Raw genomic sequence first — 115,343 nt, 5'->3', positions numbered from 1 at the left:
ACAGTCGCCAATGGTTAGCTGCTTCATATCAAATAAGCGAACAAGCTGTCCGTTGACAGAGACGCTAACATACTTCACCGGATTTTGCTGGGATGCAATGGCAATGCCGATGGGGGTGACAAGCTCTGGCCCATGCAGATGGATGTCTGGACTGATTGTTAATTTTTGAATGGCTTCTACTCCTCGGATCGCCACGCGATGATCCGGCAATTCAAGCATTTTAGCCAGTCGTTTTGGCAACTGAGGAGTCAAGCTGCCGCCGCCAACCAACATAACGGCTTTTGGAGGCTTTCCGTTATTCAAAAGCAAGATTTCATCACGGATAGCTTGAGCAAGCCGATCAATCGCCTTGGAAATGGAAGCAACGATTTCTTCACTGCTCACTTCTGTTTCAAAGCCTAAAATATCTGTGATGGTGACGGTCGTGTTTTTGGAAAGCTCGCGTTTTGTTTGTTCAGCCAATGGAAAGTCTAATAAATATTGGTCTGAAATCGCTTCCGTAATCTCATCTCCGGCAACCGGAACCATTCCATAAGCCACTACGGTGCCGAGATCAGTGATAGCGATATCTGAAGTTCCGGCGCCAATATCGACGAGCGCAATGTTTAAACGGCGCATCGTAGGCGGTATCAGCACATTAATAGCTGCGATTGGCTCAAGGGTCAGCGCCTCCATTTCAAGGTTGGCGCGTTGTAAAGCCGCTAGAAGAGAATCGACCACAATTTTGGGCAAAAATGTGGCGATCACTTCAACGGCTGCTTCTGTCCCTTGCTGGTCAATTAAACTGCCGATTTCTTGTCCGTCAATTTTGTAGTTCACTACAGAATAGCCTACGCAATAGTAATGATGGCTTTGTTCTTGCTGCTGTGCCGCCAATTTTGCTTGTGCTTGCTGCACAGCGCTTAATTCTAAATGCGTCACATCTTCTTTTGTGATCATCGTCTTTCCGGATACCCACAATGTCGCTTCAGCCCGTTCGGTTTTTAAGGCTCTTCCAGCAGCAGCAACAGAAACGCGTCGCAACGGTCCATATTTTTTTTCCAATGCTTCTTTAATTTCTATAATGGTTTTCGAGACTGCCGGGATATCATGAATTTGTCCGTCAAGCATGGCTCGTTCATCATGTTCTTTTGCTATCACATCAAATACTTGATAAGCACCGTTCATTTCTTGTAAAATAACCCCAATAACAGAGCGCGTTCCGATATCTAATGCAAAAATGGCTGTCTCATTGTTCACGGACAATTCACCTTCTTTTAAAATTTGTCATATGCTGCTTTATTACTTAAATGCGTTTAATTGCTAAAGTTTTTTAGTGACAATTGTATCCATTTCGATTATAATGTCTAATTAATAGAAATGTATCATATTTTTTTATTTTTATAAACCACGAAAGGATGAGAAAGCATGAGCAACGACAGATTAGACGAGTTAAGGGCAAGGGTCGACGAAGTGAACTTGCAGATTTTAAAATTGATTAACGAACGAGGCCGCCTTGTCCAAGAAATTGGGAAAATTAAAGAAACACAGGGCACTTATCGCTATGATCCAGTTCGTGAGCGAAAGATGCTCGATTTGATTCTTGAATATAACGACGGACCGTTTGAAACGGCGACGTTGAAACATATTTTTAAAGAAATTTTTAAAGCGGGCTTAGAGCTGCAAGAAGACGATCATCGCAAAGCGCTGCTTGTTTCGCGGAAGAAAAAGCCAGAAAATACGATTGTCAACATCAAAGGTGAAAAAATTGGTGACGGCAATCAATATTTTGTGATGGGGCCTTGCGCAGTAGAAAGCTACGAACAGGTGGCTGAAGTAGCTAAGGCAGTGAAACAGCACGGATTAAAATTATTGCGCGGGGGAGCGTACAAGCCAAGAACATCTCCATATGACTTCCAAGGACTTGGAGTGGAAGGGCTGAAAATTTTGAAAAGAATTGCTGCCGAATACGATTTAGCAGTCATTAGTGAAATCGTGACTCCTGCCGATATTGAAACAGCCCTTGATTACATCGACGTCATTCAAATCGGTGCGCGCAATATGCAAAACTTTGAGCTGTTAAAGGCGGCCGGCCAAGTAAATAAACCGGTATTGCTAAAGCGCGGACTGGCTGCAACGATCGAAGAGTTTATCAACGCTGCAGAATACATTATGTCGCAAGGAAATGATCAAATTATTCTTTGCGAGCGTGGAATCCGCACATATGAACGGGCAACGCGGAATACGCTTGACATTTCTGCTGTGCCGATCTTAAAGAAAGAAACTCATTTGCCGGTATTTGTCGATGTGACTCACTCGACTGGAAGACGCGATCTATTGCTTCCTTGCGCCAAGGCGGCATTGGCAATCGGTGCCGACGGAGTGATGGCCGAGGTGCATCCTGATCCAGCCGTTGCTTTATCAGATTCAGCTCAGCAAATGGATATTGCTCAATTTAACGAATTTATGGAAGAATTAAAATCGTTTCAACGGCAAATGGTGAAGGCGTAAATCACGCGACCCTTCCCTTTCATCGGGGCGAATACGCGCTGGTGAAAGGGATTTTTTATTTTGGTCTTAGTTTGAATAAAATACGAAAACATTTACAAATTATTTGTCAAGACGTTGCCATTGTTCCATAATGTATCGTATGATATTGCTAATATAATAAGTAGACAAGATGACGATTGTCATAAAATAGAGGTATAAGAGGAGTGGGATAAATGAATGTAACCATTTATGATGTTGCTCGAGAAGCAAATGTGTCGATGGCAACGGTATCACGAGTAGTTAATGGGAATCCAAATGTTAAGCCGTCGACAAGAAAAAAGGTATTGGAGGCCATTGAACGACTCGGCTATCGGCCAAACGCTGTTGCACGCGGGCTCGCCAGCAAAAAAACGACAACGGTCGGCGTGATTATCCCTGATATTTCGAGCATCTTTTTTGCCGAATTAGCGCGAGGAATCGAAGATATTGCTACGATGTATAAATATAATATCATTTTGAGCAACTCCGATCAAAACAAAGAGAAAGAGTTGCATTTGCTCAATACGATGCTGGCAAAGCAAGTAGATGGAATCGTGTTCATGGGGGGCAATATGACGGATGAACATGTAAGCGAATTTCAGAAATCATCCGTTCCGATTGTGCTGGCGGCGACCATTGAGCAAAATCATGCGATTCCATCAGTAAACATTGACTACGAGCAAGCCGCATTTGAAGCTGTGACCTATCTTCTTGATAAAGGAAATACACGCATAGCGTATGTGACCGGACCGGCTGATGATCCAATTAATCAGAAAAAGCTGTCAGGTTATCGGCGTGCGCTTGAGGAGAGAGGAATTGCATATGATGAGGGGCTGATTATTGAAGGAGACTATTCATACGATTCGGGTATCGAAGCGTATGAAAAAATGATGGAATTGCATGATAGACCAACAGCCGTATTTGCTGGTACAGATGAGATGGCGCTTGGAGTGATTCATAGCGCGCAGGACCATGGCATTCATGTGCCAAACCAATTGGAGGTAGTCGGGTTTGATAATACCCGGCTTGCGACAATGGTGCGCCCGCGCTTAACTACGGTTGTCCAGCCAATGTATGATATCGGCGCGGTGGCTATGCGGCTGCTCACGAAATATATGAATAAAGAGCATGTCGAAAACCATATTGTTGTGCTGCCGCATCGCATTGAATATCGAGAATCAACAAAATAAACAAAGATTTTGGTGGTAGACAAAGTGAATTTTCACTTTGTCTACCATTGTTTTTCTGACTGAGAATATCTTGAAAACGGTTGGCAGACAAGGAATGTCGCCAAATATGAAATTTCATAGGCTTTGCTTCATGTTGGGACGTTGGTTGCGAATGGGATAAAGCGCTTTCTCGACAGTCAGAGCGTTTTTTTCAGTAATTTCTCCCTTGCGTGGAATGGGCGGATACAATCCTTCTGGATCGTCCCATGTTTCAGGAAGCGGAACAGGAGAGTACGGCTGCCATTTTTCAAGCCATGCTTGCGGGAGGTTTCCTGAAATGTTTGATTGTTCAGTCATTTCAAGCCAAATGAATGACCATGCTCTTGGTACGACGCGCCAAATATCGTAGCCGCCTCCACCGACGGCAATCCAGCGGCCGTCACAATATTGATGAGCGATTTCATGAGCCAGCCTTGGGATCTCACGATAAGTTTTCGTTGTGACAGATAGATGAGTAAGCGGATCGTAGTAGTGGGCATCGGCCCCATTTTGTGTCAAAATGACATCTGGCTTAAAAAAATCAGCGATTTCTCGCAATGCTTGCGTGTAAGCATCAAGCCATGATTCATCCTCGGTAAACGCATCGACGGGAATATTAAATGAGAACCCATACCCCTTTCCGTGCCCCCGCTCTGTAATGTTTCCTGTTCCAGGGAACAAATATCTTCCCGTTTCATGAATGGAAAACGTACAGACATTCGGATCGTCGTAAAAGGCCCATTGTACTCCGTCGCCATGATGGGCATCCGTATCCACATAAAGAACGCGAAGCCCATAGCGTTCTTGAATGTATTTAATCGCTACCGCACTATCATTATAAATGCAAAATCCCGATGCTTTACCGCGAAACCCATGGTGGAGTCCTCCGCCTAGGCTTAAGGCGTGGACAGCTTTTCCTGATAATACATAATCCACAGCTGTTAACGTCGCTCCTACTAGCAAAGCACTTGCTTCATGCATATTAGGAAAAATAGGGGTATCCTCTGTCCCCAGTCCATAATTCAGGGCGATCTCATCTGTTAATTTTCCTTGCCCAGCCGCTTTAACGGCTTCAATGTAAGCACGGTCGTGAATCAATTCCAGTTCCTCATCTGTGGCGATGCGAGGTGAAATAATTTGTCCGTCTTCTAAAGCATCGATAGCTTGGAGCAAATCATAAGTGAGTTTAACGCGCAATTGGTTAAATGGATGGTCATCGTTGAATTTGTAAGTTTGAAATGCATCTGAGTATACGAACACACAATCCTTCTTCATGATGAAACCCCCGGTAGGTTTGGCCATAGAACCGCGTAGCCTGCGTTTTTTAAATCAGCAATAATTCCGGTAGGATTCATGGTTTGAATGCGGAATACAAGAATTTTGTAGCGTTCATCGCTATCTGGATAGACAAGGACGCTGGAAATATTCATATTTCTTTTCGCAAAGACCGCTGCTACTTCGCTTAGCATTCCGCTATAATTAGGTACCTTGACTTCGATCTGTGATCCAGGCTGATGCGCTCCTGTCAGTTGTACAAGCGTGTACAGCAAATCCGTTTCAGTCACCATTCCTACTAATTTTCCATCTGTTTCAATCGGTAAACAGCTAATTCGGTGCTCATAAAATAACGCCGCAATTTCTTCTACAAAATCAAGAGGGTGGCCTGTAATCACATCTGTTTTCATCAGCGTGCTAATCGGTTTTTCAAAGTCTTCTAAATGTTCATGGGCATGGAAAATAGAAGGGCTTGCATCACGAATATCACGGTCTGTCACAATGCCCAAGATGCGCTGTTCTTCATCGACGATCGGAATATGGCGAATGCGCTTCTGCTTGACTAGGTTGATCGCATCTGTGATCGTACTGTTTGGATGAAGTGTGAAGATGTTTGTTTTCATAATTTGTTCAACAATCATACCTTCTCCCCCTTTGTTTGCTGATTTAATACATAAAACGGTTCATAAACCGAAGGCGATCGAACTTTTGAATGGATTCCTGATCGACTCGTTTTCCAATGCGGGCCATAAGGCAGTTAGCCGGATGCGAGCAGATTTCAGGATCATCAGTCGCATACCAGACAAGTCCTCCAGCATTCATCATTTTCTCCATGATTTTACGATATTCCCACACATTCAGTCCGGTTCTTTTTAAATCCCAATGCCAATAATATTCTGTCGTGATGATAATATAATCTTCCATTGCATCATCCATCATCGAAACAATAAGCAAGTTTTTGCCCACTTGATAGCCGCGGAATTCAGGAATGACCTCGATGGCCCCCAGTTCGATCAAATTGCTCATGTTACCCTCAGACCAGCGCTCAAGCGGATCAGGATAAAGAAATGTGACGTAGCCGATAATGGTGTGATGATGGCGGGCGATGATAATCCTTCCTTCAGGAAGGCAAGCAATCTCGATCAGTGCTTTATGCTGTTGCTCTGGCTGTCGGAATGCGGTTAAGTCATGGTGAAATTCATAGGCTGCTAGCTTTTCGGGCGGCACCGGCCCTTCGATGATCAGCGTGCCTCTTGGAGTTTTTAGTTCTTTGGCATTATATGTTTTTTTATGTTCCATTCAGTCACCACCTGGTTATCTTTTCTCACAGTTCCATTATACATGAAAAAAAGAAAGATAAAGCGTTTTCAAAAAAACTTCAAAAAACTTTGTTTTTAAAGTTAATTTTTTAAAAATTGAGAATTTATATGAGTTATACTATAATGGAAATGTAATCATTTACATAAGGGGGAAATAGGGGAATGAAAGTGGAAACGCTATCAGTCATACAAGGGGAGCACAATTTAGCCAATTATGAGGAAACCTATCGAAATTTTGATTGGTCAGAGGCTGAAAAAAATTTTTCATGGTCGGAAACAGGCCGCGTAAATATGGCTTATGAGGCGATTGACCGCCATGTAGAGACATTCCGGAAAAATAAAGTCGCACTTTATTATCGAGATGCTTCGCGCGAGGAAAAATATACGTTCAAAGAAATGAAAGAATGGTCGAATAAGGCAGCCAATGTATTCAAACAAGTCGCTGAAGTAGAAAAAGGAGATCGCGTCTTCGTTTTTATGCCGCGTTCGCCAGAGTTGTATTTTGCTGTTCTTGGAGCAATTAAAACAGGAGCGATTGTTGGGCCGTTATTTGAAGCGTTTATGGAAGGGGCTGTTCGCGATCGCCTGGAAGACAGCGAAGCGAAGGTCATTGTCACCACTCCGGAATTGCTGCCGCGCGTTCCTGTCAATGAGCTTCCGGCCTTAAAGTATGTTTTGTTAGTGGGAGATCAAATTAAAGAGGAAGGTCCATATATCGACTTCAAAAAGCGCATGAATGAAGCAAGTAAGCATTTTGACGTTGAATGGGTGGATCGGCAGGATGGATTGATTTTGCACTATACATCTGGCTCTACCGGAAAACCGAAGGGCGTCTTGCATGTTCACAATGCGATGATCCAGCATTATCAAACAGCGAAATGGGTGCTTGATTTACAAGAGGATGATGTATATTGGTGCACGGCGGATCCAGGATGGGTAACAGGAACCTCTTACGGAATTTTCGGCCCGTGGCTCTGCGGTGCTTCCAACGTGATTATCGGGGGACGCTTCAGCCCGGAAATATGGTATCAAACAATCGAGGATTACGGCGTGACGGTTTGGTACAGCGCTCCGACGGCTTTTCGAATGCTGATGGGAGCAGGAGATGAAATTATTAAACAATTTGATTTGAGCTCACTTCGTCATATCTTAAGCGTAGGAGAACCGCTTAATCCGGAAGTAGTGCGCTGGGGATTAAAGGTATTTCATCGCCGCATTCATGATACGTGGTGGATGACAGAAACGGGTGCACAGCTCATTTGCAATTATCCGTGTATGGAAATCAAGCCTGGATCAATGGGTAAGCCGATTCCTGGAGTAACAGCGGCGATCATTGATGATCAAGGAAACGAATTGCCTCCTTATCGCATGGGGAACCTGGCAATCCGCAAAGGTTGGCCGTCCATGATGAAGGAAATTTGGAACAATCCGCAAAAATATGAATCCTATTTTATCGGGGATTGGTATGTGTCGGGAGATTCGGCTTATATGGATGAGGACGGTTATTTCTGGTTCCAAGGACGGATTGATGATGTGATTATGACATCAGGAGAGCGCGTAGGGCCGTTTGAAGTAGAAAGTAAGCTTGTTGAACATCCGGCTGTTGCTGAAGCAGGCGTCATTGGAAAGCCTGATCCAGTGCGAGGAGAAATTATTAAAGCCTTTATTTCGTTGCGCGATGGCTATGAGCCGTCTGAGGAATTGATTGAAGATATTCGTCTTTTTGTCAAGAAAGGATTAGCGGCTCATGCGGCTCCGCGGGAAATTGAGTTTCGTGATAAATTGCCGAAAACACGAAGCGGCAAAATCATGCGCCGCGTGTTAAAAGCATGGGAATTGAACTTGCCGACAGGAGATTTGTCGACGATGGAAGATTAATGATTATAGCAAAAACGGCTGACGCGAATATTCGGTCAGCCGTTTTTCGTTATTACGTATAAAATGTATCTATGGTGCATCCTCTGAGGCAGGAGCCGAGGAGGATGGTTTGGTTGTTGTTGGTGTTTCTGCCGGCTTCGTCTGTTTGACAACCACATTGGAAGGAGAGGATTCCTTTCCAGCAATATCAACGGCCGTGACATAATAAACACCAGAGCCTAATCCATCGTTAAAGGATAGCGGCTGGCCGGCTCTAATGGCTGCGACCATTTGGAACGAAGCACCTTCATGAATCGCTCGGTATACTCGATACCCGATGACATCAGGTTCACGGAGGGCAGACCATATCAATGTTTGATTGGACCAGCGTGCTGTAGGGGAATCTGGCCGTTTGCCATTCTCTTTTAATTCTTCAGCTGCTGTATAAGAATCTGGAAACAGCTTTGCAGCATCTGCTTCCTTAATACCGAGCTTGTCGAGCATCTGCTTGCTTAATATAATTCCATCTTTTGTGAATTCTCGTGGCGTTGTAGCAAGTGCTACATAACGCTTTCCATTGATTTCAACAAAGCGCCCGTTTGTTAAGGAGCGATCCTCTTCTCTTGGTGTAAACTTGGTGTTATATAAATCATAGCGTACTAATCCAGCTTTTTGGCAGCTGTCTGATGGAACAAGTCCGGATACCGAGCAATAGGCACGGCGGACAATTCCACCTGGCATATTGAACCGTTGCTTTGGAGCAATCAAGCTTGGCTTGACATCGTAAGCTGCATTCATTAGCTGTGCCCAGAGCAACAAGTTTCGTTTACTGTAAGAAAGCCCTTTATATGTTTGTTCCAATGGAGCAGGTGTATCATAGCCCATCCAAACGCCAAACGTGACATTAGGATTAGTAGCGACAAACCACGCGTCCTTATTGTCTTGTCCCGTCCCTGTTTTTCCCGCCCAGTCAGCTTGAAATTTTAAAAATGACGGAAGGGATGCCGCTGTACCTTGGCGAATAACATCGCGCATCATATCGATCATTAAATAGGAAGTTTGCGGGGAGAAGACGGGAATAGGAGTGCTATGATGTTGATAGACGATTTCCCCGTTTTTAGCGACGATTTTTTCAATTAAATAAGCATCGACAAACGCTCCAGAGTTGCCGAAGGTCGCATATGCATTCACGTTCTCTTCGACCGTTACCCCTTTTGTTAAAGCTCCGAGAGCTAACGAGAGGTTGGAGGCATCCGATTGGGTCAGGCTGGTAAATCCCATTTTTTCTAAATAGGCGATCGGCCGTTGATGAATCGTTCTCATGTAGGTTCTGACAGCCGGAATATTGTAGGAATACTGCAAAGATTGTCGCACGGATACAAGCCCGTGCGTACGGCGATCGGCGTTTTTCGGACGATATGGGCCGCTCGGTGTCGAAACGTACAGATCTACATCGGGAATGACAGAACCAGGCTGAACAACCCCCATTTCCATAGCTGGCGCATAAACTAAAAGCGGTTTCATTGTGGAGCCATTTGAACGATAGGCTTGCGTCGCATGATTTAATTGCTGGCGGTGGTAGTCTCGACCGCCGACAAAACTGATGATTCTTCCTGTTTTATTTTCAATGAGCATGGCTCCAACTTCCACCGGTTCGGTCTTCTGAACGGTTTGCCCCGCTTGATTGGTTTCTGTTCTGATCACGTCATGGCCGAAATACGGATACTTGGCGACGATCGATTGCATGCGATCGTAAATATCTTGATCAACGGTCGTATAAATATCGTATCCATTTTGCCGCAGTTGCTTTTCTGCTTTCGCTATATATTCCTGATAAAGGGGAGCATTGTTTTGTAAATCTTTTTTCTCATAACCATCTTTTTGCGCTAAAACAGCTGCTAAAATATCTTTTGATCGCTGTTCGATCTCCATTGTAAGCCATGGATATTTTTCAAATGGCGATGGCTGCGGCGGTGCAAAATGTTGTGCAATCTTATATTTCAAAGCCTCTTCGTATTGGCTTTGAGAAATATAGCCTAATCTTTTCATTCGCTTTAATACAAACTTCATTCGTTCCAGAGCTGGAGAAAGATCTTTTTTTACTTGCCCATCGCTCGTAAACGGAGTGTAACCGAATGGGCTTTGTGGAAGACCTGCCAAAAAAGCGGCCTGCGCCAGGTTTAAATCTTTTGCGTCAATGCCAAAAATCCCTTTTGCCGCTGCTTGAATGCCGGCAACATTGTGGCCGGATGAATTTCTCCCGAATGGAACCACATTTAAATACGCTTCTAAAATCTCTTCTTTTTTGAAAAAGTGTTCAAGTCGGAGGGCAAGCAAAATTTCTTTGGCTTTGCGTTCAAAAGATACCTCGTTTGTCAAAATTTGATTTTTGACAAGCTGTTGTGTCAGCGTGCTGCCGCCTGTGCGCATGGAGGAATTCGTTGCTTCTTGAAACAAAGCGCGCGCAATTGCTTTTGGAACTACGCCGCGATGCGTATAAAAGTATTCATCCTCTGTAGCGATAATCGCTTGAATAACATAGGGGGACACCTCTTTTAACGACACTTCCTCTCTCTCTAAATCGGAACGGAAGCTGCCTAAGTATACCTGATTAGCAAAATAAATATGGGTCGTTTCTTCATAGTTGTAAATATCCTTTTTCATTTCTTTATACGATGGAACCGGCATATTTTTTACTAAAGAGGCAAAGTAACCAGCACCGACTCCGAAAGCAAAGCAGGCAGCGCAAATAAGCAAAATAATGAACACAAGAAAAACATTCCACACAATTTCATACGTGATATATAGGTTTCGCAACGCTTTTTGCAGGGAAAACGGTTGTCTTGGCTGTTCCATGTTTGCCTCCATAAAAATCAAGTATGTCTTAAAAAATATGTGAATGTCCCAGTATAAGTTGAGCATGACGCAATATGGACGCCTCAACATTTATCCTTGTGTGAGCAGAAGATGACCGACTTGCCTTTCGACCGTGAGTTTTTGGTTTCGTGCAGCACAAGGACAACGGGTGAGCCGATTTGATCTTACGCCACAAGCATGCTAATGAATCCATCTTTCCCGGTTCATGAAGTCCATCCTTCACGAATAGATGGAGCGAATTGTTCCATGTAAAGGCTTTTACACAATCATGCAGCAAAAGACGTTCGGTTGGAGAGCTAACGTAACGGCAAATGTAAGGGAATAAAAATTAGTTTTATTATATCATATAAAATGTCAAATATTATGACTTTTTGTCCTTTTTTGCGATCATATTTGACAATTCAAATGGATTGTGGTAAAAACATGTATATCCTAAAATGAATGATTTAAGCGATGACAGGAATGAGTAGTGTTTATCTCCCTGTTTCAGAGAGCTGGTGGTTGGTGTGAACCAGTGCAAAGGTAGACGCGAATTACCTCCTGGAGCTTCTTTTGTGAACGGCTCTGCGAATGCTTAGTAGCAAAAGACGGTGAGAGGCCGTTATCCAAACAAGCGAGGGAGCAGAATGCTCTCTAAGTAGGGTGGTACCGCGATCAACACTCGTCCCTTCAATGTGGAGGGACGAGTTTTTAATTTTTATGGAGAGGTGAAGCGCATGAATTTACTTCATGAATTAGAGTGGCGTGGGCTTATCAATCAAGTCACAGATCACGAAGGACTAGAAAAATTATTATCTGAAGAGAAAATCAGCTTATATTGCGGATTTGATCCGACAGCTGATAGCCTGCATATCGGCCATTTATTACCGATTTTGACTTTAAGAAGATTTCAGCAGGCAGGACATTTTCCTATTGCGCTCGTTGGTGGAGCAACCGGCCTCATTGGTGATCCAAGCGGAAGGAAAAGCGAGCGCTCATTGAACGAAAAAGAGATTGTACAGCAATGGAGCGAAAAAATCAAAGAACAGCTATCTCGCTTTTTAGATTTTGATACGGCCGAAAATCCAGCGAAAATTGCGAACAACTATGACTGGACTCGTTCTTTGGATGTTATTTCGTTTTTGCGGGATGTCGGAAAAAACTTTGGCTTAAACTACATGCTTGCGAAGGAATCTGTTCAATCGAGAATTGAAACGGGCATTTCTTTTACAGAATTCAGCTATATGATTTTGCAATCCTTTGATTTCCTAAAGCTATATCAAAATGAAAATTGCAGGCTGCAAATTGGCGGAAGCGACCAATGGGGGAATATTACAGCAGGATTAGAATTAATCCGCAAGACGGAAGAAGAAGCGAAGGCATTTGGCTTGACGCTTCCTTTAGTCACGAAGGCGGATGGAACAAAGTTTGGTAAAACGGAAAGCGGCGCTGTCTGGCTTGATAAAGAAAAGACGTCTCCATATGAGTTTTACCAGTTCTGGATTAATACAGATGATCGGGATGTGATCAAATACTTGAAGTATTTCACATTCTTAACAAAAGAGGAAATTGAACAGCTAGAGAAGGAATTACAGGAAGCGCCAGAAAAACGCACAGCGCAAAAAGCATTGGCGGAGGAAGTGACAAAGCTTGTACATGGAGAAGAGGCGCTGCGGCAAGCCATTAAAATTTCCGAGGCCTTATTTAGCGGCAGCATTTCTGAGTTGACAGCAGATGAGATTAGACAAGGATTCCACGATGTTCCATCATTCGAGTATACAGGAGAAGCTGAGGAAGTGTCTCTTCTTGAACTTCTTGTCACGAGCGGAATTGTTTCATCGAAACGACAGGCGCGTGAGGATTTAACAAATGGCGCGATTTATGTGAATGGCGAAAGGGTCCAGGATGTGAATAAAGTCTTGACAAAAGAGGACCGTGTGGAAGGACAGTTTACCGTAATCCGACGCGGTAAGAAAAAGTACCATTTGATCCAATATAAATCATAGTAAACAAAATCCCTCTGGAATACTCCAGAGGGATTTTTCACATTAACGAGAGTAGAACTCAACGATCAATGCCTCGTTAATTTCAGCTGGCAGCTCAGAGCGTTCAGGGAAACGAGTGTATGTTCCTTCTAATTTTTCAGCATCTAATGTTAAGTAATCAGGAACGAAGTTGTTAACCTCTAACGCTTCTTTAATGATTTGAAGGTTGCGAGATTTTTCGCGAACAGAAATAGTTTGTCCTGGTTTCACGCGATACGATGGAATATCTACACGGCCTCCATTTACTAGAATGTGGCCATGGTTCACTAATTGGCGAGCTTGACGACGTGTACGCGCAAGGCCTAAACGGTAAACAAGGTTGTCAAGGCGAGATTCAAGAAGAATCATGAAGTTTTCACCGTGTTTACCAGCCATTTTTCCAGCTTCGTCAAATGTTTTGCGGAATTGGCGTTCATTTACACCGTACATATGACGGAGCTTTTGTTTTTCTTGCAATTGCAAGCCGTACTCAGATAGTTTTTTACGTTGACCTGGACCATGTTGGCCTGGTGGGTAAGGACGCTTTTGCAACTCTTTACCTGTACCGCTTAATGAGATGCCAAGACGGCGAGAAATTTTCCATGTTGGACCTGTATAACGAGCCATAATGCTCCTCCTTTTGCTTTTATTTTAGGTAAAATAAAAGCAGACGTGAATCAACAATTAAGGCCATTTTGTTTTCATGTATCCTCGCTCTAGCAGCTAAGAGTTACACGATACACCTCTTGACGAAGAGGAACAAAATGAACCAATAAAGGTGACCACATAGGCTGCTATATTTTACACAAACGATATTATATGATTTTTATAAAATAAAGTCAACCTCAACATTTTATTTCTTTATAGTCCGTTCGTATGGTATAATAAAAGATGTAATTTTTTGAAAAAAACTTTCACTCTTTTCAATAAATGGCGGTGTTTTTGTTACAGAGACAAGACTATAGATGCAGGTGAATGGAATGATGAAAATAGAGGAGAAAGAGGCGTATACAGCTTTTAAAGAAAAGTTTTTTGATTGGATGCTGTCGTATGAGGAGTACGACCATTTTTCAAAAGTTATGATGCACTTGCTTCTATTGCTGAAGCAGGAGTTTATGCTAGAGGAAGCCACGCTGTTTTTATTTGATCCTTTTAAAAAAGTCTTTTATCCCGAAGTTACGACAAAAGAAGGAGAACCTTTTTACGACTTTTTACCTAATATCAAATTTCACGAAGATAGCTCGATGAAAAAAGTCCATGTTTATGAGCGCGATGAACAATATACAGCTGCACAAATTGTTCTTTGGCATTCCGAAGAGTTTTTAGGGGTTTTGCAGCTTATCTATATAAAGCGGCAATGGAGCCTTTCGTTTCTCGAACAAATTGAAGCGGACTTTTCTCGGTTGTTTAGCAAAATGAAGAAATTTTCGCGAGGGTTGGGAGAGGAAAGACGATATGAGCTCCTTCACCATTTTACAGCTAAAATTCATGCATCAATGAAAATCGAAGATGTTTTGGAAGAAATTATCGAAACATTGCAAGAAGTCTATCCTTCGTTTACATACTATTTATTTTTGTCCCACGATCATCAATATCATGACCGCTTGCCAATCAAAACAATTATGTTTGAAGATGCCGATGAAAACATGGGAGCCATGCAGGCGTTTTTAACCGGAAAGGTCCAAATTGAGGATTCTATTGCTCTTCAGCGATCCATTTTGTATGCACCAATCAAAGGTGCGCAAGGTGTTTATGGAGTTATTGAAATTATTGCACCACATATTATGGAGTTCCCGAAAAGTGAAATTAATTTCATTTCATTGTTGGCAAATACTGCGGGAAGCGCGCTTGAGAACGCGAAATTGTACGAGCAGTCACGCAGGCTGGTTGCCGATTTGCAGTTGATTAACGAAACGATGCATTGTTTGAATGCTAATTTGCGCTTACAGGACGCTTTGGAATTTATGGTCAAACAGATTAAGCTTTCATTTGGTGCCGAAGAAGTCGGTTTCTTTTTGTTTGATTCTGATAAAAAAAAGCTACAGCCTGGAAGTACACCCTTTTTCCGCACGCGCCAAGGGAAAAAGTATGTTGAATTTGTTTCAAAACGAATTCGCACAGAACGAGACATGGTGTTTTTAGGAGAGGCTAAAATAGACGCATCGTCCTCCGCTCCTATTTTTCGTTCGCTAATGGCTGTTCCCATGGTGCAAAACAGAGTATTAAAAGGAGTCGTCATCGTTTTGCATCGTCAGCCCTATTATTTTACATTTGAAATGTTCAAGCTACTTCAATCATTGATTCATCATTCTACGCTGGCTTTCGCCAATGCTATGCTGCGGGAGGAATTGGAAAGCCTCGTAGTGACAGATTATTTGACCAAATTGTATTCCCGTCATTATCTAGATGAACAGCTCCAAAAATCAATGGAAAGAGATGCGTTCGGTACGTTTATTTTAGTGGATATCGATAATTTTAAAGAAATCAATGACACATACGGACATCAAACGGGAGATGCTGTCATCATCCAAGTAGCAGATATTATTAAGCAAAACATTCGCGAAAGCGATATTGGCGCTCGCTGGGGAGGAGAAGAGCTGGCTATTTATTTGCCAAAAGTCGGTCTTACAAAAGGCATTTCTGTTGCCAATCGCCTTGCGATTAAGGTGAGAGAGGAAACCCATCCTTCTGTCACTGTTTCCTGTGGTGTTTCTTATTGGAAAAAAAATCGTCATGAAGAAGCGACGGAATTGTTTAAACGAGCTGATGAAGCCCTTTATATGGCCAAACGGTCAGGAAAAAATTGCGTATTTGTTAAAGATTATCATCATCAGTATAAGGCATAAAAGGAATCCTAATTGATATATGGATTCCTTTTATGTGCTTGGTGGGGATCATGACAAAGAATCGGCTAACGTCTCTACAAATTTCTCTAAAAAGTGCTGATCGATTTCGTCAAAACGATTTTTGATTGGACTGTCGATATCGAGAACGCCGATTAATTTTCCATTCTTTATGATAGGAATGACGATCTCCGATTGAGAGGCGGCATCGCAGGCGATATGTCCTGGAAATTGATGAACGTCAGGAACGCGCTCTGTTTGTTGATTTTTTGCTGCTGTTCCGCACACTCCCTTGCCAAATGGAATACGTACGCATGCTGGAAGCCCTTGAAATGGACCTAATACTAGCTCTTCTTCTTCTGCTAGATAAAAGCCGACCCAATTCACTTCATCTAAAAATTGATACAACAAAGCTGAAGCGTTGGCTAGATTAGCAATGACATTGCTTTCTCCTTCCATTAGCGAGCGCAGCTGCTTAATCACTAAATGGTAATTTTCTTCTTTAGTTCCGTTATAAGTGATGGCATGAAACAATAAGATCGCTCCCTTCGTTGTTGTAATATTTAGGGGGATATAGCCGTCATTTGATGCATTAACATGGATCCCCCAATGAGCAGATGATGCTCTTGTTTTGCTGCGGTGATCACGGCAAGCCATTGACTGTTTTTTTTACCTGAAAAGCGTTTATACGCATGATTGCCCTACTAGCAGGCGACAAGAAGGAGGGCAAACCCCTCTAATTGATGACGTTTCTTCCTATGTTCGATAGTATGAATAAAAAATCATACTGATGTCGGATTGATTACAATCAATTTTTCTGCTGAAATATGAAATCAGTTTTTATAGTATCCATGCATCTTGAGGATTTAGTGGTAGTCTTAGAAAAAAAGACGGTCGGGTCGAAGCTAGGTTCACTGACTTTCTAAACACGCAACAAAAGTTCATGCCACCCGTCTTCAGACCTATATGAAATGGTTTTGCTGCCGGCCATCTACTGACTAAAAAACAATCCGAACCCGTGATGCTAGTTATGACATGCAACGATGATCGATATCACTTGATCCCTCAACATATGCTCTTATGTGAGCAGTCGATGATCGGGTGAACGAAGCAAGTTACCAACTTGTCTCCCGACCGTGCGTTTTTGCAGGCACCGATTGTTTAATCTTTAAGTTGCATGAATAGAAATTGGATATGCGCTTATTTTATGACGATAGAAAAAGAATTTCAAATAAAAAGTGCTCGAGCCATCATCATGTCTCTTCCTTGATGAAGATCGCCGGCACAATGAGCATCCGAACCGTAAATCAGTGGAATGTTTCGTTTGATGGCTTCAGCAACAACCCAATGAGGCGGATAAGGTTCTTGACAGAGCGGCTTTTTCACTCCTGCTCCATTGTAGTCTATTTCATAACGGCGGCGTTGAATTTCGTCAAGAATGGACAGGATGTGCTCCTTCAGCGAAACGGAACAAGGAAATTGTTTTTGAAACTTTTGAATTAATGTCATATGGCCAATTCGTCTTGGTTTATACGGGCCAAGATCAGCAGCAATAGATTGCAACAGCACTTGGTAATAGGCTTCGTATACGCGGTCAATCGAGCCGAAAGCTTGAATGATCTTAGAAAACATATCAGCGCTATAATCAATGCAAACATATTGATCATCAAGCGGGAGAAAGTGTACAGATAAAATGCTATCATCCAGTTCAGGACCGATTGTTTCAAGGAAACGGGCTGTTTCTTCTTCATAACCAGCAATAAAATCAACTTCAAGTCCCACCCGAATCGTAATGTCGCTTTTATAGCGATACTTTAAATTTTGCAATGTGACCAAATAGCTTTCGAGCTGTGATAATGGCATTGCACTGTCTTGAGCGGGAACAGGATCGACAAACGTTGCTGGTAATGGAGCATGCTCGGTAAATGAAATATCTTTATATCCGAGTTGGATCGCTCGTTCGATATATTGCTCAAATGAATCGCGGCTGCCATGCGGACAAAACGGCGTATGAATGTGCCCATCGCGCAAAATAGATTCCCCCTGTTCGCTTTTATAGTGAAAAAAATGAAGATTTCTGTAAAAAAAATTAAAAATTTTGGTCAAAAAGTGTCGTTAACATGGTATCATAAAAACATTAAAAAAACATTATTTCAATGCTTTTGCCTTCTCGATAAACCACTCTTTATTTTGAATCGACTAACTCGGGTGCAAGGGGGCTCTTTATGGAAATTGTAATTGTGATTTTACTCCTCGTTAGCGGGGGGATGATATATAACTACATTTATAAAAAGAAAATCTATCGTGAGATTGATCGATTGGAAGCATGGAAAATCGCCATTATGAATCGTCCTGTCACGGATGAGCTTTCGAAAGTAAAGCAGCTGAATATGACAGGGGAGACAGAGCAGCTATTTGAAAAATGGCGTCAGCAATGGGATGACATTGCAGCCGTTCAGCTTCCTGCAGTGGAAGAAAGGTTGTTTGATGCGGAAGAATTTCTTGAAAAATATCGTTATACGAAAGCGAAAGGTGTGCTGCGCGAGATTGAACAAACGCTCCGAAAAGTAGAAGAGGATATTCAAACCATCCTCTCCGAACTGAACGATCTTATTGGCAGCGAAGAACAGAATCGAGCAGAGATCGAGCAGCTTAAAGCGGCTTATCGAGAAACGAAAAAAACGCTGCTTGCTTATCGTCATACATTTGGAGCGGCTGAGGAAAAGCTAACGGAAAAAATGGAAAGCGCCCATGCTGAATTTCAAAAATTTGAGGAGCTGACCAGCTCAGGAAATTATTTAGCGGCAAGAGAAGTAGTAATTGGCTTAAAAAACGAGCTGAGTGAGTTGGCGCAAATGCTTCAGGATATTCCTGTGCTGTTAAATGAATGCGAGACAGCGATTCCGGCACAGCTGACTGAACTTCTAGATGGGTATAGAGAAATGAAGGAAACGGGCTATATTCTTGAACATCTTCAAATTGAGCAGGAAGCCGCTGAGAAGCAAGAAAAATTAAAGCAATATATCAGCTATATTCACGATCTTCGCATTGAAGAAGCGAAGCAAGGAATTGAAGAAATAAAAGAAGAAATCGATACTCTTTACGATCTGCTCGAAAAAGAAGTGTTTGCACATCAATATGTGCAAACAGAAATCCCTCATATTGAAGAGCAACTGCATCATTTAAGCGAAGAATCAAAACAGACGGAAGCAGAAACGTTATTTGTTCAGCAAAGCTACCATTTGTCTGCTCAAGATCTTGAAAAGCATCGCAGCATTGAAAAACAAATTCAGCACCTTGTCAAACGTTTTGCATTAATTCAAGATCGAATGGCGGGAGAACAAACCGCGCATTCCGTCATTAAAGAGGAGTTAGAGCAGCTTTTTGCCCAAATCCAAACAATGAAAGAAGAGCATGAACAGTTCCGGGAAATGCTTCAAGCTTTGCGCAAGGATGAGCTGGCTGCACGCGAACAGCTTGAGTCGATGAGAAAAAAGCTATCGGAAGCGGTTCGTTTGGTAAGAAAAAGCCGGTTGCCGGGTCTTCCAGAAGCTTATAAACTGCAGCTCGATGAAGCAAAGGCGCTTTTGACGAAGGTGGCTTTGCGTCTGAACGACAAGCCCCTGAATATGGAGGCTGTCAATCAAACGCTTGCAGAAGCGTCAATTTTAGTAGAACGCGTATGTGAACGCACATTTGTCATGCTCGAGCAGGCGGATCTGGTGGAAAAAGTCATTCAATATGGAAACCGTTACCGCCGTCGGCATCCATCCGTAAAAGAGGGTTTAGAAGAAGCTGAAATGCTATTTCGAAATTATGATTATGAGCAAGCGCTTGAACAAGCGGTAGCAACTGTTGAAAAAATCGAACCCGGCGCATTGGAACGTGTCCGCCAGCTTCTTACAGAAAAAGAAGAGCTGAAGCAAAAAGTATGACAAGAAGAAATCGATAAATGGTACGGTAGACAAAGTTCATATTGGCTTTGTCTACCACTGTTTTCTTTCCATTTTGTCCTTGAATTATTTAAAAAACGCTTGGCAGATAAGGAGCGCCGTCGAGCGAAGTGGCGAATCAAAACAAGCCGTTTATGAGAGAGGACAAGCGGGGCGAGTAATGCGGGATGAAAACGTTTGTCAGCAGGGGGCCGATAAATATCTTCACCTGAGATATTTATCGGTTTTTTCGTGAATAATGTAATTGCGGTTCAACGATTTTATTTTTATTATTAAAGACGGATTATTTTTAGGAACATGTATCGGCATCATGATTTTAAAGGAGGAATGGCCGCCGTGATTTATTTGGACAATAGCGCTACAACAAAGCCATTTCCTGAAGCAATCGATTCATTTATGACGGTTGCTACAAAATATTTTGGCAACCCTTCTTCACTTCATGAGCTTGGAATGAAAGCGGAAAGGCTGCTTGAGCAATCAAGGGAACAGACGGCTTTTTTGTTAGGGGTTAAACCGAATGAAATCATTTTTACGTCTGGAGGAACAGAAGCCAATAATTTTGCCATTAAAGGTGCTGCGATCCAGTATCGCCAGCGTGGAAACCATATTATTACAACAATGATTGAACATCCATCAGTGGCTGAGCCATGCAGACAGCTTGAACAAATGGGATTTGAAGTAACCTATTTGCCGGTGAATGAAAAAGGGATCATAGACATAGACGAGCTGGCTCGCGCGATTCGCGAAGAGACGATTCTCGTTTCCGTCATGCATGTTAATAATGAAGTGGGAGCGATCCAGCCGATTGAGCAAATTGGTCAGCTGCTTAAGCAACATCCGAAAATCGTGTTTCATGTTGATCATGTACAAGGAGTGACAAAAGTTCCTCTTGATTTAAAAAAGGCGCATATCGATCTATGTACGATGTCCGCCCATAAATTTCATGGTTTACGTGGAGCAGGAATTTTATACCTTCGCAACGGCATTCGTCTATCTCCTCTTTTAGCAGGGGGAGGTCAAGAACTACAAATGCGTTCAGGCACTGAAAATGTCGCAGCGATTGTGGCGATGACAAAAGCGCTACGTTTGTCATTTGCTGCCTTTGAACAAAAAGCAGCTTATTTGTTCGCTCTAAAAGAACGCTGGATACAAGAATTAGCAAAAATAGCAGATATTCAGCTGAATACGCCTGCTGAGCATTCCGCTCCTCATATTATTAACTTTTCGCTTAATGGCTTAAAATCTGAGGTTTTTGTGCATGAATTGGAAAAACAACATATTTTTGTTTCTACAACATCGGCTTGTTCCTCGAAAAAGCGCACACCGAGCAAAACGTTGATGGCCATGGGAGTGGATCAACAAAAAGCCGAAAGCGCTGTAAGGATTAGCCTATCATATGAAAATAAGCTGGAAGAAATTCCTGTGGCGATTCACGCCATTCAACACGCCATTCAAAAATTAAAAGAAGTGACGAGGTAGAGAACATGAAATATGATCGTATTTTAATCCGCTACGGAGAAATGTCGACAAAGGGGAAAAACCGCAATCGTTTCGTTGTCCGTTTGAAGCAAAATATTGCTAAAAAATTAGCCTCATTTTCAAATATAAAAATTGAATACATGAGAGACCGGATGTACATTTTATTGAATGGTGAACCACATGAAAAGGTTATGGAACAGCTAAAAACGGTATTTGGAATTCAATCCTTCAGCTTAGCCATCAAATGCGAAAATGATATCCAGCAGATTCGAGAAGCGGCATTAACGGCTGTTCAACAAAATGAATATGAAGGAAAAACGTTTAAGGTAAGTGCTAAACGAGTGGATAAACAGTTTCCAGTCGGAAGCAGCGAGCTTAACTATGAAATTGGCAGCCACATTTTGCGAAATACGCAAAATTTGACGGTGAACGTTCATCAGCCAGACATTCATGTTCGCGTGGAAGTACGAAAAGATGGAACGTATGTAACATGTCATGATGTTCCGGGAGCGGGCGGTCTTCCAGTGGGCACGAGCGGAAAAGCCATGCTCATGTTATCAGGAGGAATTGACAGTCCAGTTGCCGGGTACTTAGCGATGAAGAGGGGGCTAGAAATTGAAGCTGTCCATTTTTTCAGCCCGCCGTTTACAAGTGAACGAGCCAAGCAAAAAGTGATTGATTTAGTTAAAAAACTCACGAAGTTTGGCGGCAAAATCAAGCTGCATATCGTTCCGTTTACAGATATCCAGCAGACCATCCATCGCCAAGTACCAGATGGTTATTCGCTTATTTCATCAAGAAGAATGATGCTAAAAATCACCGATTTATTGCGAAAAAAACATAATGGCTTAGCGATTGTGACGGGGGAAAGCCTTGGCCAAGTAGCAAGCCAAACGCTTGAAAGCATGTTTGTCATCAATGATATGACAACAACGCCTGTGCTTCGGCCGCTCGTTTCAATGGATAAAACGGAAATTATTGAACTAGCGAGAAAAATTGATACACATGATATTTCTATTTTGCCGTATGAGGATTGCTGCACCATTTTTACTCCAAGCTCACCAAAAACAAGACCGAAGCGAGAAAAAGTGGCTTACTATGAAAGCTTTATCGATTTAGAGCCACTTATTGAAGCGGCGGTCGCCAACACAGAAACATGGGTCATTGATGAGGCTTTTACGTCAGCTGATGAGTTTGAGAACTTATTTTAACATACTCCACCAAAAAGCCTCCCGCTTCTAAACCAAGCGTAGGTGGGGGAGGTTCATATATAACATGTGCATATCATAGGATTTGTATATAAAAATTACCAAAAATCTAAACGCATGATTCGTTGTGTTTTCACACACTCTATAGATACAAGGGAGGTGAAAACACATGGCACGCAATAACAACTCTAATCAATTGTTAGTGGCTGGAGCTCAACAAGCTCTTGATCAAATGAAATATGAAATCGCTCAAGAATTTGGCGTAAATCTTGGTGCTGACACAACTTCTCGTGCTAACGGTTCAGTTGGTGGAGAAATTACAAAACGTCTTGTTGCTATGGCGCAACAACAATTAGGTGGAGCACACCCTACTCAATTTTAATTAAATATTATGGCTATGAAGGCGGGAATTTTTCCCGCCTTTATTATTTCAAAAAATTATTCAAAAAATTCTAATTGTTTTGTATAATTTACTTTGAGAAAAGAAGTGGGGGGATGAGGAGAATGAACCGTGAAGATTTAATTGCGCCTAAGCAATATAATTTAACTTCTGAAATTGAGGCACACGCCAAGCGAGCTCCTGAGAGAATCGCGTTAAAATGGGAGAATGAAGAAGGGCATAAAAAGGAAATTACGTATGAGGAGCTTCTCAAAAGAACGAATCAAATTGGAAACGCTTTACTTTCTGCGGGTCTTCATCAAGGAGATAAGGTTTTGATTATGGTACCGCGCTTAATTGAAGCGTATGAAGCTTATTTAGCAGCATTAAAAATTGGGGCCGTCGTTATTCCAAGTTCAGAAATGCTGCGCACAAAAGATTTGCAGTATCGTATGTCACATGGAGAGGTTAAGGCTGTGATCGTTTATGAACCATATGTCCAACAGTTTGGGTCCATTCAACATATGGACGGCATTTTGAAATTTGTCATTGGCGATCGCGAAGAGGAAGGCTGGATTCATTTGATGAAATTAAGCGAATCGCAAAGCGGTGAATTATTCGCAGCCAATACGTCTCGTGACGATATGGCATTTTTATCGTATACGTCGGGGACAACAGGAAATCCAAAAGGGGTTGTCCATACGCACGGCTGGGCTTATGCCCATTTACGTACGGCAGCAAAGAACTGGCTATGTATTGAAGAGAATGATGTTGTTTGGGCGACGGCAGGACCTGGATGGCAAAAATGGATTTGGAGCCCGTTTTTATCGGTGCTCGGTTCAGGAGCAACGGGATTTGTCTATTACGGACGATTTGAGCCAGAAAAGTATTTGCAGCTTTTAAGCAAATATGAAGTCAATGTTCTTTGCTGTACGCCAACGGAATATCGCTTAATGGCAAAAGTGCCGACAATCGGCCAGTATCAGTTGCCGCACTTGCATAGTGCCGTATCTGCTGGAGAACCGTTAAATCGGGAAGTGATTGATACATTTGCCAAGCATTTTAACATACAAGTACGCGACGGATATGGACAAACAGAGAATACGCTGCTTGTTGGTGTGATGAAGGGAATGGAAATAAAGCCAGGTTCCATGGGAAAACCGACACCGGGGAATCGTGTCGAGATTGTTAATGAAAATGGGGAGCCTTGTCAAGTTGGAGAAGTAGGAGATATTGCGGTTCATATTGAAACACCGGCTCTGTTTAAGCATTATTATAAAGATCCTGAACGGACAGCCATGCAGTTTCGCGGCGATTATTACATTACGGGAGACAAAGCGAAAAAGGATGAGGACGGTTACTTTTGGTTTGAAGGCCGCGGTGACGATATTATTATCAGCTCGGGCTATACGATTGGACCTTTTGAAGTGGAAGACGCGCTTGTTAAGCATCCAGCTGTCAAAGAGTGCGCTGTTGTTGCCAGCCCAGACGAGATACGCGGACATGTCGTGAAGGCGTTTATTGTGCTGCGTGAAGGCGTGGATGCGAGCGATCCGTCGCTTATTCCAGCTTTGCAGGAGCATGTTAAGCAACTAACCGCACCATATAAGTATCCTCGCAAAATTGAGTTTATTGAAGAATTGCCTAAAACGACGTCCGGAAAAATTCGCCGTGTTGAACTACGGGAGCGGGAAATGAAGCTAGCACAGCAAAAATAGCGAAGCAGCTCGACATCAACAGATCGATCTTTTGAAGAAAGATAAAGCATTTTCAATAAAAAGGCTGATCTCAAAAATGAGATCAGCCTTTTCAGACTGCTGAAAAACGATTTTGTCAACGACAAAAACGTTTTTTACAGCAAGGTGATTTTATGCTTAAAGAAATGTTCGTTTCACTTTTTCCCAGAATGAATTATCTTTTAAACGAACCGTTTTCACGATGCGGCTGCTTAAAGAAATTTCAATCTTTTCAATATGTTGAATGCTTAACGCTTCATTATCCATGCCAATGATAGGATAATGGTTTCCATCTGGAGAGATTTTTAATGTTAATTTTCGTTGACCGCTTAAAATAAAAGAAGAACCTAGCGTGCGGTAGCGATTATTATTCAATGAAGCAAGTTCGCTGACTTGAATGCACGGCAGAAGAGGATCAACGACCGCTCCATTGACGGACTTATTGTAAGCAGTGCTTCCTGTCGGAGTCGCGACAATGATTCCATCGCCCCGAAACGTTTCAAAATGCAAATCGTCAATAAATACATCCATCACAAATGTTTTAATAATTCCGGAACGGATAGAGCATTCATTTAAGCAAAAAAAGGATGCTGTATCATCAATGGTTACTTGAATAATAGGATATTTACGCACCTCAATTTGCTCATGCGTCATCGCTTCCACCATATGGTCTGTATCGTCGATATGAAAATCGCAATAAAACCCACGTGATGGCAGAGTAGAAATGCCGGCATATAAACAGTCATCCCGAAATCCGCTTTGTCGTACCGCTTGAAGAAACGAGCCGTCATCCCCAATACTGACAATGATATTTGCTTTTCGATGGTCATCCACTACAACGAAATGATTTTGTTCTGCAATTTTGATCAGAGGTTCAACTTGCTTCTTCAGTTGTTCATCGTGTTTATAGAAAAAGTACAAGTGATTTCGCCTTTGTTCCATCATCCATCCTCCAGTTTGCCATATTTTAGTTCATCGATAATTATGGTAAAATAAATAAATCGTACATATAGTTTACCACTTATTTCTTTATGAAAAAAATGATTTGTAAAGGGGGAATGAAGATGAACCGCAAGCGATGGATCGCTTTGGCGATCGCTGTTGTTCTATTTGTTATTTCATCGCTAGTCAGCGTAATTACATCATTTATGACTAAGGATGTAGGGAAATGGTCAGAAGAATGGCTGGCTTTAAGCAATCAAAATTTTGAGGAAGAAGTGCTGGAGGAAGGAAATACAGCGAAGAAAATTGTGGTACTGGAAGTAAATGGGGTTATTGAAGAAGGAGATACAGCAAGCTCTTTATTTTCTTCAGCAGGCTACGATCATCGCAGTTTTTTGCAAATGATTGAGCAGGCTAAAGAGGATGAGACAGTGAAAGCGATCGTGCTGCGTGTCAACTCGCCAGGCGGCGGAGTGGTAGAAAGCGCAGAAATTCATGACCAGCTTCTGAAATTAAGGAAAGAAACGAAAAAACCGGTTTATGTATCGATGGGAGCGATGGCTGCTTCAGGAGGATACTATATCTCTACGGCAGCGGATAAAATTTTCGCAAGTCCTGAAACCATGACAGGTTCGCTCGGGGTTATTATGCAAAATGTGAATTATGAAGAGTTGGCAAAAAAATATGGAGTGGAGTTTGTAACGATCAAAAGCGGACCTTACAAAGATATTATGAGCCCGTCTCGGAAAATGACAGAAGAAGAACAGAAAATTTTACAGTCGCTTATTAACAATTCTTATGACGGGTTTGTCAAAGTCATCTCCGAAGGCAGACATCTTTCGGAAGATGAGGTGCGTAAAATTGCAGATGGCCGCATTTACGATGGTCGCCAAGCTAAACAGTTAAAGCTGATTGATGAATTTGGGTACTTAGATGACACAATTGCAGCCATGAAAAGGGATTACCATTTACAAGGAGCACAAGTTATAAAATATACAAATAATGCTGGCCTCGCATCGCTATTTCACATGCTGGCACCGGCCTTCACATCCAATCATGTTGAAGAGCTTGAACTTGTCCAATTGTTTTCAAAACCGAAATCGCCGCGCCTGATGTATTTATATGTGGAGTAGGAGGAGGGAAAGTGATGGTAGAAGAAAATGCCCACCTTGAAGAAGAAGCGGTCATGGCAACTGTTCCGATCATCCGCTATGCTGGATTTTGGATGCGTTTTTGGGCTTATTTATTTGATTTGCTTATTATAGGAAGCATTAATCGTTTGATTGTGTACCCTTTTTTTCAATGGCTTCATCTTTCATCAGAGGAAACAAGTATGTTTTCTCCGATCGCTGTAGCTACAGCTGTGACGTTTTATGCTTATTTTGTGCTCATGACGAAATATTTTCAACAAACATTGGGAAAGATGGTTTTCGGCTTGAAAGTGGCGAATTTAAACGATCGGCCTTTAACATGGCTAACGGTCTTATTTCGTGAAGTTGTCGGCAAGTTTATTTCTAAGTTTATTTTATTTATCGGCTTTCTTTTTGTGGCGTTCTCTAAGAAAAAACAAGGTTTGCATGATCAAATTGCTGATACGACCGTTATTCATGAGTAACCTGCGCAAGCAGGTTTATTTTTTTGCAATATGGTGACAATGATAGGATGAAAGGGAGTGCGAATCGTGATAGCTATCATCATCATCTCTATCATTATCCTTTTTTTGCTGATTCTTCTGTTTATGAAGCTGTCCATAACGATTCTGTTTCAACATGCGCAAGATAATGATGAATGCCGGATTATATTCAAAACATTTTTTGGACTTATTCGCTATACCATTCTTATTCCTTTAATTAAAGTGGATGAGTCATCCCCGGGAATCGTTTTTTTGCATAAAGAGAAGCTGAACCATCGTTCCGAAAGCCCGGCAAAAAGAAAAAAATATGATCCGCGCGAAATTATTCATAGTTTTAAAGAAACAAGAGACTTTGCCCGGCACGTCATCCATTTGCATGTCATTATTCGAAAATTTATGGCCCGTGTGTCGGTGACGAAGCTGGAATGGAGTACAAACATCGGGACAGGTGATGCCGCGCAAACGGGAATCGCTGTCGGAATCGGCTGGACGTTGAAATATGGAGTTGTTGCACTTGTTAGCAAATTTATGAAATTAAAAACAAAGCCGCTTCTCTCCATTACTCCTTCATTCCAAAAAGCTGTTTCAGAGACAAAAATCACATGTATGATTCATTTTCGAATCGGGTATGCTATGTTAGCAGGAATACGAATTTTGAAATATTGGCGCGGTAATCGTTTAAAACTAAAATCATTCGTCAGCCGTCAGGCAAATGAAAGCTACTAGTAGGAGGAGTTTGTATATGAGCAACCATCCAATCCAAGGATTAATGACAACAGCAATGGAAAACTTAAAGCAAATGATTGATGTGAATACGATCATTGGCGATCCTGTAGAAACGCCAGACGGAAGCGTTATTTTGACCGTTTCAAAAGTAGGATTTGGATTTGCCGCTGGCGGAAGCGAATTTATGCTTGAAGGGAAGCAAAACGGCACAAATACAGCTGTTTCGTCTGCTAACGGAAAGCCAAACGAAGAGCATCCGTTTGGAGGAGGAAGTGGCGGTGGAGTCTCCATTACTCCGATCGCGTTTTTAGTTGTTAACTCTTCTGGGGTGAAGCTGCTTCATCTTGATGAAAATACACATTTGTATGAAAAAATTCTCGATTTCGCTCCACAGGTTATTGAGAAAATTCAACATATGCTGCGAAGAAATAAGGAAGAAGAGGAAAGACATGAAGTACGGAAAAACGATTTAGGGATTTAATTGAAATCAAAATCGTTGAAAAATTTTCTCATTCCCGGTATGATTACGCTATACATACTTTTACGGGAGGAATTTTTATGGCCAACATCACATTTAAAGGAAATCCGGTTACGCTTATCGGGAATGAAGTGAAAGTGGGCGACAAAGCTCCAGATTTTAAAGTTTTGGCAAATGATTTATCTGAAGTGACGCTCTCGGATACGAAAGGCTCTGTTCGCCTCATCAGCGTTATTCCATCCATTGATACAGGTGTATGCGATGCGCAAACGCGCCGTTTTAACGAAGAAGCGGCAAAGTTAGATAACGTCAAAGTGTTGACGATCAGTGTTGACTTACCATTTGCTCAAAAGCGCTGGTGCGGAGCCAACGGCATTGAGAATGTTCAAGTGCTCTCCGATCATCGCGATGCTTCGTTTGGCCAAGCATACGGTGTGTTAATTAAAGAATTGCGCTTGCTTGCTCGGGCCGTATTCGTTGTTGACAGCAGCGACACGGTCACATACGTCGAGTATGTTTCAGAAGCAACCAACCACCCGAACTATGAAGCGGCTATTGAAGCAGCTAAAGCAGCAAAATAATGAAGAGAAGAAAAGACCTCGATTGGCTTTCGGGGTCTTTTTCATTGCAAAGAAAAACGATCGCTCATACAATAAAAGATTAGATACCCATAAAAGAGGGGGAACAATGATGCATTCACCAATTGAACGCTTGTTTTCGCTGTTCGATCAGACAGCGGTTATTTTGCAGGAAGAGCTGCGGTGTACATACTTAGAAGCTGTAGCAGAAACAGGAGAAAATTTTTTTTATGGCGATGTTCTGCAGGAAGAAGTTAGCGAACTGAATAGGAAGCGATTGAAAAACGAATATCGGCAAATTCAGCTCGAACGCTTCACAAATGAAGAAATTCGCAAAGCCTTTCAGCTCGCTGTATTAAAAGGAATGAAGGAACATACGCAGCCCCATCATCAAATGACTCCAGACGCTGTTAGCTTATTCCTCAGCTATTTAGTCGGCAAATTTATGAACCGCTACTTTGCGTTTACGATTTTCGATCCTGCGGTTGGAACCGCGAATTTGCTGACAGCCGTGCTGAACCATCTGCCAGAAAAACAAGTAAAAAGTTATGGGGGCGACATTGACGATTTACTGATGAAGGTGGCTTATGTCAACGCAAATTTGCAAAAGCATTCGATCCACTTTTTTAATCAAGACAGCCTGCAGCCGCTGTTTGTTGAACCGGTGGATGTGGTTGTGTGCGACTTGCCTATTGGCTATTATCCAAATGATGATAATGCCTCACGCTTTATATTGAAAGCAGAAAAGGGGCATTCGTATGCCCACCATTTATTTATTGAGCAAAGCGTTTCTTATACGAAAGAAGGAGGCTATTTATTTTTCTTAATTCCCAATTCGTTGTTTACTAGCGATCAAGCGGACAAGCTCCATTCGTTTGTGAAAGAATACACGGTAGTACAAGGATTGTTGCAGCTCCCGCTTTCGATGTTCAAAAATGAGCAGGCGGCCAAAAGCATTTTTATTTTGCAAAAGAAAGGCAGCAGCGTAAAGCCTCCTAAAAAAGCCTTGCTTGCTGAGCTTCCTAGCTTTTCAAATAAGCAGGCGATGCAGGGAATGATGCATAAAATCGACGAATGGTTCACAACAGAAAAGCAGGGGCTATAAAAATTCGATCATCCATACAAGTGATGCTAGTTGAGCATGGCGCGTTCCAGCTTGATGGCAGGTGATCCAATTTCGAAGGTGGGGCGGCTGAATAAGTCCACTTCACAGAACCATGAATGAGTCTGAAAGCAGTCTTGTGTCTTGTTCCACCTTCGTCACGCAGCCGCGTGACGAAAGGAAAAGGCCAGCCGTTGTGAATGTGTATTTGCCAAATATGAAGCTTATGACAAACGCTCGGAAGCGCGATCCGGGCGTTTTTTTATGGTTGATCCATCATAGAATGGATGCTGCTTCCACCGTCCAGAGAGAAATGGCTTAAATAGCACGGAGATGGTTCGGACGACACCTACCAAGCATATCATCGCGTGCTTCAATTTAAAATTTTAGGAATATAAAAACATATTTTCTGCAAACGATTACAATCATGAGAAATGCTTGAAACTATAGTTGAACGAATCGTAAAATGGAGAAGAATTCATCTGTATTCATTCTTTATTATCAAGTAACAAAGGACTATTTTCTGAATATAAGGGAGTTGTTTATCGGAGATGTCGAAAATTATTGCGATTAACGCAGGCAGCTCATCATTGAAATTTCAATTGTTTGATATGCCTAGCGAAACCGTATTAACGAAAGGATTAGTCGAGCGAATCGGCTTTGAAGATGCCGCGTTTACCATTACAGTAAACGGAGAAAAGGTGCAGGAGGTCACACCAATTCCTGATCATGCCGTTGCTGTTAAAATGCTGCTTGATAAACTCATTCGTTTCGAGATCATTCACTCATTTGAAGAAATCGACGGAATAGGCCACCGCATTGTTCATGGCGGCGAAAAGTTCAGCGATTCTGTTTTAATCACGGATGAAGTGCTAAAGGAAATTGAAGAGTTATCCGAGCTTGCGCCTTTGCATAACCCAGCGAATATTATTGGTGTGAAAGCATTTAAAGAAATACTTCCAAACGTCCCAGCAGTAGCGGTGTTCGATACGGCATTTCATCAGACGATGCCAGAGCAGTCGTTTTTATACAGCCTGCCATATGAATATTATACGAAATTTGGAATTCGGAAATATGGCTTTCACGGGACATCTCACAAGTATGTGACGCAGCGGGCAGCTGAACTGCTGGGCCGTCCAATTGAGCAGCTTCGTTTAATCTCCTGCCATCTTGGAAACGGAGCGAGCATTGCAGCGGTAGAAGGCGGAAAATCGATTGATACATCGATGGGCTTTACACCGTTGGCAGGGGTAGCGATGGGAACTCGTTCTGGAAATATTGATCCAGCGCTTATTCCTTATATCATGGAGAAAACAGGAAAGACTGCTGAAGAAGTGATCGATGTTTTAAATAAAAGAAGTGGAATGCTTGGAGTTTCCGGTTTTTCAAGCGATTTGCGCGATATTGAAAAGGCTGCGGCGGAAGGAAACGAACGGGCTGAGCTTGCTCTTGAAGTGTTTGCCAATCGCATTCACAAGTATATTGGTTCCTATGCGGCTCGCATGTGCGGTGTGGACGCCATCATTTTTACAGCGGGAATTGGTGAAAACAGTGATGTCGTGCGGGCAAAAGTATTGCGCGGCCTTGAATTTATGGGCGTTTACTGGGATCCGTCGCTCAATAAAGTGCGCGGTAAAGAAGCGTTTATCAGCTATCCTCACTCTCCAGTAAAAGTATTAGTCATTCCAACGAATGAAGAGGTCATGATCGCTCGCGATGTTGTTCGCTTAGCGGATATTGCCTATGTATAAGAAAAAAGCCAGACGTTAACGTCTGGCTTTTTTCAATATAGACATTAATTGAGAAACAGCTGATTTACAATCGTAGCTGTTTTCATTACCCGCAATCCTTCCTTTATGGACAATATGGCTATTATGAATGAAAAGGAAAGGTTTGTCGTTCACTTTTTGCTGCTTTGGAACCGTGTCATCCTAAAAATTGTTTCTCCCACTATAACATAGCCCTTAGGAAAAAGGATTTTGAATGATATGATGGAGAATATAAAGGAATGGTTGGCTAGTACCAAAGGATAGCAAAGATTTTTTATGGATGATTCCATTTTGTGGATACTAGTCTAGGGGACTGATGAACGGAAGTGAATGAGCTGGATTGATTGCAAGTGTCATGAATCTCTTAGACTGAGCATGCGATATGGTTTCGTGTTCCATCTTATCACACTTAGAAAAAACCACTCGTTTTTTCAACCGCATGAGCTATAAGCCGAATGCTAGAAGTGATAAAAAAGAAAGGAGTTTGTTATGGCTGTATTTGAGCATAAACAGGAAGCACCGAAAGTGGTAAAATGCAAAATTATTACGATCAGTGATACAAGAACTATGGAGACAGATAAGAGCGGAAAAGCGATGTTTGAGCTGCTTCAAGGAGCTGGACATGAGATCGTGGATTATGAAATCGTCAAAGACACAAAAGAAGAGATTCGCCAAGCGGTCTTAGCCGGGTGCCGGCATCCGGAGATCGACGTCGTTTTGACAAACGGCGGAACAGGAATCGCCAAGCGCGATGTGACGATTGAGACGATGAAAGAAATTCTTGATAAAGAAATCGTTGGTTTTGGCGAATTGTTTCGGATGCTCAGCTACACCGAAGATATCGGGTCTGCCGCTATGCTGTCACGCGCCATCGCCGGAGTGGCAAATGATACAGCCATTTTTGCGACGCCGGGCTCGACGGGAGCTGTTCGTCTGGCGATGACGAAATTAATATTGCCGGAATTGCCGCATGTTGTCAGGGAAATAAGAAAGGATGCATGAGAAAAAACGTGCTTATTCACTGAAGCGGGCGCTCAGACTGTCGATAAATGCTTTGATCCTGCTTCTTTTGCCTCACTTGTTTATCTTAGGCAGTTCGATTTTGCTATCACCGCGATGGGCTGTCCAGAAAATCAACATCTATGAAAGTGGAAAATCATAAAAAGATAAAAGGGCGTCTATAAGCCGATTCTCCAGCTTATAGACGCCCCTTTTTATCTGATTAAGCGTTTTTTTGTTTTTCTATTTCTTGGTTGCGAAGGATGAAGCGTTGGATTTTTCCGCTTGATGTTTTAGGAAGTTCTGCTACAAACTCCACTTCGCGCGGGTATTCATGTTTAGATAAGCGATTTTTAACAAATAAAGATAATTCTTCGGCCAATTCTTTGGTAGGTTCATATGCATTTGCCAATACAACGAAGGCTTTTACAATCTCTCCTTTAAGCGGGTCGGGCTTTCCAACAACAGCTGCTTCTACCACAGCTGGATGCTCGATCAGCGAGCTTTCGACCTCGAAGGGCCCGATGCGGTATCCGGCACTGGAAATGATATCATCTGCTCTCCCTTGGAACCAAAAGTATCCATTTTCATCCTTCAGCGCCAAATCTCCAGTCAGGAACCAATCACCGATCATTCTTTGCGCCGTTTTTTCAGGATCTTTCCAGTAACCGTGGAAAACATTTGGAATCGAATGGGTATGAAACGCAATTTGTCCTACTTCACCCGTTGGTACTTCTTGTCCTTGATCGTCAAGCAAGGCCACTTCAAATCCCGGCAGCGCCCAGCCCATCGATCCTGGCAATATGTCCATATCGAGAGAGTTGAAGTTGCCAATGAGCATCAATGTTTCAGACAATCCGTAGTGATCATGAACGGTGACCCCTAAATTTTTTTGGAAGAAGCGGATGACTTCAGGATTGAGCGGCTCACCGGCAGAACTCATCGCACGGACACGAATATCATACTTTGTGATTAGTTCTTCTCCAGCCGCTACCATCGCTCGATAAGCGGTCGGTGCAAATGCGAAATTGGTAACACCGTATTTTTCCATTAATTCGTAATATGTTTCTGCCTTGAACGGCCCTTCATATAGGACGATTGGCACGCCGAAGCACATTGGTGCAAAGGTGCAAAAGATTAGACCATAGGCCCAGCCAGGGTCAGCTCCTCCTAGAAAAATATCGTCATCCCGTAAATCGACAGCATAGCGCATATACGGATAGATATTGATTAAAAGGTTGTGTGTCCACATCGCTCCTTTTGGCATTCCAGTAGAGCCGGAAGTATATTGAATCGCTAATAAATCGTTGACTGTCATTTTTTCCGTTACATGATCGCTAGATTCTTTTGAAAGCGTTTCCCAAAAATCCCAATCATGAGGTTCAGTAGGGCCATCTATGACAAAGATGTGCTCAAGTGTAGGCGCCTTATCTTTTGTCGGCAGCTTTGCCCGCTGTTCTCGATTCGTTAGGATCGCCTTTGCCTCACAATTATTAATCCGATATTCGACCGCTTGCGGACCGAAGGCAGTAAATAACGGCACATAAACGGCGCCAACTTTCCAAGCAGCGAGAATGTAGACGACTAATGCAGGGTTTTTTGGCAAAAGCGCGCAAACCCGATCCCCTTTTTTAATCCCGATTTTGCGAAAGACATTGGCCATTTGATTGGACCAGTTGCGAAGCTCTTCATATGTAATGATTCGCTTTTCTCCCGAATGGTTTTCATAAAATAATGCAATGCGTTGCGGATCGCCTGCGTAGCGGTCGCAAACTTCATGGGCGACGTTAAAGTATTCCTTCGGATTCCAATCATAATGCTTAAATACATCATCCCAAGAAAAAGATTCGATTAGCGAAGTGTATGATGCCGTCTTTTCCATATAAATCCCCCTCTGTTGCTTCAATTAGTGAAAGTTAATATACAAATAATAATATGAAAAAAATAAATATTCAATATATTTTACAAAAATAAAAAAATGGAGAGGGATGAATGTTTCTGTCTCTCCGATTCGTTCTTTTATTGATGCACCTGCTTTGATACCGTTTGGTTCATTCGATACCAAATCCATAAGTCATTAATGACAGAAGCAAGCTCGGCAATTTCAAAGTTAAGCTGGCATGAACGGGTAAAATTATTTTCATCGCTTAATTGCTCCTGCTTATGATTGATGATTTGTTCGAGTTCAGCGATCCGATCAGGGATTGTTCCGCGGATTTTTTCCCATTCCAATAAGATTTCGTGCTGCTCTTTTTCGCTATATTCTTCCCACTCTTTATCAAGTGAAGGCAACGAAATACCGAGCCGCTGATCATGGATAAAGTAAGCGTTCATCTCTCTCCCTCGCTTTCTTCCTTTTATTTTACAAAAAAGCATAAGCGGGCAACAAGAGAGAAAAGAATAGTATTTTTATACTTTTTGTTGAATAACTATTGAAAAAAATCATAAAAGCTGATAAATTGGTAATGTGGATTTTTGAATATTTATTTAGTTTTAAGTATATTTATGTATATCAAGGGAAGGGGAATCATAATGGCTAATCCAAAAATTGTGTTAGCTTATTCCGGCGGTTTAGATACATCGGTTGCTATTAAGTGGTTACAAGAGCGAGGCTATGATGTTGTCGCGTGCTGCTTAGATGTAGGCGAAGGAAAAGATCTCGATTTTGTGCAAAGCAAAGCCTTAACGGTTGGCGCTATCCAATCATATGTTATCGACGCGAAGGAGGAATTTGCCAACGAGTACGCGCTCGTAGCGTTGCAGGCTCATACGCTTTATGAAGGAAAATATCCGCTTGTCTCTGCTCTGTCGCGTCCATTAATCGCAAAAAAGCTAGTTGAAATTGCCGAGTTGGAAGGTGCGGTAGCGGTTGCTCACGGCTGCACAGGAAAAGGAAATGACCAAGTTCGTTTTGAAGTGTCGATTAAGGCGCTGAACCCGAACTTGGAAGTAGTGGCTCCTGTTCGGGAATGGAGCTGGTCACGCGAAGAAGAGATTGAATATGCGAAAAAGCACGGTATTCCGATTCCAATTGATTTAGATAGCCCGTTTTCTATTGACCAAAACTTATGGGGAAGAAGCAATGAATGCGGTATTCTCGAAGATCCTTGGGCCGCTCCGCCAGAGGAAGCTTATGAGTTAACAGCGGCATTAGAGGATACGCCAGATGTTCCAGAGATCATCGAGATCGGCTTTGAGCAAGGAGTTCCAAAAACGCTAAACGGAAAGCATTATTCGCTTGCTCAATTGATCTTGGAGCTTAATGCGTTGGCTGGTAAGCATGGAGTTGGACGGATTGATCATGTTGAAAACCGCCTTGTCGGCATCAAGTCACGTGAAGTCTATGAATGCCCTGGCGCGATGACGCTTATTAAGGCGCATAAAGAATTAGAAGATTTAACCCTTGTGAAGGAGGTCGCTCATTTTAAACCGTTAATTGAGCAGAAATTAGCGGAAATCATCTATAACGGCTTGTGGTTTTCACCGCTGAAAGATGCGCTTGTTGCATTTTTAAATGAAACGCAGAAAAATGTCACAGGAATTGTGCGCGTCAAATTGTTTAAAGGTCATGCCATCATTGAAGGGCGAAAATCGGAGTTTTCGCTATATGATGAAAAGCTGGCGACATACACAGCGGAAGATGAATTTGATCATCAAGCAGCTGTCGGCTTTATCTCCCTATTTGGCTTGCCAACGAAAGTACACAGCATCGTGAACAGCAAAAAGAAGGTGAATGTGTGAAAAAGCTTTGGGGCGGACGATTTACAAAAACAGCAGAAGAGTGGGTCGACGAGTTCGGTGCGTCGATCCCTTTTGATCAACAGCTCGTTGAAGAAGATATTGAAGGAAGCATTGCACATGTGACGATGCTTGGGAAATGCGGCATTTTGCCCAATGATGATGTCGAGATCATCAAGACTGGTTTGCTTGCGCTTTTAGAAAAAGCAAAACAGGGTCAGCTGGAGTTTTCTGTTGCATATGAGGATATTCATTTGAATATCGAGAAGATGCTGATGGATGAAATTGGTCATGTGGGCGGAAAATTGCATACTGGACGAAGCCGCAACGATCAAGTCGCAACGGATATGCATCTCTATTTGCGTAAACGTGTTACAGAAATGATGGATCTGATGAAAGAGTTGCAAAAGGTGCTTGTTGAAAAAGCAGAGCAACATATTGAAACATTAATTCCAGGATACACACATTTACAGCGGGCGCAGCCAGTTTCATTTGCTCATCACTTGCTTGCTTATTTTTGGATGCTTGAGCGCGACTATGAGCGTTTTGCTGAATCTTTAAAACGCATTAATAAGTCGCCTCTTGGAGCGGGAGCGTTGGCCGGAACGACTTTTCCCATTGATCGCGAGTATGCCGCTGAATTGCTGGGGTTTGATGGAATATATGAAAATAGCATCGATGCGGTGAGCGATCGAGATTTTATTATTGAATTTTTAAGCAACAGTTCGATGTTGATGATGCATCTATCGCGTTTTTGTGAGGAATTGATTCTTTGGTCGAGCCAAGAGTTTCGATTCGTCGAGATGGATGATGCATTTGCCACAGGAAGCAGCATTATGCCGCAGAAGAAAAATCCCGATATGGCAGAGCTCATACGTGGAAAAGTGGGGCGGGTATATGGCAACTTGTTTGGATTGCTAACGGTCATGAAAGGGACACCGCTTGCTTATAATAAAGATATGCAAGAGGATAAAGAAGGAATGTTTGATACGGTCAAAACCGTTATGGGCTCATTAAAAATTTTTGCCGGTATGATTGAAACGATGAAGGTGAATGTGGCGGCTATGGAAGCGGCGGCGAAGCAAGATTTTTCAAACGCGACAGAGCTTGCTGACTATTTGGCGGCAAAAGGAGTACCTTTCCGCGAAGCGCATGAAATTGTAGGAAAGCTTGTTTTAACATGCATTGAAAAAGGAATATTTTTAGCTGACTTGCCGCTTGAGGTGTATCAAAAAGCTTCACCTTTGTTTGAATCTGATATTTACGAGGCGCTGAATCCGTACACGGCGGTGGATCGGCGCAACAGCGCTGGAGGGACGGGGTTTGCCGAAGTGCGCAAAGCAGTGGCCAACGCGAAAAAACGGTTGAGTGAAAAAAAGCGATACGAATAAACAAGACCGATCCACAAAAGGTGGATCGGTCTTGGAGTGTTGATAAATGGGATAACAAATCAAAAGGAAATGATGGACAAAGTTGATTTTTGCCTATCATCTTTTTTCATAAATCATTGATTCGATCAGCTTGCGTCATGTCAAAGTGTGACCTGCTGTCGAAATCGACTCATCATCTGTTTACTTAAGGAGCAATGTTGGAGAAGCCGGTCGCAGCTATACAAATACAGATGGATTTTTCAGCAAAAGCCCCGTCGCTTCCTCTTTTATGTCGATTTTTCAACCCGAATCTCTATATAACACTACGGACTATTTTATACTTCTCCAAGCTCTTTTTCCGTTCTGACAACTAACACATCGCACTTGGCATAGCGAGTAATATGCTCGGAAACACTTCCAATCAATAAACGCTCGACAGCATTTAATCCTGTGGCACCGCAGATGATTAAGTCTGCTTTGTGTTTTGGAGCGATGTCTTTGGCGATTTTTACTTTTGGAGAACCGAATTCAATGTCGACAATGACATGTTCAATTCCAGCTTCTAGAGCTTGCTGCTTATAGTTTTCTAGCAGTTCCTTTGCATATTGCTCAGAACGCTCCACTACTGATTGGCTATGTGCTTCAACGGCAGCAAATGCGCGAATATCAATAATGTGGGTTAAAATCAAGGATGCTTCGTTGCGTTTGGCGATTTGGATCGCTTTTTTAAACGCCCATTCAGCTTCCTGCGAGCCATCTACAGCGACAACAATCGTTTTATACGTCATTGTCATGTTTCCCCACTCCCCTTTTGGATAGAAATGTTAGTTCTAATTGAAGTATATCATATAGAAAACTAGGAAAACTAGAGCTGTCATAACAATTTTATGAAAAAGGAGTGACAGGCATGGAGGATAAAAAGAAGAACAATGAATGGAATTTATACGATGATGAAGAGGTAGCGCAAGAAATTAGCGAACAAATCATGTCTGCTTATCATAGTGATGGCATTGAACAAGAGCAACCGCATTATCAACCACAAAGAGAGATAGGAGAATGATAAAAGCCATCATGGCGTATATACGCCATGATGGCTTCAGATTGTTGGCAAACGCTTTTATCCTGCGTCACCGGCCTCGCTTGTCCCGCTCATGAACTTCTTTTGTTCCATTCGCGTCTTCGCTTGGCTCCGCTCTTTGTCTACCAAGCATTTTTGAGCAGCCTGAGCCTGATAGGAAAAAATCAAAATCACTGAACGCAATAATGGTAGACAAAATTAATTTTGATTTTGTCTGTCGCCTGATGCTGGGTGTGTTTCATGGTATGATAAGTATAATGGATGTTTTTTCTTTTGTGATTGTAGTAAAGTAAAATTAGATACTTGTTTATGGGGAGGAGTTTTTCGAGTGCGACATGCCCTCATAACAGCTGGTGCAAAAGGATTGGGACGAAAGGTGACGGAGGTGCTGCTTGAAAAAGGATACTCGGTAACCGTAAACTACCGAAGCGATGAAGCTGCCGTCCATTCACTTCAACAAAAATATGCTCATGTTTCTGAACGGCTGCAATTCGTGAAGGGGGATGTTACAAAAAAAGAAGATTTACATCATTTGGTTGCTCAAGCGCTAGCGAAATTCGGCCGTATCGATTTTTTAATTAATAATGCCGGGCCTTATATTTTCGAACGAAAAAAGCTAGCAGATTATAGTGAAGCAGAATGGTATGAGATGATCGAAGGAAATTTGAGCGCCGTTTTTCATTTGTTTAAAAAAACGATTCCAATTATGAGAAACCAAGGATTTGGCCGCATTATTACGTACGGCTTTCAAGGAGCAGCAAATGCACCAGGCTGGCTTCACCGTTCTGCATTTAGTGCCGCGAAAGTTGGACTTGTTTCCTTAACCAAAACGATTGCGGTAGAGGAAGCGGAATATGGAATTACAGCCAATATGATTTGTCCTGGGAACATATTAGGGGGTATGAAAGAGGCGACCATTGCGGAATCAAGAAAGCAAAGAGATGAGATGACGCCTATAGGGCGTTCAGGAACGGGAGAAGATATAGCCCGGATGATTGCATTTTTATGTGAAGAAGATTCGGATATGATTACAGGCTCCATTATTGAAGTGACAGGAGGAATGGATGTCATTCATCGGTATCGTTAATGTGAATAATTTTCCAGCGTTCATTCCATTCTATATAGTACAGATGGAAATACTTTCTTGGTGCGGTTTTTTTAAGAAAAAATTACGACAGCGCTCGTAATGGAGGAGGACGGTTGATGATGAAAATAGGTGTGCCGAAGGAAATTAAAAACAATGAGAATCGTGTGGCGATGACCCCAGCTGGAGTGATGACGCTCGTTCAAGCGGGGCATGAGGTGTATGTAGAAGCAGGAGCTGGAGAAGGATCAGGATTTTTAGATGAGGAATATGAAAAAGCGGGAGCTACGATTGTTAAAACGGCTCAAGATGCTTGGGCGGCAGAAATGGTGATGAAGGTAAAAGAGCCGCTTCCCGAGGAATATCAATATTTTCGAGAAAACTTAATTTTATTTACATATCTCCATTTGGCCGCAGAGCCTGAATTAACGAAAGCTCTTATTGATCACAAAGTAGTCGGGGTTGCCTATGAAACCGTACAGCTTGCTAATGGCTCCTTACCGCTGTTGACGCCGATGAGCGAAGTGGCTGGCCGAATGTCGGTGCAAATTGGCGCGCAATTTTTAGAAAAGCCGCATGGTGGAAAGGGAATCTTATTAGGAAGTGTGCCGGGAGTCAAACGAGGAAAGGTGACGATTATTGGAGGAGGCGTGGCTGGAACAAATGCAGCCAAAATGGCAGTAGGACTCGGTGCAGAAGTCACGATTATTGATGTGAATCCGGAGCGCCTGAGACAGCTTGATGATTTATTTGGCGACCATGTTACGACACTGATGTCAAATATGTATAATATTGCTGCATCTGTTCAAGAATCGGACTTAGTGATTGGAGCGGTACTCATCCCAGGAGCAAAAGCGCCAAAGCTAGTGACCGAAGAGATGATTCGTGCCATGTCTCCCGGCTCGGTTGTCGTTGATATTGCCATTGATCAGGGCGGAATTTTTGAAACAACCGATCGTGTCACGACCCATAGTAATCCAACTTATACGAAGCATGGCGTTGTTCATTATGCGGTTGCTAATATGCCAGGGGCTGTTCCACGCACGTCGACCTTTGCCCTGACAAATGTCACCGTGCCGTATGCGCTGCAAATTGCCAATAAAGGGTATCGTCAAGCATGTCTTGATCATCCAGCGCTGTTAAAAGGCATGAATACATTGAACGGTTATGTGACATATGAAGCTGTAGCAAGGGCGCATAACCTCTTATTTCAAGATGCCAAACCTTTGTTAGAGTCAATGTGAAAACAAGCGGCGTTCACTTTGGAGAACGCCGCTTGTTTTTATAATAGGATGAATTCTTTTGGATATTTTGTTAAAATCTCTGCGCCGTTTTCAGTAATCAAGATATCGTCTTCGATACGCACACCGCCGATGTCCGGAATGTAAATGCCCGGTTCAATTGTAAAGACCATCCCCGGCTCGAGCGGCATCGTATTGGTTGCATTCATCGAAGGATACTCATGAACTTCAATGCCTAATCCGTGCCCGACGCGATGAGTAAAATAAGAACCGTAACCAGCTTGCTCAATCAACTGTCTTGCCGCTTTGTCCACCGCACCAATCTCTGTTCCTGGCTTTGATGCTGCAATAGCAGCGAGCTGGGCGTTTAAGACGGTATGATAAATTTGCTTTTGCTCATCGTTTGGTTGGCCAAACATAACGGTTCGCGTAATATCTGAACAATATCCATCTAAAATAACGCCTAAATCGAATAAGACAAAATCTCCTTTTTGAATAGAGGCTAAGCCTGGGGTGCCATGGGGATCAGCCGTTTTGGCCCCCGTCAATACCATCGTTGCAAACGACATTTGGCGAACGCCCTTTTTCTTCAATTCGTACTCAATGGCGGCAATCACTTCTAATTCTGTTTTGCCTTCAGCAATCGCTTTTACGCCGACTTCCACGCCATAATCAGCGAGAGAAGCTGCCTGCCGTAAAATCGCGATTTCTTGTTCATCTTTAATCATGCGCAGCTGCCGCAATTTTTCCTCTACATTAACGGTTGAGTGCACGGAAAAATGGGTACATAGCTGTTCATATCGTTCAAGAGATAGGTGTGTTTTTTCAATCGCGATATTTTCAACGGTCACAGATCTTTTGTTCATATGCGTATAAATGTGCTCCCAAGGGTTTTCAATATCGCTGTAGCCGATAATAGAATAAGCCCAACCGGAGCGTTTAGCTTGAGCCACTTCCATTTGTGGACAGACGAGAACGGGCTCATCATTTGGGAAGACGAGCAGCGCTAAAAGCCGTTCATGCGGTTCACTGTAAAATCCGCTTAAGTAAAAGACATTAGCAGTGGATGTAATAAGGGCGAAGGAAAGCTGCTCTTGCTGCATCCAGTTTGAAAGAGATTGAAGTCGTTGGTTCATTGTGTTCCCTTCCTTTTATTTCTATATTTATAAACATCAATCCATCCGTCGCTTTCATTGGCGAGGTGCCCATCAATGACTCAGCATTTGAACAAGAGGTTTATCGCAAGCAAATACTTCGTCGATTTTCTTGTTCTAAAAAGCATGAAGAAAGCGTTTGCGTTAAAATGGTGGATGATTGATGCTCATGAGCAGACTCTATATTTGAGAGTACCAGTAATTTTGCCGGATGTAAACGATTATGCATGATTCTTAAGCGAGTCGATGACTTTGCCAAAGCAGATGCCGTCCGTTCTAATAGTATAAGGACCATGAATGAATGGATTTTATCTAGCAGTACGTACTAGCTTTTCTGCTTCTTAAGAACACCTGTGGGCCCATCCGTTTGCCTGCTAGGTGTTCATTCGCTACAGGAAGAAGGAAATATAAAAGTTTTTGCGAAATATATCAATGAAAGACCTTTTACATAGGAAAGGAGCAGATCAAATTGAAGCTTACGTATCATGGACATTCAGTTGTCAAAATTGAAACGAACGGAAAGACGATTTTCATTGATCCGTTTATTACAGGAAATGGGGCGACGGATCTGAATGCTGACGACGTAAAGGTAGATGTGATTTTGCTGACACATGGGCATAGTGATCATGTAGGCGATACGATTCCGCTTGCGCTTCGCAACAATGCGCTGGTAGTGGCTCCGTTTGAATTGGCTACGTATTTAAGCTGGCAAGGTGTCAATGCGCATCCGATGCATATTGGCGGAGCACGCCAATTTGAATTTGGAAAAGTCAAATTAACCCAAGCCTTCCACGGCTCCAGTTATATTGACGAAAACAAGCAAATCATTTATACGGGAATGCCGTGCGGGATTTTATTCTATGCGGAAGGAAAAACGATTTATCACGCGGGAGATACGGCGCTGTTTTCGGATATGAAGCTGATTGGCGAGCGAAATGAAATCGATGTGGCCTTTTTGCCGATTGGCGACAATTTTACAATGGGACCAGAGGATGCGGCGTTGGCAGCGGACTGGCTGCGTGCCAAAACCGTTGTACCGATTCATTACAACACATTCCCGGTCATTGAGCAAAATCCGCACCAGTTTGTTTCGCTGCTCAAAGAGGGCGTGGGAAAAGTATTACAACCAGGAGAAAGCATAGAATTATAGCGAAAAAAAGGGGCTTTTATCCAAGCTCCTTTTTTGTTTGCGAATCATGTGACTAGCCCTTCATTGAATCGCGCTTCATTCACCTTTATAATAAAAATAGACTTTGGCACAAAGGGTGAAGACATTTGGCGACAAAACATGAGCAAATTTTGCAATATATTGATAGCTTGCCGGTAGGAGAAAAAATTTCTGTTCGGCAAATTGCGAAAGAAATGGGGGTAAGCGAAGGAACGGCTTACCGGGCGATTAAGGATGCGGAAAATAAAGGGTATGTCAGCACGATTGAGCGTGTTGGAACGATTCGAATCGAGAGAAAAAAGAAAGAAAATATTGAGAAGCTCACTTACGCGGAAGTTGTCAATATTGTGGATGGACAAGTGCTAGGAGGACGTGAAGGTCTGTATAAAACGCTCAACCGCTTTGTCATTGGTGCAATGAAACTTGAAGCGATGATGCGTTATACAGGAGCAGGAGATTTATTAATTGTCGGAAACCGGACGAAGGCGCATCAACTTGCGCTAGAAGCAGGTGCGGCCGTGTTGATTACCGGAGGCTTTGATACAGATGATTATGTCAAAAAACTGGCGGACGAGCTGCAGCTGCCCATTATATCGACAAGCTATGATACGTTTACAGTTGCGACGATGATCAATCGTGCGATTTACGATCAGCTCATTAAAAAAGAAATCGTTCTTGTCGAAGATATTTTAATTCCTGTTGAAAAAACGGTATATTTAGAAACCACTGATATAGTCGAAAAGTGGTATCAGCTCAATCGCGAAACGAAGCACAGCCGCTTTCCTGTCGTTGACCATCATTTAAAAGTGCAAGGAATGGTGACATCAAAAGATGTATTAGACTGTGAACGGACGCTGCCGATTGAAAAAGTCATGACGAAATATCCGATTACGGTAAACGGAAAAACGTCGGTAGCCTTTGCCTCACATATTATGGTATGGGAAGGCATTGAATTGTTGCCGGTTGTCGATGACCATAATCGTCTTCAAGGAATTATAAGCAGGCAGGACGTATTAAAGGCGCTGCAAATGATTCAGCGACAGCCGCAAGTCGGGGAAACGATCGATGATCTCATTACAGGCCAATTTCAAGAAGCAGAACAGCAATCGAAAACAGAAAATGTCTTTCAATGCACGGTAACGCCGCAAATGACGAACTATTTAGGAACGCTGTCTTATGGAGTGTTTACAACGATTGTGACGGAAGCGGCGACGCGGGTATTGCGGCTATATAAACGCGGAGATTTAGTGATCGAAAATATTACGATTTATTTTATTAAACCGGTGCAAATTGACAGTATTATTGATATTAAAGCAAGGCTGCTAGAAATTGGCCGGAAATTCGGAAAGGTGGATGTTGAAGTATATCATGACGGAGTGGTTGTAGGAAAAGCATTAATGATGTGCCAGTTAATGGACAGGTAGTTTTTATGGACGGGGGATCATGATCCCCCGTTTTTAGCTGTTTGCTGCGCCTCTTCTATCACCAACGGCAAATAATGCTTATAGGACCGATATCCAGCCCATGCGCTTCCGCCGCCCACCAATAAAAAAATGATTCCGACAATATAGGTGACGGTTGAAGAATGTAAAAAGAATTGGTTGATGCCGAAAAAAAAGACAAATAGACCGAGGGCTATGCTTGACTTTGCAGAAAGCCATCGCCGTTCGAGTGGGCGCTGGCTACGAAAATATTTCATTTTATAATAGGCATAGAAGGAAAAAGAAAAAATGATGAGAATGACTAGTGCAGGCATGAACGCACCCCTCCATCTTTTGTTTCTCTACCATTGTACATGTTTTTCCCTTATAATGAAAGAAAACTATCGTAAAAGAGGGAACGAATATGAACGAGAAGGCATTGGAAATTTTAAAGGTGATTCAGCAATTTGAAACGATCATTATTCACCGCCACGTCCGTCCTGATCCAGATGCATACGGCTCCCAAGGAGGATTGGCGGAAATTCTGAAGGCCTCATTTCCACAAAAAAATGTTTATACAGTAGGAAGAGAAGAAGAATCGCTTAATTTTTTAAGACGGTTGGATCAAATCGATGATCATGTATATAAAAACGCGCTTGTGATTGTATGTGACACGGCGAACCAGGAGCGGATCTGTGATGGGCGCTATCGGTTAGGAAAAAAACTGATTAAAATTGATCATCATCCGAACGAAGATCCGTACGGAGATTTATTGTGGGTCGATACGAACGCCAGCTCGACAAGTGAAATGATTTATGAGTTTTACTTAGCAGGCAAAGAGAAAGGCTTGGTCATGACGAAAGAAGCAGCTCGTTTGATTTACGCTGGGATTGTCGGAGACACGGGACGCTTTCTTTTTTCAAGAACAAGCTCTAAAACATTCCAATATGCAAGCGAACTAGTTGAATACGGCTTTTCATTGACCGATCTATATGATGAGCTATATCGCACAAAAGTGAATATTGCTCATTTAAGCGGATATGTGCTACAAAATTTTCAGCTTTCTCCAAGCGGAGTCGCGTTTGTAAAAATGACAAAAGAACTGCTTGGAAAATATAACGCTTCTCCGTCCGAAGCGTCGCAGCTTGTAAGTCTTCTTGGCAACGTTGATGGAATACAGGCATGGGTCTTTTTTATTGAGGAGGACAAAGAAATTCGTGTTCGCCTCCGTTCAAAAGGAACGATTGTCAATGAAGTGGCAAAAAAATACGGGGGCGGCGGACATCCTTTCGCTGCAGGTGCGTCGATTTATTCTTGGGAGGATGCGGATCAGGTGATTGCTGATTTAGAATTGGCGTGCCAAGCCCATTAATAACTCAAACCGATCTAGAGAAGGTCCGTTTTTTATGTGGTCGGAGATTTTGTCCCCGGCTATAATCCAGCAGTTATCACTTGTTCGTTGTTCGGTGACTTCTTTCTGTTTGTTGAAAGATTTTTTGGTTTCCATTTATATTTATGTTGCTGTTTTGGTAGATCGATGTTGGAAGTACTGCTATTAAGGAAAATGACCAAATGCAACCAAACGTAATTTTTGTTTAAAAAATATGTCAAGTGTGTTGATGATCCAATAAAAATCAATCGACATTGCTTGATTCCTTACTTTTCTGCCGTAGTCGGCAAGCCACTCGCTTGCCGACTGGACATGCAGAAAAGCGTGTGTCTAGCTCAATCATTCCATATTTTTAGTAAAATAATGGATCATCAACACTAGTGAAAAGATATCATCTTTTTTGAAATCCCCTTCATCCTATTTTTATATGGTCATTCTCGATGATATCCTGCTAGCGGTGAACGGGCTTTAGCTTTAATTCAATTGATAATGTAGTGAATAAAAACAGCTCCGTTATTTCAAGTCGATACGTTTGCTCATTGATGGTATAGGTTTTGTTTTCAATCGTCTTTTTTAATAAATCCTTGCTTTGATAGACGGTTTCGATATCTTTGGCGACTAGGTGGGATACATCTTCTTTGACGCTTTCTTCAATATGAAATTTCATATAGGAATCGAGTTTATACTCATTTGCGTTGACAAGCTGGATGCGAATTTCTTGGACGGTCAACTTTTTTTTGTTCAGTTTGTTTAGTTTAATATAATCTTCCTGCCAAATTTGAATATCGCTGTTTAAATCAGCAATTTTGTCTTGAAGTTCAGTGATCTGGCGCACCTGCTTTTCTTGCAATACACCAAATAAATGTAAAAATATGAACCAGCTTAGGACCGCACCGATCGCGGCGCCGGCAAAAAAACGCTGCCAAGTTTTGTCGCGATAGTATGGAGGAATTCTCATGAAGAAATATGCTCCTGTGTCAGCCATGTAATAATGGTAACACCTGTTTGTGCGCCACCGATCGCGGAAATAATGAGCAGAAACTGCTTGACAATGTCACGTGTTTCTCCTGAAAATAAGCCGCGCTCGACTGTATAAAACGTGTCAAATGTCCCGCCAATTGCGGCTACGACCGCCCAAATTTTTAAATCCATCGCAAAACGATACATGGACGTCAGCGGTGGCTGTCCCATCAGAAATGCCCCGATTCCGCCAATGCCTGCTCCTCCTAAAAGAACTCCAAGAGCAATAAAGTAGCTTTGAATAAACGCCGGTAAAAACGCAAGTTTCGTTCCCATCATCGCCTCATTCCTTTCTTTAAACATATATATGGACGAACAGATATAAGTATGTTTTGCGTTGCCAAAGTTTTGTCGACTATAATGAAGGAAAAGGAGGGAGGAGCATTGTCGTTTGTCCACCTTCATGTACGGAGCGGCTATAGCTTGTTAAAGAGTGCAGTAAAAATTCATGATTTAGTGAAAAAAGCGAGTGAACTGGGTTTTAGGTCGTTAGCTTTAACAGATGAAAACGTACTATACGGGGCGGTGACTTTCTATCAAGAATGCCAAAAATATCAGATTAAACCGATCATCGGTATGATTACACATATTAAAGTGGGAGAGAGGGAAGCGTATCCGCTGGTGCTTTTAGCAAAAAACAATATAGGTTATCGCCATTTAATGAAAATTAGCAGCATCATTCAAACAAGTGAACCTGATGGAATCCCAGAAGAACGGCTTCAGCGTTATAGCAATGAGCTGATCGCCATTTCTCCAGGAAGGGATGGTTATGTTGAGTCATTAGTGAGAAGAAATGAGTTCGAAAAAGCGATCAAGTGTATGGCCTCATATAAACAACTATTTGGAGAGGATGCTTTTTATCTGGCGGTTCAACGGCATGGTGTGGAAGAAAAATGGCAGCATGAGCTTGTACAGCTGAGCAAGGCAACGAATACGCCGCTTGTTGCTACCAACGATGTGCGTTACATCGAGAAGGAAGATGCTTTCGTTCACGATTGCTTGCTTGCAATTCAGCAGGGGATGAAACTTCATGATGAAGGAAGGAGAACGCTTGGAAGTGACGAATACTATTTAAAATCAACCGATGAAATGGCGAGCCTGTTTGCTGATTTACCTGAAGCAGTAAGCAATACAGAAAAAATTGCTTCCCTGTGCCAAGTTGACATTGAATTAGGCAGATTGCGGCTTCCTAAATATCCTGTACCAGCAAACGAAAATGTTCATCAGCATTTGGAGCGTCTTTGTTTGAAAGGATTATATGAACGCATCCCGTCTCCATCATCGGAATATCTTGAGCGCCTTCGTTATGAGCTAAAAACGATTGAGGAGATGAATTTTAGCGATTATTTTTTAATTGTCGCTGATTTTATCAGCTTTGCGCGAGAACAAGGAATCACAATGGGACCGGGACGCGGTTCAGCTGCGGGATCGCTTGTGGCCTTTACTCTGTATATTACCCATGTCGACCCTGTTCAGTATGGTTTATTATTTGAGCGTTTTTTGAATCCTGAGCGCGTTTCTCTTCCTGATATTGATATCGATTTTCCAGATGAGCGGCGCGATGAAGTGATTCAGTATGTGGCACGCAAATACGGAACGCAACATGTTGCTCAAATTATTACATTTGGTACATTTGGAGCGCGAGCCGCTATTCGCGATGTCGCTAAGGCCATGGGAGTGCGTCCGGAAGAAATAGAGCAAATCGCAAAGCATATCCCTAACAAAATGGGGATCACACTGCAAGAAGCATATGACCAGGTCCCTTTGTTAAAAAAAGCTGTTCAGACATCGCCAGAGCTGCGAAAAGTCTTTGCTACAGCATTGCGATTGGAAGGGCTTCCACGGCATTCATCCACTCATGCGGCCGGGGTGGTGATAAGCGAACAGCCGCTGTCGGACATCGTACCGTTGCAGCAAGGGCATGGCGACATTTACTTAACTCAATATCCAATGGACGTATTAGAACAGCTTGGTTTGTTGAAAATGGATTTTCTTGGCCTGCGCACTTTAACCTTCATTAGCAATGTGTGCAAGCTGATTTATCAAAAAACAGGGAAATTTGTTGATGTACAAAATGTTCCGCTCCACGATGAACGAACGTTTGCCTTGCTAAGTAGAGGAGATACAACAGGAATTTTTCAATTGGAATCAGAAGGGATCAAAAACGTACTGAAGCAGCTAAGACCGTCGCAATTTGAGGATATTGTCGCCGTCAATGCTTTATATCGTCCGGGACCGATAGACTTTATTCCAATATATATCAAAAGAAAGCATGGGCATGAAGCCGCTGTCTTTCTTCATCCGGACCTTGCACCTATTTTACAGTCAACATACGGGGTCTTGATTTATCAAGAGCAGATTATGCAAATAGCAGCAAAAATGGCTGGCTTTTCATTAGGTCAAGCTGATTTATTGCGGCGAGCGATAGGGAAAAAGAACAAGGAGATTCTTGATCAAGAGCGATCCCGATTTGTCAAAGGATGTATGGAGAAAGGATATGACAAAACGCTTGCTCATGAACTATACGATTTGATTGTCCGCTTTGCCAATTATGGATTTAACCGAAGCCATGCGGTTGCTTACAGTATGATTTCCTATCAATTGGCCTATTTAAAAGCGCATTATCCGCTATATTTTTATGCGGCTTTATTGACTGTTTCCATTGGAGACGAAGAAAAAGTGAGCTCATGCATACAAGAGATGAGACAACGGAAGATTGTGCTGCTTCCGCCTTCGATTAATCGAAGCTATTATTCATTTTCCATTGAAAACGGATCAATCCGTTATAGTCTTGCAGCGATTAAGCATGTTGGTGCTCAAGCGGTCAACGCGATTATTCAAGAAAGAAAAAAACGTCCGTTTTCCGATTTATTCGATTTTTGTCTTCGCCTATCCAAAAAAACGGTGAATCGGAAAATGATCGAATCTCTCATATTGGCAGGTTGTTTTGATGAATTTGGCATTGAGCGTGCAACATTGCTGGCAAGTGTCGAAGTAGCGATGGAGCATGCTGAACTGATGGGACCATATTATGAGTATGATGAAAGCGATCAATCGATCATAGCCGGACTATCTTTTAAACCGAAATATGTAGAAGCCTCTCCGTTTGCTTTTGACGAAAAGCTTCAATATGAAAAGGATTTGCTTGGTGTGTATGTCTCGCCTCATCCCGTTTTAGCGCATCTTGATCAATTTCAAGCGGCAGGAGCAGTGCCGGTCAGTTCGATCAAAAAAGAGCAAAACGGCTCCTATTTACGGATTGGCGCCTATATTCTTTTGGAGCGCAAGACGAGAACCAAAAAAGGCGAAGAAATGTCGTTTTTGACAGTAAGCGATGAAAGCGGCGAATTGTCCGCTATTGCTTTTCCTGAAGTGTATCATCGCTATCATTCTTCCTTAAAAAAAGGCGAGATTTTGTTGCTGGAAGGAAAAATAGAAGTCCGGCAAGCGGCGATTCATTTCATTATAAAAAAGGTGATTCCGCTCGATGAGCTGGACAAGCCAACGCTTTATTTAAAAATTCGCCCTGATCATATCCACAGCGGAAAAATGGCAAAGCTCAAAACGATTTTGGAGCATCATCACGGTTATGTACCTGTCGTTCTCTATTATGAAAAAGAGCGCAAAACGGTGAAGCTGTCTGACGAATACCAAGTGAATGCTTCTGCTGACTGCCTAGCAGAATTAAAAGCATTGTTAGGAGGCACATATGTTGTGCTAAAATAATGTTTTCTTTACTAATGCTTCATTTTATTATATTGTATAAACGTTAGGTGGTCAGACCAGTTATGGCCGTTTCATAATTATAAGGAATGAATGTATGTGTCTTTGCGTAAAGAGGCCTTATATATTCATAAAGCGCATGAAGGAAAGCGAGAAATGATAGCAGGAGCTTGGATAGCGGAAATGATTCGTTCGCTGAATGGCCGGCCAATGATTTTTGCAATGGCCAATCCGGTTCTGGAAATGATGCCGGAAGAAGCACTTCAAGCAGGAGCTGTTGTCGTTGGAACAGGATGATCGGATGATCCGAATCAAGTCGATCATGTTCTGGAGTTTCCAGGCATCTTCCGAGGTGCTTTAGAGGTTCGGCGCGATAAATGAATGAAAAAATGAAAATCGCTGCTGTGGAAGCAGCCGCTTCACTTGTTTCAGAAGATGAATGGCGTACCAGTTGATCCGCGGGTCGCATCGGTTGTTGCAGCTAAGCCAGCGGTGGAGACAGGAGCTGCCCGCATTCGTATGAGTTCTGAAGGAATGGAGAGTAAAACAAGACAAATGCAGCGATGATGTAGGCGAGTGATCATGAAAGGATGACGGAAAAAGTATACGTTGAAATTTTGCAAAGTATTTATCATATTATTGAAGAAGACGGGCTTGTCGCAGGAGATAAAATTCCTTCTGAGCGGGAATTGTCCGAAAGGCTGAAGGTGGGGCGTTCCTCTGTAAGGGAAGCGCTCCGCTCCCTTGAATTTCTTGGGCTTATTGAAACGAGACGCGGAGAAGGAACCTATTTAAAGAAATTTGGTGAGCATCAGTTCATTCAATTGCTAGGCATGTTTATTTTACAAGAAAAAAAAGCCAATGCTGACCTCGTGGAAACAAAGCAGCTGATCGAACAGCTTGGCTTGACGCTAGCATGTGAGCGCAGGACGAAAGAACAGCTGAATGAGCTTAAAGCGATGATTGATCAACATTCCATTGACTATGAAACATTTTTTCAGTGGGTATTTCAAGTAGGAAATAATTATTTGCTTGAACGGATTTGGCGAGTTCTAAGCGATTTTTTCCAGCTTCATCATGATACACGATTGTTTCCGCTTGCTTTTTACCAGCAAATGCACATCGTTTTAGAAAAGCAACAGCTTCCTGATGCTCTCAAATTGTTGACCGAGAATACGGCCACACCATTATACCGATTGCCAAAGGAGGGAACACCCTTTGCTTAAAGAGCTATTTACAAAAAAGAAAAAATATGCTTCTGTTCCTTCAGAGCAAGTAAAACAAGACGTTCCTGAAGGAATTATGACAAAATGTCCAAAATGCAAAAAAATTATGTATACAAAAGAGCTAATGAAAAATTTGCGTGTTTGCATGAGCTGCGGCTACCATCATCCTCTGCCAGCGCGCGAACGCATTGATAGCTTGCTTGATGAAGGAAGCTTTCAGGAATACGATTCAGAAATGATTTCCGAAAATCCGCTCCAGTTCCCTGATTATCTTGAAAAATTGGAGGCAGATCGCCGCAAATCGCAATTAAACGAAGCAGTTGTGACAGGAACGGGAACATTAAATGAACGCCCTCTTGTCATTGCTGTTATGGACTCAGCGTTTCGTATGGGAAGTATGGGCTCCGTTGTCGGTGAAAAAATTGCGCGAGCGGTCGAAAAAGCAAGGGAGCTTCAGGTGCCATTTGTCATTTTTACCGCTTCCGGGGGAGCACGTATGCAAGAGGGAGTGCTGAGCCTGATGCAAATGGCGAAAACGAGCGCGGCATTAAAGCGGTTTAGCGATGACGGCGGGCTGATCATTTCGATTATGACCCATCCAACAACGGGAGGAGTATCGGCAAGCTTTGCTTCACTTGGCGATTATAATTTTGCTGAGCCTGGCGCATTAATTGGATTTGCCGGCCGCCGGGTCATTGAGCAAACCGTGCGCGAGGAGCTGCCGGAAGACTTTCAAACAGCGGAATTTTTACTTAAGCATGGACAGCTTGATGCGGTGATCCATCGGCACGAATTAAAGGAGACGTTAGCGAATGTGCTTGATATTCATCAGACAGGAGGCGATGGCGAATGGTGGGCGAATTAGAATTTGAAAAACCGCTGATTGAATTGCGCAAGAAAATTAGTGAATTAAAAGAGTTCACTCAAACAGCCGATGTAGATTTATCGGCGGAAATTGAAAAGCTCGAGGCGAGACTTGAAAAGCTAGAAAATGAAACATACGCAAATTTAACGCCATGGGATCGCGTACAAATTGCTCGTCATCCGAATCGGCCAACGACGCTTGATTATATTGAACGGCTGTTTACCAATTTTTTAGAATGCCATGGAGATCGCTTGTTTGGCGATGACGAAGCGATCGTTGGAGGAATTGCGAAATATCATGGCCTTCCTGTAACTGTAATTGGTCATCAGCGCGGCAAAGATACGAAGGAAAACATTCGCCGCAATTTTGGGATGCCTCATCCGGAAGGATATCGCAAAGCCTTACGTCTGATGAAACAAGCGGAAAAATTTAATCGTCCGATTATTTGTTTTATTGATACAAAAGGTGCCTATCCAGGAAAAGCCGCAGAAGAACGCGGACAGAGTGAGGCAATTGCAAGAAATTTATTTGAAATGGCAGGATTGACGGTGCCGGTGGTTTGCATTGTGATCGGTGAGGGGGGAAGCGGCGGCGCTTTGGCGCTTGGTGTCGGCAACCATATTCATATGTTGGAGAATTCAACGTACTCAGTCATTTCTCCAGAAGGAGCCGCCGCGATTTTATGGAAGGATGCGTCGCTTGCAAAACGGGCTGCTGAAACGATGAAGATTACTGCTGCTGACCTGCAAAAGCTTGGAGTCATCGATGAAATTATTCCTGAAGTTCGCGGTGGCGCTCATCGCAACTTAGATGAGCAAGCCCAATCGATTGATGCGGTGCTGAAGCAATCTTTGCAGGAGCTCCTTCCATTAGACGGCCTGGCTCTTGTCGAACAGCGCTATCGAAAATTTAGACAAATCGGTCAAATTGCTTTTTCAGAAGATTATTTAGAAGTAAAATAAAAATAGAAACGAAGCTGTCTCATCGATTGGGACAGCTTTTTGCCTATCAAAATTGAACGATATCCATCGAGCAGCCTCTCCCTTCGAAACCACGTGTAGGTGAGAGAGGTTCATTCAGGGCAAACTAAGAGTTTTCTATTGTTTTCAGCTACTCTTCATGGTATTTTATACAATGTATGAGGTCGGACATCTTAAGGGGTATGGAAAGATCGATGAACATGAGGTGAGCAAAATGAAGAGAATAGGTGTGTTAACAAGCGGCGGCGATTCACCAGGAATGAATGCGGCGATTCGTGCAGTTGTGCGTAAAGCCATTTATCACGGATTAGAGGTTTTTGGTATTTACCACGGGTACGCAGGACTCATTGAAGGAAAAATTAAGAAACTAGAAATCGGCGATGTAGGGGATATTATTCATCGCGGAGGAACGATGCTTTATACAGCACGCTGCCCGGAATTTAAAACACTTGAGGGACAACTAAAAGGAATTGAACAGTTGCAAAAGCATGGAATCGAAGGGCTGGTTGTTATTGGCGGAGACGGTTCCTATCAAGGGGCAAAAAAGCTTACCGAACACGGATACCCATGTGTAGGGGTGCCGGGAACAATCGATAATGATATACCTGGAACGGATTTTACAATCGGTTTTGATACAGCATTAAATACCGTGATTGATGCAATCGACAAAATTCGTGATACAGCCACCTCTCATGAACGCACATATGTGATTGAAGTCATGGGACGTCATGCTGGCGATATCGCGCTTTGGGCGGGGCTGGCAGGCGGTGCTGAATCGATTTTAATCCCAGAAGCAGACTATGATATGAATGATATCGTCGCCCGTTTAAAACGAGGACATGAACGCGGGAAAAAACATAGTATTATTATTGTCGCAGAAGGTGTCGGAAGCGGAGTCGAATTCGGCAGCAAAATTCAAGAGGCGACCGGGTTTGAAACGCGTGTAACGGTATTGGGACATGTACAGAGAGGCGGTTCTCCGACCGCATTCGATCGCGTATTAGCAAGCCGTTTAGGAGCGCGCGCAGTCGAGCTGCTGCTTGAAGGACAAGGGGGCCGCTGTGTCGGCATTCAAAATAATCAGCTAGTGGATCACGATATCATCGAAGCATTATCGCACAAGCATACGATTGAGCCAAAAATGTACCAATTGTCAAAAGAACTTTCCATCTAGAAAGCGTGGTATCGTTACCATAAAGATGGATGAAAGGGAGAATGCAAAAATGCGGAAAACGAAAATTGTTTGTACGATAGGTCCCGCAAGCGAAAGTGTTGAAACGCTTATTGAGCTTATTGAAGCAGGAATGAATGTGGCGCGTTTGAATTTTTCGCACGGAGATTATGTAGAGCACGGACAACGAATAAAAAATATTCGTGAAGCAGCTAAGCAGACAAGAAAAACAGTAGCGATTCTTCTTGATACAAAAGGCCCGGAAATCCGTACGCACAATATGAAAAATGGGGCGATTGAATTAAAAGAAAACTCGCAAATTATCATCTCGATGGATGAAGTGCTAGGAACAGAAGAAAAATTCTCTGTCACGTATGAAGGGCTCATGAACGATGTTGATTTGGGCGATAAGATTTTGCTTGATGACGGTTTAATTGCTCTTGAAGTAATCGCTGTTCATAAACAGGAACGAGAAATTGTCGCGAAAGTATTAAACAGCGGCATCCTGAAAAATAAAAAAGGGGTCAATGTTCCAGGAGTTCGCGTCAATTTGCCTGGCATTACCGATAAAGACCGCCAAGATATTTTGTTCGGCATCGAAGAAGGAATTGACTTTATTGCTGCTTCTTTTGTGCGCCGCGCTTCAGATGTGCTTGAGATTCGTGAATTGCTTGAGGCGCAAAATGCGCTGGATATAAAAATCATTGCCAAAATTGAAAATCAAGAGGGCGTCGATAATATTGATGAAATTCTTGAAGTGGCAGACGGATTGATGGTGGCTCGCGGCGATTTAGGAGTTGAGATTCCGGCAGAAGAGGTTCCGCTTGTACAAAAAGAGCTAATCAAGAAATGTAACGCTCTTGGCAAACCAGTCATTACTGCGACACAAATGTTGGACTCCATGCAGCGCAATCCGCGGCCAACGCGAGCGGAAGCAAGCGATGTCGCGAATGCCATTTTAGACGGAACAGACGCGATTATGCTGTCAGGAGAAACAGCGGCAGGGCATTATCCGGTCGAAGCTGTAAAAACGATGCATCGCATTGCCTTGCGCACAGAGCAAGCGTTGCAGTATCGTGATTTGTTAGCACAGCGAACAAAAGAGAGCGGTACGACGATTACGGATGCGATCGGCCAATCGGTTGCTCATACGGCTCTAAATCTGGATGTGGCAGCTATTGTCACGCCGACTGTTAGCGGGCAAACTGCACGGATGATTTCGAAGTATCGACCAAAAGCGCCGATTATGGCTGTTACATCAAGCGAAGCTGTATCAAGAAAACTTGCGCTTGCTTGGGGAGTATATACACAAGTAGCACCGCACGTTAATTCGACCGATGAAATGCTTGATATTGCTGTGGAAGCTGCCGTAAAATCCGGCATCGCTAAACACGGTGATCTAGTGGTGATTACTGCGGGCGTGCCGATTGGAGAAACGGGTTCAACCAACTTAATGAAAGTGCATGTCATTGGTGACATCATTGCGAAAGGACAAGGCATCGGCCGCAAATCAGCTTTTGGAAAAGCGGTAATTGCTAAAACGGCAGAGGAAGCAAAGGAGAAAATGGTCGAGGGCGGCATCCTAGTCACATATAACACGGATGCTGATATGATTGAAGAGCTTGGAAAAGCGGCCGCCATTATTACTGAAGAAGGCGGTTTAACAAGCCATGCTGCTGTTGTTGGACTAAGCCTTGGCATTCCGGTCATTGTTGGAGTAGCAAATGCTACATCTATCTTAAAAGATGGTCAAGAAATCACAGTGGATCCGGGTTTCGGCGCCATCTATCAAGGACATGCAAGCGTGTTATAAGCTATAATAAAACAGAGAAGTCCAAATCTTCTCTGTTTTTATTTTTTCCAAGGAAGGATGGAGCCAAATGAAAATCTTGGTGGTGCTGTTTATTCTTATTCCAGCTCTTGAGATCTCTTTATTTGTCCTGTTCAGTCACCTAGTTGGAGTCTGGCTGACGATTGCTTGTATCGCGATGACCGGCATCGGTGGAGTGTGGTTAGCGAAGCGTCAAGGGTTGACTTTGCTTCAGGAAGCAAGATGGGAACTAATGCATGGGCGTCTTCCAAACGGGGCATTGTTGGATGGAATATGCGTATTAGCAGGCGGCTTTTTATTATTAGTACCAGGCTTTCTGACTGATGTCATTGGCTCCCTTCTGCTTTTTCCAGCTACAAGAAGGATGGCCAAACCCATCATCGCCCGCTGGCTAAAAACGTTGATTGAAACCAAAACATTTTTTTATGTAAGAAGATAAGAGAGCCCTTCTATGTACGAAAAGAAGGGCTCTTCAAACTGTTGATAAGCGCTTCTAATTGAGAGGAACGGATGCTTAAAATAGAGATAGACAAAGTCAACAAGGACTTTGTCTACCAGTGATCTTATGTACTAGGTTTTCCTTTAATAAACTGCCAAATGTCACGGAATACATTGGCACTATGCAAAGCACGAATAATGACAAGGAGCACCGGGCCCGCAATAAGGCCCAGAAACCCCAGCAATTTAAAGCCAACAAATAAAGCAATTAATGTGGCAAGCGGATCAAGACCAATCGAGGATGATAAAACTTTAGGTTCCATAATTTGCCGTTGAACAAGTACAACGATATACAAAACGCCCAACCCGATGGCGAAGGGAACGTCTCCGCTGACAGCGGAGTATATAATCCATGGAACAAAGACAATTCCTGTTCCTAGATAAGGCAAAATATCAACGATACCGATAATAAGCGAAATGGTAATCGCGTAATCGACCCGTAAAATCAGGAGGCCAATTAGAACAATGACGGTTGTAATCGAAATGAGCGTCGCTTGTGCTTTAATAAAACCAAACAGCGCCTTTTTTAAATTCATAAATACGGTACGTCCGCTCGTTTGCGCTTTAGCCGGCAATAAACGCTGAGCAGCGCCGCTCCAGCGATACCAATCTTTACTAATAAAAAATGTAGCCAGCAATGAAAAGATAATGACAGTTGCTGCATTTGGCAGCCAGCCGATCAACTGTGGAATGTTTTGCAGCACATTTTGCACAAATGCACCGACGGTTGTTGCCACTTTTGTGCCTACCGCTTGAATGTTGTTCATAATGGTATCTTGTTGGCTTGCATCTAGGCTTTTGAATAAAGTGGCCCAATCTTTATATATTGGGATAATTTGGCTAGCAAAAAAGTCCTCAATATAGAAAACTAACGTTTGGAAATGGGTCGGCACTACCGCTGCTAAATATTGAGTGCCCGATACAATCTCGGCGATCAACAACGTAACCAATCCTGCCAAGACAGCAAACAATAAAACTAATATGAAAATAACCGCTAAAGATCTCGGCATTTTTGCCTTTTTTTCTAAGTAGTTGACTAATGGGTTAATCATAAATGCAATAAAAAAAGCAATAATAAAGGGATATGTAACGGTTGCCGCATAATAAATAGCAGTGATGCCCAGTACAGCAGCCGCAACGACAAAAAGAAAGCGAAGAATGCTATATAAGTGGTTATGGGACAAAATTCCACCTCCGAAATTCTTCTATAAATATTATATAGATATCACTTCATATTCGTATGGACATGAAGCTCATGTTGTTTTTACACAGCCGAGTCACTGAACATCAAATCGCTTCACAGGCTCGTAGATGGAGCTGATAGCGGCGTTGCGTTGTTGCTATTCGTTCGCGTGGCGTAAAGGTAAGTCATGAGACTCTTCTGTATAGTACTATATTACAATTTATATACGCTAATGAAAAGCGAGAGGTTTCAATTTATTCATAGAAAGGAAGAGGATCTTGTTGAATCAATCTGTATTATTTTTACTCATTTTATTATTTATTGGCATGATAGCCAAAAATCATTCACTCATTATTGCGGTCGGTGTACTGCTGGGGATTAAGCTGATCGGATTGGAAGGAAAGTGGCTGCCGGTTATTCAGGCAAAAGGAATTAATTGGGGAGTGACAGTGATTACAATTGCCGTGCTTGCGCCAATTGCGACAGGGGAAATTGGATTTAAGCAGCTTGGTGCTTCGCTTCAGTCGCTATCTGCTTGGATCGCGCTTTTGTCTGGCGTATTTGTTGCTTTAATAGCTAAAGGAGGAGTGACGCTGTTGTCCACGGATCCGCATATGACTGCCGCTCTTGTGCTTGGCACGATTATTGCCGTCTCTCTTTTCCACGGCGTAGCTGTCGGTCCGCTGATTGGCGCAGGCATTGCGTATATGGTTATGAAGGTGATAGAATATTTATGAAAATCATTTTTTTATGATAATATTATAGAGAATAAGTCGTTTTGATTCACAAAAGTCAGATAATTGTTTATAATATAGACAACAGCCCTTTTCTTTTATATTTATTTTTATCATTTATACATGTTTGTAGATATTCATACTGTCACGTAGCAGATGAATAAGGGCAGTATGAATACAATATAAAATGTAAGCATTTTCTTTATGGACTTTTATTCAATGATTTTGAGCAAGCGCTCGCTCTCGGATGATGTACTGCAATGGGAGAAGGGGAATTTTTAGAGAAAAGGAGAGATGTATATGACAGTAACACGAGGTCTAGAAGGGGTTGTCGCAACGACGTCCAGCATCAGCTCAATTATTGATGACACATTAACATATGTGGGCTACGATATTGACGATTTGGCTGAAAATGCGACGTTTGAGGAGGTTGTTTATCTGCTTTGGCATCGTGAGCTTCCGACAAGGCAGCAATTAGAAGAATTACGGAAGCAACTGGCAGAAAACGCAGCCATTCCATCTGAAATTATTGAGCATTTCAAATTGTATCCAATTGAGAAAGTACATCCAATGGCAGCGCTGCGTACAGCCATTTCTTTGTTAGGTTTATATGATGAAGAAGCTGACATTATGGATGCGGAAGCAAATTATCGCAAAGCGATTCGTTTACAAGCGAAAATTCCGACAATTGTGACAGCTTTTTCTCGTATTCGTAAAGGGTTAGATCCTGTGGCCCCACGCCCTGATTTAGGCTTTGCTGCGAATTTTTTGTATATGTTGACAGGCAGCGAACCAAATGAAACCGCTGTCGAAGCATTTGATAAAGCGCTTGTATTGCATGCGGATCATGAATTAAATGCATCGACATTTACAGCGCGAGTCTGTGTAGCGACGCTGTCTGACATCTATTCTGGAATTACAGCTGCGATCGGCGCGTTAAAAGGGCCGCTTCATGGCGGTGCAAATGAAGCCGTTATGAAAATGCTTACAGAAATCGGCAACGTTGAGAATGTGGAACCATATGTTCAGAAAAAATTAGCAAACAAAGAAAAAATCATGGGCTTTGGCCATCGCGTTTACCGCAAAGGTGATCCGCGTGCTAAACATCTGAAGAAAATGTCAGAGAAGCTTACAAAGCTTGTTGGACAGCCGCATTGGTATGAAATGTCGGTAAAAATTGAGGAAATCATGAATTCAACAAAACCGTTGCCGCCGAACGTTGACTTTTATTCTGCATCGGTTTACCATTGTTTAGGAATTGATCATGATTTATTCACGCCGATTTTTGCTGTAAGCCGGATGTCAGGTTGGCTCGCACATATTTTAGAGCAGTATGAGAACAACCGTCTCATTCGTCCGCGTGCTGAGTATACTGGACCGGCGAAACAAGTTTATGTTCCGATTGAACAAAGAGGCTAACTTTAGGGAAACAGGGCGTGAAGATGGCTATACATGTTCTCGCCCTTCACATTAATACATTGGAGGTTGTTACAAGTGGTTCAAGGTGAAAAAATTACAGTCACAAACGGTGTGTTAAACGTACCAAACAATCCGATTATCCCTTTCATTGAAGGTGATGGGACAGGCCCTGATATTTGGGCGGCAGCCTCCCGCGTGCTAGAAGCTGCGGTTGAAAAAGCCTATAAAGGAGAAAAGAAAATTGCTTGGAAAGAAGTTCTTGCTGGCGAAAAAGCATATAAGCTAACGGGAGAATGGCTGCCTCAAGAAACGTTGGATGTGATTCGCGAATACATAATTGCCATTAAAGGCCCATTAACGACCCCTGTCGGCGGAGGGATTCGTTCATTGAATGTCGCGCTTCGTCAAGAGCTTGATTTGTTTGTTTGCTTGCGCCCAGTCCGTTACTTCAATGGCGTGCCTTCTCCAGTGAAACGTCCTGAAGATACGGATATGGTTATTTTCCGTGAAAATACAGAAGATATTTATGCCGGAATTGAGTATGCCAAAGGCACTGAAGAAGTGAAAAAAGTGATTCACTTTTTGCAAAATGAAATGGGCGTTCGTAAAATTCGCTTCCCGGAAACATCTGGTATCGGTATTAAGCCGATTTCCGAGGAGGGAACTAAACGTCTCGTTCGAGCAGCCATCAACTATGCTATCGAGCACGGCCGCAAGTCTGTTACGCTCGTACATAAAGGAAACATTATGAAATTTACGGAAGGCGCATTTAAAAACTGGGGCTATGAGCTTGCAGAGCAAGAATTTGGAGATAAAGTCTTTACATGGGCAGAATATGATCGCATCGTTGAAGCGGAAGGAAAAGAGGCTGCAAATAAAGCTCAGGCTGAAGCGGAAGCAGCAGGAAAAATTATCGTTAAAGATGCGATTGCTGATATTTTCTTGCAACAAATTTTAACGCGTCCACGTGAGTTTGATGTTGTCGCAACCATGAATTTGAACGGTGACTATATTTCAGATGCCTTGGCAGCTCAAGTAGGAGGTATTGGCATTGCTCCAGGTGCAAATATTAACTATGAAACAGGGCATGCCATCTTTGAAGCGACTCATGGCACGGCTCCAAAATATGCAGGATTAGACAAAGTAAATCCATCCTCTGTTATTTTGTCAGGCGTCATGATGTTTGAGCACCTTGGCTGGAATGAAGCGGCTAAGCTGATTATTGAATCCATGGAGAAAACAATTGCTTCGAAAGTCGTCACCTACGATTTCGCCCGTCTGATGGAAGGAGCAACAGAAGTGAAGTGCTCTGAGTTTGCTGATGCATTGATCCGTAATATGGGAGAATAATAGAGGGGAGACGGTAACAAATGGCGGTTAAACGTAAAAAAATATCTGTGATTGGTGCAGGGTTTACGGGGGCGACAACGGCATTTATTTTAGCGCAAAAAGAACTTGGGGATGTTGTCCTTGTGGATATTCCACAATTGGAAAATCCGACTAAAGGAAAAGCGCTTGATATGCTTGAATCCAGCCCTGTACTAGGCTTTGACGCCAACATTATCGGTACATCTGATTACGCCGATACAGCGGATTCCGATATCGTGGTCATCACAGCAGGTATTGCCCGTAAACCGGGAATGAGCCGGGACGATCTTGTTACAACCAATCAAAAAATCATGAAGGCTGTAACCCAGGAAATCGTTAAATATTCTCCGAATTGTTATATTATTGTGCTGACAAATCCTGTTGATGCGATGACATATACCGTGTACAAAGAGTCTGGCTTTCCGAAAAACCGTGTGATTGGCCAATCAGGTGTGCTTGATACAGCACGTTTCCGCACATTTGTTGCACAGGAATTAAACCTTTCTGTGAAAGATATTACTGGTTTTGTGTTAGGCGGCCATGGGGATGATATGGTTCCGCTTGTGCGTTATTCGTATGCTGGCGGTATTCCGCTTGAAACGCTCATTCCGAAAGAACGGTTAGATGCGATTGTGGAGCGCACGCGCAAAGGCGGCGGTGAAATCGTCAATCTGCTCGGAAACGGCAGTGCGTATTACGCTCCCGCTGCTTCTCTCGCTGAAATGGTTGAAGCGATTCTCAAAGACCAACGCCGTGTGCTTCCGGCTATTGCTTATCTTGAAGGAGAATACGGCTATGCAGGCATTTATTTGGGAGTACCAACTATTTTAGGCGGAAATGGAATCGAGAAAGTGATTGAGTTAGAGCTGACGGATGAAGAGAAACAGGCTCTTGCCAAGTCGGTTGAATCTGTAAAAAATGTGATGAAGGTATTGGAATAATGAAGCGTGCAAGCATTCGGGATTTTTTCTCGAATGTTTGCTTCTACGACAACTTGGAAGCGCTTTCTGAACAAAGGGGTGTAAATCATGCTTAAAAAACGAAAACTAGGGAGAAATATATCAGAAATCACGGTTGGAGAAAAGTTAGTGATTAATTCAAAAATCGAGGATAAAGATTTGTTGCTTTATCTTGGATTAACAGACGATTCGAATCCTTTATATATTCAGCATGACTATGCTTCACAAACACCGCTGAAGAAACCGATTGTCCCAACGGTTATGCTGACGGGAATGATCACATCTGCTATCTCCAAATATTTGCCTGGTCCTGGAAGTCATATCAAGAAGCATTATCTTGATTTTTTGAAACCTGTTTATCATTACGAGAATTTACAATTTTTATTTGAAGTGCAAGATGTCAATGCAGAAGATCATTCGATTATCATTGCTGTTGAGGCGCTTCGCGATGAAACAGAAAAGGTGTTGGAGGGCACGGTGACGGTTTGTCCTCCGTATGCGATCTCCATGTTAGACAGCCGTTTCTTGGAAAACTTTTGATTCCTTCCTGTTTTAGAAAAGAAGCGGTTTTTTGAAAAGAGAATGATATGCTTGTCGTTTGAGCGATTCGTTTCTTGAAATAGAGGAGCGAATCTTTTTTTGTGGTGAAAGGGTGCTTTAGCTTTTATAAAACTGGATTCATAAAAGGCGGTGTCGATAAATTCAATAGGCGTTATAAGCAGGATGGCTCATAAAAAGGATTTATAGTATGGTATAATAATGAAGAGATCTTTTTTATGGAGGAAAATATGGGCAAAAAAGTGTTGGTTGTTGATGATGAGCCATCCATTGTAACGCTTTTGCAGTATAATTTAGAACAAGCAGGATTTGAAGTGATTACTGCAAATGATGGAGAAGAAGGAATGAAAAAAGCAGTTCGCGAGCAACCCGATTTAATGATTCTTGATTTAATGCTTCCGAAAATGGATGGAATCGAGGTTTGCAAGCAGCTGCGCCAACAAAAAATCATGCTTCCCATTTTAATGCTGACGGCAAAGGACGATGAATTCGATAAAGTGTTAGGCTTGGAGCTTGGAGCCGATGATTACATGACAAAGCCTTTTAGTCCGCGCGAGGTATTGGCGCGCATCAAGGCGATTTTACGACGAATTCCATCGCAGCAAGGGCATGAAGAAGCGGAAGATCCTCATAAAATTCGTATTGCTGATTTAGAAATTCTTCCTGAACATTATGAAGCCTATTTTCAAGGGGAGCGTCTTGAGTTAACACCGAAAGAGTTTGAATTACTCGTTTATTTGGCCAAGCATAAAGGGAGGGTACTGACGCGCGATCAGCTGCTTAGCGCTGTATGGAACTATGATTTTGCTGGCGATACCCGCATCGTTGATGTACACATCAGCCATTTGCGTGAAAAAATTGAGCAAAATACAAAAAAACCGGTATATATTAAAACCATTCGCGGTTTAGGATATAAACTTGAGGAGCCGAAAATGGATGTCTAGTCCTCGTTCACGGCTTTTATTTGCTCTTGTTTCTTTGATTGTAACCGTTCTGATTTGTCTTGGTCTTTTGCTTGGTCAACTATTTAAAGATTTTTATTTAGAGACCATGAACAAGCGAATTGAAAAAGAAGCAGAAATGATCGCTCTTTTGCTTGAACGGCAAAATATCGATGTGGTTCGATCGCAAATGGCAGATATGAGCGAAACGTTAGCCTCTCGTATTACCGTGCTCGATAACCAAGAGCGGACGCTGCTAGATACGGGGCGCCTTGCTAATATTAGCGATCGCGCTCATGAACAAATTGTGCGCGATATTTTGCACAGCAAGAAAAGAAATCATCCTTCTATTATTGAAGAAAAACAAGATGTTTACTATTACATCGTGCCGTTTTCAAAAAACGGAAAAAATGGTGGCTATGTTATTTTAAGCTCTCCTGTCAACTCTCTAAAAAAAATTAACCAACAAATTTGGGGAGTATTAATTAGCAGTTTAGGAACCGCGTTAATTGTGATTATTTTTCTAGGTCTTAAAATCGCTGATCATTATATGAAGCCGATTGAGGCAGCGACAACGGTGGCGTTTGAATTGGCGCGCGGCAACTATAAGGCAAGAGTTTATGAAACGCGTAGTGATGAAACGGGGATGCTCAGCCAGTCCATTAATATTTTGGCGCGCAATTTGCAAGAAATGAACAAAATTCAAGAAATGCAAACGGACCGTTTGCATACGTTGATTGAAAATGTCGGCAGCGGTCTGATTCTGATTGACAGCCGCGGCTACATTAATCTTGTCAATCGATCCTATAAAGAAATTTTCCACATTCGTCCTGTTGATTATTTACATCGTCTGTATACGGAAGCTTTCTCTCATCAAGAAATTATTGAACTCGTCAACGAAATTTTTATGAAGGAAACCAAAGTGCGCAAACAGCTTGTTTTGACAATCGATATTGAGCGAAAGCATTTTGAGGTATACGGGGCGCCCATTATTGGAACAAATGATGAATGGAAAGGAATTGTCCTTGTTTTTCATGATATTACCGAGCTCAAAAAGCTGGAGCAAATGAGAAAAGATTTTGTCGCCAATGTGTCGCATGAGCTGAAAACGCCTATTACATCCATTAAAGGATTTGCGGAAACCCTGTTGGATGGGGCGATGAAAGATGAACGGGCGCTGGAGCATTTTTTATCCATCATTCTGAATGAAAGTGAACGGCTACAAAGCCTTGTTCAGGAATTGTTAGATTTATCCAAAATTGAACAACAAGGATTTCAGCTTCAGCTCGAGAAGGTGAATATGACACAACTTTTGGAAGAGTTAATGGTCATGTTTCGCGGCAAGGCACAGGAGAAGGAAATTGATTTGCGCTTACATGCTGCTAAACAAATTTATTTGACTGGCGACGGCGATCGTCTGAAGCAAATCTTTATTAATTTGATTACAAATGCTCTTACTTACACGCAAAAGTCTGGACGAGTAGAAGCGAGCATTGAGGAACAGAATGATGAAGTGCTTGTCCATATTTCAGATACAGGCATTGGGATTGAAGAGCAGGAAATTCCCCGCATTTTTGAGCGATTTTATCGTGTCGATAAAGCAAGAAGCCGCAACTCAGGAGGAACGGGGTTAGGATTGGCGATCGTTAAGCATTTAGTGGAAGCGCATCACGGATATATGACAGTAAAAAGTAAAGTCGGCCATGGTACAACATTCACAGTGCATTTTCCAAAGAACCATATAGGTTGAATGCGGATTTGACCAGGAAATAAGACAGTATGTCGCCTATACAATCTGGACCGAAGAGGATCAGTCGAACGATATAAAATTTATACCAGCCTTTTGGTCAGGCTAGGCAAGTCAGCGGCTTGCTTCCGATCGTCAGAAAAATGGAAATGCTGCTTTTGAATGGACGGACTATATGTTCAATGTTCAAGTGATATTCTATATGGGAGAACGGACAGGCGCATGGTTGTTTGGGAATGATGCATGCAATTTTACAAAAAGTTAATCGCTTCTTTACTGTGTGTTCATAAATATTTGCTACACTCATATTGAAAACCCCTTCATCCAAGGAGCCAACCCTTGAGAGGCGAGAACGAAAAAATGTTCTCGTCTTTTTTTCATTCTGCCGTTAATCATGATAAAATAAAAAAGAAGGAATGAATCAAACGCTCGTCTTTTTTAGGAGATTCAGCAGGAATTGGCTATATAGATGTAACAAAACAGATGAATATGGACATCGTGTTGTTTTTTGGCGGTCGAACACGCCGCTTCGCAGACTTATAAGCGGATCTGAAAGCCATGGGCTCACAAATGTGTGAAGAGAGCAAGCGGCAGGATTTTTCCGAGCGTCGTTGTGCTAGCGAACAAAATGTTTAATCTGGACGATCGTGGTGAGGAGGGACTCATTTTGCGAAAAAAACTTGTACTCATTGACGGCAATAGCATCGCGTATCGTGCGTTTTTCGCATTGCCGCTTTTACATAATGAAAAAGGCATCCATACGAATGCTGTCTATGGATTTACGATGATGCTGATGAAAATTTTGGAGGAAGAAAAGCCGACACACATGCTTGTCGCTTTTGATGCTGGAAAAACCACTTTTCGCCATGAAACTTTTCAAGATTATAAAGGTGGAAGGCAAAAAACTCCACCGGAGCTATCCGAGCAATTCCCGCTTTTGCGTGAGTTGCTAGATGCCTATCAAATTCGCTCGTACGAGCTTGATAACTACGAGGCAGACGACATTATCGGCACGCTTTGCACAAAAGCAGAGCAAGAAGGATTTGAAATTAAGGTGATTTCAGGCGACCGCGATTTAACACAACTTGCTTCTGAGCATGTAACCGTTGCGATTACTCGCAAAGGAATTACGGATGTGGAACCGTATACGCCAGAAACGATTCAAGAGAAATATGGGCTTACTCCACCGCAAATTGTGGATTTAAAAGGTCTTATGGGAGATGCATCGGACAATATTCCAGGAGTGCCGGGTGTTGGTGAAAAAACAGCGTTAAAATTGCTGAAGGAATTTGGCACTGTTGAACGGCTTTTAGAATCCATTGAACAGGTCAGCGGAAACAAATTGAAAGAAAACCTGAAGGAGAATCGCGAACTGGCGCTTCTTAGCAAGCAGTTAGCCGCCATCTTGCGCGATGCTCCGCTTGAAATCACATTAGAAGAGACGAAATATGCAGGCTACAATCTTGATAAGGTGATCGCTTTATTTAAAGAGCTTGGATTTAATTCCTTGCTAGGGAAGCTGGAACAGAATGAAGACCCGGATGTTCAGACAGAGTTAGCGAACATTGATTATGAAACGGTTGAAGAAGTGGACGAGACCATGCTGGCAGACGAAGCGGCATTGATTGTGGAGGTGCTTGAAGCAAACTATCACAAAGCGCCGATTCTTGGTTTTGCATTGGCCGGCGAAAAGAAAACTCTGTTTATTCCGACCGATGTCGCCTTATCATCGCCGATTTTTAAGGCTTGGCTTGAGGATGAGAAAAAGAAGAAAAGCGTATTTGATGCTAAAAGAGCGCTCGTCGCTTTAAAATGGCAGGGCATTGAAATGAGAGGGATCGATTTTGATTTGCTCATTGCTTCGTACCTTTTAAATCCTTCACATTCAACCGACGATGTCGCCTCTGTAGCTAAAACTAAGCAATATACAGAAGTACAGCCGGATGAAGCGGTATATGGAAAAGGTGCGAAACAGGCAATCCCTGATAAAAAAAGCTTAGCTGACCATCTCGTTCGCAAAGCCGTAGCGATTCGAGCCTTAAAACGAGAATTCGTTGCTGATCTCAAAGCAAACGAGCAATATTTGTTATTTACTGAACTCGAATTGCCGTTGACGCTCATTTTAGCAGAAATGGAATTCACCGGGGTCAAAGTGGATGTCCAAAGGCTGCGTAATATGGGAGAAGAGCTTAACGAGCAGTTGAAGATGATCGAGCAAGACATTTACCAATCTGCGGGGCAAGAATTTAATATTAATTCGCCAAAACAACTGGGAGTAGTGTTATTTGAAAAATTGCAGCTGCCGGTTATCAAGAAAACAAAAACAGGCTATTCCACTTCTGCCGATGTATTAGAAAAGCTGGCTCCTTACCATGAAATTGTGGAGAAAATTCTTCATTACCGCCAGCTTGGAAAGCTGTATTCTACTTATGTAGAGGGATTACTAAAAGTAGTGCATCAGGATACAAATAAGGTGCATACCATCTTTAACCAAGCGCTGACCCAAACCGGACGTCTCAGCTCGACAGAACCGAACTTGCAAAATATTCCGATCCGTCTGGAAGAAGGACGAAAAATCCGTCAGGCGTTTATTCCATCAGAACCGGATTGGGTGATTTTTGCGGCTGATTATTCACAAATTGAGCTGCGCGTTCTTGCACATATCGCCAATGATCAAAATTTAATTGAAGCGTTTCGCAATGATCTTGATATTCATACAAAAACAGCCATGGATATTTTTCATGTAAGTGAAGAAAAAGTGACATCACAAATGCGCCGCCAAGCAAAGGCTGTTAATTTTGGCATTGTATACGGTATTAGCGATTACGGTTTATCGCAAAACTTGAATATTTCAAGAAAGGAAGCAGCGCAATTTATTGAACGGTATTTTGCAAGCTTTCCTGGAGTTAAGCAATACATGGAGGATATTGTTCGCCATGCCAAACAAACAGGTTATGTGACTACGCTGTTGCATCGCCGTCGCTATTTGCCGGATATTACGAGCCGGAATTTTAATCTGCGCAGTTTTGCCGAACGAACAGCGATGAATACGCCGATTCAAGGAAGTGCGGCCGATATTATAAAAAAAGCGATGATTGATTTAGCTGAGCGGTTGAAGCAGGAGGAGCTGCAAGCGCGAATTTTGCTGCAGGTGCACGATGAGCTAATTTTAGAAGCGCCGAAATCAGAGATTGAGCGGCTGAAGCAGCTTGTTCCGGAAGTGATGGAACAAGCCATTGAACTGCGTGTGCCGCTGAAAGTCGATTACCATTTTGGACCGACTTGGTATGATGCGAAATAGAGAGAGGGATCAGCAATGCCGGAACTTCCAGAGGTCGAAACAGTCAAGCGGACATTGATTCCATTGACTGTTGGTAAAACGATTCAAGATGTTAAAGTGTTTTGGCCCAATATCATTAAGCGACCTGCCGATATCGGTATGTTTGTCCAAACGTTACAAGGGCAGACGATTCATCAGATTGATCGTCGTGGAAAATTTTTAAAATTCTTATTGGATGAATATGTGCTTGTTTCTCATTTGCGTATGGAGGGCCGCTATTTGTTGCAAACAACAGGTGTGCCGCTTGAGCCGCACACACATGTTATTTTTGAGTTTACCGATGGAACAGAACTGAGATATCGCGATGTACGAAAGTTTGGGACGATGCATTTGTTCCAAACGGGAGAGGAAGAGCGGCATTCTCCGCTGCTCCAATTGGGGCCTGAGCCATTCTCCCCATCGTTTACACCGGATTTTTTGGCGGGAAAGCTGCAAAAAACAGCTCGAAAGATTAAAAGCGCCCTCTTAGATCAAACCATTGTCGTTGGACTCGGTAACATTTATGTCGATGAAGTACTGTTTCGCTCTAGCATTCATCCAGAACGAAAGGCTTCTTCATTAACGGACGAAGAGATGAAACGCCTTCATGGGGAGATTGTGGCGACGCTCCGTGAAGCCATTGAAAAAGGAGGAAGCACGGTTCGAACATATGTGAATACACAAGGAGAGAGCGGCACTTTCCAGCTGCAGCTGTTTGTTTATGGTCGCAAAGGGGAACCGTGCAGACGATGCGGCCATGCCATTCAGAAAACAACGATTGGCGGCCGCGGTACCCATTATTGCGAACAATGCCAGCATTGAATGGGGAGGGGGAGGAAAGTGGCATTAACGATCGGATTGACAGGAGGAATTGCGAGCGGAAAAAGTACGATATCGCACATGCTCAAGGAATTTGGCATTCCAGTGGTGGATGCCGATCTTATTGCCAGAGAAGTCGTTCGGGTTGGTGAAGAAGCCTATAAGCAAATTGTCAAGGAATTTGGAAGCGAAATTCTTCAAGAAAATGGAGAAATTAACCGTACGAAACTTGGAGCCATCGTATTCCACCATGAGGAAAAAAGAAAACGGTTGAATGCAATTGTTCATCCAGCTGTCAGGAAAAAAATGCTCGAACAAAAAGAAGCATTTCTTCGTAATGGTGCTAACGCTGTTGTTTTAGATATTCCGCTCTTAATAGAGAGTCAGCTCTTTCATCTTGTAGATAAAATTATCGTGGTCTATGTAGACGAAGCGATTCAACTGGAGCGGTTAATAAAGAGAAATGGCTTAGCTAAAGAAGACGCCGTAGCGCGCATTCGGGCGCAAATGCCGCTCAGCGACAAAAAAAGCTATGCTGATGCGGTCATTGATAATAATGGAACCATTGAAAGAACACGTGAACAACTGCTTTATATTTTAAAAATGTGGAACGTCCTGTAAAAACAGGACGCCTTTTTTTATTTTTTACATGATTTACTCTATACAAAAAACAAATATATGCTATACTAATTATACGAAAGAAGATAATTAGTATAACATATATTTAAGGGGAGAAAATTCAATGAAAGCAAAAGTAGCGATTAATGGGTTTGGAAGAATCGGAAGAATGGTATTCCGAAACGCTATCGATGCGGAAAACTTTGAAATCGTTGCGATTAATGCGAGCTATCCAGCTGAAACGTTAGCTCATTTAATAAAATATGATTCCAACCATGGAAAGTTTGCGGGAGAAGTAGTGGCGCTAGAGGATGGGCTTCTTGTGAATGGGAAAAAAGTACAATTATTAAATTCCCGTGACCCGAAAGAGCTTCCATGGAAAGAATTAGATATTGATATTGTGATTGAAGCAACTGGAAAATTCAATTCCAAGGAAAAAGCAAGTCTGCATCTAGAGGCAGGTGCGAAACGTGTCATTTTAACTGCGCCTGGAAAAAATGAGGATATTACGATCGTAATGGGCGTCAATGAAGAGATGCTTGATATTGCCCAGCATTTTATCATTTCCAATGCTTCGTGCACAACAAACTGTTTAGCGCCAGTCGTTAAAGTGCTAGATGAAGCGTTTGGCATTGAAAATGGCTTAATGACAACCGTTCATGCTTATACGAATGACCAAAAAAATATTGACAATCCTCATAAAGATTTACGACGCGCCCGTTCTTGCGCGCAGTCCATTATTCCAACAACAACAGGCGCGGCGAAAGCTCTTGCATTAGTATTGCCTCACTTAAAAGGAAAATTGCACGGAATGGCTCTTCGCGTTCCGACACCAAATGTATCATTAGTCGATCTGGTTGTAGACGTAAAAACGGATGTAACGGTTGAAGCTGTAAATGAAGCATTGATTAACGCAGCTCGTGGTCCGTTAAAAGGGATTCTTGATTTTACAACAGAGCCGCTTGTTTCTATTGATTTTAACACCAATCCTCATTCAGCCATTATCGATGGTTTGTCAACGATGGTAATGGAAGGGCGCAAGGTAAAAGTATTGGCATGGTATGACAATGAATGGGGCTATTCTTGCCGCGTTGTTGATTTAACGAATTTAGTGGCTAGTAAAATGATGGAAAATTTGCGAGTAAACGCATAAATGTAAAAAGCGCTGACTATGGTTCAGCGCTTTTTATTATATCGACGTCTATGACAAAAAAATGTTGACGCCATTGTAAAGTTGAAAATCCTCCTTATTTCAATGAATGGAGAATTTTTAGAACAGATGTCATTTGGCCTGTTCAACCTTTGCATGGGGACGGGGTTCAATGGTCGGCGCGCTGTCATCCTTTTGGAGTGACCGAGGAAAGTTACCAAATGCCCTCCTGCTGTGAGTGTTGCCAGATGCCGTCTATTCATCATCATGTATAGAGCCCAAGGACAACAAGTGAATCGATTTGATCTGACACGAGAAGCATAAAAAATGAAAAAGTGTATTGCAAAAAAAAAATAAACCAAGTATACTATGTTTCGTGAACTTCTTAAACGCACGGTAATGTGACTACTTAAAGGGTTAGGACCTCTTTGGACTAACTTTCCCCCGTGGTAGTTATACATGCCATTTGCAAAAGAATTTCATGCTTATTTTTTTGTAAAATTTGTTAAAGGGGGATGATTTAGATGGACACAATGGGTCGTCACGTTATCTCAGAGTTATGGGGATGCGATTTTGATAAGCTGAATGATATGGAATTTATTGAAAAAACATTTGTTGATGCAGCACTAAAATCAGGTGCGGAAATTCGTGAGGTAGCATTTCACAAATTTGCTCCCCAAGGAGTAAGTGGTGTTGTTATTATTTCTGAATCTCATTTAACGATTCATAGTTTTCCTGAACATGGATATGCAAGCATTGATGTTTATACGTGTGGGCATTTGGACCCAACGATTGCTGCGGATTATATCGCGGAAGCTTTGGGAGCACAAACAAAAGAAACGATTGAGCTTCCTCGTGGAATGGGTCCAATTGAAATAAAAAATGCCAAAGTTCTATAATGAATAAAATGAACGCAAAAGAGGTGTTGCATACACCTCTTTTTTTGTGTTGTACATACATGGGGCACTAATGGTATCATAATGATAAAGAATAAAGCAAGGAGCGGCGATCGATGAGTGTTTGGAGCAAGTTAAAATACGGATTGACCAATCATTGTGAGACAAGAGAAAATCACGAGGATGAGCAATTGCAAAGCCGCTATTACAAAACAACGGCCGCTAGTGCCATCAAAGCCGTTAAAGAATTAATCGCGTCTTCTCATGAGTACGAGCTGCTTTCTGTTTCTGAAGACCGAGGAGAGTTTAGCGTAGCGACTCGTCGAGGAAGAAAGGCGTTTATTGTCATTACGGTCATTTCTGTTCGCCCATTTGAAACGGCCATTGATTTTTCTGTTACAACAGACACAAAGATTTTGCCGTTCGATTTTGGATGGAGCCGCCGCATTGTGATTGATTTATATCAAAAGATCGACCAACGTCTTCCTTATATAGGTTCTGGAATCAATGGGTGAATGAAAAGAAAAGGCTATTAAAATGGAGTGGTTCATATGAAATGTCCATCTTGCCACCATAATGGCACAAGGGTGCTTGATTCGCGACCGGTTGATGAAGGGCGCTCCATTCGGCGCAGAAGGGAATGCGAACAGTGCCATTATCGTTTTACCACATTTGAAAAAGTAGAGGAAATGCCGCTGATTGTCGTCAAAAAGGAAGGAACGCGGGAAGAATTTAGCCGAGAGAAAATATTGCGAGGGCTCATTAAAGCGTGCGAGAAGCGGCCGGTGGCTCTAGAACAGCTGGAGCATATTACCCAAGAGATTGAGAAAGAGCTACGCAATGGCGGAGTGGCTGAAGTGAAAAGTGAAACGATCGGCGAAATGGTGATGGAGCGGCTGTCGAGTGTCGATGAAGTAGCGTATGTTCGCTTTGCTTCCGTTTATCGGCAATTTAAAGATTTAAACGTGTTTATTGAAGAACTTAAGGAATTAATTAAAAAAGAACAGCGGTAAAGGGCTTGCTCGATCTACGGAAAAGCCCTTTTTTTAGTCTAATGGGGAAGGGCGGTAGCATGGAACATCATTGGAAGGAGCTTATTCCTATTGATCGTTATATGGTGCGAAGCAATGGGATCTTACATGATTTTGATCGAAAAGTGATCACACTGTTATATCAGCCGTTAATCGGTTCACGTGCTTTCAGTCTATATATGACCTTGTGGGGGGAGCTTGAACAGCATCTGTCGGCAGAAGAAACAACCCATCATAGCTTGATGGTGATTATGCAATGCAGTCTAAAAGAAATTTATGATGAACGCTTAAAATTGGAAGGAATTGGGTTGTTAAAAACATATGTCAACGACAAACAAGATCCGAAGCTATTTATTTACGAGCTGCAGCCCCCGCTTACGCCAGAGCAGTTTTTCACGGATAGTGTGTTCAATGTGTTTCTTTACAATCGTGTGGGGCGAAAGAAATTTCAGACCTTGAAGCAATTTTTCTCGGTGCCAGCGATTGATGAAAGTCAATTTACCGCCATTACACGATCATTTAATGATATTTTTTACTCTGTTCATCCGGAACAGATGGTTGCTGTTATGAATGAAGAAACAAAAAAAGACTTGCACCTACCTGATGGTTATGAATATATGGGACGGGGTGCAGACACGTATGTATTAGGAGAAGAAGTATTTGACTTTGATTTATTTTTTGCAGGGCTTTCAAGGCAGATTGTGCCCAAAAGAGCTATTACTGCAAAAGTGCGCGAGGCCATTAAAAAGCTGTCCTTTTTATATGGTATTGATCCATTAGAAATGCAAAAAATTGTACTTAGTGTGATTGATCCTGCTGCACATATTGATATTGAAACATTAAGAAAAGCGGCGCGCGATTGGTATCAGTTTGAACGAGGGGAAGAGCTGCCACAGCTAAGCACGCGCGTTCAGCCGCTTACATACCGCACAATGGAGAATACGGAACCAAAAACGAAGGAAGAGCTGTTGATCAAACAGCTCGAAACGATTTCACCGCGTCAGCTGTTGATCGATATTTCAGGGGGAGCAGAGCCTTCGCTAAGCGACTTGCAGCTTATTGAAGAGATTATGTTTCAGCAAAAGCTTCTTCCTGGTGTTGTCAATGTGTTAATTTATTATGTCATGCTTCGGACAGATATGAAGCTATCAAAGGCATATGTGGAGAAAATTGCCAGTCATTGGGCTCGGAAAAAAATTCACACCGTTAAGGAAGCGATGGAGCTGGCGAAAAAAGAGACGAAAAAATACCAGAGCTGGGCGACCGGGAAAGAGAAAAAAACGGTACAAAAAACGGTTCGCAAGGAAATGTTGCCTGAGTGGCTCAATATGGATTATAGTCAAAAGGAGTCTGGAACAAGCGAAGAAGTCAACCTTGAACAGAAGCGTCGCGAACTGGAAGAACGTCTAAAAAAATACCGGAATCAGTAAATAAAAACAGGAGGTGAGAGTGGTGAAGCCAATGGACGAGCTCCTTCATCGTCTGCTCCACCGGAAAGATTTCCGGCAGCGATATGAGCAGCTAAAACATGAGATTTTGTCTCACCGAGAAGTACAGGCCTTTTTGCGGGAGCACAGGGATCAGGTCACAAACGTTATTTTGGAACGAGGTTTAATGAAATTATATGAGTTTATCCAACAAAGCAAAAATTGTGAGCGCTGTCCAAGCTTAGGCGAGTGCCGCAATCTTCTCAAGGGATACCATCCGCGTCTTGTGCTCCATGGAAATGCTATTGATATTCAATATGACCGTTGTCCAACGAAGATCAAGCATGATGAGCGGAAACGGCAGGAAGCGTTAATTCAAAGCTTATTTGTACCGCGCGAAATTTTACAGGCTTCGTTATCAGATGTCGATCTTGCCGATGACGGACGAATGAAGGCAATTGAGCGAGCGGAGCATTTTGTAGCAAATTATGAACCGGGAAAAAAGATCAAGGGGCTTTATTTATACGGTTCTTTTGGTGTTGGAAAAACTTATATTCTTGGAGCGATTGCCAACGCGCTGGCACAAAAAAAGGTGTCCTCTCTCATCGTCTACGTACCTGAATTTTTTCGTGAACTCAAGGGATCTTGGCAGGATCAAACGATGAACGAAAAATTGGATTATGTCAAAAAAGTTCCCGTCTTAATGCTGGACGATCTTGGCGCCGAATCCATGTCAAGCTGGGTGCGTGATGATTTGCTAGGTCCGATTTTGCAATACCGGATGCTGGAAAATCTTCCGACTTTTTTTACATCGAATTTTGATTTGCAGCAGTTAGCCCACCACTTAACGTATTCCCAAAGAGGCGAGGAAGAACAAATGAAAGCGGCGCGCCTGATGGAACGCATCCGTTATTTAGCAGATCCTGTGGAGATAAAAGGAAGAAATCGCCGTTTAGACTAAGCGAAGTGAACGGATCGCTTGTTTTTCTGATTCTAAATCAACGCGTCCTCCCATATATATAGAACAAGCATTCACTTACAAAGGGGGGACGACATTGATTGAGATTTACTTCGAACAGACAAGCGACGCAGAAAAATTTTTTGATCTTTTGCAAGAAAAAGTGAACGGGACAACCCGTCCCTATTTGCAATTGAAGTACGATGGAAATTCTTTAGTTACGATTGACATAGACCAATGTGTGGATGAAGCTATTTCATCGTGCGTGGCACCTGCGATTACGCAGTTTATTCTTCGTTTTATTGAAGATCGGCTGCTGCTGTCCATTATTTCTGGAACATTTTATTTTAAAAACGAGGAAGAGCAGTATCAAATTTTGCAATTAACTCATTCGTTCCTTGAGGGGGAACGATATGATTATCGAAGCGGGAAAAAAAGCACCATGTCGCGCGATGCGCTCATTATGAATGCACTTTTACCATTTTTAAAAGATAATCTTTCTTTTTCACTCACCTCGTTTGTTACATTCCGGCTGAAACGATATATGGAACGATTGAATCATTATGTCGAACTGGCCATTGATGAATATAAGCTAGAGCAAGAATATCAAAATTTTGTGCAAATACTGCGCGATTACGTGGCAGAACGGGAAGCCAAGTGGCGGATTGTTCATCTTGTTCATCGCTCTCCGGACTTTCTTTTTTTTGATGAACAGTTTCGCCATGTGACAAAAAAGGAGTTAACCCAGCTGATTGACCGCAATTTGCCTGTCAGTCAGCCGATGTATATCGATTCTTCTGTATTAGCGCCGCTTGTTTCGATTGCTCCTGAATTGGTATATGTCTATACTTCATGTGAAGATGACGGAATGATTCAAACGCTACAAAATGTGTTTCAAGAACGGCTTCGCTTTTGTAAACCGACGGATTTTGCCGATGCCCAGACGGCCATGTCGATAAATGATCGATCGACTTGATTTTTCTCATCAGACATTCTATAATAACGTACATAATGAAACATGTGGAAAAGTCATGATGAGGACATGGGTGTGTTTTTACGGTTTCCAGAGAGGGAAGGCTTTGGCTGTAACCTTCCTAACACGGAAAATGCACTTACCGCCTCGGAACTTCAGCAGTGAACGATTGTAGGAGTTATTTTTGCTTTTCTGCCGCCTTCCTCGAACAAGGACGCCAACAGGCAAATTCATTTGCAGTTCATTGTTCGAAGGGAGCCGTGCGGTTCGCTCGCCTGGCTGGTCGAGCATGTCGGCCGCGACAGAAAAGCTGTAGGCAGTCCAAACTCGCTGCGATCAAGTAATTGCTGACGGAAAGCACCGTTATGCGATTCGAGCCATCGCTATTCACTTGGGTTTTTGTTGCCGATTGGGTGAGAGAGCGGTGGGAAGAAGGGTGGAACCACGAATTCAACTCGTCCCTTATTGGAGGGGCGAGTTTTTTATTTTTATATGAATATTCAAAAAGGAGTGAAAAGCGATGTCAGAGATTATCCGTATTACATTTCCTGACGGGGCAGTGAAGGAGTTTCCAAAAGGAACGACAACGGAAGAAATTGCTGCTTCCATCAGCCCTGGATTGAAGAAAAAAGCCATTGCTGGAAAATTAAATGATACATTGCTTGATTTACGTACACCGATTCATCAAGATGGAGCGATTGCGATCATCACACAGGACATGCCAGAAGCGCTCGAAATTTTACGTCACAGTACAGCCCATTTAATGGCTCAGGCAATCAAGCGCTTGTACAAAAATGTAAAGCTGGGCGTTGGTCCAGTCATTGAGAATGGCTTCTATTACGATATTGATATGGAAGAATCATTGACACCAGAGGATCTTCCAAAAATTGAAAAAGAAATGCAAAAAATCGTGAAAGAAAACTTGGAGATTGTCCGCAAAGAGGTGGATCGCGAGGAAGCGATTCGCCGTTATGAAGAAATTGGCGACAATTTAAAACTTGAGCTAATCAACGACATTCCTGAAGGAGAAGTTGTTTCCATTTATGAACAAGGCGAATTTTTCGATCTTTGTCGCGGCATCCACGTGCCATCGACAGGAAAAATTAAGGAATTTAAGCTCTTAAGCATTGCGGGGGCGTATTGGCGCGGGGACAGCAAAAATAAAATGCTCCAGCGCATTTACGGCACGGCTTTCTTTAAAAAAGAGGATTTGGAAGCACATCTTCGTTTGCTGCAAGAAGCGAAGGAGCGTGATCACCGCAAACTTGGGAAGGAGCTTGAGCTCTTTACAACGTCGCAAAAAGTGGGACAAGGCCTGCCACTTTGGCTGCCGAAAGGTGCGACCATCCGCCGCACGATTGAACGATATATTGTGGATAAAGAGATAGAACTTGGCTATCAGCATGTGTATACACCAGTGCTTGGAAGCGTTGAGCTATATAAAACATCTGGACACTGGGATCATTATCAAGATGGCATGTTCCCGCCAATGGAGATGGATAACGAACAGCTCGTTCTTCGTCCGATGAACTGTCCGCATCATATGATGGTATACAAAAACAAAATCCATAGTTATCGCGAGCTGCCGATTCGCATTGCTGAGCTTGGAACGATGCATCGCTACGAAATGTCAGGGGCTTTGACAGGGCTGCAGCGCGTGCGCGGCATGACATTGAACGATGCCCATATTTTTGTTCGTCCAGATCAAATCAAAGACGAATTTAAACGAGTCGTCAACTTAATTCTTGAAGTATATAAAGATTTTGGCTTAAACGAATACTCATTCCGCTTGTCTTACCGCGACCCGCATGATAAAGAAAAATATTACGATGATGATGCGATGTGGGAAAAAGCGCAAAGCATGCTGCGTGAAGCGATGGACGAGCTTGGGCTTGAATATTATGAAGCGGAGGGAGAAGCGGCGTTTTATGGTCCAAAGCTAGATGTGCAAGTGCGCACGGCGCTTGGAAAGGATGAAACGCTGTCGACCGTTCAGCTTGATTTCTTGCTGCCGGAGCGTTTTGATTTAACATATATCGGCGAGGATGGAAAACCGCACCGACCAGTTGTCATCCATCGTGGCGTCGTGTCCACCATGGAACGCTTTGTCGCTTTCTTAATTGAAGAATATAAAGGAGCGTTCCCTGCATGGCTTGCTCCAGTGCAAGTGGAAGTCATTCCAGTATCGCCAGCCGTTCATGCCGACTACGCGCATCAAGTGAGAGAAGCGCTACAATCGCAAGGATTTCGCGTGGAAGTTGACGAACGCGATGAAAAAATTGGCTATAAAATTCGCGAAGCACAAATGCAAAAAATTCCGTACATGCTTGTTGTTGGAGACAACGAGGTAAAAGAGCAGGCTGTCAATGTCCGCAAATATGGCGAACAAAAAAGCGAAACGATGTCTCTTGCCGCTTTTATCGATGCATTAAAGGCAGAAGTGCGCCGTTGAAAAAAAGTGTTGCTAAAATAGAAAGAGTTAGATATAATAATATGCGTTGTGTTGAAAAATGCTTATATTGACATGCTGCTTCCAATATGGTAATCTATATAAGTCAAATTGAATACTTGTTTGTGACAAAAGCAGAAGCACCCGGCTTCTCACCTGTCTGACGCGGATCGCTGTTAGCGGGTTGTTACGGTTCGTCTATGAAAAGTCCGATCGTAAAAGCATGGGTGTCTTATGCACTCATGCTTTTTTGTATGCAAGGCTGCGAGTCTTCCAAAGCCCCGTATTCTTCATGAGTATATGGTGGAGAGGAAAGACAACGGCCAAGCAAAAATGAAACGCAGAAACGAGTGTTTCGCTTCGGTTTCCTAGCAAAGGGTGCATTATGCAAACAAGTCATTCGTAAAAAACCTTGGAGGTGGCTAGTTATTAGCAAAGATTTTATCGTTAACGAAAGCATTCGTGCGCGCGAAGTTCGTTTAATTGATCCAAACGGAGAGCAATTAGGCATTAAATCAAAACAAGAGGCGTTGGAAATTGCAGCCAGATTGAACCTTGATTTGGTTATGGTCGCGCCAAACGCTAAACCACCGGTATGCCGAATTATGGATTACGGCAAATTCCGTTTTGAGCAACAAAAGAAAGAAAAGGAAGCGCGTAAAAAGCAAAAAGTCATTAATGTGAAAGAGGTTCGTTTGAGCCCGACAATTGAAGAGCATGATTTTAATACGAAGCTTCGCAATGCGCGCAAATTCCTTGAAAAAGGCGATAAAGTAAAGGCAACCATTCGCTTTAAAGGGCGGGCTATTACCCACAAAGAAATTGGCCAGCGCGTGTTGGACCGTTTTTCTGAGGCCTGCGCTGATATTAGCGTTGTTGAATCTGCTCCGAAAATGGACGGACGCAGCATGTTTTTAGTGCTCGCACCGAAAAACGACAAATAACCGAACGAGGAGGATACACCCTATGCCAAAAATGAAAACTCACAGAGGCTCTGCAAAGCGTTTTAAAAAGACGGGTACTGGTAAATTGAAGCGTTCTCATGCGTTTACTAGCCACTTGTTTGCTAATAAAACTCAAAAGCAAAAACGCAAGCTTCGCAAAGGAACGCTTGTATCTTCTGGAGATTTTAAACGTATTCGTCAAATGTTAGACAACTTAAAATAATTTTTGGAATGAAACATAATCGTAGGAGGGAATAACAGATGCCACGTGTTAAAGGCGGAACAGTAACGCGCAGACGTCGCAAAAAAGTTCTTAAACTTGCAAAAGGCTATTTCGGTTCTAAGCATCGTTTATATAAAGTCGCAAACCAACAAGTAATGAAATCATTAATGTATGCATATCGCGACCGTCGTCAACGGAAACGCGATTTCCGCAAGCTTTGGATTACGCGTATCAACGCGGCAGCTCGCATGAACGGACTTTCTTACAGCCGTTTAATGCATGGCTTAAAGCTTGCTGGTGTAGAAGTAAACCGCAAAATGCTTGCTGAGTTGGCTGTAAACGATGCAGCAGCATTCGCGCAACTGGCTGATATTGCAAAAGCTAACTTAAATCAATAAAGAGACAGATGGAAGTTGTAGACAAAGTCGGTGTTGACTTTGTCTACAACCATTTTAAGTATCATGTATTTCCACATCAGGCCGGATGTAAAACGCTTAACCAAACATGGAACGAAGCCGGATGAAGACGCGAAGCGAACAAAAGAAGCTCATGAGCGGGCGAACGCGGTCATTGGCCCAAGATGCAAGCGTTGAACAACAGTCTGTGATGACCATTCTCCAAACGAGAATGGTCATTTTTTCATCAGCATGGTCATCCGGTCATGACTCAAGAGAGGTGGAGAGGAGCATGGAATGGTATATGGCGATTGTGAATGCCGTTAGCTTTTTAATAATGGGTCTTGATAAACAGAAGGCAAGAAAAGGGAAATGGCGGATTGCTGAGCGGACGATCTGGTTGTTTGCTCTTGCCGGAGGCGCAATCGGAGCAGCCATTGGCATGTATGGCTTTCACCATAAAACGCGACACCGCCTCTTTCGTTATGGATTGCCGCTTTTGGCTATTTTCGATATGCTTATTTATGTTATTCTTTATCAATAGCGGGGGAGAAGAAAATGAACGTACAAATGCTTTATTCATTGCAGCGCCAGCTTGATGAACGAATTGAGACACAGCATGGGCTGCAACATGAAAATCTTGTCGACCGGAAAGTGCTAGCTTTGCTTGTTGAGCTTGGAGAGCTCGCCAATGAAACACGCTGTTTTAAGTTTTGGAGTGTGAAGCCGCCAGCGCCGCAAGACAAAATATTAGAAGAATATGTGGATGGCTTGCACTTTATTCTATCGCTTGGTTTGGAATGCGGATTTGATTTTACAGCTGATGATCGAGTATCAGAGACTCGTTCGTTAGTTGAACAGTTTTTATTCGTTTTTCAAGCTGCCCACCAGTTTTATGAGGCCAAATCTTTGGCAAGCTACCAGCATTTATTTGCTGAATATTTGCGTTTAGGCAACCAACTAGGTTTTTCCCTTGAGCAAATGGAACAAGCCTATAGGAAAAAAAATGAAATTAATCACGAACGGCAAAATCAGAATTATTAACAAATTTTGTACATTGGTACTTCTTTTCGCTATAATGGGGATGAAGTACATATGAAAGGAGTTTGAATATGGCAAAGCTAGATCCGACGTTAACCATGCTAAAGGAATTAACCGATGCCAAAGGTGTGCCCGGCAATGAACGAGAAGTGCGGGAAGTCATGAAAAAATACATAGCTCCTTATGCCGATGAGGTCACAACAGACGGGCTCGGCAGTCTTGTCGCGAAAAAAGCAGGAAAAGAAAACGGTCCGAAAATTATGGTGGCTGGCCACCTTGATGAAGTCGGTTTTATGGTGACGCAAATTGATGAAAAAGGATTTATCCGCTTTCAGACGCTTGGAGGCTGGTGGGGACAAGTGATGCTCGCCCAGCGTGTCACCATCATCACGAAAAAAGGAGAAATCACCGGTGTGATCGGTTCAAAGCCACCGCATATTTTACCGCCGGAGGCGCGCAAAAAACCGGTCGAAATCAAAGATATGTTTATCGATATCGGCGCATCTAGCCGCGATGAAGCGATGGAATGGGGGGTGCGCCCGGGTGATTCGATCGTTCCGTATTTTGAATTTACGGTCATGAATAATGAAAAAATGTTGCTTGCAAAAGCGTGGGACAACCGTATTGGCTGTGCCATTGCCATTGATGTATTAAAGCAGCTGAAAGATGTCGAGCATCCGAACGTCGTTTATGGTGTTGGTACTGTTCAAGAAGAAGTCGGATTGCGCGGCGCGAAAACGTCGGCAAATTTCATTCAACCGGATATTGCGTTTGCTGTCGATGTCGGCATTGCTGGAGATACACCAGGTGTTTCGGAGAAAGAAGCGATGGGCAAACTCGGTGCTGGCCCGCATATCGTGCTATATGATGCGACGCTCGTGTCGCATAGAGGGTTGCGCGAGTTTGTCATTGATGTAGCAGAAGAATTAAATATCCCATACCATTTTGACGCGATGCCGGGCGGAGGAACGGATGCGGGCGCTATCCACCTGACGGCAAGCGGTGTTCCGGCGCTGACGATTGCCATCCCGACACGTTACATCCACTCGCATGCTGCGATGCTTCACCGCGACGATTATGAAAACACGGTGAAACTACTTGTCGAAGTGATTAAGCGCCTTGATGAAGCAAAAGTGAAAGAGATTACGTTTGATTGAGGAATAAACGGACTGTCATACGATGTAAGAAGAATGCTCCATTTCATACGATGGAGCATTTTTTGTTAAAAATGCTTGGAAATAATGGAAAGACGAACTCAATCCAATATGGGCTGTGAGGGGGAAAGTCAATGGCGTCTTTGAATGCATGGGATCCAAGTTTATATGATAAAAAGTTTCGTTTTGTTTCTGATCTCGGAAAAGGAGTCATTGAATGGCTGAATCCACAAGCAGGGGAGAGAATCCTTGATTTAGGTTGTGGCACGGGCGATTTGAGCTATGAAATTTCTAAATCAGGAGCCATTGTTGTCGGAATGGACGCATCTTCTGAAATGATTGCGAAAGCTCGTGAAAAGTATGAAGATATTTGCTTCATTGTAGACAACGGGGAGTCATTTCGAACAAGTGAGCTGTATGATGCAGTGTTTTCCAATGCAGCATTACATTGGATGAAAAATGTGGAGAAGGTGGTTGAATCCATTTTCCTGTCATTAAAGCCCAACGGAAAGTTTGTGGCTGAATTTGGTGGAAAAGGAAATATATCAGCGATTGTTCAAGCGATTCAAATGGTGCTAGCGCAGTACGCCGGAATTTATGAGAAGAGGAACCCGTGGTATTTTCCGAGCATTGGAGAGTATAGTGCGTTGCTTGAAAGGTATGGATTTCGCGTGTTGCACGCAATCCATTTTGACCGTCCAACTCCACTGGCTGATGGCGAACAAGGCCTTATCCACTGGCTTGATAGTTTTGCCGGCGATTTTTTTCTAGGAATCGATGTAGAAGAAAAGCTATTTCTCTATGAAAAAATAAAAGAATCACTAAAGCCTTATCTATGGAAGAGAGGAGAATGGGTGGCGGATTACAAGCGCATACGCATTGTCGCGGTGAAAGAACAGAAAGCCTTATGACCTTTTTAATTTTAAGGGAGGTGCCGATGATAAAAAAAGCGTGGCTATTCATCATGGCCTTTGTTATATTCATTGTTGCTTGTTCTCATCCAAAAGATGCGGAGAATCAACTTCCTGATAAAATACCTGTCACTATCAAAATCGTAGATCAAGACGGCCAATATTCTAAATTCTTGGTCCATGTCGTTTCAGAAGGATATCAAAACAAAGACATTGCTCATATTCCTCAAGTTCAATTGATGATTGTAAATAGTAAATCCCTTAAGTTGCATTTATATTCCGGCGTTACTTATACGTTTGAGGTTTCTCCTACTCACTACCGCACGATTGACGAGTATTTAAAAAATAAAAAAGAGGGCGTAAAGGATAGCAAGAAAGAACGGTTACCAACGGGGAAAACAACATTTACGCCTCATGCAAAAAATGCGGCATTAACCATTGATCTGAAATAGATAAACTGGATTATCAGCATTTGTCCCAAAATAGGCAGAGGATGAAACCGCTCGTCTTTGACTATTACAAAAATGGGAATGTTGTTTTGGAATCGTTCATGCGTTCCCATCTTTTCGTTCACAGATGCAACAACCGACATAAACAAAGACATCGACTTAAAAATCAGTCATAAAGAAAACGCCGTCCCGCTGCATCATTTGATGGAAAGCGGCGGGACGGACATTTTCGAGAGTCTGTTTTATTGTTTTACTGCCTGCTCAAGCGTCACTAGCATATCATTTTTTTGTTCCGGGGATGAGTGATTCCAAATCGCTTCAAACAAAACGCCAAGACCTGGCAAATATTTTTCCTCGCCGCGTTGGATCGCATCCATAATCGTATCTTCAAGCTGTTCTTTTGTATTGTTGGCTACATTGTGCATGACTGCATGCCGTAAATTTAGATCCAAATTCCTCACCTCGCTTTATGTATTACACATTTATTTTTGTCGTCGTTTTCGTTTATTATGTATAGTGATAGGCAAAAAAGAAAAGGAGAATGGAGATTGAAACGGATTGAATCGACAAAAAATCCGCAAGTAAAGCAATGGAAGAAGCTGCTGACAAGAAAAGAACGAGACAAGACAAGACTTTTTCTGATTGAAGGGTTCCATTTAGTGGAGGAAGCTTTAGCAAGCGGTGTTTCGCTTGTTCAATTGATCATTGAGGAAAGCAAGGCCATTCCTTCAGAATGGAATGTGGGCCATATTCCGATTACAGTTGTTACAGAAGGAGTAATGCGGGAGATCAGCGATACGGAAACCCCGCAAGGAATTGCGGCCGTATGCAGGCAATTAAGCGATGAATCGCTTGATTGGAGCAAAGCTAAGCTGCTTCTTGTGGATGCGGTGCAAGATCCGGGGAATGTGGGAACGATGATTCGCACAGCTGATGCGGCCGGCGTGGATGCTGTGATTCTTGGAGAGGGATGTGTAGATGTGTACAATCCGAAAGTCATTCGCGCTACACAAGGTTCGCTTTTTCATTTGCCGATCATCCGCGGTTCCCTTAGCAAATGGATGCAAACGTTAAAGGAAAAAAATATTCCAATTTACGGGACATCTTTAGAAAATGGCGATGATTATCGAAAAGTACACGCTAGCGGTGCGTTTGCTCTTCTTGTCGGCAATGAAGGAAGCGGCGTCAGCAAGGAATGGCTTGAGCAGACGACGAAAAATTTGTACATTCCTATTCATGGACAAGCTGAATCACTGAACGTGGCAGTGGCCACCGGGATTTTGCTTTACCATTTGCGGGGATAAACGTAAAAGATACACTACTGAATGAATCCTAAAAGAAACGATTCAATATGGAAAAGCATTGTTCCATGCGGTTATTGAACGGCTCGATGTACAAAATGCCCGAAATGGAACAAATGAAGAGGGGCATTGCTCATTTGCAAGGAGAGGTGAAGCGGTTCAAAGAAGACGCCTCTGCACAAAAAGAAGATGTGGCTATGTTAAAAAGAGAGAGTTCCAGTTTAACATCATCCACCGAGAAGTCTTCCATTTCTTAACGAGGGGGAGATGGGGAGGTTCATCAGAGGAACAAGCACGGCAAGTAGAGCGGCTTTCGGCTCACACAATGGAGCAAGAAGCTGATATAGTGGAATGGCGAAGCATGAGATAGTAATCGTATATGTTTGTTCCCTCAGCAGATAGTGGTTGCAACAGATGGATGGATTGCCTATAATATAAAAATAATGAAATAAGAAAAATAACGATGAAAGAGAAGAGTAGCTTGTCCCTCGCCATCCAGGGAGAAAACGCCGGAGACTGGGAGCGTTTTTATGGTAGAAGCAAGTGAATTCACCTCTGGAGTTGACGCTTGGACCATTTTGCTATTGCAAAATGTAAAGGCGTTCCGGCCATGGCCGTTATCGCAATGAAGTGAACAGCGCTTTTTCGCTGTTAACAAGGGTGGTACCGCGATTTCACTCGTCCCTTATGCAGGGGGCGAGTTTTTTATTTTTGCATAGAGGAGGTTTTTTCATGAAAGAACGTTTACAGCAGCTTCAGCAAGAGGCGCTTGAAAAAATTACGCAGGCGAATGACTTAAAAGCGCTCAATGAGGTGCGCGTAGCGTATCTCGGCAAAAAAGGACCGATTACCGAAGTGCTGCGCGGAATGGGAGCATTGTCTCCTGAGGAACGCCCGGTGATGGGGGCGCTTGTCAATGAGGTGCGTGAAGCGATCCAAACAGCAATCGAAGAAAAACAAGCAGAGCTTGAGCAACAGGAGGTCGAGAAAAAATTAGCAGCTGAAGCGATTGATGTAACGCTTCCAGGGCGTCCAGTGCGCCGAGGAAATCATCATCCTTTGACGCGCGTAATTGAAGAAATTGAAGATTTGTTTATCGGCATGGGGTATACGATTGCCGAAGGGCCAGAAGTCGAAAAAGACTATTACAACTTCGAGGCTCTCAATCTTCCGAAAGGTCATCCGGCGCGCGATATGCAAGATTCGTTCTATATTACAGAGGAAATTTTGCTGCGCACGCATACATCTCCGGTACAGGCGCGCACGATGGAGAAGCATCAAGGACGCGGTCCTGTGAAAATCATTTGCCCGGGAAAAGTATACCGACGGGACAACGACGATGCGACGCATTCACATCAGTTTACTCAAATTGAAGGGCTCGTTGTCGATGAGAACATCCGCATGAGCGATTTAAAAGGAACGCTGCGCGAGTTTGCCCGCAAGATGTTTGGCGAAGATCGCGACATTCGTTTTCGTCCAAGCTTTTTCCCGTTTACGGAGCCGTCTGTGGAAGTGGATGTCTCTTGCTTTAATTGTGGCGGCCATGGCTGTAACGTATGTAAAGGTACAGGCTGGATTGAAATTTTAGGGGCTGGAATGGTACATCCAAATGTATTAGAAATGGCCGGTTTTGATTCAAAAAAATATACCGGCTTTGCGTTCGGGATGGGGCCTGAACGCATCGCGATGCTGAAATACGGCATTGACGACATCCGCCATTTCTATCAAAACGATGTTCGTTTCTTGCAACAATTCAACCGGGTGTAAAGGGAGGTTTGATGGATGTTTGTTTCATATAAATGGCTGCAGGAATATGTTGATTTAACAGGAGTAACAGCAAAAGAATTAGCAGACCGCATCACGAAAAGCGGAATCGAAGTGGAAAGTGTTGAAGTGTTAAACAAAGGGGCGAAAGGCGTCGTGATCGGCCATGTCGTGGAGCGTGACCAGCATCCAAACGCCGATAAATTAAGCAAATGCCTCGTCGATGTTGGTGAGGGAGAACCGGTGCAAATCATTTGCGGCGCTCCGAATGTCGCTAAAGGACAAAAAGTAGCGGTCGCAAAGGTCGGCGCGGTATTGCCAGGCAATTTCAAAATTAAACGTGCGAAATTGCGCGGTGAAGAATCAAATGGAATGATTTGCTCATTGCAGGAGCTTGGCATCGAGTCGAAACTTGTGCCAAAAGAGTACGCTGACGGTATTTTTGTGTTTCCTAGCGATGCTCCGGTGGGAGCCGATGCGCTTGAACTGCTCCATTTGGATGATGAAGTGTTGGAGCTTGGTTTGACGCCGAACCGAGCGGATTGTTTAAGCGTGATCGGTGTCGCTTATGAAGTGGCTGCGATTTTAGGCCGAAGCGTGAAGCTGCCTGAGAGGACGATTCATGAAAATCATGAAGATGTTCACCAGTACATTTCTGTGCGCGTCGATGCACAAGAGGATAATCCTCTTTATGCCGGACGAATTGTAAAAAACGTCAAAATTGGCCCATCACCGCTTTGGATGCAAGCGCGCTTGATGGCAGCCGGCATTCGTCCACACAATAACGTTGTTGATATTACAAACTACATTTTGCTTGAGTACGGCCAACCGCTTCATGCTTTTGATTATGACCGCCTTGGCTCCAAAGAGATTGTCGTCCGCCGCGCGAAAGCGGGTGAAACAATGGTAACGCTAGACGATGTCAAACGAACATTAACCGACGATCATCTTGTTATTACGAACGGAAGCGAGCCAGTTGCGTTAGCCGGAGTGATGGGCGGCGCGAATTCCGAAGTGCAAAATGATACGAAGACGGTATTTATTGAATCGGCCTATTTTACAAGTCCGATTATCCGTCAAGCGGTAAAAGACCATGGCTTGCGCAGCGAAGCGAGCACGCGCTTTGAGAAAGGGATCGATCCAGCGCGTACGAAGGAAGCGCTGGACCGTGCAGCCGCGTTAATGGCGGAGTACGCAGGCGGTGAAGTGGTTGGTGGCGTAGTGGAAGCAAATGCATGGCAGCCGAAAGAAGTGACGGTCACCATTACGCTTGATCGCATTAATCAAGTGCTTGGCACAGCGATTACGAAAGAAGAAGTGGCCCATATTTTGACGAACTTGCAATTTGCTTTCACGGAAGATAACCAAACGTTTACGGTAACTGTCCCATCACGGCGCCGTGATATCGCCATTGAAGAAGATATCATTGAAGAAGTGGCACGTCTGTACGGCTATGACAACTTGCCGGCCACTCTCCCAGTTGCTGAAGCCACTCCAGGCAAGCTGACCGCATATCAGGCGAAACGCCGCAAAGTGCGCCGTTATTTAGAAGATGCTGGCTTATTCCAAGCGATTACGTACTCGCTCACCAATGAGGCGAAGGCGACGATGTTTGCGCTTGAGGCTGCCGCGCCGATTCGTTTGGCCCTACCGATGAGCGAAGAGCGAAGTGTTCTGCGGCAGAGCCTGGTGCCTCATCTGTTAGAAGCAGCCAGCTATAACCGCGCTCGCCAAGTCGAAAACGTATCGTTATACGAGATCGGCTCTGTCTATTTGACAAACAGCGAGAGCGAGCTGCCAAACGAAAAAGAACGTCTTGCTGGAGTGATGACAGGGGCGTGGCATGTGCACTTATGGCAAGGAGAGAAAAAAGCGGTTGATTTCTATGTAATCAAGGGAATTTTAGATGGATTGTTTGCGCTGTTAGGATTAGAGAAACGCATCGAATACAAGCAAGCGAAACGCGAACATCTTCATCCGGGAAGAACAGCCGATATTTTGTTAGACAGCCAAACGATCGGCTTTGTCGGTCAGCTTCACCCGATTGTGCAAAAAGATTTTGATTTGAAAGAAACATATGTGTTTGAGCTTGCGTTAGCGGACGTATTAAACACCGATGTCGCGGAAATCCGCTATGCGGCGATTCCGCGCTTCCCATCGATCGCGCGCGACATTGCCCTTGTCGTCGACGAACATGTCGTCGCTGGCGAGGTGCAAAAAGCGATTGTCGCAGCGGGCGGCGCGCTGTTGAAAGACGTCGCGATTTTCGACGTGTATAAAGGCGACCGCCTCCCAGACGGGAAAAAATCAATCGCCTTTGCGCTCCGTTACTACGACCCAGAGCGAACGCTTACTGATGAAGAAGTTACGGCTGTTCACGAACAAGTCATTAAAGCAGTGGAACAACAATTCGGCGCTACGTTGCGTGGATAAAAAGGAAATCCCCATCTTATGCCAAGGCGTAGGATGGGGGTTTTTATCATCATGAACTTTTCCGTACTAAAAATAACTTACCTCCCACTGTTGAAAAATAGAATCTGTTTTTGAATATATGTCCCAGCTTGATTATTCGATTTATATCGCTCTCCAATAGATCCAATACCGAAAGCTTATACCGATTTTTCAATCTGAGTCAATCGATCTTTATATTTTTTTGATTCCATGTGTCATTTTTTTGATATAATACCAGTTCAGAGAAATTAAACTTATAGGTCCCCCTCTCTTTATTTTATGGAATAATTTTGAAACCTATTGCAGCCTATGTTCGTTATTATGGAGGGAGGGGAATGGATGAACATGATCTCATATCTTATGAGGCTGTCTTGATCGAAGCATGGCTGTTCTATGATTTGAAAAAAGAGAATTCGTTGATAGGTCCATTCATAGGGAACCGTGTAGCGATTTTTTGCTTTTTCTTGGCGCTTGGAGGATGGCTTCATGCAGGACAGCAAGAAAGAAGGGATCAGAAAACGAGGCAAAGGAGAGAAAAAGCTTATGAACCCGCTTTTGCAGTTAAAGAATGTCCGAAAAGATATTGGAAGTAAAACGATTATTCATGATTTGTCACTCGAGGTATTTGCCGGTGAAGTATTTGGCTTTCTTGGGCCGAATGGAGCCGGAAAAACGACAACCATCCGGATGATTGTGGGATTAATGGATATTACGAGCGGCGAAGTGCTGATCAATGGCATCGATGTCGCTAAAAATTTTGAAAAAGCGATTCGGTATGTTGGCGCTATCGTTGAAAATCCAGAAATGTATAAATTTTTGACTGGGTACCAAAACTTGCTGCACTATGCCCGGATGACAAGTGGAGTGACGAAAGACAGAATTGATGAAGTGATCAAACTAGTAGGATTAGAGCATCGCATTCACGACAAGGCCAAAACATATTCACTCGGTATGCGGCAGCGTTTAGGACTCGCCCAAGCACTGCTTCATCGTCCCTCTCTGCTTATTTTAGACGAACCGACAAATGGACTTGATCCTGCGGGTATTCGTGAAATTCGCGATTATTTACGGAAGCTGGCCAGAGAAGAAGGATTGGGAATTGTTGTATCCAGCCACCTTTTATCTGAAATGGAGATGATGTGCGACCGTTTTGCGATCATCCAGCATGGAAAGCTAGTGACGATTGAAGCGGTACAGGAGCTGTCAAAACAAGCGCAAAAGGTATTATGGATCGTAGACCCGATTGAAAAAGCGGCACAGGTGGTTCAAGAACGCTTTCCTCACTATCATATTCAGCAAAATGGGCAAGGGATAGAAGTGGACATCGATTATCACGACATTCCAAAGCTCAATGCCGCTTTAGTAGCCGAACATGTCCAAGTATACGGAATTCAGGTGCTAGCAAAATCGCTGGAAGAAAGATTTCTTGAAATGACGGGAGGAAACGAAATTGTCTAACTTTTTTTCACTTATTCGCAATGAAAACATGAAAATTTATTATCGGTTTGGCACATGGTTTATGATTGGGTTGCTCGTGCTAGTTGCCGTTGCCGGTGCGATTATCGTCAAAACAAGCTATCGCGAACCGACGGACTGGAGAAAGGAGGTAACAGCAGAGACTGCTAGTTTTAAAGCAAGTTTAGAAGAAGGGAATATTTCAAAAACATATAAAGATTATTTAACACAGCAGCTGAAAATTAACGAATATCGTCTAAAACATGATATTAAACCGATCGCGTCCAATACATTTTGGGGATATCTTGAAAGCTCGGCTGGCATGATTTCTCTTGTTACGTTGTTTACAATCATTGTCGCCGCAGGAAGTGTGGCTAGCGAGTTTTCATGGGGAACGATTAAACTGCTGCTGATCCGGCCGACAAACCGCGCTAAAATTTTGCTTTCGAAATACATGGCTGCTTTGTTGTTTGCGATTGGGTTGCTCGTTCTTTTGTTTGCGGTTTCCGCGATAAGCGGCGCTGCCCTTTTTGGGATCGAGACGATCAAAGAGCCGTATTTAGCGTATCAAAACGGCGAGGTCGTAGAAAAGAGCATGATATGGTATGTATTGCAAATGTATGCGCTCAATTGCGCTGACTTAGTGATGATGACCACTTTCGCTTTTATGATTTCGACCGTTTTTCGCAATCAATCGCTTGCGATTGGCTTAGCCACTTTTTCCTTATTTATTGGTCCGCAGATCACATATTTCTTAGCGATGAAATTTGACTGGGCTAAATATTTGTTGTTTGCCAATACCAATTTGTCCCAATATCTTGATGGAATGCCGATGGTCGAAGGAATGACGATGTCGTTTTCGATTATGATGCTGCTTCTTTATTTTCTCGTGTTTAATGCACTTGCATGGTTGATTTTTCAAAAGCGTGACATCGCTGCTTAAAAGAGGAGGACACGAACGATACAAGTTTGAGAAAGGATGCCGAATTTTAAAGGCATCCTTTTATGCTGGAAAAGCAGCGATTGGCTTTAAAGCTCATTCGGTGATTGGATCTTTGCAAACGGCTTTTCTTTTCGAAAAAATCATTTGGATAGCAACATCATCCACTGAAAAGTCTTCCACTTCTTTAACCAAGTGTCGGTGGGAGACATACATTTATCGGGGGTTCCGAAGCACCTGCTTGACGAACTCCCCTACGTTTTGGACATGAGAGCATCGCTGTCGTCAAAATTTGAAAGTAAGAGCATATGATTAAGAATGGCCGCCCCCATATTCTGAAGGTTACACGCTATAAGCCTCGCATAAGAATGCTATTGCGACATAAAATATATGTGCGGTTTTTTGGCGTCTCCGATTTCATCTCATTCTTTCGCTTTTTATTATGGCATGATCAATATTTTTCTCATTGACTTTTTCGAGTGTAATAGTTATATTGTTTAACAGTTAAATAGTTTAACTATTGGGTGGTGATTTTTTGCAGTCGAAAAAAGTAAAAGAGCTGGTTGAACGGTATCTTTCCGTTTCATTTGATGTGATGAAAAGGGGGGCGATGCTTGTCAAGTGTGAGCTTGACGAAGACATAACAAACGATCAATATTATTTGCTGCGCTATATGTACAAGCGAGGCATTTGCACCTCGACAGAGCTTGCTTCCGCATTTATTGTCAATAAAAGTGCGATTACTGCGATGACCAATCGTCTTGTCGAAAAAGAAATGGTTCGCAGGATACGGGATGAAAAAGATCGCCGCGTTATTTACTTAACATTAACCGAAAAAGGGATGCGGTGGTTTCAAGAGACAGAAGAAAAAATTCATAAACTTGTCGGATCATTCATAACTAAATTTTCAGAGCAAGAAATTGAAATGTTTCTTCAACTGTATGAAAAACTGGCATCTGCTTTGCATGAAATGGAGGTAGAAGCGTGAGGGCGATTATTAAAGGGAAATGGTTGGTATTAGGCATATGGGTGCTTGCAGCTGTGCTGTTAGTCATGACAGCCCCGAATATGGCCGACCTTATTCGCGAAAAAGGGCAAATTACGGTTCCGAAAGGATATTCCTCGACATTGGCTTCCGAGATCTTGGAGGAAGTCCAGAAGAAGCAGAAAACGGGCGATGAATTGAGCGTGGCGCTTGTGTTTCACCGCGATGGGAAGTTGACCGATCGGGATTGGAAAGAAGCGGAACAAGCGATTGAACAATTAGAAAAGAATAAAGATAAGCTTGGGATTACACAAATTGTATCGCCTTTTCAAGAAAAAGAGCTAAAAGATCAGCTTGTGTCCAAAGATGGAACCACCATCCTCACATCGCTTAAAATAGAGCGGAACGATCGCAGCGCCAAACAAATGAGTGATGCGTTGTACAAGGCGATTGATAATATTTCGTTAGAGCACTATTATACAAGCGGCTGGATGATCGATGAAGATGTGGTAGTCAGCTCGCAAGAAGGAGTAAAGAAAACAGAAGGAATTACAGTCGTCTTTATTTTAGCGGTTTTATTAATTGTATTCCGTTCACCAGTGGCGCCGTTTATTCCGCTGCTCGCAGTCGGAATCACATATGTCGTATCGCAATCCATTGTGGCCTTTTTAGTTGATCAAGTGAATTTTCCGCTTTCGACGTTTACTCAAACCTTTTTAGTGGCGGTATTGTTCGGAATTGGAACAGACTACTGCATTTTGCTTTTAAGCCGTTTTAAAGAAGAATTGTCGCGGCAGGGAACCAAAACAGAGGCCATTGTGGCCACGTATCGCACCGCTGGAAAGACCGTGTTATTTAGCGGTTTTGCCGTTATGATTGGTTTTGCGGCGATCGGGTTGTCAACATTTAAGTTATATCAATCCGCCGCAGCTGTTGCCGTCGGGATTGCTGTGCTTCTCATAGCGCTGATGACACTTGTTCCATTTTTTATGGCGGTGCTTGGTCCAAAGCTATTTTGGCCATTAAAAGGCTCGCTTGAGCATAAACAAAGCAAGCTATGGGAAGTAGCAGGACGCTTTTCCTTTGCCAAACCGCTTGTATCGCTCGCGATTGTAGCGGTGATTACGCTTCCTGTCTTATTAACATATGATGGGAAATTGTCGTTCAACTCTATGGAGGAGATTGGTGACCATTATTCATCGGTTAAAGCATTTAATATTATTGCCGATAGATTTGGTCCAGGAGAAGCAATGCCGACGCAAATTGTCATGAAAAATGATGAAAATATGAATTCTGATGAATATTTTTATTTAATTGAAAAAGTGAGCAGAGAAATTGAGAGGGTCGATGGCGTCGACCACGTTCGCTCTGTCACTCGGCCAACAGGAGAGCCGATTGAGCAGCTATTTGTGACAGAACAAGCAAAGCAGCTGAAAGATGGAATTGGCCAAGGAGCAGACGGCATCGAACAAATTCGCTCCGGATTAAGTCAAGCAAGCCAACAGTTGTCTGCTTCTGCGCCGCAATTGAAACAGGCGACAGATGGGATTCAAGGGCTTGTATCAGGCACGAATCAATTGAAAACAGGAGTCAGCGATTTGCAGAAAGGATTACAGCAAATTGAGAAAGGCGTTCGCGATGGCTCAGTAGGGGCTGGAGAAATTAAAAACGGCCTTGCATCCGTGCAAGCAAATGCTAAAAAATTGCTGGCAGGAGCAGAACAGCTTCTGCAAGGCTATGAAAGCGCCGGTTCTGGATTATCGTCATTGCTTGGGCAATATGAACAAATACAGTCCGGCATGAGCGTGTTATCACAGCAATTGTCAGCGGTAAATGGTTCGTTGAATCATATTGAGCAAACACATCCGGAGTTGCAGCAAGATGCTGAGTATCAACAAACAAAAGCAGGAGTGGCTCAGCTTGCCGAGCAGTCCAAGCAAATGGCTGGAGGATTGGCCCAACTGAATGGCGCATTGCAAAAGACAACCGCCGGTGTGCGCCAAGCCAATCGTTCGTTTCATGATCTGATTGCTGGACAAAAAGCGCTGATTGATGGCATGACCAAATTAATCGCTGGATTGGAACAGTTGCAGCAAGGAATGGATAAAGCTGCGGACGGCCAGCAGCAAATTGTTCAACAATTGCCGCAACTCGCTAATGGATTAAATCAAGTGAATAATGGACAGGAGCAGCTATTGACAGGTTTTTCACAGCTTGATGGGCAAATGAATGAGCTTATCGGGGGATTAGACCAAAGCGTGAACGGGCTCAAACAGGTCGAAAATGGCCTTGGCTCTGCACAAAGCTACCTCTCTGAGTTATCATCTTCGCCAGATGAAGAATTAGCGGGATGGTATATGCCAAAACAAGTGCTTGAAAGCCAAGAATTTGCTCAGGCTAAAGAAGCTTATATGTCGAAGGATGGAAAAGTTGTCACAGTAGATGTTGTATTTAAGAAAAATCCTTATTCGACAGAAACAATCAATCAAGTGAAAGAATTGAAGCAGGCCATTAAGCGAGCGGTTAAAGATACAAAATTAGAAAACGCCAAAGTAGGAATCGGCGGAGTTACAAGCGTTTATTCGGATTTAGACCAAGTTTCGCAAAAAGATTATTCGCGCACGGTCATGTTTATGTTTATCGGAATTGCGCTGATTTTGATCGCTTTATTGCGCTCGTTTATCATGCCGATGTATTTGATTTTATCGCTTGTATTGACATACTACACGTCGATGGCTGTCACAGAATTGATTTTCGTCAATCTGCTTGGTTATGCCGGAATTAACTGGGCAGTGCCGTTTTTCGCTTTTGTGATCTTAATGGCGCTTGGCATTGATTACAGCATTTTCTTAATGGATCGTTTCAACGAGTATAAGGATAAGCCAATACAGGAAGCGATGATTGAGGCAATGAAAAATATGGGAACGGTCATTATTTCTGCCGTTGTCATTTTAGGCGGAACATTTGCAGCTATGTACCCATCCGGCGTGCTTTCATTGCTGCAAATTGCGACCATTGTTTTAACAGGATTAATTCTATATGCTTTTGTCGTCCTGCCGCTATTTATCCCTGTGATGGTCAAAATGTTCGGAAAGGCGAACTGGTGGCCGTACATCAGACAATAAATAGGTTTTTCGTTAGCTTAAAAACCGGAGCAAGAGAGATGTTGTGCTCCGGTTTTTGTTTTTGAACAGTTGAAGATCTAGAGGAGACGGACAAAAGCTATATAAGAAGTAAGCAATGCCCAGATGGTCGCAAAAAAGCTATGCGTTCCCGCTTCGATATAATTGGAGGATGAGATTGAAAAACGGCTTCGCTTCTTTACCTATCGCCCTGTTTTCCTGGATGGTTACTTAAACTTCATAGCGATTTGCTTCGCTTTTTCCGTATTGGCGAAATGGAGTTTGGCACATGCTTCGAGAGAGGCCTCGCCGTGGGTTTGAATGAGGCTGGCGGCCGCTCTGTCAACATGCTCTCCTGCGCCTTTAGGGAGATTCATTCCCATTTGCTCGCTTAATTTGTCCATTTCGTGCAAAAATAGATAACGGGCAATGATCGAAGCGGCCGCTACCGCGATATGGACCGTTTCTGCTTTTGGAATGCAATAGACGTGATCGCGGATGACATGGCGTTCCCCTTCTAGATAGAGAAAATATCGATCACGTTCAATAAACTGATCAATGATAATGGCTTCAGGTGATGCGGGAGCCAGCTTTTGTACAAGCTTTTTGATCGCTTCATTATGAAGCAGCGCCTTTATTTTTGTTTGCGGCATTCCGTTTTGTTGCCACTGGTTATAAGTGTGGTTTGAAAGCACAGCTTGCTCATACTCGATTTTTTCCATCAATAAAGGAGCAAGACGGCAAATCGCCTCATCTGTCAATTGCTTCGAGTCTTTGACGCCCATTTTTGCAAGTGAAGAGATTTGCTCTTTAGCGACATAAGCGGCCACAACGACGATCGGGCCGAAATAATCGCCTGTCCCTACTTCATCTGAACCGACGGCAGACACAATGGACAATCGCGAAGAAGATGTGTTTTGCTCTTTCAATGTCGGCTGCTGTGAAGCAGGAATGCTCCATATTTGTGCTTCTTTCTCTGCTTCTTTCCCTTGGAATAGCACCTTTCCTGATCGGTAGGCAGTAATCGTGCAGCCATTTTTTTTTGCAACAAATAAAGCGCCGGCAGGAAGATGCCCTGTTATATACGAATTATAATACTGTTCCATGCGCTTTATCGTACTTTCTGTCGCTTGTATAACATAATTAGCCACTATATTCACCTTCTTATCAATGGATTGGGATGTTGAATCATCCTTGTTTTTTCATTCGATTCTTCGCGTTTCGGCTGTAATCACTCCATGTTTCTTACTATTTTGACCGATCATGAAGAAAAATCGATTTCATTTTATGATACTATCATAAAGAATGGAATGCTGTCTTTTATGGTTTCACTATGTACATAGCTGCATCTTGAAGAAAGAACTGCTCATCTATGAACGTCCCCCGCCTCCACTTTGTTTAGAGGTGGGTGACTTCTCGGTGGATGATGTTAAACAGCTAAAGAATTCCTTCGTCACGTATAGCTTGGCAAACATTCAAACGAATGTTCGTTGAAGCGATGTTATAAATCAAGAATGAATTCTTTCCAAATGGAGAGACTTGATACTTGGATAGATAAGTAGTATAGAAAAACATGTTTACTTTAACTATAACAGCATTCATGGTATGATAAACAATAGGATTTTGCAGAATGGGGGAAATCATTTGGCGGAGCAACACAAAACGCGAATTACAGTCGATATATACGGACAACAATACTCCATTGTTGGTACGGAAAGCTCTAGCCATATTCGGTTAGTAGCATCGATTGTAGATGATAAAATGCGGGAAATAAGCTCAAAAAATCCGACACTTGATGTCACAAAGCTAGCCGTGCTAACAGCAGTTAACGCTGTTCATGAATATATTAAATTGAAAGAGGAATATGACCGACTTTTACAACAAATGAAGAAACGAGAAAAGGATGAGTGATTCCATGGTGGATGTCGTATTGCTTTTCATCCTTTTAACAGGGTTTATGATCGGATTAAAGCGAGGATTTATTTTGCAGTTTATTCATATGGCAGGTTTTCTGATTGCTTTTATTGTTGCCTATATGAATTATGAAAAATTGGTGCCGACGCTGCGATTGTGGATTCCATATCCTTCCTTTGGAGATCCAGAGACGGTAAAGATGCTATTTGAAAGCGCTCACCTTGATGAGGCATATTATCGAGCAATGGCGTTTGCCCTTTTATTTTTTGCGACAAAAATTGTGATGCAAATCATCGGCTCGATGCTTGATTTTGTTGCACAACTGCCTCTTTTAAGAAGCATCAACCGCTGGGCGGGCGGAGCTCTTGGATTTGTCGAGGTGTATTTGCTTGTCTTTTTATTGCTGTATATCGGAGCTCTTATTCCGATTGAAAGCTGGCAGGCTCAATTGCAGAATTCTTTGATGGCAGGTGCGATTGTCAAGCATACTCCTTTTTTATCGGATATGCTGAAGCATATGTGGATTCACTACATATCGTAGTAACTTCTCTATGAGAGTAGAGAAGTTTTTTGTGTTTTTCCAAGAAAACCTGTATCATTTTTGTAGTGAATGGTACGGACAGGTGGTGTTTCAAATGAAAAATAAAAAAGATGTTATTCATTTACTAGAAACGATTGCTTTATATATGGAAATCAAAGGAGAAAATCCATTTAAAGTTTCTGCCTTTCGCAAAGCCGCTAACGCTTTAGAGACGGATGAGCGCAGCCTAACGGAAATGGATGACTTTACGAAATTGGCTGGCATCGGAAAGGGAACAGCGGCTGTGATTACTGAATTTCTCGAGACGGGAATCTCTAAAACGCTTGAAGAATTGCAGAAGGAAATTCCCGATAGTCTTCTTTCTCTTTTAAAGATCCCAGGACTTGGAGGGAAAAAAATTGCAAAGTTGTACCAAGAATTGGGTGTAACGGATATGGATACTCTCAAAGCTGCTTGTCTGGCACAGCGTGTTCAAAAGCTTCCTGGATTCGGAAAAAAAACAGAGGATAAAATTCTTGCCGCCATTGAAGAGGTGGGCGCGCGTCCCGAGCGCTTGCCTGTTGCCGCTGTCTTGCCTATTGCGGAAGAAATTGAGGCACAGCTTAGAGAAATGAAAGAAATCATCCGTTTTTCCCGTGCTGGCAGCCTGCGGCGCATGAAAGAAACGGTAAAGGATTTAGATTTTATAATTGCGACGAAACGTCCGGAGAAGGTGCGTGAACAACTGCTGCAACTTGCCCATATTTCGCAAATTATTGCCAAAGGAGATACGAAAGTTTCGTTGCAGCTTCGTTATGAATATGAAATTACTGTTGATTTTCGCTTAGTGACCGAAGAACAGTTTGCGACAACTCTGCATCATTTTACAGGCTCTAAAGAACACAATGTTCGCATGAGGCAACTGGCGAAAGAACGAGGCGAAAAAATCAGTGAATACGGGGTTGAACAAGTAGAAACAGGGAGAGTCATGACATTTGCAAGCGAGCAAGAGCTTTTTGCTCATTTTCAGCTGCCGTTTATTCCTCCTGAGCTGAGGGAAGATGGAAGTGAGGTTGAAAAATATCAGAAAGATTATCCACTCATTGAACTGTCTGATATTCGCGGCGATTTGCATATGCACTCAACTTGGAGCGATGGCGCTTGCTCCATTGAAGAAATGGCAGAAGCGTGTCGAAAAAAAGGCTACCGTTATATGGCCATTACCGATCACTCTCAATTTTTGAGGGTAGCTAACGGTTTAACGGTGGAACGTCTGAAGAGACAAAGGGAAGAAATTGAACGTTTAAATGCAAAATATCATGATTTTACTATTTTAGCAGGCATTGAAATGGATATTTTGCCAGATGGAACGCTTGACTACGATGACGATGTATTGAAAGATTTAGATTTTGTGATTGCTGCCATTCATACGGGATTCTCACAAGATCAAGAGACGATCATGAAACGGCTAAAGACGGCTTTCGAAAATATTCATGTCGATTTAATTGCTCATCCAACGGGACGGCTGATTGGGCGGCGCAGCGGTTATGCGGTTGATATCGACAGGCTGATTGAGTTAGCCAAGGAAACGAATACAGCCCTTGAGCTGAACGCCAATCCCCATCGTCTCGATTTAACCTATGCCTACTTAAAAAAAGCGCAGGAAGCAGGAGTAAAAGTGGCTATTAATACAGATGCCCATCACCTGCAGATGCTTGATGATATGAAGGTGGGGGTTGCGGCTGCGCGCAAAGGTTGGATTCGCAAAGAAACGGTGATGAATACATGGCCGCTTGAAAAGCTGCAGGAATTTTTGCGCCGCCATGAGTACAATCACGAACGGAAGAGGTGACACCAGTGCAGGCACGAATGTTGAAAGCACTAGAATTCGATAAAGTAAAAGCACAGCTGTTGGAGCATGTTTCTTCCTCATTAGGAAGAGAAAAAGTGGAGAGGCTTGTTCCTTCATCCGATTTTGTTCAAGTCGTTCAGTGGCAGGAAGAGACGGACGAAGCGGTTTTGGCATTGCGGCTGCGCGGATATGCTCCGCTTGGCGGAATTTTTGATATTCGTTCAAGCTTAAAGCGAGCGAAAATCGGCGGAACATTAAGCGCCCATGAACTGTTGGATATTGCTAGCACTATTTATGCGAGCAGACAAATGAAACAATTTATTGACGCGCTAAACGACGAAAAGGAAGGAATTTTGCATTTGCTGCAATATGCCCAGCAAATGGTGGCCCTCCCAGAGGTGGAGCAGGCGATTAAGCGCTGTATTGATGATCATGGAGAGGTACTAGATCATGCTAGCGACAGGTTGCGCTCGATTCGTCAACAGCTCCGCACGACAGAAGCAAGAGTAAGGGAAAGGCTCGAAAGCATGATTCGGTCATCTTCAGCGCAAAAAATGTTGTCAGATGCGATTATTACCATTCGCAACGACCGCTATGTGATTCCAGTTAAGCAAGAATATCGCCATGCATACGGCGGCATTGTCCATGACCAATCATCTTCGGGAGCGACCTTATTTATTGAACCGCAAGTGGTGGTTGATTTGAACAATCAGCTTCAGGAAGCGCGGGTGAAGGAGAAACAGGAAATTGAGCGAATTTTAATAGAGCTGACAACAAAAGTGGCAGAGCATGCCGATGTGCTTTTGGCCAATGTCGATTGCCTAGCGGAGCTTGATTTCATTTTTGCTAAAGCAAAGTATGCAAAAAAAATAAGCGCAGCAAAACCGAAAATGAACCATGAAGGGTATATTCGTTTATTAAAAGCGCGCCATCCGCTCATTGACCCGAATATCGTTGTCCCAAACGATATCGAGCTTGGCAAGGAGTATACAACAATTGTCATTACAGGACCAAATACAGGAGGAAAGACGGTCACATTAAAAACGATCGGTTTATTAACTTTGATGGCGCAGGCCGGTCTTTTTGTCCCTGCTCTTGATGGCTCCGAACTGGCTGTATTTCGCTCTGTTTACGCTGATATTGGTGATGAGCAATCCATTGAGCAGAGCTTAAGTACTTTTTCCTCGCATATGGTCAACATTGTAGAGATTTTGCGGGAGGTGGACCACGAGAGCCTTGTTTTATTTGATGAGCTTGGAGCGGGAACAGATCCTCAAGAAGGAGCGGCATTGGCGATTGCTATTTTGGATGAGGTGTATGAGCGTGGAGCACGAGTGGTAGCGACCACTCATTACCCGGAATTAAAAGCTTACGGCTATAATCGCAGCGGTGTCATGAATGCGAGCGTGGAATTCGACATTGATACGCTAAGTCCAACGTACAAGCTGTTAATCGGTGTGCCGGGACGAAGCAACGCATTTGAAATATCGAAGCGGCTTGGATTAGCGGAAGCGATTATTGATCGCGCTAAGTCACAGATCAGCGTGGAAAGCAATAAGATTGAGAATATGATTGCCTCGCTTGAGCAAAGCAAAAAGCAGGCAGAGGAAGAATTACAAAAAGCGGAAGCCGTGCGTAGGGAAGCTGAACAGCTTCGCAACGAATGGGAGAAAAAATGGGAAGACTTAAACGAAAAACGCGATGAATGGATGGATGAAGCGAAACGAAAAGCAGCAGAAATTATTAGAGCTTCACAGCGGGAAGCGGATGAAGTGATCCGGGAATTGCGGCATATGCAAAAGGAAAAGCTGGCACAAATTAAGGATCATGAATTAATTGCAGCAAAAAAACGATTAGAAGAGGCGATGCCGGCAATGGATGGACGCAAAAAGACAGCGATTAAACGGACAACTCGCCAATTCCAGCCAGGAGATGAGGTCAAAGCGATCCATTTAAATCAAAAAGGATATTTGCTCGAAAAAGTTTCTGACGATGAATGGCAAGTGCAGCTTGGTATTTTAAAAATGAAGCTGAAGGAAAAAGATCTCGAATATATCGGGAATGCCAAACAAGCTGAAACGAAGCCGATAGCAACAGTAAAAGGGAAGGAGTACCATGTTGGTTTAGAGCTTGATCTGCGCGGCGAACGATATGAGGATGCGATTGTTCGCGTTGAAAAATACATTGATGATGCTCTGCTGGCTGGATACCCACGTGTATCGATTATTCACGGAAAAGGAACAGGTGCGCTGCGCAAAGGAGTACAAGAGTTTTTGAAAAAGCATCGTTCTGTGAAAAGCATTCGCTTCGGAGAAGCTACGGAGGGCGGTACAGGCGTCACCATTGTCGAATTGAAATAGTGAGGGGAGAAGGCCATGAACTCCTTTTGGGAAAATGAAATCGTGAAGATTGCTGCAAATTTTAGTGTGGCTGTTTTATGTATGGTAGTTTTTTTAGCTATATTTGAATTAGTGACAAAATATAAAAATTGGGACGAAATAAAAAATGGGAATGTGGCCGTGGCTATGGCGACAGGCGGAAAAATTTTTGGCATCGCTAACATTTTCCGATATGCCATCAATCATCACGAATCCCTTTTATCGGTGATTGGCTGGGGTGTTTACGGATTTATTTTGCTGCTAGTGGCTTACTTTATTTATGAATTTTTAACGCCGAAATTTAACATCGATGAAGAAATTTCTAAAGATAATCGGGCAGTTGGACTGATTTCGATGATCATTTCCATTGGCTTGTCATTTGTGATTGGGGAAAGCATTCGCTAGAACGGGGAGTTAATCAGATGGAAACATTGGCAAAGGTATTGTTTGTATTATGTGGCGTATTTCTTGTGATCGGTGTTATATATTGGCTCTTTTTTATATGAGAAGCGTCTACATGAAGTAGGCGCTTTATTTTTTCTAATGAACGACTTGTGATGTCAGATACGAAATTGGCTTGTCGCCTGCTTATACAGCGATAAAGGCTGACGCAGCACATGATCAGCTAGCACTGCGGGGGTCCTCCATTATGTTGAGATGAAGACGATTCTGTAACACAGGCTATTTTTTTAATGTAATTTTTTAAAAAATGTAATAAAATGAAAGTAAATCGTCAGAATTATCAAAAATGGAGGAGATACGATGGAAAAACCTTGGCTTGCCCACTATCCCCCGCAAATCCCGCATCATCTGGATTATCCGCAGAAAACGTTGACAGATTATTTGCGAGAAACAGCAGCTCAGTTTGGACAAAAAGAGGCAATTGATTTTTTAGGAAAACGATTAACGTTTCACGATATTTATGAGCAGTCACTGAAGCTGGCGCGCTACCTCCTTGAGATTGGCTTGGCAAAAGGAGACAGGGTGGCGATCATGTTGCCTAATTGTCCGCAGGCCGTAATTAGTTATTATGGAGTTTTATTGGCTGGCGGAATTGTCGTTCAAACGAATCCTCTTTATATGGAAAGAGAACTGGAATATCAGCTTAAAGATAGTGAAGCAAGCATCATCATCACATTGGACATTTTATATCCGAAAGTAATGAAGGTGAAGGGAGCGACGCCATTAAAGCATGTGATTGTCACAAGGCTTCAGGAATATTTGCCGCTTGTCAAAAAAATCCTCTATCCATTCGTTCAAAAAAAGCAAAAGCAGCCCCTTGTCCGCATTGAAGAGCGAGACCACCAACATCTATGGGAAATGATCATGGCGACGGTCCAAAAGGAAGAAATTCATATGGAGATTGATCCGATGGAGGATGTAGCCTTGCTACAATATACAGGCGGCACCACAGGGTTTCCTAAAGCAGCGATGCTGACCCATCACAACTTAATCGCTAACACAATTATGTGCGTTCACTGGATGTATCGCTGTCCGAAAGGAGAAGAAACCATTTTAGGAGTGTTGCCGTTTTTTCACGTGTATGGAATGACAACCATTATGAATTTATCGATTATGCAAGCTTATAAGATGATTTTGCTGCCGAAATTCGATATTAAGACGACATTAAAAACGATTGAAAAGAAAAGACCGACGTTGTTCCCAGGGGCCCCAACGATGTATATTGCCTTATTAAATGACCCCGATTTATCAAAATATGATTTATCATCCATTAAAGCGTGCATTAGCGGATCGGCTTCTCTTCCAGTGGAAGTGCAAGAAAAGTTTGAAGCGCTTACAGGTGGGAAAGTGATTGAAGGATATGGCTTAACGGAAGCTTCGCCAGTTACTCATGCCAACTTTTTATGGGATGGGGAGCGAGTGAAAGGAAGCATCGGTGTCCCGTGGCCTGATACAGAAGCAAAAATCATTTCTTTAGAAACGGGCGAGGAAGCGGATATGAACGAGATTGGCGAGCTTGTGGTCCGCGGGCCACAAGTGATGAAAGGCTATTGGAACCAGCCGTTTGAAACAGAGAGCGCACTGCGCGATGGGTGGCTTTATACAGGTGACATTGGCTACATGAATGAAAAAGGATATTTCTTCATTGTGGATCGCAAGAAAGATATGATTATTGCGAGTGGATATAATATTTATCCGCGAGAAGTAGAAGAAGTTTTGTATGAGCATCCGAAGGTTCGCGAAGCGGTTGTGGTTGGAGTTCCGCATGAATATCGCGGAGAAACCGTTAAAGCGTTTGTTGTTTTGAAAGAAGGGATGAATTGCGCGGAGGAAGAATTGAATGAATTTATGAGAAGCAAGCTAGCATCCTATAAAGTACCGCGCATTTATGAATTTCGCAAAGAACTGCCAAAGACGGCGGTCGGAAAGATTTTACGCCGCGCATTAATTGAAGAAGAAACAAAAAAAGGAGAGGCAAAGCTTGGATAATTTTTTTTCTTGACAAATAGATGAGATAATTTTTAAAATTAAAATATGAATGATTATTCATTCATGTTTGAAGAAGGGGAATGACGATTGAAACGTAACAGTCCAAAATTTATGCAAATTATTGAAGCGGCAGTCATTGTAATTGCCGAAAACGGCTATCACCATGCACAAGTCTCGAAAATCGCTAAGCAAGCAGGTGTAGCCGATGGAACCATCTATCTCTACTTTAAAAATAAAGAAGATATTCTTGTGTCACTTTTTCAAGAAAAAATGGGTTCATTTATTGAAAAAATTCAAAAAGAAATTGAAGGAATTTCGAGTGCTTCAGAGAAGTTATATATGTTAGTTAAAAAACATTTTGAGCTTCTGTCAGCTGATCATCACTTGGCGATTGTAACCCAGCTTGAATTGCGTCAATCAAGCAAAGAATTGCGCACTCGTATTAATGAAGTGCTGAAAGGTTATTTGCGGGTAGTGGAACAAATCATTAATGAAGGAATAGAGTCTGGCGAGTTTCGCAGTGACTTGGATGTCCGCTTAGCAAGGCAGATGATTTTTGGAACAATTGACGAAACGGTGACAACGTGGGTGATGAATGAACAGAAGTATGACTTGGCCGCTTTGGCCAAACCGGTTCATGAGCTGCTAATAAGAGGCTGTTCAGCCTCTTGATTTTTGTAAAGGGGAGAGGAAAATATGGAGTTTTTGAAGGTCAATACGGAGGAATTAGTTGCAACTGTCACTTTTTCTCGTCCTCCTGCGAACGCATTGTCGTCCGCCGTTTTGAAAGAGCTTTCAAAACTGCTGGATCAGTTGAAGGACGATGAACGCGTTCGTGTGATTTTACTTCACGGAGAAGGTAGATTTTTTTCAGCTGGTGCTGATATTAAAGAATTTACAACCATTGGTGCAAGGGAGCAGGCAACGGAGTTGGCGCGTGCCGGACAGCAGGTAATGGAGAAGCTTGAACAGTTTCCAAAGCCAGTTATTGCCGCTATTCATGGTGCTGCTCTTGGTGGCGGATTGGAACTGGCGATGGGTTGCCATATTCGCATTGTGGCTGAAAATGCAAAGCTTGGATTGCCAGAGCTCCAGCTTGGTCTTATTCCGGGATTTGCAGGAACACAGCGCTTAACACGCTATGTAGGGATTGGAAAGGCGGCTGAAATGATGTGGACGGCTGAACCGATCACGGGAGTGGAAGCTGTTCAGTGGGGATTAGCGAATAAAGCTGTACCAGAAGAACAGCTGTTGCAGGAAGCGTCGGCATTAGCCAATAAAATCGCACAAAAGAGCCCTGTATCGATAAGCGCGACGCTTGAACTGCTTAATGCGGCAAAATCGCAGCCTTTTCATGAAGCAGTACAGCTTGAAGCGGAGCTGTTCGGCAAGGTATTTGTATCCGAAGATGGAAAAGAAGGTGTGCAAGCGTTCATTGAAAAGCGCCTGCCGCAATTCCAAGGAAAGTGAAAACGCTCTTTATTGCCTTTAATTTACAGAATATTTAAAAGTGAACAAATGTTTGATAAACATACAGGGAGGGCTTTCCATGAATATTTTTGTTTTAATGAAACGCACATTTGATACAGAAGAAAAAATTGTCATTCAAAATGGCCAAGTCAATGAAGATGGAGCAGAATTCATCATCAATCCATATGATGAGTATGCGATTGAGGAAGCGATCCAAGTGCGCGATAAGTTCGGAGGAGAGATTACTGTCGTGGCGGTCGGCAATGAAGAAGCTGAAAAAGAATTGCGAACCGCTCTTGCTATGGGATGCGATAAAGCGGTCTTGATCAATACAGAAGACGATGTTGAAGAAAGCGATCAATATACAACCGCGAAAATTATTGCGGAATTTTTAAAAGATAAGCAGCCGGATTTGATTCTCGCGGGCAATGTTGCCATTGACGGAGGATCAGGGCAAGTAGGTCCGCGCGTAGCAGAAATGCTTGGCATTCCTTATGTAACCACCATTACAAAGCTTGAGATCGACGGTGGAAAAGCGACGGTTGTCCGCGATGTAGAAGGCGATGAGGAAGTCATCGAAGCCTCGCTTCCGTTATTAGTGACAGCACAACAAGGGCTTAACGAGCCTCGCTATCCTTCGTTGCCGGGAATCATGAAAGCGAAAAAGAAACCGCTTGATGAATTAGAATTAGATGATCTTGATCTCGAAGAAGAGGATGTAGAGCCCAAAACAAAAACAGTGGAAATTTTCTTGCCGCCGAAAAAAGAAGCGGGGAAAATTCTTCAAGGAGAATTAGAGGAGCAAGTGAAGGAGCTTGTAACGCTTTTGCGCACAGAAGCTAAAGTAATTTAACCGCTTTCCAAAAGAAGTCTCCATCTTCAAGGAACGTGAAGGGCGACAGGCCAGCGAGTAGTGGGGAGATGAATTTCGATTGGCAATCGCCAACGGATAGGATACTCTATCGTTCGAACGGACTCCTTCGGAACGAAGGGAAGCGAAAGGGTTCTTGTGTGTGGCTTACCGTTCAGCGAACACGCACAAGTCGCTTGAAGCCCCCTCCTCTAAGCGAAGCGTAGGTGGTGGGGAGATCACTTTGAACAAAACCGAATGGCATAGCAAAACAGCCTATTTTTCACATACGGGGGGATCCAATATGACTCGAAAAGTATTAGCATTAGCGGAAATTCGTGACGGATCATTAAGAAATGTATCATTTGAGGCCATTGCGGCAGCTAAAACGATTGCCCAAGGCGGAGAGGTTGTCGCTGTATTAGCAGGAGAAAGCGTCCAAGCTTATGCCAATGAACTGATTGCTTACGGCGCCGATCGTGTGGTTGCCGTGGAAAGCGATCAATTAAAAACGTACACACCAGATGGATATGCTCAAGCACTAATGGCAGCGATTGATGCCGAAAAGCCAGAAGGAATTGTATTTGGGCACACTGCTCTTGGAAAGGACTTATCGCCAAAATTAGCAACTAAGCTGAATGCTGGATTAATTTCAGATGTTGTTGCTATTGAAGAAAAAGATGGAGAACTCCTATTTACGCGTCCTATCTACTCCGGAAAAGCCTTTGAAAAGAAGACAGTGACAGATGGCCACATCTTTGTGACGATTCGTCCAAACAATATTTCAGCCCTTTCTCGCGACGATGCTCGCTCTGGCAATGTAGAGAGCCTGTCTGTTGACATTAAAGATTTGCGAACAATTGTGAAAGAGGTTGTGCGCAAAACAGCGAAAGGCGTTGACTTATCAGAAGCGAAGGTCATTGTGGCTGGCGGACGCGGAGTGAAAAGTGCGGAAGGATTTAAGCCGCTTCAAGAATTAGCTGATGTTCTTGGAGGAGCTGTGGGAGCCTCGCGGGGAGCATGCGATGCCGGATATTGCGATTATTCCTTACAAATCGGGCAGACCGGTAAAGTAGTCACTCCAGATTTATATATTGCTTGCGGAATTTCAGGGGCGATTCAGCACTTAGCTGGCATGTCCAATTCAAAAGTGATTGTTGCGATTAACAAAGATCCAGAAGCCAATATCTTTAAGGTAGCCGATTATGGAATCGTAGGGGATTTATTTGAAGTGGTGCCGTTGCTGACAGAGGAATTCAAAAAGCTAAAAGTTCACTCCTAAGTTTTAAGAAAACGGGCAAAGTTCTATCGGCTTTGCTCGTTTTTTTGTTATAATTATTGGCTGAAAGCAAATATTAGAACTGAAGCAAAAAGTTAGCACCTTCTGTTATAAAGTGATATACTTCTTACAGATGTGTAGCTGAAAAGCGATTGGATGAGAAAAAACGCCGAGTTTCGTCGCGCAACATTCACATTTATTATGAAAGTAGGAGGAATGAAATAATGGCGATTGTCAATGCGACTGATCAAACATTTACAACTGAAACAAGCACAGGGGTTACATTAGTGGACTTCTGGGCTCCATGGTGCGGACCTTGCCGCATGATTGCGCCAGTATTAGAAGAATTAGCTGAAGACTTGGGCGATAAAGTAAAAATTGTTAAAGTAAATGTTGATGAAAATCAAGAAACTGCATCTAAATATGGTGTAATGAGCATCCCGACTTTGTTGGTATTCAAGGATGGCGATGTTGTCGATAAAACAGTTGGTTTCCAACCGAAGGAAGCGCTTGCCCAACTATTAGAAAAGCATCTGTAATAGCAAACATGCTTTACAAAGAGACTCCGCTTGGCTGAGTCTCTTTTTTTTGACTATATAGATGACATGTGACAGGTTAATGTTTGTGTCATACGTGGCGAAAAAAACATTTGCTGTAAGAGCTTCCGGCTGTGAAGGTTGACACATACCGTTCCATTCATCATATGTATACAGCACAGGGACCGTAAGTGAATCAATGAAATTTCACATCACAAGTATCTACATAAAAATGTAAAAAAAGGATTGACGAGAGAATATGTTATCACTTATAATCTTAACCAATAAATCCGATGCGTTAACTAGGAATAGAGGATGGCTGATCGGATAGACCGAAGGCTTTTGATGTAGATCATCAAAAGCTTTTTTTAGTAAAAAAAATCATAGTTAATTCATCGGGATAATATGAATTAAAAGGAGGTGCGATGTATATTCAAGACTGCATGCCTGACTTTTTATTATATCATTACATAAAAGAAGGAAGTGAGGCTGGTGAGCATTCAAGTCTGGATAACAGATAAATCCTTTCAAAATGGAGTAGCCACAGTACCTGTGCTGCAAAATATTCAGTTAGATATTGAAGAAGGAGAATTTGTTACGATCATTGGTCCAAGCGGTTGCGGGAAAAGCACGCTCTTAAAGATCATAGCGGGCCTTGATGAAGATTACAAAGGAACAGTTAAGTTCAATGATCAAGAGACGGAGAGAGGATTTATCTTTCAAGAACATCGCCTATTCCCTTGGTTTACAGTAGAGGAAAATATAGCATTGAATTTACCATTAAAAGATCGTCAGATTCGCCAAAAGATAGATGAATTAGTGGATGTTGTAAGATTAAAAGGATTTGAAAAAGCTTATCCAAAGGAATTGTCTGGGGGAATGGCACAAAGAGTTGCCATTGCCAGAGCGCTGTTGCGCGAGCCTAAAGTTTTATTGCTGGATGAACCTTTTAGCGCTCTTGATGCGTTTACGCGGAAGCATTTGCAGGATGTCCTCTTTGAAATATGGAAAAGCAAGCAAATTACGATGATTTTAGTCACTCATGACTTAGATGAAGCCGTTTACCTTGGGACGAAATTAGTCATTATGAATGCAAAGCCAGGGAGGATCGGTAAAACGATTCCTGTCCATTTGCCATTTCCGCGCCAGCGAGCGCATGCTTCTTTTCAAGAGATGAGACAAAAGGTTTTAGAAGAATTCGAAAAAAACGAAGCCTCTCTTTTTATAAGAAGCTAGAGGTGTTAACGGGAGAAGGAGCTGATGCGATATGAAAAAAATCCATCTTTTTCTAGTACTATTAGCATTCATGATTGCAAGTACAGGATGCTCAAAGCAAGAGGTTAAGAGCGCTGGGGAATCTAAAACGAAAACGATTCGCATCGGCATTCAGCAAAGTTTAGGACCGCTATTGCTAGCAAAGGAAAAGGGATGGTTTGAAAAAGAATTTGTCAAAGACGGTGTGAAGGTACAGTGGATTGAATTCCAAAGCGGCCCCCCTCATTTTGAAGCGATGGCATCCAATAATCTCGACTTTGGAGCTGTTGGAAATTCTCCAGTTATTTCTGCTCAAGCAGCTGGAATTGATTTTAAGGAAATTAGTAAAGGATCAAATGGAGAAAAGGGAGATGCGATCCTTGTTCCCAAGGACAGCAGCATTCATGATTTAAAAGATTTAAAAGGGAAAAAGATCGCAGTGGCTAAAGGAAGTAGCGGTTTCAATTTTTTATATAAAGCGCTTGAATATGCAGGCTTAAAGGCATCTGACATTGAAATGATTCAGCTGCAGCCAGATGAAGCACAGGCCGCCTTTGAAACAAAAAAGGTAGATGCTTGGGCTATTTGGGAACCATTTATTTCATATGAAGTGATTAAAAAACAAGCAAGAGTGATTGCGGATGGCGAAGATTTGCATGCATACTCTCCGGGTTTTGTTATAGCGCGTACGAAGTTTATTGAAAAAAATCCGGATTTAACAGTCAAATTTTTAAAAGTATATGAGCAAGTCCGCCGCTGGCAAAACGAACATTTTGAGGAAGCTGTTGATCTTTATGCCAAAGCTAAGAAATTGGATAAACAAGTCGTAATACGAGCATTGCAGAACAATCCGCCACTCAACGAACCGATTACGGAGGATATTATTCAGGCACAGCAACAAACTGCAGATTTTCAATATGAACAAAAGGTTATCAAAACAAAAATTGATGTAAGCAAGGTTGTTGATAATCGCTATATTAACAAGGCATTACAAGAATTAAAGAAAGAAGGTGAGAAACAGAATGAATAAAACGACGATTGTGGCCAATCCTCTGTTGAAGAGGAGAGCTTGGAGCAAAATCCCGTTTCAAAAGGTAGAAGCGCGAAAATGGATATCACCGTTCCTCATCCCGCTAGCCATTCTCATTATTTGGCAGCTGTTCGGACAATTTGGAGAGGTTTCTAAAACGGTCTTGCCAACCCCGTTCGATATCGCAACAGCAACCTACAAGCTCATCATCTCTGGGGAGCTAGTCATGCACTTGAAAATTAGCACCATTCGCGCACTCTCCGGGTTTTTAATTGGAGCAGCTGCAGGCCTAATCGCGGGAATTGCTGTTGGCTTTTCAACAAGAACAGAAGAGGTGCTTGATCCAACGCTGCAAATGCTGCGTACGATTCCGCATTTGGCGGTAGCTCCCTTGTTTATTTTATGGTTGGGGTTTGGTGAAGCCTCCAAGGTCCTGCTTATTGCTAAAGGAGCATTTTTCCCTATTTATGTAAATACTTTTCTCGGCATACGGGGAGTCGATGCCAAATTGTTTGATGTGGCGCGTATTTTTCACTTTAATACGTGGCAAAAAATTAAGCTGCTTATTTTTCCTTCTGCTCTTCCTAATGTTTTGCTAGGAATTCGCTTATCTTTAGGGGCAGCATGGCTTAGCCTTGTGGTTGCAGAGCTGATGGGGTCAACGGAAGGAATTGGCTATATGATGATGGATGCAAGACAATTTAGCAATACAGATATTGTATTTGTAGGGATTATCTTATTCGCACTCGGTGGAAAAGTAACCGATTCGTTTGTACGACTGTTGGAAAAATGGCTGCTTCGTTGGCAGGATACGTATAAAGGAACGATGTAAAACGAACAAGGGGGAAGATCAAATGGCAACCATTATCTTAATTTCAGGAAGTCCATCCAAGCAATCAAAAACGGCCAAAGTGGCGAATTATTTGCAAAAACAACTCCAAGAACGCAATCACGATGCTCAATGCATTCACGTTCGCGATTTGCCGGCAGAGGATTTATTACACGCTAAATTTACTAGTGAAGCGATAAGACATACACACGAACTAATTGAAGGAGCTGACGCCGTCATTGTCTTAAGCCCTGTCTACAAAGGGAGCTATACAGGAATTTTAAAAGCGTTTCTCGACTTATTACCAGAGAAGGCTTTTGCAAACAAAATCATTGCCCCGGTGGTTACGGGAGGAACAATCGCTCATTTGTTATCGATTGAATATTCCTTAAAGCCGATTTTCTCTATTTTAGGGGCGCGGGAGATTTTGCATGGAGTCTTTATATTAGATCAGGCGATTGAGAAGGATGAAAGAGGAGAAATCACCTTTCAAGGAGACGCAAAGCAGCGGCTAGAGGATCTGATTCGCTCAATCTCCATAGAAAAAGCATCGGTTTAACTTTTAAATGGGAAAAGGGGGAAAAAGAATGGAACTATTATGGTTTATTCCTTCTCATGGGGATGGTCGCTATCTTGGAACGACTAAAGGTGGGCGTGAAGCAGAATATATGTACTTTCGGCAAATTGCTCAAGCAGCGGATCGCCTTGGTTATAAGGGGGTATTGATTCCGACGGGAAAGTCATGCGAAGATCCATGGCTACTTGCTGCAGCATTGGCAGCGGAAACTCGGCAGCTTCGATTTCTTGTAGCCGTTCGGCCAGGCTTAATGACACCTACTCTTGCTGCAAGAATGGCCTCCACGCTTGATCGTTTGTCTGAAGGGCGCTTGCTGATTAATGTGGTAGCTGGAGGAGATCCGGTAGAGCTTGCAGGGGATGGAGTATTTTTAAGCCATGATGAGCGATATGAGGCGACAGATGAATTTTTAACGATTTGGCGCCAGCTGTTAAGCGGAGAAGAGGTGACATTTTCAGGAAATCATTTGAAGGTAGAGGGAGCAAAACTGCTGTTTCCGCCTGTAAATAAACCTCATCCGCCGATTTATTTCGGAGGTTCGTCATCAGCCGGCCAGCGTGTAGCTGCCAAGCATAGTGATGTCTATTTGACATGGGGGGAGCCGCCGAAACAAGTGGAACAGAAAATTGCGAGTGTGAAAAAATTAGCGGAACAGCACGGAAGAAATATCGAATTTGGCATTCGCCTTCATGTCATTGTGCGTGAAACGGAAGAAGAGGCGTGGGAAGCAGCGGATCGCTTGATTCAATATGTAGATGAAAAAAACATTCAAGAAGCACAGCGGGTATTTTCTCGCTATGATTCGATCGGTCAGCAAAGAATGAAGCAGCTGCATAACGGCCGGAGAGAGTCGTTGGAAATTAGCCCGAATTTATGGGCCGGAATTGGT

103 protein-coding genes, 1 pseudogene and 3 other annotated features (2 of these 107 running past the window's edge) are annotated in these 115,343 nt (G+C 42.8%); of the genes and pseudogenes, 85 read left to right on the top strand and 19 right to left on the bottom strand.

Features of this window, described 5'->3' with window-relative positions; all coding sequences use genetic code 11:
* Window positions 1-1,239, bottom strand: partial view of a cell division protein FtsA gene (locus GRQ40_RS14775; protein WP_159720269.1) — the 5' portion only. It extends 930 nt beyond the left edge of the window; only the first 1,239 of its 2,169 coding nucleotides appear in the window; its start codon is at window positions 1,237-1,239; its stop codon lies off the left edge, out of view.
* Window positions 1,240-1,407: 168 nt separating this feature from the next.
* Between GRQ40_RS14775 and GRQ40_RS14770 the strand changes: the two genes are divergently transcribed.
* Together GRQ40_RS14770 and ccpA are read left to right on the top strand one after the other, a co-directional pair.
* Window positions 1,408-2,490 (top strand): bifunctional 3-deoxy-7-phosphoheptulonate synthase/chorismate mutase, encoded by a 1,083-nt coding sequence (locus GRQ40_RS14770; RefSeq protein WP_066150156.1) that lies wholly within the window; start codon window positions 1,408-1,410, stop codon window positions 2,488-2,490.
* Window positions 2,491-2,702: 212 nt separating this feature from the next.
* The gene (gene ccpA / locus GRQ40_RS14765; protein ID WP_044745906.1) at window positions 2,703-3,698 is read left to right on the top strand and encodes a catabolite control protein A; all 996 of its coding nucleotides are present in this window, start codon (window positions 2,703-2,705) and stop codon (window positions 3,696-3,698) included.
* A gap of 114 nt (window positions 3,699-3,812) precedes the next feature.
* On the opposite strand, the gene GRQ40_RS14760 is transcribed toward ccpA, so the two are convergent.
* The 3 genes from GRQ40_RS14760 to GRQ40_RS14750 are packed head-to-tail and all read right to left on the bottom strand — an operon-like array spanning window position 3,813 to window position 6,290.
* Window positions 3,813-4,991 carry an acetoin utilization protein AcuC gene (locus GRQ40_RS14760; RefSeq protein ID WP_066150159.1) on the bottom strand — a complete coding sequence of 393 codons (1,179 nt, stop codon included), beginning with the start codon at window positions 4,989-4,991 and terminating at the stop codon, window positions 3,813-3,815.
* Window positions 4,988-5,632 carry an acetoin utilization AcuB family protein gene (locus GRQ40_RS14755; protein ID WP_159720268.1) on the bottom strand — a complete coding sequence of 215 codons (645 nt, stop codon included), beginning with the start codon at window positions 5,630-5,632 and terminating at the stop codon, window positions 4,988-4,990. Before GRQ40_RS14755 ends, GRQ40_RS14760 begins: the two co-directional genes overlap by 4 nt.
* A 25-nt stretch (window positions 5,633-5,657) precedes the next feature.
* Complete coding sequence (locus tag GRQ40_RS14750) at window positions 5,658-6,290, bottom strand: GNAT family N-acetyltransferase (RefSeq protein ID WP_044745909.1); 633 nt, start codon at window positions 6,288-6,290, stop codon at window positions 5,658-5,660.
* Between the two features lie 182 nt (window positions 6,291-6,472).
* Here GRQ40_RS14750 and acsA point away from each other — a divergent pair, with 182 nt between their 5' ends.
* The gene (acsA, locus tag GRQ40_RS14745) at window positions 6,473-8,188 is read left to right on the top strand and encodes an acetate--CoA ligase (RefSeq protein WP_080862053.1); all 1,716 of its coding nucleotides are present in this window, start codon (window positions 6,473-6,475) and stop codon (window positions 8,186-8,188) included.
* A 69-nt stretch (window positions 8,189-8,257) separates the two neighbouring features.
* On the opposite strand, the gene GRQ40_RS14740 is transcribed toward acsA, so the two are convergent.
* Complete coding sequence (locus tag GRQ40_RS14740) at window positions 8,258-11,023, bottom strand: transglycosylase domain-containing protein (protein ID WP_066146490.1); 2,766 nt, start codon at window positions 11,021-11,023, stop codon at window positions 8,258-8,260.
* Between the two features lie 465 nt (window positions 11,024-11,488).
* Window positions 11,489-11,716: a binding site (T-box leader), on the top strand.
* Between the two features lie 44 nt (window positions 11,717-11,760).
* On the opposite strand from GRQ40_RS14740, the gene tyrS reads away from it, so the two are divergent.
* Window positions 11,761-13,029: a tyrosine--tRNA ligase gene (gene tyrS, locus GRQ40_RS14735; protein ID WP_044745912.1), complete on the top strand. Its 1,269-nt coding sequence runs from the start codon at window positions 11,761-11,763 to the stop codon at window positions 13,027-13,029.
* 42 nt (window positions 13,030-13,071) lie between these two features.
* Here tyrS and rpsD read toward each other — a convergent pair whose 3' ends face one another.
* Window positions 13,072-13,674: a 30S ribosomal protein S4 gene (rpsD, locus tag GRQ40_RS14730; RefSeq protein WP_044745913.1), complete on the bottom strand. Its 603-nt coding sequence runs from the start codon at window positions 13,672-13,674 to the stop codon at window positions 13,072-13,074.
* 356 nt (window positions 13,675-14,030) lie between these two features.
* Between rpsD and GRQ40_RS14725 the strand changes: the two genes are divergently transcribed.
* Entirely contained in the window at window positions 14,031-15,893 is a 1,863-nt protein-coding gene (locus GRQ40_RS14725) for a sensor domain-containing diguanylate cyclase (RefSeq protein WP_159720913.1), read from the top strand.
* A gap of 48 nt (window positions 15,894-15,941) precedes the next feature.
* Here GRQ40_RS14725 and GRQ40_RS14720 read toward each other — a convergent pair whose 3' ends face one another.
* Window positions 15,942-16,424, bottom strand: coding sequence for a GAF domain-containing protein (locus GRQ40_RS14720; protein ID WP_044745915.1), 483 nt, complete (start codon window positions 16,422-16,424; stop codon window positions 15,942-15,944).
* 693 nt (window positions 16,425-17,117) lie between these two features.
* Entirely contained in the window at window positions 17,118-17,921 is an 804-nt protein-coding gene (gene hisJ / locus GRQ40_RS14715; RefSeq protein WP_066146481.1) for a histidinol-phosphatase HisJ, read from the bottom strand.
* Between the two features lie 194 nt (window positions 17,922-18,115).
* Here hisJ and ezrA point away from each other — a divergent pair, with 194 nt between their 5' ends.
* From ezrA to mbcS, 5 genes are all read left to right on the top strand, one after another.
* Entirely contained in the window at window positions 18,116-19,825 is a 1,710-nt protein-coding gene (ezrA, locus tag GRQ40_RS14710) for a septation ring formation regulator EzrA (protein WP_159720267.1), read from the top strand.
* Window positions 19,826-20,179: 354 nt separating this feature from the next.
* Window positions 20,180-21,322 carry a cysteine desulfurase family protein gene (locus tag GRQ40_RS14705; protein ID WP_066146582.1) on the top strand — a complete coding sequence of 381 codons (1,143 nt, stop codon included), beginning with the start codon at window positions 20,180-20,182 and terminating at the stop codon, window positions 21,320-21,322.
* A 5-nt stretch (window positions 21,323-21,327) separates the two neighbouring features.
* Window positions 21,328-22,533 (top strand): tRNA uracil 4-sulfurtransferase ThiI, encoded by a 1,206-nt coding sequence (gene thiI, locus GRQ40_RS14700; RefSeq protein WP_159720266.1) that lies wholly within the window; start codon window positions 21,328-21,330, stop codon window positions 22,531-22,533.
* Window positions 22,534-22,699: 166 nt separating this feature from the next.
* A complete protein-coding gene (locus GRQ40_RS14695) occupies window positions 22,700-22,912 on the top strand; it encodes an alpha/beta-type small acid-soluble spore protein (protein WP_080862058.1) in 213 nt (70 codons plus the stop codon).
* A 122-nt stretch (window positions 22,913-23,034) separates the two neighbouring features.
* Entirely contained in the window at window positions 23,035-24,627 is a 1,593-nt protein-coding gene (gene mbcS, locus GRQ40_RS14690) for an acyl-CoA synthetase MbcS (RefSeq protein WP_066146471.1), read from the top strand.
* A 156-nt stretch (window positions 24,628-24,783) separates the two neighbouring features.
* Here the strand turns inward: mbcS and GRQ40_RS14685 are convergent, their stop codons facing one another.
* Window positions 24,784-25,587, bottom strand: coding sequence for an NAD kinase (locus GRQ40_RS14685; protein WP_044745922.1), 804 nt, complete (start codon window positions 25,585-25,587; stop codon window positions 24,784-24,786).
* Window positions 25,588-25,709: 122 nt separating this feature from the next.
* Between GRQ40_RS14685 and sppA the strand changes: the two genes are divergently transcribed.
* From sppA to GRQ40_RS14645, 8 genes are all read left to right on the top strand, one after another.
* Window positions 25,710-26,720, top strand: a complete 1,011-nt coding sequence (gene sppA / locus GRQ40_RS14680; RefSeq protein ID WP_044745923.1) for a signal peptide peptidase SppA — start codon at window positions 25,710-25,712, stop codon at window positions 26,718-26,720.
* 53 nt (window positions 26,721-26,773) lie between these two features.
* Window positions 26,774-27,202 carry an RDD family protein gene (locus GRQ40_RS14675; RefSeq protein WP_369815484.1) on the top strand — a complete coding sequence of 143 codons (429 nt, stop codon included), beginning with the start codon at window positions 26,774-26,776 and terminating at the stop codon, window positions 27,200-27,202.
* 57 nt (window positions 27,203-27,259) lie between these two features.
* Entirely contained in the window at window positions 27,260-27,946 is a 687-nt protein-coding gene (locus GRQ40_RS14670; RefSeq protein WP_231734579.1) for a DUF2953 domain-containing protein, read from the top strand.
* 16 nt (window positions 27,947-27,962) lie between these two features.
* Window positions 27,963-28,427 (top strand): GerW family sporulation protein, encoded by a 465-nt coding sequence (ytfJ, locus tag GRQ40_RS14665; protein WP_044745925.1) that lies wholly within the window; start codon window positions 27,963-27,965, stop codon window positions 28,425-28,427.
* 77 nt (window positions 28,428-28,504) lie between these two features.
* Window positions 28,505-29,005 (top strand): thiol peroxidase, encoded by a 501-nt coding sequence (tpx, locus tag GRQ40_RS14660; RefSeq protein WP_080862062.1) that lies wholly within the window; start codon window positions 28,505-28,507, stop codon window positions 29,003-29,005.
* 109 nt (window positions 29,006-29,114) lie between these two features.
* The gene (locus tag GRQ40_RS14655) at window positions 29,115-30,107 is read left to right on the top strand and encodes a class I SAM-dependent methyltransferase (protein WP_066146462.1); all 993 of its coding nucleotides are present in this window, start codon (window positions 29,115-29,117) and stop codon (window positions 30,105-30,107) included.
* Window positions 30,108-30,655: 548 nt separating this feature from the next.
* Window positions 30,656-31,855 (top strand): acetate kinase, encoded by a 1,200-nt coding sequence (locus GRQ40_RS14650; protein ID WP_066146456.1) that lies wholly within the window; start codon window positions 30,656-30,658, stop codon window positions 31,853-31,855.
* Window positions 31,856-32,362: 507 nt separating this feature from the next.
* On the top strand, window positions 32,363-32,875 hold the full coding sequence (locus tag GRQ40_RS14645) for a MogA/MoaB family molybdenum cofactor biosynthesis protein (protein ID WP_044745929.1): 513 nt from the start codon (window positions 32,363-32,365) through the stop codon (window positions 32,873-32,875).
* Window positions 32,876-33,095: 220 nt separating this feature from the next.
* Here GRQ40_RS14645 and GRQ40_RS14640 read toward each other — a convergent pair whose 3' ends face one another.
* Together GRQ40_RS14640 and GRQ40_RS14635 are read right to left on the bottom strand one after the other, a co-directional pair.
* Window positions 33,096-34,754, bottom strand: a complete 1,659-nt coding sequence (locus GRQ40_RS14640) for an acetate--CoA ligase (RefSeq protein ID WP_044745930.1) — start codon at window positions 34,752-34,754, stop codon at window positions 33,096-33,098.
* Between the two features lie 137 nt (window positions 34,755-34,891).
* Window positions 34,892-35,206, bottom strand: coding sequence for a hypothetical protein (locus tag GRQ40_RS14635; RefSeq protein ID WP_044745931.1), 315 nt, complete (start codon window positions 35,204-35,206; stop codon window positions 34,892-34,894).
* Between the two features lie 198 nt (window positions 35,207-35,404).
* Between GRQ40_RS14635 and GRQ40_RS14630 the strand changes: the two genes are divergently transcribed.
* On the top strand, window positions 35,405-36,613 hold the full coding sequence (locus GRQ40_RS14630; protein ID WP_066146447.1) for an argininosuccinate synthase: 1,209 nt from the start codon (window positions 35,405-35,407) through the stop codon (window positions 36,611-36,613).
* On the top strand, window positions 36,610-38,001 hold the full coding sequence (gene argH, locus GRQ40_RS14625; RefSeq protein ID WP_159720265.1) for an argininosuccinate lyase: 1,392 nt from the start codon (window positions 36,610-36,612) through the stop codon (window positions 37,999-38,001). The genes GRQ40_RS14630 and argH overlap by 4 nt, the downstream gene beginning before the upstream one ends.
* Before the next feature lie 314 nt (window positions 38,002-38,315).
* Here the strand turns inward: argH and GRQ40_RS14620 are convergent, their stop codons facing one another.
* Window positions 38,316-38,774 carry a universal stress protein gene (locus tag GRQ40_RS14620; protein ID WP_080862065.1) on the bottom strand — a complete coding sequence of 153 codons (459 nt, stop codon included), beginning with the start codon at window positions 38,772-38,774 and terminating at the stop codon, window positions 38,316-38,318.
* A 113-nt stretch (window positions 38,775-38,887) separates the two neighbouring features.
* Here GRQ40_RS14620 and GRQ40_RS18345 point away from each other — a divergent pair, with 113 nt between their 5' ends.
* The 3 genes from GRQ40_RS18345 to ald all read left to right on the top strand — a co-directional run bounded on the left by GRQ40_RS18345 (window position 38,888) and on the right by ald (window position 41,386).
* Complete coding sequence (locus GRQ40_RS18345; protein WP_183186514.1) at window positions 38,888-39,040, top strand: hypothetical protein; 153 nt, start codon at window positions 38,888-38,890, stop codon at window positions 39,038-39,040.
* A 346-nt stretch (window positions 39,041-39,386) separates the two neighbouring features.
* Window positions 39,387-40,145, top strand: coding sequence for an SDR family oxidoreductase (locus GRQ40_RS14615; protein ID WP_159720264.1), 759 nt, complete (start codon window positions 39,387-39,389; stop codon window positions 40,143-40,145).
* Window positions 40,146-40,264: 119 nt separating this feature from the next.
* A complete protein-coding gene (gene ald / locus GRQ40_RS14610; protein ID WP_159720904.1) occupies window positions 40,265-41,386 on the top strand; it encodes an alanine dehydrogenase in 1,122 nt (373 codons plus the stop codon).
* A 38-nt stretch (window positions 41,387-41,424) separates the two neighbouring features.
* On the opposite strand, the gene GRQ40_RS14605 is transcribed toward ald, so the two are convergent.
* Window positions 41,425-42,519 carry a M24 family metallopeptidase gene (locus GRQ40_RS14605; RefSeq protein ID WP_159720263.1) on the bottom strand — a complete coding sequence of 365 codons (1,095 nt, stop codon included), beginning with the start codon at window positions 42,517-42,519 and terminating at the stop codon, window positions 41,425-41,427.
* Between the two features lie 75 nt (window positions 42,520-42,594).
* On the opposite strand from GRQ40_RS14605, the gene GRQ40_RS14600 reads away from it, so the two are divergent.
* The 3 genes from GRQ40_RS14600 to GRQ40_RS14590 all read left to right on the top strand — a co-directional run bounded on the left by GRQ40_RS14600 (window position 42,595) and on the right by GRQ40_RS14590 (window position 45,129).
* Window positions 42,595-42,768 (top strand): hypothetical protein, encoded by a 174-nt coding sequence (locus GRQ40_RS14600; protein ID WP_159720262.1) that lies wholly within the window; start codon window positions 42,595-42,597, stop codon window positions 42,766-42,768.
* Window positions 42,769-43,006: 238 nt separating this feature from the next.
* On the top strand, window positions 43,007-43,687 hold the full coding sequence (locus GRQ40_RS14595) for a metal-dependent hydrolase (protein WP_159720261.1): 681 nt from the start codon (window positions 43,007-43,009) through the stop codon (window positions 43,685-43,687).
* 125 nt (window positions 43,688-43,812) lie between these two features.
* The gene (locus tag GRQ40_RS14590) at window positions 43,813-45,129 is read left to right on the top strand and encodes a CBS domain-containing protein (RefSeq protein ID WP_159720260.1); all 1,317 of its coding nucleotides are present in this window, start codon (window positions 43,813-43,815) and stop codon (window positions 45,127-45,129) included.
* A 17-nt stretch (window positions 45,130-45,146) separates the two neighbouring features.
* On the opposite strand, the gene GRQ40_RS14585 is transcribed toward GRQ40_RS14590, so the two are convergent.
* The gene (locus GRQ40_RS14585; protein ID WP_159720259.1) at window positions 45,147-45,461 is read right to left on the bottom strand and encodes a YtpI family protein; all 315 of its coding nucleotides are present in this window, start codon (window positions 45,459-45,461) and stop codon (window positions 45,147-45,149) included.
* Between the two features lie 89 nt (window positions 45,462-45,550).
* Here GRQ40_RS14585 and GRQ40_RS14580 point away from each other — a divergent pair, with 89 nt between their 5' ends.
* Complete coding sequence (locus GRQ40_RS14580) at window positions 45,551-46,498, top strand: DHH family phosphoesterase (RefSeq protein WP_159720258.1); 948 nt, start codon at window positions 45,551-45,553, stop codon at window positions 46,496-46,498.
* 469 nt (window positions 46,499-46,967) lie between these two features.
* On the opposite strand, the gene ytrI is transcribed toward GRQ40_RS14580, so the two are convergent.
* Entirely contained in the window at window positions 46,968-47,474 is a 507-nt protein-coding gene (gene ytrI, locus GRQ40_RS14575) for a sporulation membrane protein YtrI (RefSeq protein ID WP_044745941.1), read from the bottom strand.
* The gene (locus GRQ40_RS14570) at window positions 47,471-47,812 is read right to left on the bottom strand and encodes a sporulation membrane protein YtrH (protein ID WP_044745942.1); all 342 of its coding nucleotides are present in this window, start codon (window positions 47,810-47,812) and stop codon (window positions 47,471-47,473) included. The genes ytrI and GRQ40_RS14570 overlap by 4 nt, the downstream gene beginning before the upstream one ends.
* 108 nt (window positions 47,813-47,920) lie before the next feature.
* On the opposite strand from GRQ40_RS14570, the gene dnaE reads away from it, so the two are divergent.
* The 8 genes and pseudogenes from dnaE to GRQ40_RS14525 all read left to right on the top strand — a co-directional run bounded on the left by dnaE (window position 47,921) and on the right by GRQ40_RS14525 (window position 57,771).
* Window positions 47,921-51,262 (top strand): DNA polymerase III subunit alpha, encoded by a 3,342-nt coding sequence (gene dnaE, locus GRQ40_RS14565; RefSeq protein WP_159720257.1) that lies wholly within the window; start codon window positions 47,921-47,923, stop codon window positions 51,260-51,262.
* A gap of 156 nt (window positions 51,263-51,418) precedes the next feature.
* Window positions 51,419-51,826 (top strand): annotated as a pseudogene (locus GRQ40_RS18625) (malic enzyme-like NAD(P)-binding protein); the annotation flags it as partial.
* A gap of 23 nt (window positions 51,827-51,849) precedes the next feature.
* Entirely contained in the window at window positions 51,850-52,485 is a 636-nt protein-coding gene (locus GRQ40_RS14550) for a FadR/GntR family transcriptional regulator (RefSeq protein WP_066146418.1), read from the top strand.
* Window positions 52,478-53,350, top strand: coding sequence for an acetyl-CoA carboxylase, carboxyltransferase subunit beta (gene accD / locus GRQ40_RS14545; RefSeq protein ID WP_044745946.1), 873 nt, complete (start codon window positions 52,478-52,480; stop codon window positions 53,348-53,350). Before GRQ40_RS14550 ends, accD begins: the two co-directional genes overlap by 8 nt.
* On the top strand, window positions 53,335-54,312 hold the full coding sequence (gene accA / locus GRQ40_RS14540; RefSeq protein ID WP_044745947.1) for an acetyl-CoA carboxylase carboxyl transferase subunit alpha: 978 nt from the start codon (window positions 53,335-53,337) through the stop codon (window positions 54,310-54,312). Before accD ends, accA begins: the two co-directional genes overlap by 16 nt.
* 232 nt (window positions 54,313-54,544) lie before the next feature.
* Window positions 54,545-55,504 (top strand): 6-phosphofructokinase, encoded by a 960-nt coding sequence (gene pfkA, locus GRQ40_RS14535; protein WP_044745982.1) that lies wholly within the window; start codon window positions 54,545-54,547, stop codon window positions 55,502-55,504.
* Between the two features lie 49 nt (window positions 55,505-55,553).
* A complete protein-coding gene (pyk, locus tag GRQ40_RS14530) occupies window positions 55,554-57,314 on the top strand; it encodes a pyruvate kinase (RefSeq protein WP_159720255.1) in 1,761 nt (586 codons plus the stop codon).
* 67 nt (window positions 57,315-57,381) lie between these two features.
* Complete coding sequence (locus GRQ40_RS14525) at window positions 57,382-57,771, top strand: FxsA family protein (protein ID WP_044745949.1); 390 nt, start codon at window positions 57,382-57,384, stop codon at window positions 57,769-57,771.
* Window positions 57,772-57,895: 124 nt separating this feature from the next.
* Here GRQ40_RS14525 and ytvI read toward each other — a convergent pair whose 3' ends face one another.
* Complete coding sequence (gene ytvI, locus GRQ40_RS14520; RefSeq protein ID WP_080862071.1) at window positions 57,896-59,014, bottom strand: sporulation integral membrane protein YtvI; 1,119 nt, start codon at window positions 59,012-59,014, stop codon at window positions 57,896-57,898.
* 280 nt (window positions 59,015-59,294) lie between these two features.
* On the opposite strand from ytvI, the gene GRQ40_RS14515 reads away from it, so the two are divergent.
* The 26 genes from GRQ40_RS14515 to GRQ40_RS14390 all read left to right on the top strand — a co-directional run bounded on the left by GRQ40_RS14515 (window position 59,295) and on the right by GRQ40_RS14390 (window position 85,499).
* Window positions 59,295-59,750, top strand: coding sequence for a DUF441 domain-containing protein (locus tag GRQ40_RS14515; RefSeq protein ID WP_044745983.1), 456 nt, complete (start codon window positions 59,295-59,297; stop codon window positions 59,748-59,750).
* A gap of 297 nt (window positions 59,751-60,047) precedes the next feature.
* Entirely contained in the window at window positions 60,048-61,166 is a 1,119-nt protein-coding gene (gene citZ, locus GRQ40_RS14510; protein ID WP_159720254.1) for a citrate synthase, read from the top strand.
* Window positions 61,167-61,241: 75 nt separating this feature from the next.
* A complete protein-coding gene (gene icd / locus GRQ40_RS14505) occupies window positions 61,242-62,516 on the top strand; it encodes an NADP-dependent isocitrate dehydrogenase (protein WP_044745952.1) in 1,275 nt (424 codons plus the stop codon).
* A gap of 20 nt (window positions 62,517-62,536) precedes the next feature.
* Window positions 62,537-63,475 carry a malate dehydrogenase gene (mdh, locus tag GRQ40_RS14500; protein WP_044745953.1) on the top strand — a complete coding sequence of 313 codons (939 nt, stop codon included), beginning with the start codon at window positions 62,537-62,539 and terminating at the stop codon, window positions 63,473-63,475.
* Window positions 63,476-63,562: 87 nt separating this feature from the next.
* Window positions 63,563-64,033, top strand: coding sequence for a MaoC/PaaZ C-terminal domain-containing protein (locus GRQ40_RS14495; protein WP_044745954.1), 471 nt, complete (start codon window positions 63,563-63,565; stop codon window positions 64,031-64,033).
* A 248-nt stretch (window positions 64,034-64,281) separates the two neighbouring features.
* Entirely contained in the window at window positions 64,282-64,995 is a 714-nt protein-coding gene (locus GRQ40_RS14490) for a response regulator transcription factor (protein ID WP_044745984.1), read from the top strand.
* On the top strand, window positions 64,988-66,742 hold the full coding sequence (gene pnpS / locus GRQ40_RS14485; RefSeq protein WP_044745955.1) for a two-component system histidine kinase PnpS: 1,755 nt from the start codon (window positions 64,988-64,990) through the stop codon (window positions 66,740-66,742). Before GRQ40_RS14490 ends, pnpS begins: the two co-directional genes overlap by 8 nt.
* A 664-nt stretch (window positions 66,743-67,406) precedes the next feature.
* The gene (polA, locus tag GRQ40_RS14480) at window positions 67,407-70,040 is read left to right on the top strand and encodes a DNA polymerase I (RefSeq protein WP_159720253.1); all 2,634 of its coding nucleotides are present in this window, start codon (window positions 67,407-67,409) and stop codon (window positions 70,038-70,040) included.
* Between the two features lie 15 nt (window positions 70,041-70,055).
* The gene (mutM, locus tag GRQ40_RS14475) at window positions 70,056-70,880 is read left to right on the top strand and encodes a DNA-formamidopyrimidine glycosylase (protein ID WP_066146405.1); all 825 of its coding nucleotides are present in this window, start codon (window positions 70,056-70,058) and stop codon (window positions 70,878-70,880) included.
* A gap of 18 nt (window positions 70,881-70,898) precedes the next feature.
* Entirely contained in the window at window positions 70,899-71,498 is a 600-nt protein-coding gene (coaE, locus tag GRQ40_RS14470) for a dephospho-CoA kinase (RefSeq protein ID WP_159720252.1), read from the top strand.
* A gap of 121 nt (window positions 71,499-71,619) precedes the next feature.
* Window positions 71,620-72,648, top strand: a complete 1,029-nt coding sequence (locus tag GRQ40_RS14465) for a glyceraldehyde-3-phosphate dehydrogenase (protein ID WP_159720251.1) — start codon at window positions 71,620-71,622, stop codon at window positions 72,646-72,648.
* 521 nt (window positions 72,649-73,169) lie between these two features.
* Window positions 73,170-73,544: an adenosylmethionine decarboxylase gene (speD, locus tag GRQ40_RS14460; protein ID WP_080862077.1), complete on the top strand. Its 375-nt coding sequence runs from the start codon at window positions 73,170-73,172 to the stop codon at window positions 73,542-73,544.
* A gap of 113 nt (window positions 73,545-73,657) precedes the next feature.
* Window positions 73,658-74,056: a cytosolic protein gene (locus tag GRQ40_RS14455; protein ID WP_159720250.1), complete on the top strand. Its 399-nt coding sequence runs from the start codon at window positions 73,658-73,660 to the stop codon at window positions 74,054-74,056.
* A 36-nt stretch (window positions 74,057-74,092) separates the two neighbouring features.
* A complete protein-coding gene (gene nrdR / locus GRQ40_RS14450) occupies window positions 74,093-74,554 on the top strand; it encodes a transcriptional regulator NrdR (RefSeq protein WP_044745962.1) in 462 nt (153 codons plus the stop codon).
* A 59-nt stretch (window positions 74,555-74,613) separates the two neighbouring features.
* On the top strand, window positions 74,614-76,002 hold the full coding sequence (locus GRQ40_RS14445; RefSeq protein WP_159720249.1) for a replication initiation and membrane attachment family protein: 1,389 nt from the start codon (window positions 74,614-74,616) through the stop codon (window positions 76,000-76,002).
* Between the two features lie 31 nt (window positions 76,003-76,033).
* Complete coding sequence (dnaI, locus tag GRQ40_RS14440; protein WP_221212038.1) at window positions 76,034-76,960, top strand: primosomal protein DnaI; 927 nt, start codon at window positions 76,034-76,036, stop codon at window positions 76,958-76,960.
* A gap of 94 nt (window positions 76,961-77,054) precedes the next feature.
* A complete protein-coding gene (gene ytxC / locus GRQ40_RS14435; RefSeq protein WP_159720248.1) occupies window positions 77,055-77,933 on the top strand; it encodes a putative sporulation protein YtxC in 879 nt (292 codons plus the stop codon).
* 517 nt (window positions 77,934-78,450) lie between these two features.
* Window positions 78,451-80,382 (top strand): threonine--tRNA ligase, encoded by a 1,932-nt coding sequence (gene thrS, locus GRQ40_RS14430; RefSeq protein WP_080862081.1) that lies wholly within the window; start codon window positions 78,451-78,453, stop codon window positions 80,380-80,382.
* A 123-nt stretch (window positions 80,383-80,505) separates the two neighbouring features.
* Window positions 80,506-80,637: a sequence feature (ribosomal protein L20 leader region), on the top strand.
* A 140-nt stretch (window positions 80,638-80,777) separates the two neighbouring features.
* The gene (infC, locus tag GRQ40_RS14425; protein WP_080862150.1) at window positions 80,778-81,323 is read left to right on the top strand and encodes a translation initiation factor IF-3; all 546 of its coding nucleotides are present in this window, start codon (window positions 80,778-80,780) and stop codon (window positions 81,321-81,323) included.
* 22 nt (window positions 81,324-81,345) lie between these two features.
* Window positions 81,346-81,546: a 50S ribosomal protein L35 gene (gene rpmI / locus GRQ40_RS14420; RefSeq protein ID WP_044745967.1), complete on the top strand. Its 201-nt coding sequence runs from the start codon at window positions 81,346-81,348 to the stop codon at window positions 81,544-81,546.
* Between the two features lie 38 nt (window positions 81,547-81,584).
* The gene (gene rplT, locus GRQ40_RS14415; RefSeq protein ID WP_159720247.1) at window positions 81,585-81,944 is read left to right on the top strand and encodes a 50S ribosomal protein L20; all 360 of its coding nucleotides are present in this window, start codon (window positions 81,585-81,587) and stop codon (window positions 81,942-81,944) included.
* 121 nt (window positions 81,945-82,065) lie between these two features.
* Window positions 82,066-82,485 (top strand): DUF1294 domain-containing protein, encoded by a 420-nt coding sequence (locus GRQ40_RS19060; protein ID WP_311975576.1) that lies wholly within the window; start codon window positions 82,066-82,068, stop codon window positions 82,483-82,485.
* 14 nt (window positions 82,486-82,499) lie between these two features.
* Window positions 82,500-82,985 carry a dUTP diphosphatase gene (locus GRQ40_RS14405; protein ID WP_044745970.1) on the top strand — a complete coding sequence of 162 codons (486 nt, stop codon included), beginning with the start codon at window positions 82,500-82,502 and terminating at the stop codon, window positions 82,983-82,985.
* Between the two features lie 68 nt (window positions 82,986-83,053).
* On the top strand, window positions 83,054-84,139 hold the full coding sequence (locus tag GRQ40_RS14400) for a M42 family metallopeptidase (RefSeq protein ID WP_044745971.1): 1,086 nt from the start codon (window positions 83,054-83,056) through the stop codon (window positions 84,137-84,139).
* 131 nt (window positions 84,140-84,270) lie between these two features.
* Window positions 84,271-85,047 carry a class I SAM-dependent methyltransferase gene (locus GRQ40_RS14395; RefSeq protein WP_172798664.1) on the top strand — a complete coding sequence of 259 codons (777 nt, stop codon included), beginning with the start codon at window positions 84,271-84,273 and terminating at the stop codon, window positions 85,045-85,047.
* 26 nt (window positions 85,048-85,073) lie between these two features.
* Window positions 85,074-85,499 carry a hypothetical protein gene (locus tag GRQ40_RS14390; protein ID WP_159720246.1) on the top strand — a complete coding sequence of 142 codons (426 nt, stop codon included), beginning with the start codon at window positions 85,074-85,076 and terminating at the stop codon, window positions 85,497-85,499.
* 239 nt (window positions 85,500-85,738) lie between these two features.
* On the opposite strand, the gene sspI is transcribed toward GRQ40_RS14390, so the two are convergent.
* Window positions 85,739-85,948, bottom strand: a complete 210-nt coding sequence (sspI, locus tag GRQ40_RS14385; RefSeq protein WP_044742995.1) for a small acid-soluble spore protein SspI — start codon at window positions 85,946-85,948, stop codon at window positions 85,739-85,741.
* 96 nt (window positions 85,949-86,044) lie between these two features.
* Between sspI and GRQ40_RS14380 the strand changes: the two genes are divergently transcribed.
* From GRQ40_RS14380 to GRQ40_RS14345, 8 genes are all read left to right on the top strand, one after another.
* On the top strand, window positions 86,045-86,800 hold the full coding sequence (locus GRQ40_RS14380) for a TrmH family RNA methyltransferase (RefSeq protein WP_066146382.1): 756 nt from the start codon (window positions 86,045-86,047) through the stop codon (window positions 86,798-86,800).
* A 47-nt stretch (window positions 86,801-86,847) separates the two neighbouring features.
* Window positions 86,848-87,054 carry a hypothetical protein gene (locus tag GRQ40_RS14375; protein WP_080862086.1) on the top strand — a complete coding sequence of 69 codons (207 nt, stop codon included), beginning with the start codon at window positions 86,848-86,850 and terminating at the stop codon, window positions 87,052-87,054.
* A 197-nt stretch (window positions 87,055-87,251) separates the two neighbouring features.
* Window positions 87,252-87,486: a binding site (T-box leader), on the top strand.
* 43 nt (window positions 87,487-87,529) lie between these two features.
* Entirely contained in the window at window positions 87,530-88,564 is a 1,035-nt protein-coding gene (gene pheS / locus GRQ40_RS14370) for a phenylalanine--tRNA ligase subunit alpha (RefSeq protein WP_044742992.1), read from the top strand.
* A 15-nt stretch (window positions 88,565-88,579) separates the two neighbouring features.
* Window positions 88,580-90,994 (top strand): phenylalanine--tRNA ligase subunit beta, encoded by a 2,415-nt coding sequence (pheT, locus tag GRQ40_RS14365; RefSeq protein ID WP_159720245.1) that lies wholly within the window; start codon window positions 88,580-88,582, stop codon window positions 90,992-90,994.
* Window positions 90,995-91,555: 561 nt separating this feature from the next.
* Complete coding sequence (locus tag GRQ40_RS14360; RefSeq protein WP_159720900.1) at window positions 91,556-92,470, top strand: ABC transporter ATP-binding protein; 915 nt, start codon at window positions 91,556-91,558, stop codon at window positions 92,468-92,470.
* Window positions 92,463-93,410 (top strand): ABC transporter permease, encoded by a 948-nt coding sequence (locus tag GRQ40_RS14355; protein ID WP_066146372.1) that lies wholly within the window; start codon window positions 92,463-92,465, stop codon window positions 93,408-93,410. The genes GRQ40_RS14360 and GRQ40_RS14355 overlap by 8 nt, the downstream gene beginning before the upstream one ends.
* A 532-nt stretch (window positions 93,411-93,942) precedes the next feature.
* Window positions 93,943-94,395: a MarR family winged helix-turn-helix transcriptional regulator gene (locus tag GRQ40_RS14350; RefSeq protein ID WP_066146369.1), complete on the top strand. Its 453-nt coding sequence runs from the start codon at window positions 93,943-93,945 to the stop codon at window positions 94,393-94,395.
* Window positions 94,392-97,517, top strand: a complete 3,126-nt coding sequence (locus GRQ40_RS14345; RefSeq protein ID WP_159720244.1) for an MMPL family transporter — start codon at window positions 94,392-94,394, stop codon at window positions 97,515-97,517. Before GRQ40_RS14350 ends, GRQ40_RS14345 begins: the two co-directional genes overlap by 4 nt.
* A gap of 224 nt (window positions 97,518-97,741) precedes the next feature.
* Here GRQ40_RS14345 and rnhC read toward each other — a convergent pair whose 3' ends face one another.
* Window positions 97,742-98,665 (bottom strand): ribonuclease HIII, encoded by a 924-nt coding sequence (gene rnhC / locus GRQ40_RS14340; protein ID WP_159720243.1) that lies wholly within the window; start codon window positions 98,663-98,665, stop codon window positions 97,742-97,744.
* Between the two features lie 493 nt (window positions 98,666-99,158).
* Here rnhC and zapA point away from each other — a divergent pair, with 493 nt between their 5' ends.
* The 16 genes from zapA to ssuD all read left to right on the top strand — a co-directional run.
* A complete protein-coding gene (gene zapA, locus GRQ40_RS14335) occupies window positions 99,159-99,425 on the top strand; it encodes a cell division protein ZapA (RefSeq protein ID WP_044742986.1) in 267 nt (88 codons plus the stop codon).
* Between the two features lie 4 nt (window positions 99,426-99,429).
* Window positions 99,430-99,969: a CvpA family protein gene (locus tag GRQ40_RS14330; protein ID WP_159720242.1), complete on the top strand. Its 540-nt coding sequence runs from the start codon at window positions 99,430-99,432 to the stop codon at window positions 99,967-99,969.
* A gap of 94 nt (window positions 99,970-100,063) precedes the next feature.
* Complete coding sequence (gene polX, locus GRQ40_RS14325; RefSeq protein ID WP_159720241.1) at window positions 100,064-101,800, top strand: DNA polymerase/3'-5' exonuclease PolX; 1,737 nt, start codon at window positions 100,064-100,066, stop codon at window positions 101,798-101,800.
* A 5-nt stretch (window positions 101,801-101,805) separates the two neighbouring features.
* On the top strand, window positions 101,806-104,160 hold the full coding sequence (locus tag GRQ40_RS14320; RefSeq protein ID WP_159720240.1) for an endonuclease MutS2: 2,355 nt from the start codon (window positions 101,806-101,808) through the stop codon (window positions 104,158-104,160).
* Between the two features lie 15 nt (window positions 104,161-104,175).
* A complete protein-coding gene (locus GRQ40_RS14315; RefSeq protein ID WP_044742983.1) occupies window positions 104,176-104,583 on the top strand; it encodes a DUF350 domain-containing protein in 408 nt (135 codons plus the stop codon).
* 357 nt (window positions 104,584-104,940) lie between these two features.
* Window positions 104,941-106,629 carry an AMP-binding protein gene (locus GRQ40_RS14310; protein ID WP_159720239.1) on the top strand — a complete coding sequence of 563 codons (1,689 nt, stop codon included), beginning with the start codon at window positions 104,941-104,943 and terminating at the stop codon, window positions 106,627-106,629.
* Between the two features lie 87 nt (window positions 106,630-106,716).
* Window positions 106,717-107,301: a fatty acid metabolism transcriptional regulator FadR gene (locus GRQ40_RS14305; RefSeq protein ID WP_066146349.1), complete on the top strand. Its 585-nt coding sequence runs from the start codon at window positions 106,717-106,719 to the stop codon at window positions 107,299-107,301.
* A gap of 24 nt (window positions 107,302-107,325) precedes the next feature.
* The gene (locus GRQ40_RS14300; RefSeq protein WP_159720238.1) at window positions 107,326-108,099 is read left to right on the top strand and encodes an enoyl-CoA hydratase; all 774 of its coding nucleotides are present in this window, start codon (window positions 107,326-107,328) and stop codon (window positions 108,097-108,099) included.
* 79 nt (window positions 108,100-108,178) lie between these two features.
* Entirely contained in the window at window positions 108,179-108,952 is a 774-nt protein-coding gene (locus tag GRQ40_RS14295) for an electron transfer flavoprotein subunit beta/FixA family protein (RefSeq protein WP_066146343.1), read from the top strand.
* Between the two features lie 301 nt (window positions 108,953-109,253).
* Window positions 109,254-110,231 carry an electron transfer flavoprotein subunit alpha/FixB family protein gene (locus GRQ40_RS14290; protein ID WP_159720237.1) on the top strand — a complete coding sequence of 326 codons (978 nt, stop codon included), beginning with the start codon at window positions 109,254-109,256 and terminating at the stop codon, window positions 110,229-110,231.
* A gap of 221 nt (window positions 110,232-110,452) precedes the next feature.
* Window positions 110,453-110,767: a thioredoxin gene (gene trxA, locus GRQ40_RS14285; protein ID WP_044742977.1), complete on the top strand. Its 315-nt coding sequence runs from the start codon at window positions 110,453-110,455 to the stop codon at window positions 110,765-110,767.
* A 489-nt stretch (window positions 110,768-111,256) separates the two neighbouring features.
* On the top strand, window positions 111,257-112,000 hold the full coding sequence (locus GRQ40_RS14280) for an ABC transporter ATP-binding protein (RefSeq protein WP_159720236.1): 744 nt from the start codon (window positions 111,257-111,259) through the stop codon (window positions 111,998-112,000).
* A 31-nt stretch (window positions 112,001-112,031) separates the two neighbouring features.
* Complete coding sequence (locus tag GRQ40_RS14275) at window positions 112,032-113,048, top strand: aliphatic sulfonate ABC transporter substrate-binding protein (RefSeq protein WP_159720235.1); 1,017 nt, start codon at window positions 112,032-112,034, stop codon at window positions 113,046-113,048.
* Window positions 113,041-113,880 (top strand): ABC transporter permease, encoded by an 840-nt coding sequence (locus GRQ40_RS14270; protein ID WP_159720234.1) that lies wholly within the window; start codon window positions 113,041-113,043, stop codon window positions 113,878-113,880. Before GRQ40_RS14275 ends, GRQ40_RS14270 begins: the two co-directional genes overlap by 8 nt.
* A gap of 22 nt (window positions 113,881-113,902) precedes the next feature.
* Window positions 113,903-114,436 (top strand): NADPH-dependent FMN reductase, encoded by a 534-nt coding sequence (gene ssuE, locus GRQ40_RS14265; protein WP_159720233.1) that lies wholly within the window; start codon window positions 113,903-113,905, stop codon window positions 114,434-114,436.
* A 28-nt stretch (window positions 114,437-114,464) separates the two neighbouring features.
* Window positions 114,465-115,343: the 5' portion of an FMNH2-dependent alkanesulfonate monooxygenase gene (gene ssuD, locus GRQ40_RS14260; protein WP_159720232.1), read on the top strand. 249 nt of this gene lie beyond the right edge of the window; the window shows 879 of its 1,128 coding nt (coding positions 1-879); the start codon lies at window positions 114,465-114,467; its stop codon lies beyond the right edge, outside the window.

The organism is Anoxybacillus sp. PDR2 (assembly GCF_009834045.1).
GTDB lineage: Bacteria > Bacillota > Bacilli > Bacillales > Anoxybacillaceae > Anoxybacteroides > Anoxybacteroides rupiense.
Note: the sequence above shows the minus strand (reverse complement) of the source record. Positions and strands in the feature narration are given on the sequence as shown.

What these genes read in the sequence shown, in the direction of transcription:
- GRQ40_RS14755 (WP_159720268.1), bottom strand. Translation starts at nt 5,632, where the DNA reads ATGATTGTTGAACAAATTATGAAAACAAACATCTTCACACTTCATCCA.
- GRQ40_RS14550 (WP_066146418.1), top strand. Translation starts at nt 51,850, where the DNA reads ATGACGGAAAAAGTATACGTTGAAATTTTGCAAAGTATTTATCATATT.
- acsA (WP_080862053.1), top strand. Translation starts at nt 6,473, where the DNA reads ATGAAAGTGGAAACGCTATCAGTCATACAAGGGGAGCACAATTTAGCC.
- GRQ40_RS14600 (WP_159720262.1), top strand. Translation starts at nt 42,595, where the DNA reads ATGACTCAGCATTTGAACAAGAGGTTTATCGCAAGCAAATACTTCGTC.
- GRQ40_RS14300 (WP_159720238.1), top strand. Translation starts at nt 107,326, where the DNA reads ATGGAGTTTTTGAAGGTCAATACGGAGGAATTAGTTGCAACTGTCACT.
- GRQ40_RS14295 (WP_066146343.1), top strand. Translation starts at nt 108,179, where the DNA reads ATGAATATTTTTGTTTTAATGAAACGCACATTTGATACAGAAGAAAAA.
- GRQ40_RS14770 (WP_066150156.1), top strand. Translation starts at nt 1,408, where the DNA reads ATGAGCAACGACAGATTAGACGAGTTAAGGGCAAGGGTCGACGAAGTG.
- GRQ40_RS14290 (WP_159720237.1), top strand. Translation starts at nt 109,254, where the DNA reads ATGACTCGAAAAGTATTAGCATTAGCGGAAATTCGTGACGGATCATTA.
- GRQ40_RS14360 (WP_159720900.1), top strand. Translation starts at nt 91,556, where the DNA reads ATGAACCCGCTTTTGCAGTTAAAGAATGTCCGAAAAGATATTGGAAGT.
- GRQ40_RS14605 (WP_159720263.1), bottom strand. Translation starts at nt 42,519, where the DNA reads ATGAACCAACGACTTCAATCTCTTTCAAACTGGATGCAGCAAGAGCAG.
- thrS (WP_080862081.1), top strand. Translation starts at nt 78,451, where the DNA reads ATGTCAGAGATTATCCGTATTACATTTCCTGACGGGGCAGTGAAGGAG.
- GRQ40_RS14635 (WP_044745931.1), bottom strand. Translation starts at nt 35,206, where the DNA reads ATGAACGCTTACTTTATCCATGATCAGCGGCTCGGTATTTCGTTGCCT.
- tyrS (WP_044745912.1), top strand. Translation starts at nt 11,761, where the DNA reads ATGAATTTACTTCATGAATTAGAGTGGCGTGGGCTTATCAATCAAGTC.
- GRQ40_RS14685 (WP_044745922.1), bottom strand. Translation starts at nt 25,587, where the DNA reads ATGGAACAAAGGCGAAATCACTTGTACTTTTTCTATAAACACGATGAA.
- pnpS (WP_044745955.1), top strand. Translation starts at nt 64,988, where the DNA reads ATGTCTAGTCCTCGTTCACGGCTTTTATTTGCTCTTGTTTCTTTGATT.
- pheS (WP_044742992.1), top strand. Translation starts at nt 87,530, where the DNA reads ATGAAAGAACGTTTACAGCAGCTTCAGCAAGAGGCGCTTGAAAAAATT.
- thiI (WP_159720266.1), top strand. Translation starts at nt 21,328, where the DNA reads ATGAAATATGATCGTATTTTAATCCGCTACGGAGAAATGTCGACAAAG.
- ezrA (WP_159720267.1), top strand. Translation starts at nt 18,116, where the DNA reads ATGGAAATTGTAATTGTGATTTTACTCCTCGTTAGCGGGGGGATGATA.
- ald (WP_159720904.1), top strand. Translation starts at nt 40,265, where the DNA reads ATGAAAATAGGTGTGCCGAAGGAAATTAAAAACAATGAGAATCGTGTG.
- GRQ40_RS14580 (WP_159720258.1), top strand. Translation starts at nt 45,551, where the DNA reads ATGAACGAGAAGGCATTGGAAATTTTAAAGGTGATTCAGCAATTTGAA.
- GRQ40_RS14570 (WP_044745942.1), bottom strand. Translation starts at nt 47,812, where the DNA reads ATGGGAACGAAACTTGCGTTTTTACCGGCGTTTATTCAAAGCTACTTT.
- mbcS (WP_066146471.1), top strand. Translation starts at nt 23,035, where the DNA reads ATGAACCGTGAAGATTTAATTGCGCCTAAGCAATATAATTTAACTTCT.
- GRQ40_RS14725 (WP_159720913.1), top strand. Translation starts at nt 14,031, where the DNA reads ATGAAAATAGAGGAGAAAGAGGCGTATACAGCTTTTAAAGAAAAGTTT.
- GRQ40_RS14375 (WP_080862086.1), top strand. Translation starts at nt 86,848, where the DNA reads ATGGAAAAGCATTGTTCCATGCGGTTATTGAACGGCTCGATGTACAAA.
- GRQ40_RS14645 (WP_044745929.1), top strand. Translation starts at nt 32,363, where the DNA reads ATGGCTGTATTTGAGCATAAACAGGAAGCACCGAAAGTGGTAAAATGC.
- GRQ40_RS14760 (WP_066150159.1), bottom strand. Translation starts at nt 4,991, where the DNA reads ATGAAGAAGGATTGTGTGTTCGTATACTCAGATGCATTTCAAACTTAC.
- pfkA (WP_044745982.1), top strand. Translation starts at nt 54,545, where the DNA reads ATGAAGAGAATAGGTGTGTTAACAAGCGGCGGCGATTCACCAGGAATG.
- GRQ40_RS14585 (WP_159720259.1), bottom strand. Translation starts at nt 45,461, where the DNA reads ATGCCTGCACTAGTCATTCTCATCATTTTTTCTTTTTCCTTCTATGCC.
- ssuE (WP_159720233.1), top strand. Translation starts at nt 113,903, where the DNA reads ATGGCAACCATTATCTTAATTTCAGGAAGTCCATCCAAGCAATCAAAA.
- tpx (WP_080862062.1), top strand. Translation starts at nt 28,505, where the DNA reads ATGGCCAACATCACATTTAAAGGAAATCCGGTTACGCTTATCGGGAAT.
- GRQ40_RS14630 (WP_066146447.1), top strand. Translation starts at nt 35,405, where the DNA reads ATGGCTAATCCAAAAATTGTGTTAGCTTATTCCGGCGGTTTAGATACA.
- GRQ40_RS14655 (WP_066146462.1), top strand. Translation starts at nt 29,115, where the DNA reads ATGCATTCACCAATTGAACGCTTGTTTTCGCTGTTCGATCAGACAGCG.
- GRQ40_RS14495 (WP_044745954.1), top strand. Translation starts at nt 63,563, where the DNA reads ATGCTTAAAAAACGAAAACTAGGGAGAAATATATCAGAAATCACGGTT.
- GRQ40_RS14620 (WP_080862065.1), bottom strand. Translation starts at nt 38,774, where the DNA reads ATGACAATGACGTATAAAACGATTGTTGTCGCTGTAGATGGCTCGCAG.
- GRQ40_RS18345 (WP_183186514.1), top strand. Translation starts at nt 38,888, where the DNA reads ATGGAGGATAAAAAGAAGAACAATGAATGGAATTTATACGATGATGAA.
- speD (WP_080862077.1), top strand. Translation starts at nt 73,170, where the DNA reads ATGGACACAATGGGTCGTCACGTTATCTCAGAGTTATGGGGATGCGAT.
- GRQ40_RS14445 (WP_159720249.1), top strand. Translation starts at nt 74,614, where the DNA reads ATGGAACATCATTGGAAGGAGCTTATTCCTATTGATCGTTATATGGTG.
- polX (WP_159720241.1), top strand. Translation starts at nt 100,064, where the DNA reads ATGAAAAATAAAAAAGATGTTATTCATTTACTAGAAACGATTGCTTTA.
- GRQ40_RS14750 (WP_044745909.1), bottom strand. Translation starts at nt 6,290, where the DNA reads ATGGAACATAAAAAAACATATAATGCCAAAGAACTAAAAACTCCAAGA.
- GRQ40_RS14640 (WP_044745930.1), bottom strand. Translation starts at nt 34,754, where the DNA reads ATGGAAAAGACGGCATCATACACTTCGCTAATCGAATCTTTTTCTTGG.
- mdh (WP_044745953.1), top strand. Translation starts at nt 62,537, where the DNA reads ATGGCGGTTAAACGTAAAAAAATATCTGTGATTGGTGCAGGGTTTACG.
- trxA (WP_044742977.1), top strand. Translation starts at nt 110,453, where the DNA reads ATGGCGATTGTCAATGCGACTGATCAAACATTTACAACTGAAACAAGC.
- GRQ40_RS14650 (WP_066146456.1), top strand. Translation starts at nt 30,656, where the DNA reads ATGTCGAAAATTATTGCGATTAACGCAGGCAGCTCATCATTGAAATTT.
- GRQ40_RS14740 (WP_066146490.1), bottom strand. Translation starts at nt 11,023, where the DNA reads ATGGAACAGCCAAGACAACCGTTTTCCCTGCAAAAAGCGTTGCGAAAC.
- GRQ40_RS14455 (WP_159720250.1), top strand. Translation starts at nt 73,658, where the DNA reads ATGAGTGTTTGGAGCAAGTTAAAATACGGATTGACCAATCATTGTGAG.
- GRQ40_RS14315 (WP_044742983.1), top strand. Translation starts at nt 104,176, where the DNA reads ATGAACTCCTTTTGGGAAAATGAAATCGTGAAGATTGCTGCAAATTTT.
- mutM (WP_066146405.1), top strand. Translation starts at nt 70,056, where the DNA reads ATGCCGGAACTTCCAGAGGTCGAAACAGTCAAGCGGACATTGATTCCA.
- accA (WP_044745947.1), top strand. Translation starts at nt 53,335, where the DNA reads ATGGTGGGCGAATTAGAATTTGAAAAACCGCTGATTGAATTGCGCAAG.
- GRQ40_RS14405 (WP_044745970.1), top strand. Translation starts at nt 82,500, where the DNA reads ATGAACGTACAAATGCTTTATTCATTGCAGCGCCAGCTTGATGAACGA.
- GRQ40_RS14270 (WP_159720234.1), top strand. Translation starts at nt 113,041, where the DNA reads ATGAATAAAACGACGATTGTGGCCAATCCTCTGTTGAAGAGGAGAGCT.
- GRQ40_RS14525 (WP_044745949.1), top strand. Translation starts at nt 57,382, where the DNA reads ATGAAAATCTTGGTGGTGCTGTTTATTCTTATTCCAGCTCTTGAGATC.
- sppA (WP_044745923.1), top strand. Translation starts at nt 25,710, where the DNA reads ATGAACCGCAAGCGATGGATCGCTTTGGCGATCGCTGTTGTTCTATTT.
- ccpA (WP_044745906.1), top strand. Translation starts at nt 2,703, where the DNA reads ATGAATGTAACCATTTATGATGTTGCTCGAGAAGCAAATGTGTCGATG.
- ytfJ (WP_044745925.1), top strand. Translation starts at nt 27,963, where the DNA reads ATGAGCAACCATCCAATCCAAGGATTAATGACAACAGCAATGGAAAAC.
- GRQ40_RS14395 (WP_172798664.1), top strand. Translation starts at nt 84,271, where the DNA reads ATGGCGTCTTTGAATGCATGGGATCCAAGTTTATATGATAAAAAGTTT.
- dnaI (WP_221212038.1), top strand. Translation starts at nt 76,034, where the DNA reads ATGGACGAGCTCCTTCATCGTCTGCTCCACCGGAAAGATTTCCGGCAG.
- GRQ40_RS14390 (WP_159720246.1), top strand. Translation starts at nt 85,074, where the DNA reads ATGATAAAAAAAGCGTGGCTATTCATCATGGCCTTTGTTATATTCATT.
- GRQ40_RS14400 (WP_044745971.1), top strand. Translation starts at nt 83,054, where the DNA reads ATGGCAAAGCTAGATCCGACGTTAACCATGCTAAAGGAATTAACCGAT.
- pheT (WP_159720245.1), top strand. Translation starts at nt 88,580, where the DNA reads ATGTTTGTTTCATATAAATGGCTGCAGGAATATGTTGATTTAACAGGA.
- GRQ40_RS14675 (WP_369815484.1), top strand. Translation starts at nt 26,774, where the DNA reads ATGGCAACTGTTCCGATCATCCGCTATGCTGGATTTTGGATGCGTTTT.
- GRQ40_RS14695 (WP_080862058.1), top strand. Translation starts at nt 22,700, where the DNA reads ATGGCACGCAATAACAACTCTAATCAATTGTTAGTGGCTGGAGCTCAA.
- citZ (WP_159720254.1), top strand. Translation starts at nt 60,048, where the DNA reads ATGACAGTAACACGAGGTCTAGAAGGGGTTGTCGCAACGACGTCCAGC.
- rpmI (WP_044745967.1), top strand. Translation starts at nt 81,346, where the DNA reads ATGCCAAAAATGAAAACTCACAGAGGCTCTGCAAAGCGTTTTAAAAAG.
- rpsD (WP_044745913.1), bottom strand. Translation starts at nt 13,674, where the DNA reads ATGGCTCGTTATACAGGTCCAACATGGAAAATTTCTCGCCGTCTTGGC.
- nrdR (WP_044745962.1), top strand. Translation starts at nt 74,093, where the DNA reads ATGAAATGTCCATCTTGCCACCATAATGGCACAAGGGTGCTTGATTCG.
- GRQ40_RS19060 (WP_311975576.1), top strand. Translation starts at nt 82,066, where the DNA reads ATGAAGACGCGAAGCGAACAAAAGAAGCTCATGAGCGGGCGAACGCGG.
- GRQ40_RS14490 (WP_044745984.1), top strand. Translation starts at nt 64,282, where the DNA reads ATGGGCAAAAAAGTGTTGGTTGTTGATGATGAGCCATCCATTGTAACG.
- GRQ40_RS14275 (WP_159720235.1), top strand. Translation starts at nt 112,032, where the DNA reads ATGAAAAAAATCCATCTTTTTCTAGTACTATTAGCATTCATGATTGCA.
- pyk (WP_159720255.1), top strand. Translation starts at nt 55,554, where the DNA reads ATGCGGAAAACGAAAATTGTTTGTACGATAGGTCCCGCAAGCGAAAGT.
- GRQ40_RS14310 (WP_159720239.1), top strand. Translation starts at nt 104,941, where the DNA reads ATGGAAAAACCTTGGCTTGCCCACTATCCCCCGCAAATCCCGCATCAT.
- rplT (WP_159720247.1), top strand. Translation starts at nt 81,585, where the DNA reads ATGCCACGTGTTAAAGGCGGAACAGTAACGCGCAGACGTCGCAAAAAA.
- ytrI (WP_044745941.1), bottom strand. Translation starts at nt 47,474, where the DNA reads ATGAGAATTCCTCCATACTATCGCGACAAAACTTGGCAGCGTTTTTTT.
- GRQ40_RS14330 (WP_159720242.1), top strand. Translation starts at nt 99,430, where the DNA reads ATGGTGGATGTCGTATTGCTTTTCATCCTTTTAACAGGGTTTATGATC.
- GRQ40_RS14465 (WP_159720251.1), top strand. Translation starts at nt 71,620, where the DNA reads ATGAAAGCAAAAGTAGCGATTAATGGGTTTGGAAGAATCGGAAGAATG.